Below are 115,343 nucleotides of genomic sequence, written 5' to 3'. Positions count from 1 at the left end.
AAATAATAATGAACAGCTAAGGTAAATCATATAATATTCCTTTGCCAAACCAAACAAGACACCGGTCCCCTGAAGTCCCCGAATAATTTGATCGGAAAAAATCAAGCTCACTAAAGTAAAGAGACTCCCTATAACGAAAACTAACCCAATCGTTAAACTAAAATACTGATTGGCTTTTTTGATTTCTTTTTGCGCAACCGTTGTCGAAAACAACGTAGCGCCGCCAACGCCAAACATCCAACCTAATCCATTAATAATATTAACGAGTGGTAAGACAATGTTAAGCCCCGCCAACGCCTCGGTGCCGATCCCATTTGCAATGAAAAATGTGTCCGCCAAAATAAAAATTGATTGCGCCGCCATACTTAAAATTCCTAACAGAACATTTTTATAAAACAACGCAGTAAAATGGTTTTGCTGTGTTTGCTCCATACCCAAATCTCCTTCTAACAAAAAAAGGACTCATTCTTTTTGCTTCAAGGCTTACGCAAAAATCAGAATCCTTCAATTATTCAACCCAGCGATTAAATAATCTGTCTATTTATTGATACTTCTAGGGTAGCATTCTCTCTTCGAAAAAACAACCATCCTTCTATTTTTCTCATTTTAAACTTTCTTAAGCAGTTGCAGTTGTTTTTGAACCACTTGCCAATCTTCTTTCACGACTTCTTTTAAACGATAATTATAAAAGACAGCCGCTGGATGGAAGAGTGGAATGATTTGATAGGTTTTCTGCGTCCAATGATAGTTTTGGGATTGCTCATCAAATGTTTGAATGGGCGACTGAATGACCGTTCCGTGCACTGCAGTGATTGTTGGCTTTGGTCCTAAAAGTCGTTGCAACCCAATATTCCCCAGTGTCAAAATTAGTTCAGGTTGGCAAACAGCGATTTCCCAATCAAGCAAAGGCGCAAAAATTTTGATTTCTTCTTTGGTGGGCGTTCGATTAGGAAACTTGGTTACTCTTTCTCCCGTTTTTGCAATCTGTTTTGTTTTTACAGAAAAAGGCCGACTCCTAACCGCACTGGTGATATACACCGTTTCACGACTTAAGCCAACTTGTTGTAATTGTTCCATCAACAATTGACCTGAACGCCCTATAAATGGTACGTTTTCTTTAATTTCTTCTTTTCCAGGGGCTTCCCCAATCAACATCACTTTTGGCTGTTGCGGACCTTGCCCTTCCACAAAACCTTCTAATGGTAAGACTTTCGCTTTAGCTAAAACTGCTTGTTTCAGATGTTCAGGATAGTGCATTTACCATCACGCCTCTCTTCTGGTATTCTTCCTTCGCTATATTGATTATAAATAAGGCCCAAAAGAAACTCAAAAAAAGGAGCCTATTCATTTAAGCGCTGGTTTTTCTACACACAAAGCTTTGTCTTTAGCTAAATAAAAAGGCCGTAAGTAACCAACTAAATTAGACATTGGTAAAACCTCCGTTGGTAAGTCAATCTTCAATGTCTCCTTTAAATAGGCTTTGCGTGTCGTAATCCGTTGCCACATGTCTGGATAAGTTTGCTGAATCTCTTTTTGCAGTGTTTCATCAGCCAAAGCCACACATTCTTCTGCACTCACCCCTTTATAACCAGGTACAGAAGGAATAATATCCACTTGAAAGAGCATGCCACTTTCCAAGCGAATGGCTGAATCTGGATAAATAGGCGACGACATCCATTCATCATCCGAAACTAAATGCCCAGGATTCAAATGCCAGTGATAGCTTTCTTTTGGTAACTGTTCTTCAATCGCTTGGTACATTTCTCGCCCTAACAGTCCGATTCGAATGGTTTCAAGCCAGTGAACGACAGCTTGAAAATAGGGTTTTGCTACGCGTTCTAAATAATCACGTTGCGCTTCTGGCAATTGCTGCTCGTTTTCAATAACAAAACCTGTTCGGCTAGACAAGCCGCCTTTGTAACCTGTAGTTAATGATAAGGCATCACCTAACTGAATTTCTTTGGCAGTCGGATACATGTTTGCATATTCAAAACGTTGTCCAGTTGCCGCAATGGTTACTACCGTCGGCGTTTGACCTTCATCATTTAACAAAGCCCCAATGTCCGTTTCACGCTGTCCTATTTCAATTGCATTTAAGGCCTTTAACATACTGCGAGAAGCCAAATTCGCCCCATATTCATAGTGCGCCAATTCGTTAGCATTATTTGTTGTGCGGGCCCCCTTTGCTCCAATCAATAAGTGGGTCCCATTTAGTAAACGAGCTTCTTTCGGCAGCGCTTTTTTCAGTGCTTCGACAATAAAATGTGGCACATCAAACATCGTAGCAGGTTCTTGCTGTTGTGTCGTAAACATTTTCCACCCAACGATACCTATTTTTTGAGCAGTTTCATCGAGAAGCGTTTCAAAAATCTGCGCCAACTTTTGTTCTCCAGCCATTGGTTGATTCGGTAGCGAAAAAGCTGGATAATGAATTAAATCGGCTGAGATGCGGGCATGTTGGCACAGTTTTAAATTTTCATTGCCTAAAATAACTGTCGCCGCACCATCCTTATTTAACACAAGGAGTCCTTCTTCAAACCTCGGAATAAAGCCAGTTAAGTATTCAAAATTACTGCCATGCTCTTTGTCTGCATAGAAAACTAATTGATCGAATTTTTCTGTTTCCATTCGTTGTAATACTTTCTGCTTGCGCGCCATCATCGTTTCATTCGTCAAATACGTTGGAAAAACATTCTCAAAAACAGTAGGTTCAGCAATATGTGTATAATTAATTTTTCGCTTCATTATTATCCTCCATTATTCATCTGCGACAATCAACGTTACGCCTGCTTGCGCTAACTGCTCGCAAAATTTTTCATCAGGTCGTGTATCTGTCACTAAACAATCAATTTCTGTTAATTCGCAAATTTTAAATAAACCCGTTTTGTTTAATTTCGTTTGGTCTGCTAAGGCAATGACTTGTTTGCCTTGTTGAATCATTCGCCGTTTGACTTGACCTTCTTCTTCTGTGTGAATAAATAATCCTTGTTCAGATAACGCAAACACACCTAATAATGTATAGTCGGGGGCAAATTCCCCAACCTTAGCGACTGTTTCTGCCCCAAACAAAAAGAGTTGTTGTTTATGCAGTTGCCCAGGTAATACTGTAATTTTGGTCTGATCCATTTGCGCTAGAAGTAGCGCATGACTGAGAGAGTTCGTGATCGCGTGAATCGGACTATTTTCCATCGCTCGAATAGCTGCTTCCACCGTGGTTGATGAATCAAAAAAAATGGACGCTTGTTTGGGAATATCTGCCCAAACTTTTTGGGCAATCGCTTGTTTTTTCTCTGGGTGCTTCATTATTCGTTGAGCATAATCATAAATAGTTGCTTCAGACTGCACTGAGATAGCGCCACCGTGCGTTCTCTTTAAATGTCCTTCCTTTTCTAAACGAATTAAATCTCGCCGAATAGTATCTTTTGAAACGGAGACTTGCTCCGCTAACGCTTCCATGGAAATACTTTTTTGTTCATTCACTATTTTTTGAATCTTGGCTAAACGTTCTTCAATCAACATGCTTCCTCACCTCTTCTAAGTAAAGATAGCACCTTTTGCATTATTTTGCAAACGAATGCAAAATAATGCAAAAAAAGACAAAAAAACTAGTCCTTCATTTTCTAACGAAGGGCTAGTTTGAGAGTGGCTTTAATAGGTAAATTGAATAATCATGCCGCTAGGATCTTCTAACGCAAGTAAATGATCTTTGGCAATAAAATGTAACTTTGCTTCTTCCGCATTGGCTTGGACGATCTCTAAATCTGCCGCAGTTGGTAAACGGAAGGTGTAATTTTCTAAGCCAAATTGATTTTCTTGAATCGTTGGCAGCTGTTTGCCGCTCCATGTATTTGTCCCAATATGATGATGGTACTGACCCGCTGCAAAAAACTTCGCTTGTTGACCAAAGTTAGACTTTAAGCCAAACCCTAAATTTTTATAGAACGTTTCAGTGGTATCTAAATCGGCCACTTTCAAATGAATGTGCCCAATTTTAGAACCTTCGGAAATTCCTAGCCAGTGACCGTCAGCTTCTGCAGCTAAACTATCACCGTCTAATTCTTCTGTCACACCGATAATTTCACCATTTGGACGAATATCCCAGACTTCTTCTGGTTTATCCCAATAAATTTCGATGCCATTATTTTCTGGATCACTTAAGTAAAGGGCTTCACTATAGCCATGATCTGCTGCGCCAATTTGCACATTTTCCTGCAAAAGCCACAGCAACATATTGCCTAAATCTTTGCGGGTTGGTAGCAGGAAAGCAATATGGTACAAGCCAGTGGTACCCTGATTTTCTTCCCCAGCTGTTAGTTCTTTTAAGACAAGAATTGCATCGTTGGTGCCTTGTGGCGCTAGCCAAGCACGTCCCTCTCCTTGTTTTAAAAGTTTTAAGCCAATTGTTTTCGTATAAAAGTTTACCATTTTATCTAAATCAGCCACTTTCAAAGTGACTTGTTGAATCCCAATATTACTTGGTAATGCTTGAACCATTTGCTTTCACTCCTTTCCTCTTCGTTTTACTAAAGCAATGATTTAGTTGAATTCTTTAAAACGAGCACTATCTTCCATGTATTCTTTTTCGCCAGCTGGCGCTTCAATGGAACCAATGACCATTTGTGCACGCAAATTCCAGTTTGCAGGAATTGACCATTCTGCAGCAACCGCTTCGTCAATGACTGGGTTGTAGTGTTGTAAGTTTGCGCCAATATTTTCTTGCGCTAAGGCAGTCCAAACGTTCGCTTGTGTTAAACCAGTTGCTTGTTCAGACCAAACAGGAAAGTTATCCGCATATAATGGGAAGCTATCTTGTAAGTTTTTCACGATATCTGTATCTTCAAAGAATAAAATTGTGCCCGCACCAGCTGCAAAACCTTGTAATTTAGCTTGTGTGTTTGGAAATGCTTCTGCTGGAGTTAATGGTTTTAAGGCATCTTCAGTCATTGCCCATAATTTTTTGTGAGCATCGCCGAATAAGAACACCACGCGTTGTGTTTGAGAGTTAAAAGCTGTTGGACTTTCTCTAACAACTTCTTTTACTAAAGCCGTTACTTCTTCTTTTGAAATTGGTAAGTTTTCTCCTAAAGCATAGATTGAACGACGGTTTTTCATCATTTCAGTAAATTTTGACATAATATGTTCATCCTTTCGAATTTCCTCAGTAAATTCATTTAATTTTGTTTACATGCTTACTATACTACCTTACTAAAAGTAAGTAAAGCTTTTTGTCTTACTTTTTGTAAGTTTTTTTATTTTTTAGCGAAAAACCTTATTCTACCAAAGAAAAAAACAACCAGCTTTTTTCTAAGAAAAAGAAAAATCTGGTTGTCGATTAATAAATGTAGAAGTCAATTGAATCGTTTTCGGCCGTTTTTCTTGAAATAAATGTGTGGCTTTTTCCCCTAATTCCATTAATGGATGACAGATTGTTGAAAAATTTAAAATTTCACTTAATAAAGTTTGTTCCTGTCCCACTAAAAAGAGTGGTCTTTCAATAACGGCTTGAATCCCTGCGGCAATTTCATCACCGTTGGTCACAACCGCTTGGAGCGTTGGATCTTGCCCACAGTGACGTCCTACTTCACACCCATCTTCATAGGTTAAACAGTCCTTAAATAACCGATTTTCAGGAATCGCTCCATAAATTTCCTGATATGCGTCAACTAAATAGCGTGCGCTTGTACTTTTTTCTGGTGCACGGTTAATCGTAATTGCCACTTCACTACATCCTTGTTGTTTCAACGCTTGGAAGACCCGCCGATAAACGGTTAAACGATCGATATAGATACTAGCATAACTAGGGTCTTCTATTTTTTCACAAAAAACAACTTGCTCTTTATACGGAGCAAACACACTTAAAGGATTTGCCTTTGACAAAACAATCATGCCATCAAACGCACCCGTGGCCATTTTTTCCAAGTAACTTTTTTCAACTTCTTTATCATAATCCGTTGGTAATAAACTGACCATCATCCCTTGTTGAAATGCTTGGTGGATAATTCCACTTAAAATAGCATCAAAATAAGGTTGATTCGTATAAGGAACCATGACACCTAATGTATTACTTTTCCCAAAGCTAAGATTTCTCGCTAATATATTGGGCTTATAGCCCAACTCATCGATAATTGCTTGGATTTTCAGTCGTTTTTCTTCAGAAACATACGGATGATGATTAATCACACGCGAAACAGTCGTAACTGAAGATCCTGAAAGGCGCGCAATTTCTCGAATTGTTGTCATACTTTCACCTCATTACTTTACAAAATTGAGTTAAATAAGGCACAATCCCTGTCCCGTAATCAACAAAACGATAAAAGGTCTCCTGCCAAGCAAAAGAAATTTCCTGAATATCCTCCTGCTGTGTCAAGTGCCACTCCGTTATCTGATGGTACGGAATTTCTTGATGCCAAATCTTATAGTATTTTTTGGGACTATTTAACTGCAGACTTTTGGCCGTCGTAGTCACCGAGACAAAATAGTAATCCATACCAAGTCTATCGCTTATCTCCACTATAACATTCATTTTCATACCCTCCAATATTTTGATACACCTAGCTTACCTTATGAAACGCGTACCAGAGCAAGAGGAAAAATAAAAAAAAGTGAGACCATGTTATACTAGATGTATCATATAAAAGCAAAGGATGAGTGCAATGGAAACTGTTACAGTAGCAACAAAAAGCGACTTACTAACAAATTTGAACAAGCAAACAGATGAAATCATTATCTCGGGGGCACTTGCACAAGAAATATACCACTTAAAAAAACAACAATTAACCGAAACGGAAGAAATGGGCTTTTTAGTGGGTAGCCAAGGCGCTGGCTCATTTTTAACCTATTTAATCGAGAAGTTATCCTATATAAATTCGGAGCTATCGCCAGAAGAACAAAAAATTGAACATGCGATTTTGCGTTTGTATGTTATTAAAAAATTAACTCCAGAAACTACTTTATTACGTCTAAAACAGTTAGATTATTAAAATTTTATTTAATCAAGATAGACCAATTCCCTGCGTACAACGAGTCCCTTTCATTAATCACTTGATATAATTACCTTTATTCAAGTTCCCACCATTGTCATTATCGATTAACCAATGGTATATTAGAAGTAACAGGTAAGTCATTTTATTTGAAAAAGTGTTTGGGAAATGTTTGGGGAGGAATGTTTATGTGTCAACCGCAGGAAAAAAAGAAAGAAATTTCTGTTGCTAAGTTACGTTATCGTTTTGAAGTACCAATGATTATCATTGGTTTTGTTTTATTGTTTTTCGCATTGGGGTTAGTTGCCTTATTAATATTGAGTGATTTGCCGATTCCTGACTGGTTATTAATTGTCTTAATTGCACCAATTGCGCCAGTCATTGCTTTTTTTACCATTCGTTATATGTACATGGACACTGCTTCTAACGGAGTGGAAATTACAGAAAATCAATTACCAGAAATTTATTCCTTGTATATTGATTTAGCAAAAGAAATGGGCTTTGGCACTAAAAAATTAAGGATGCCACGTCTTTATTTAATCAACGGGAATGGTGTCTTAAACGCTTTTGCGGCAAAATGCTCTTTACACAGACGCTATGTTGTCATTCACAGTGATTTGTTGGATATCGCGTACAATACAGGCGATTTTTCGCTGATTCGCTTTATTTTGGCACACGAGCTAGGACACCATAAATGTGGACACACTAATTTATGGCGGCTAATGTTATCCATTATTTTGAAACCAGTTGCGTTAGATAAAAGTTTTACAAGAACGCAAGAATATACCGCTGATCGCGCAGGTTTATACTACGCCGAAGAAGGTGCTTTAAGCATGATTTATTTATTTTCAGGAAAATACATGGGCAGTCGTGTGGATTTAGAAGAATACTTTCACAGTATTGATTTACATGATGATACCATCTGGCTTAAATTGAGTAACTTCTTATCCGATCATCCTGTTGGCTTTCGTCGAATGCAAACATTGAAAAAAGCCAAAGATACTGGCAATTGGGACGTTCATGGGAAATTTTTCTAGCAAGAGCCAACTATCATTAAATAAACGTGCTGGGACAAAAGATTCTTTAACTTTTGTCCCAGCACGTTTATTAATCCACCAATAAATGAACAAATTCTTCTTTGGTGATATTTACAAAGTAGTCTTCAAAGTTAAACGCTGCTAATGCTTGCCAAATTGATGAATACTGATAGTCCACACCTAATAAAGCTGCAACGATTTCCGCTGTTTCTTTTTTGGCAAAGTAATCACCATAAATCGTTAACTCAATTATTTTACCTTTTTCAACAGTCAAACGTGCATCCACGATGCCGCCTTTAAACTTTTCTTCTTTTTTGATCGTAAATTTAGGCGCTTCACCAAAAATCCAAGCTTCATTGCCATACACTTCAGCGACCAATTTCCTAATTTCCTGTTGATCTGCTTTGGTTAGGACATATTCTTTCTCAGCAATTTCAGTTAGAGATTCGACATCAAAGAGCTCCATCAGTAAACGATTGCGAAATTCCTCAATGGTTAATTGTTGATATTTTTCGTCTAAGTACGGCCGTAAATTGGTTACGCGTCCCCGAACAGATTTTGTCCCTTTTGATTCAATTTTTTTCTTAGAAACAGTTAAGACACGTTGAACTTCTGCCAAATCAACATCATACATCAAGGTACCATGAGTATACATCTTCCCCTTTTTTGTATACATGGCATTGCCAGAAAATTTTTTCCCATCAATTAATAAATCATTGCGACCGCTAATCTCGGCCCCCGTTGCGCCCATTTTATGTAATGCTTCAATAATGGGTTTAGTGAACGCTTTAAAATCCCCAAAAGCTTGATGTCCTTCCTGAACAACAAAACTAAAGCTGACATTCCCGAGATCATCATAAACAGCACCACCGCCCGATAAACGGCGAGTAATAACGATTCCCTTCTCTCTAGCATAAGCTAAGTCAATTTCTTCATAAGCATTTTGATTTCGGCCTAAAATAACACAGGGTTCCTGAATATAGAACAACACTAAGGGCTCTTCAAAAGAGAGAGTGTTTAATAGATAATCTTCCGTTGCTAAATTTTCACGAATATCTCGTGACTGCATTATGACATAACGCATAAGGTCGCCCCACTTCTTTTTCTTCTAGTGTATCACTTTCTTTCAAAATTGGTTCACTAAACGTCTTCTCTGGCCATTCTCAAAAGCGGATGATTAACAAAAAAACGAACGTGGGACAACAATCACTTTGGATGTTTGTTCCACGCTCAAAATCTAATAAACAGCAATTACAGAACTGTTTAGCTTTTTAGTCTAACCAAGTTACTACTTCTGAAACATCTCGTCGGACTGTTTCAAAGCCGGGTGTTTGAGCTTTGCCAATCGGAATAATCAGTCCGTTCACTAAATGATCCTCAATATTAAATAACTTGCGAACCGCTTCTGTTTCAAAACCAGACATCGCCACAGTATCATAGCCTCGATCTTTTGCAGAAAGCATCAGCTGCATCGCAACTAAGCCTTGGTCTAACATTAGCCACTCTCTTTTTTGTTCTTCGCTAACATCATAGTACCAAGAAACATTTTCATTAATTCCTTGACGAATTTCTTCCGTCATCGTTCCTTGTGCGACAGCTTTAGCACTGATTTCATCTGCATTGGCCACTGTATAAGCAGTCAAATCACCTAATAAAATAATCACCGCCGCTGCCCCTTTAACTGCTGGTTGTTGCATCGAAACTTCGTAAAGGGCTTCTTTTTGTTCTTTTTCTGTGACAATTAAAAAACGCCATGAATTTAAATTGGTACTATTTGGCGCGAACATCGCTTCCTCAATTATGGCCATTAATTCCTCTTTAGGAATCTCAACATCTGGCATAAAATCCCGAACTGAACGGCGGCTGCGAACAACATCTTGATACATCATATTTCTTCTTCCTTCCTCTTACCTTACTTGACATAGTTATTATTACTCACTATGATGGAGAAAAAAAGTACGCACTTTTTATTCACCTAGGAAGAAAAAAGTAACCATTACGTGTCACAAGGAGAAACTATGACAACTGATAAACAAACCAGTATCAACTTAGCCCTTTCCACCATTAACGGCAAATGGAAATTATCATTAATGGATGAATTATTCCAAGGAACCAAGCGCAACGGTGAATTGATGCGTGCGCTCGACGGAATCACTCAACGCGTCCTGACAGATCGCTTGAGAGAAATGGAAAAAGATGGCCTAGTCCATCGAGAATCCTTTAACGAACTGCCCCCGCGTGTGGAATATACGCTCACTTCGGAAGGATATGCTCTTTACGATGCCCTCTCTTCACTTTGCCATTGGGGCGAAACATTTGCACAAAAAAGAGGTCGGGACAGAAGTGTTTAACTCCGAGAAATAAGAAGGAATTTCCGAAAATTGTTCTATAATTTTTGGAGAATTTCGGCTTATTTCCGAAGGAGTTGCTTCTGTTCCCGCCGTTTATCAATTTTTAAGCCTGGGACAAAAATCCAAAGTGATTTTTGTCCCAGGCTCTTTTTTATCTATTTTGGGTATTATGGGTAAACTTAAGATATTTTTGAAGTCCTTCTTGAATTGAATAAACGGGTGAAAAACCTAAGCCTTTCAAAGCAGAACTATCTGAAAGAGAATATTTTATATCGCCATCTCGTTCCTTTTGATAAGAAACTGGCAAAGAAAGTCCCACTAATTGGTTCATTTCTTCAATTAATTGATTAAGGGAAATGGCAACTTCGGTACCCACATTATAAACATGTCCCAACGCTTCACTTTTGGTTGCTACTAAATTTAATGCAGTTAGGACATCCTCAATGTAGATAAAGTCACGTGTTTGCTGACCATCTCCAAATATTTGAAATTGGCTCGCTTGCCCTTGCTCTAATTGGATATAACAATCCATCAAAATGGACAGGACACCAGAATAGGGTGAAGCAGGATTTTGATTGGGACCATAGACGTTAAAGAAGCGAACTGCGCTCGTGGGTACCCCGTGTAAATGGTATTCATTGAGAACATAACGTTCAGCAGCAAACTTATCAATAGCATAGGGACTCAAAGGGCAAATCACCGAAGTTTCTCTTTTAGGCAACGTTGGCTCTACACCGTAAACGGCTGCCGACGAAGCAAAAACAAAACGTTTGAGCTCTTTTTGATATTTTTTTATTGATTCCAATATTTTCAATACACTTAAAAAATTGACCTCGTGGGTCTCTAGAGGCTGTGCCACAGAACTTGCCACGCTTGCCACGGCCGCAAGATGAAAGATATACTCAAACGAATGCTTTGAAAGTACTTCGTCCAATAATTGCTGATCCGTCACACTTCCTTTAATAAAAACCAACTGCTCAGTTTGTTGCAAATTTGACACTCGCCCCATGGACAAATCATCAATCACAAAAACTTGATACTGTTGACTATAAAAATTAGCCAAATTAGAACCAATAAAGCCAGCTCCTCCAGTAATTAATAGTTTCTTCACCTCTTTGCTTCCTCTCTTTTTTAATTTAATTCCACTTTTTTCGTGTTATTTTCTCTTTGGAATAAAAAAATGCAATATCGAATGAACACATAACTTACAATAGCCACAGCTAATAAAAGTTCAAAAGTAGACAAAATATTTAGCAGACTCGTTAGGCCTACCTTTTCTGCAAATAAAGGTTTAACTTTGACTAATGCTGTCGCAGAAATCACTAATGGGAATGTAAAGGCAGCATAACTTGGATAGAATGTCACTTGCATAATTTTATATAGATTTACTACTACAATCCCATAAATACATTGAGATAAAATTAGCAAGAAAACAACTAATGGCATATACAAATGACCACCCATTGAAATATAGCCAGCTAAACATAACGAACCTGGCGCTGTCATAATCGTCAATAAAGGAATGGTCGATTCAGGCATTTCTTTCGACTTCGTAATTCTCTTGATTAAAATTGGTAACAAGAGTAAATAAAAGAACAACGCTACCCAAAAAACAATTTTTCCCAACTCATTGATAAACAATTGAGAAGTATTAGGAATAACGCCAATGCCGACAAACGTAATAAACCAGCTTGGATAAATATGTTCCAGTTCGATTTTTGTTGGAAAAATATGCACCGCTACAAAATAAATCATTAAAATAAAATGTAAAATCACTGCGCCAATCCACAACACATTAATCCAAGCAGCATTGGTAAATATCCGATCTAAGAAAACACAGATAACCATTAAAGCCATTGTAAATGTTGGTGATACCGAAGCAATAATTGGATCATCTAAGGTGCTTAATGCATGTTTCATTGTAAAAATAATTTTTAAAATAACTAAAATCATTAAGAGACTGCCAAGTACACAATAAATGGTCCCAATTGTTGCATATCCCAAGGAATAAAGTAAATTCCCCAAAGAAACCATCCCTAAAATTAGTCCGCAAATGGGAATCGGGACTTTCCGCAAGAATTTTTTCGCACTTTCTACCATTATGTAGTCACACTCCGTCTTTATTTATTATTATTGATATTAATCAAAAGTATGTTATTATACTAAATGAAATATTTATATTTGTAAAATAAATATTTGCAATACCAACTATTAAGATAGTAAATAGAAAGAGGCGATTTTATGTTCGAATGGATCAAAACATTTATTGCTGTGTATGAAACCAAAAATTTTAGTGCGGCGGCCAAACAATTGTATATTTCTCAGCCAACTGTTTCTTTGCAAATCAAGAAATTAGAGCAACACTTTTCGATCAAGCTGTTCTATCGTAATGGAAAACAATCGGTTATTCCTACCAAAGAAGCTGATTTTTTATATCCAAAAATGCTCTCGATTATTGAAAGCTTAACTACTTCTTTTGCGCAAGCTGCAGAAAAAGAGAATTTTAAAGAAGACTGCATTATAGCCTCTTCAAATACAGTTGCTATTTATTTATTGCCAGATATTATGGAGAGTTTGGTTACCGCTTTTCCACTCATCAACTTTTCGATTCAACTGATGAATTCAAACGAAGTCGTGGATATGGTTCAAAATAATCATGCCCACATTGGACTAATTGAAAAACCCATTGAAACCAAAAATCTACACAAAGAAATTGTTTATGAAGATCAACTAGTTCTAGCAGGAGATGCCGCTTCAAAATTTTGGCTCTTAAGAGAAAAGAACTCTGGCTTACGTTTTTTCAATGAGCTTTATCTCAACGAACACAGCATCAACTTACCAATTATCGAATTAAACAACAACGAAGTCCTGTTACAATTGCTAAAAAATAACATTGGGCAATCAATTGTTTCTCGATTATCTATTTCCGATGAGATCCCTTGGCAACCAATTGATCAGTCCTTTGCTTCTCGAAAAATTTTCATTGTCCAGACCGATCACCATGCCAATACTTCCTTCTCTGAAGTTTATAACCGAATCGTTGAAAAAATTCGTGAACGACAAACCTAAAAAACAGGAGAACGACTTAGCTTTCGCTAAATCGTTTTCCTGTTTTTTATTCATCAGTTTCCTCTACCAATTCAAATTCAAAAGGTTCTAACTCAAATAGTTGGTGTAAAATTTGCTGGGTTTCTTGGAACACTTGTTGTGGCTCTTTAGACAAAAGAGTGCTTTGAATGGTCTGTTTTTTTGATTGAAAAAGAATTCTCGTTTCCTCTTCCTTGAATACAACTTGATGAGTTTCCCTTTCAAACACCGTATATTCTTCGAACATTTCCATAACTAATTTTTGACGAAACCCTTCTTTGAGTGCTAATAAAGTTACTAAATCTGCAACGGTTAGTGTTTCTAACGCAATTGTTTCATCTTCTACATGAACAAGATAATTCGTACACTTCACATTCGGACAGGCATTGCAGCCGCCATTAATCAAATCTGAGGTAGTTGTTATTTTCACCTGTTTCATCTTAATCCTTCTTTCCTACTTTTCGAGAAAAACACAAGGGGTCTCCTCAAAAATATTCAATAAAATATGATTGACTTCTTGAAAGACTTCTTCGTGATTCCGGCATTGTTTTTCCATTACTAAACGCAGATCATTCACAACAAAAGTCAACGTCGTCGCTTGTTGGGAAACATGTATACAACGGTTGCCTTTAACAAAACATTCTGTTTGTTCTTCAATGAATGGTTCTTTTTGATAGCCATATGCTGAAGCGACACATTCCAGGATTTCGTAGATTTCTATTTTTGGAAGTTCATAGCTACAGCTACCGATAACTAGTTGAAAACAGTTCGGCTGTTTTTCATTATTGCTTGCATAATATACTGTTGTCGTTGTCATTTTGCCTCCTTATCTCCTCTATTTTCCTACTCTTATCATAACAAAAAAAGCACGCTTCCCTTATTTAAATTGTTAATAAAGACTATTACAGATTGGTATAACCACACCTAAAAAGTTCGTGATATAATTCACTAAGAAAGAAATATTACAGAAAGAAGAGATGAACGATGAAAGTATTTAACAAAAAAGTCGCAATTATTGGTACTGGTTTTGTTGGCACAAGTATTGCCTATTCCATGATCAACCAAGGGATTGCGAATGAATTAATCTTAGTTGATATTGACAAAGCCAAATCTGAAGGCGAAGCAATTGACTTATTAGATGGTGTGTCTTGGGGTCAAGAAAATGTAAACGTCTGGGCTGGCGACTATCAAGACTGCCAAGATGCCGATATCGTCGTGATTACAGCTGGCGCTAATCAAAAACCTGGGCAAAGTCGTCTAGATTTGGTTTCAATCAATGCAGAAATTATGAAAACAATTGTTAACAATATCATGAAATCTGGTTTTGATGGAATTTTAGTGATTGCCTCAAATCCTGTCGATGTACTGACTTATGTGGCTTGGCAAGCTTCTGCTTTACCTGTTTCAAGAGTAATTGGAACTGGTACAACTTTAGACACAACTCGTTTCCGCAAAGAACTGTCTCAACGTTTAGCGATTGATCCACGCAATGTTCACGGCTATATTATTGGCGAACACGGGGATTCTGAAGTGGCTGTCTGGTCTCATACCATGATTGGAACAAAACCTATTTTAGAAATTGTGGATACGACAGAGCGCTTAACTAGTGATGATTTACCAATCATTTCTGATAAAGTGAAAAATACAGCTTATGAAATTATCGATCGCAAACAAGCGACCTATTATGGGATTGGTATGAGTACTGCACGCATTGTTAAAGCCATTTTAAATAATGAACAAGCTATTTTACCTGTCTCAGCTTACTTAGATGGGCAATATGGGCAACAAGATGTATTTACAGGGATTCCTGCAGTCGTTGGCAATCAAGGTGTGACTGACATTATTGAATTGAATCTGAATGCCGCTGAAAAAGAACTCTTCCAAAAATCAGTGACACAATTAAAACAAGTGATGGCATCGTTACAACCGAACGCTTAGTAATTTTTAACTAAAAATAATACTTCAACTAAATTATTCTCTACCAAAATAGATTCTAATTCCCCTTTATCGTTCTTTTTGGTACCATGAAAGAAGAACTTCAACTAAAGCAGAAATTAGGAGGACAAAAAATGGTAATCCAAGGAGATACGTTAGAAAATAGCGCACGTCGTTTATTGCAAGAACGTGGCGTAACAATGAATGATTTAGCTGAACTTGTGTTATTTTTACAAAAAGATTATATTGATAATTTAACATTAGATACTTGTTTAGAAAGTATTGATGCAGTGTTAACAAAGCGTGAAGTACACAACGCGATTATTACAGGTGTCCAACTGGATATTCTGGCAGAAGAAAACAAGCTACTCTCACCGTTACAAGAAATTTTAACGGAAGATGAAGGGCTTTATGGCATTGATGAAATTATGGCGCTCTCCATTGTAAATGTTTATGGATCTATCGGTTTTACGAACTATGGGTATATCGACAAGGTAAAACCAGGCATTTTAAAAGAGTTAAATGCGCATGATGGCGAACATGTCCACACATTCTTGGATGATATCGTGGGCGCAATTGCGGCTGCGGCAGCCAGTCGGTTAGCTCACTCACAACCAGATTTAAGTGATATTACTAAATAAAAAACTTGCCTCTTCATTTTTATGAGAAGAGGCAAGTTTTTTATTTGCTGGACTTCTCACAAGCTTTCTACTTAACAGTAATTATTTGCCGTGTTATGTTACAGTCAAGAATAAACAGCTAAAGGAGGTTATCTAGAAATGAAAAAGTTTTTACGCGTATTTTTAATTTTTATTGGGGTATTTTTTCTTGCAAGTTGCGGTTCAAAAATAGAGACAAAAACCTTTGTAGGTTCGCCACAAGATGGGATTGATTCCACCTTAACCTATACGTACCAAGGAGATAAAGTCTTAACGCAAACGGCTAAAAACATTGTTTCTTATGACAAATTGGGGATTACAAAAGAAGAGGCAAAAACAGCGTTGGAACCCGTTTCTAAACAATATGAGGACATCAAAGGGCTTGATTACAAACTGACCTATGAGGACAAACAAGCCATCGAAAAATTGACGATTAATTATGAAAAACTTGATTATGATAAAGCCAAAAAAGTAGATGGTATCCAGATTGATGGAGATTCTTCTAAGGGAATCAGCATGAAGAAAAGCCAAGAATTGGTGGAGTCACAAGGTTATACAGAACAAAAATAATAAAAGAAAGCGTGCGACAATGGGCATTGTCGCACGCTTTCTTTTTATTAATTACATCGATGTTGCCATCTTCACTGCTTGAATTGGGTCAAAATGATGGACAGAGTAAACGACTGTACCGGCTTGCCAAACTACTGAGTTTCGATTATAGTCAGTGGTTCCTGCCACGTTCAGTGTGATTTGACCAACGGTATTCGGTGCTGGCAACGTTTCTTGTTCCAAAATGTTGACAACATTTTTCGCTAAATCATCAGGCGATTCACCATTGATATTTGAGGCCCGTACGACTAAACTCCAATTGCCTTCTTGCCAAGATAAGTAACTAGAACCTGCCGCCCCTTGTTTATAACCAGTGATATTGTAACCTAAATCTACTGGTTGACCGCCATTGTCAATGATTTGGTTCACTGCATTTTTTGCTTCGGCATCAGAGCCATATGTTTTTTTCTCAAAAGAACTAATTGGCGTTAACTGATTAACACGTGCATCATTCACTGGAATCGCTTCTTTTTCTGCATAATATAAAACACGGAAATTGTTTTGATCTGCTTGTGATGTTGTCGCTGCAGTTAAAAAGTTATTCGTTTGACTCGTTAAAATTGCCTGCGGTAAGCCTTGACCAGGAAACATGTTTGCTAGCTGGTTAAGCACTTGCTTGGCTTGGTCATCTGGATTCGCATTTTTCGCTGGTGATTGTTTTTCTGCTGATCCATTATTTGTCGCTTCCTTCGTAGAAGAAGCTGTTGCTTTCGAATCAGCTGTCGTTGTTCCTGACGGTTTCGCATCACTAGATTTCGTTGCTGCTTTGCTACTTGATTCTTTTGCAGCAGATGCTTTTGTACTCTCGACTGTGGTACTTTCCGCAGCACTGGAACGACTATCCGTATTTTCTGTACTTTTTCCGCCGCCGCATGCTGCTAAAGCAAGGGTTAAAAGAAAAGCACTAGAAATAAGCCCTATCTTTTTCATAAGAATTCCTCCTTGTTTTCCCTACCCCTATTGTACCTTAATCATGTGTATCCGTCACTTGTTTGTGTTTCGTTCTAGTTGGTTTAAATAACAGAAAGTGGACGGTAGGATTCGAACCTACACCTCAACATTGAGCAAGAATAAACTACTGTTAGTCTCTATGAGTTTAACACCACGTTCATCCACCTATTTGATTGATCCTTTGTATCATAACTTAGAATAATTAAATTGCCTTTAAGGAGCTTCAAAGATTATATGAAGAATTGTAAAAAATCTGTGACGAAAAAACGATTGAACCAATCAGTAGAGACACTGAGGTTCAATCGTAACCAATTGTTTAATTATCTGAAAAAACTCACAATTCAACGTTAGTCCCTGGTGCTTTTTTGTTTTCCCCTTGTTGTTTTTTTAAGAATATCCCCAGAATGACGGTAATAATAGGGCAAAGCAATGGGAAAAAGGCATACGGTAAGTATTCTAGTGCACCAACTTTTAACGTTCCCATAATGAAGGTACCACTAACTCCCCAAGGAATTAACGAGTTGACTGCCGCCCCAGCATCTGCCAAAGTACGAGTTAAATATTTTTTATCAATACCTAAACGAGTAAATGAGGATTTAAATGTTTCCCCTGGTAAAATAATTGACAAATATTGTTCGCCAACTAGTAAGTTAATTCCCACAGAACTTAAGGCAGTTAAAGCGATTAATTTGGCTGGATTATTCACATAGCCTTTAATTTTATCAATTAAAGTAGCCACGATGTTAAACTTAATCAACAAGCCGCCTAAACCTAATGCCAAAATAATCAACGCAGCAGAACCTAACATGCTTTCAATCCCACCACGAGATAAAAGTGTATCAATACTTTGATCCCCTGTATCTGCCACATAACCACTCATTAAGATGGTAGAAACTTTCGCTAAACTTAGGTGATGATCATTTATAAAAGCTAAGATGACCGCCACTGTAGAGCCGACTAGTAACGTTGGAATAGCCGGTACCTTTTTCCAAGCGAATAAGAATAAAACCGCTACTGGCAACAATGTAATCGGTGAAATCCAGAATCCTTGATGTAACGTTTGGACCATTGCATCAACCGATTGTAAATCCGCCGAACCAGATTGATGTCCCAAGAAGATATAGCCGACAATCGAAATAATAAACGCCGGAATAACAGTGTACATCATGTTTAGTATATGTTCAAAAAGGTTCACGCCACCAATTCCAGCAGCTAAGTTTGTTGTATCAGATAACGGTGAAATGTTGTTCCCCAAAAAGGCACCTGAAACAACTGCACCAGCTGTCATCGCATTGTCGAATCCAAGAATATGTCCAATACCTAGAAAGGCAATCCCCATAGTTGAAACAGTCGTAAAGGAGCTCCCTACCGTCACACCAACTAGTGCACAGACCACAAAAACGGTTGGTAAGAAGAACTTCACTGAGATAATTTTAAAACCATAGACCATAATTGTTGGAATCGTCCCAGACAAGATCCAAGTAGCAACTAAGACACCTATCAACAAGAAAATAATAATCGGAATAATCCCTGGTTTAATCCCTTCCACAATGCCCTCGTGGATCTCATCCCAAGAAAATCCTTTCCATTTGCCATAAAGCAACAACAACATGAATACAAAAAGAATCGGTATGTGAGGGGTTAATTTTTGACCAATAATTAAGTACCCGAGAATCGCTAACAAGGCAATCAAAATGCCTAAACTTTCAGCGAACGAAACAGTAGGTTTCGTTGATTTCATATGAAAACCTCCTTTTATGGAAAGCGAAAACTGAAGCAATAATCGAACTTGCTTCAGTTTCCAAACGACAATTTACTATAGTCATCAGGTGAAGAGGCACTCAGCAAAATAATTGCTAGCCTTTTTATTCACCTAAATCTTCTTTTACTTCCGTTGCCCAACTTGCTTTTTTAAAGCGATTAATGATTAACGGAATCACAAACATAACAATAGTGATTAATGCAACTAAGACTGCATCAGTCACGGTTGTTGTACCTAATGTGGCGAAAATAACAATGATAACACTAAAAATTAACATTGCTGCCACTAAATAAGCTAAGCCATTACCTTTTTTACCAATTCGGTAAGGACGTAGTGTATCTGGTTGAGATTTACGTAATTTAATTAGGGAAATCGCAATCAATACATACACAATACTATAAATAATTGTTGTTGCATTTGTTAAAGTTAAGAATACAGCGTTGACATCATCCATTACCCCATAAAGTAAAGCGAATAATGAGATAACTACAGATTGTGTTAACACAACGTTACGAGAAACGCCATATTTATTTTCGCGATGGAAACCAAATTTTGGTGGCAATAAGCCATCACGAGCAACTTGAATAATTGTTTTTGATGGTCCAGTAACCCAAGCAGATAATTGTAATAACACACCTAAGAAGACCATGAAACTAAAGATATTACCAATAATTGTTGGTAAACCTAAAACGTCACAATAAAGCAAAATTGGTTGTGTAATGTTAGACAATTCCATTTTGCCATTTGGAACAATATTAGCAACAAACATTGCATTAATAACGTTTAATAAAACTAAACCAATTAATGAAATGAAAACGCCTTTTGTATAATTTTTTGTTGCATCTTTCAAACGAGGAATATAAACAGAAGACATTTCAATCCCAACAAAGATAAACGCAATCCCTGCTAGATATTTAAATGTGTCCATATTTTCTAAGTTTGGTAAAACTTTTGACCAAGAGAAGGCACCTAAATAGCCGCCAGGTGTTAAGCCTACTTTAATCATTGAAAGAAGACCTAAAACAAACATAACTAATACTGGGATGTAAACACCTAGCCAAACACCAATATTTCCGCCAACTTTCGCCATGTCAAATTTCAAGTTCAAGATTGTAATAATCCAGTAAATCACTAAGATACAACCTAATACGAACCAATGATTTTCACCTAAATGAACATTACCAAATGTATTACCTAGCAAAGGGCCTAATGTAGAAGCAACCATTACCATTCCTGGGAACATTTGCACCCATAGTAACCAAGCGACAACAAAACCCCATTTGCTACCTAAGGCAGTTTTAACCCAAAGTTGAGGGCCACCTTCTTGAGGAAGCATCGTAGATAATTCACCAGATATCAATGCGATTGGACCAGCAAAGAATAAGACCGCGAAAATTGTGTAAGAAATTAATGTCCAACCAACAGCAGCAAGTGTTGGGATACTACGTACAGTTGCACACAATGCCATTGTTAAACCGATAAAAGTACCTAATTCAATTTTTTTAACTTGTTGTTTATCCAATTTTGTACACTCCTTATAAGATTTTGGATAAGGAGCATGAATGACTGTTATACGCTGAGTAAAACAGTCATTCGACTGCCTCTTACCCAGACAAAGAATTGGTTAAGAGGTTAGCCGTCTGGTTGATTTATCTCTTAAATAAATCAACCAGACGAACGTTCCCTCGTTCGGTTACCATTTCTTTTTTCCGTTTAAGATTCAATTATTTTACGTCGTAAATTTGTTCTAATTTTTCTTGTAAAGCAGCTTGAATCTTAGGAGCGTAAACATCAAATTCTTCTTTATCGTTCATGTATGGAGTCATTACAGCAGCACGTAACACAGTTACTTTACCTGCACGGTTCCATTCTTCGTCACTAAATCCTAAGCTGTTTACAAATTTTAATGGGCTGTTGCCATAATCTGGAATAGCAAAGTCAGTATGTGAAGTAATGAATTCGTTGTTGTAAATATTTCCTTTAACGTATGATGCATAGTCATATACATCATGGTTTAATTTGTTCATTGCTACTAAATCATCGTTGCCTTTTTCTTTAAACACATAGTCAACCATGTTGAAGTCTGGATGAGTTAATGTGTGGACTTCGATTTCTTTGTCGCCAACTTTGAATGTTAAATCATTCAAGAAGTTATAGAAATGATGTGATCCTTCAATTGAAGCACCAATTAATTTACCATAACCTGCAACGTTTAAAGGTAAAACGTGATGTGCAGCCCATACAGAAGCAGCTGTTGCACCAGCTTTTGAACCTTCAAGGATATAAGCACCTAGTAACGCAGGAATATCGGCACCTTTTTCAAATACGTAAGTTGCGAAGTAAGAAATAACGTCGCGCATACGTATATCTTGGATAACGATACCACCAGCTGAATAAGGGATATAACCCATTTTATGAGGGTCAATTGTTACTGATTCTGCTAATTCGATTGCTTTATATGCATCATACACTTCTCTTGAAATGTGTTCTTTTTTCTCTTTGAAGACACCGTATTCTTCATGAACATCTTGTAAATCTTCGTAAGGGATGAAGTTGTTGTCTTCGTCTAAGAAGATGGCACGTCCATAACCACCATAAGCAGCATCCACGTGTACATAATAGTAAATACCGTCTTTCATTAATTCATCGCGTAAAGCAATAATTTTATCGATTGAGTCAACGGCACCTTCTTCAGTAGAACCAACTACACCGACAACACCTAGCACTGGAATTTGTTCTTCTGCTAAGCCACGAACGATTTTTTCTAATTCGTTGATATCCATACGGTAGTTATGGTCAACTGGTACTGGGATAACTTGATCTAAACCGATACCGATAATATCAGCAGCTTTTAACCAAGAATAGTGTTTAGTTTGTGGGACTAACCATTTACCGATTGCTTGTAAATGTTTACCTGAACGAGCTGAATGAGCTTTGATTTCATCAATTTCATCTTCAGCTGATTCTAATAAGTCCATAATTTCTTTTGTTGGCATGTTCAATAGTTCCCAATCTGATTTGCCAGCAACTAATTCTGGTTTTACTTCTTTCATAGCAAATGGTAATGATTTAATGTTACGGGCATACCATAAGCCTTCTAAGTTAGCTAAAGAACCATCAGCAACGATGTGTCCCCAACCATTTTTGTAGCTCATTAAGTGAGCAAATTCATGTCCTACTTCTTCTTCCATTTGAGAAGTTGCTGGAGAAGATTCATAGGCAACGTTGTTCCCGTTCCATAGCATTGCAAAGTTGTAAGCTAATAGAGAAGGCATTAATGTTTCTGAGTTCATATGTCCCCAATATCTACCTGCTGTATGCCATGGAACTGAATGTGTACGCATGCGAGAAGAGATTTCATTCAATACATCTTTCATATGGTTGACAGTTTTTTCGTAGCTTTCAGATGTGCGTTCTTGAGAAGAGATAACTGGCATGTCTTGTGGCATGTAGTTTTGACGCCATCCTAAATGTTCATCTACTAAGTCGATCAACAAGTCTTTATATAATTGTCCGTTTTCGGCTTTGTCCCCAATGAATAGTGCATTAAGGTTCATTTCGCCTTTTGCTAATTTTTCGTTTTTCATACGAAAATTCCTCCTTACAAATTTTAATGAATTAGATTTTGCATTCACAACTTACACCCAAACGGCTAAAGTGTAAAGAAGAAAAATAACAATGGTTATCATAGCTCTTTAATTTTATAATTTTTTCACAAGGTGTCTTGTCAGAACCATTATATAAAAAAATAAGAGTGGGATTGTGTGTACAATCCCACTCTTATTAGGTGTATTAACGGTTTCACCACTACCTGTAAGGAGAAATAGAATTTTAACTTTGATCAAATAATCACACGTCTTCTCTTCGTGAAATTATTATCAATTTCTAATCCATTACTTTTGCTAAAAAGTAATTTTTCTTCCCTTTCCGTACAACAACGAATTTTCCATCGAAATGTTGTGTTGGATCGACTGCAAAATCTAAATCGGTAACTCGGTCACCGTTAATACTTATAGCTCCTCCGCTCACATCTTCGCGAGCTTGACGTTTTGATGGTTCGATTTCTGTGTCAACTAACCAATCTACGATGTTTTTAGCATCTTTGGTAATTTCAACAGTTGGCACATGTTCTAACCCTTGCTCGATTTCCTCAATCGTTAAGTCTTTAATATTGCCTGAGAAAAGAGCTTCTGAAATTTTTTGCGCTTCTTCTAATGCTGCATCATCGTGAACAAATCGTGTCACTTCTTCAGCTAAGCGTCTTTGTGCTTCACGTTTACCTGGTTCTTTTTCAACTTTTTCAGCTAACGCATCGATTTCTTCTTTATCTAAGAAAGTAAAGAATTTCAAGTATTTGATGACATCACGATCATCTTGGTTTAACCAGAATTGGTAGAATTCAAATGGTGAGGTTTTCTTAGGATCTAACCAGATAGCGCCACCCGCTGTTTTCCCAAATTTTGTACCATCTGCTTTTAGCATTAAAGGAATAGTTAACCCGAATACTTTGGCTTCTGGTCCTTCTTTTTTACGAATCAAATCTAATCCTGCAGTGATATTGCCCCATTGATCAGCGCCACCAATTTGCAATTGAATATTATGTTTTTTATGCAATGTGTAAAAGTCAATTGATTGAAGAATTTGGTATGTGAATTCTGTAAAGGAAATGCCACTTTCTAAACGACTAGCGACAATGTCTTTTGCCAACATCGTGTTGACATTAAAGTTTTTCCCGTAATCTCTTAAAAAATCTAATAAAGATAGTTCTGATAACCAATCGTAGTTGTTCACCATTGTTACCTCAGCATCTTTACCAAATAATTTTTTCATTTGATTTGAAAGACTGTCCACATTATGTTGCACAGCTTCCATCGTTTGTAAGACACGTTCGGTTGTTCGTCCACTTGGATCACCAATTGTTCCAGTTCCGCCACCAATTAAAATGTATGGGTGATGACCTGCTAATTGGAATCGTTTCATCATCATAAAAGGAATTAAATGTCCAATATGCATGCTATCTCCAGTTGGATCGACACCGCAATATAGCGAAATGCTCGTATTTTCTGTAAGTTCTCTTAGTCCTTCTTCGTTTGTTTGTTGATTGATTGCATCACGCCATGCTAGCTCGTCAATGATATTCATGTTATCACCCTCCATATTTATAATTATCTCTTTATAGGAAATCGTTCATTTAACGAAATAAACGATTAACACACTTGTTTTTACACGATATCCCGTGTTTATTTCTATGTATACACGGGTTCACGAAATTTTCTTTGGTCTGCCACGTATTCAAAAAAAGAATACAAAAAATCCCTAAGTCGTTGAAACGACTTAGGGACGAATTTCTCGTGGTACCACCCAAATTTATACATAGTTTAATTTATTTAAAATACTATATACCTCTTAACAAATAACGCTGTTACCCGTGCCCTGTAGGCAGAAGCTCAAGAATGTAATTCGATAAATAACGTGTACTAGTTTCCAGCGCCACTAGCTTTCTGTAACAGTGGTTATTTCTCTACTGCTTTTCTGTCATTGCTTTGTATTTAACTTGTACATGTAGCATATTCCTTTTCGTTTTTTTTGTCAACACTCTTTGCTTAATTTTTTTTACTTTTATAAAAGATGTCCCTTTTTCACAAAAATAAAATAACACAATTAAAATAATATTTATTTATTTTAAAAGCAACTACAGATAAAAAAATAACGAATAAAATTAAAAAATATTCTTTAAAATTTTTTTGACTTTTTTTGTGATTTTCTATACTTTTATAAAATTCCCGAAGAAAAATGACGAACTTCGGATCAGAAGTTCGTCATTTTGTGAAAAACAGTTTTAAAGAATTGGTGAAAATAATCGTGAAATTTGTTGTTTAAAAATCAACCATTTTGACATGTCGCGAACAACTTCTGGAGTCATTGTTGTACATTTTTTTCGATCTTCTAAGAAAATTGCTTCTAATTGATCAATGATTTTTTTATCATATAACACAGCATTTGCTTCAAAGTTTAATTTGTAACTTCGGATATCTTGATTGGCTGAACCAACTGTGCAGACTTCATCATCCATAATCATTGTTTTCGCATGTAAGAAACCACCGTTATAAATTAAAATTTCAATATTTTCTTTCATCAATAAGCGGCCGTAATACTGTGTTGCTCGATAAATAAACGGATGGTCGGGCTTATCTGGAATCATAATTTTAACATCTACTCCTGAAGCCGCAGCAACTTTTAAAGCAGCCAAGACACTATCATCAGGAACTAAATACGGCGTTTGAATCCAGACTCTTTTCTTGGCAGAAGTAATCAATTTAATAAAGGCCAATTTAATTTGTTCACGGTCACTGTTAGGACCACTGGCAATCATCTGAATGGATGTATTTGCCTCTGGCACCAATGCTTCAAGTTTAAAGAAATAATCCAATTGATACGCCACACGATTTTTCTCGGGGGAAGAGACGTTCCAATCCATTAAAAAACGCATTTGCAGTAATGAGGCTGCTGGCCCTTGAATCCGTAAATGTGTATCCCGCCAATAGCCAAACTTTTTAGTCGTTCCAGCATATTGATCGGCAACATTAAAGCCGCCAATGTAGCCTACTTTTCCGTCAATAACAACAATTTTCCGGTGATCATGATAATTCAAACGAAACTTCAAAAGTGCTTTTTGAGAAGTAATAAATGTTTGGACAAAACCGCCGTTTTTTTTCAATTCATTCAAATGATGAACCTTGGTGCCCTTTGAGCCAAAGGCATCGTAAAGCAACCGCACTTCAACCCCTTCAGCCGCCTTTTCTTCTAATAAGTTCAAAATTTTGGTGCCGATATGATCCGTTACAAAGGCATAATATTCAATATGAATGGAGTGCTGAGCTTTTTTTATGTCCGCCATCAACGCATTGAATTTTTCCGTACCATCCGTAAAAATTTGAACATCATTTTTCTTAGTCAGAGGCATCCTATTCAACGAGGAAAAAAAGTCTGTAAACTGTTGTTGCTCCTCCGTCGGCATCTTTTGACTATAAAGTTCAAAACTTTCTTCTTGGAAATTCTGAAAATTCTCTAATTCCCGCAAATCACTTTGTTGCAAATAAAATTTCTTTTTGTCGGTTAAACCGCGCCCAAAGAATAAATATAAGAAAAAACCAAAAACGGGTAGAGCAATCAGTACGAGTAGCCATGCCCAAATTGCTGCTACATCTCGAGGTTTTAACAAAATGGTAATTCCCGCAATAATTGCATTAATAAAATAAATAACTGTTAAGACGCTAAGAATCAATTGTCTTCCTCCTTTATTTGTTACGTTTTAGTATACCATCAATTACGGATTTGGAATATCTTTTCTTTAGCGACTTCTGTCTCAAAAAATAAAAAGAGCCCCCATTCTAGTTACTGGTACTAGAATGCGGGGGGCTTTTTGATGTTTGTTTGAAAGTCTTTTAACTTAATTTCGTGTAAATGGACCTTTAGGAGCAATCAATTCTAAATTTGTACCATCTGGATCGGTAAAGTAAGCGACACCTGTACCAAAACCGCTCTTCAAGCCATCTTCTTCTTGGAATGTAATCGGCTCTCCATCAGGTTCTACGCCAATCGCTCTTAAACGTGCAACAGCTGCATCAATATCTTCCACTTCGAAACACATATGCATTGCACTAATTTGTTCGTTGGAATAAGAAGCTTTTTCTGATTTTGGTTTAACATATTCTAATAAATCAATATTGATGTTTTCTAGATGCACATTGGCATACTTGATTAATGTATCATCTAACCCTTGTGTTTGGGCCATCCGTTTTCCACCAATTTCATCACGATTTGCGATTTTTGTTCCTGTTAATGCTTCATAAAACTTTACTGATTCATCCAAATTACTGACTGTAATCCCCACGTGGTTGACTACTGAAAAACCTTTAACTGCTTCACTCATTGTATCTCCTCCTAGTTAATTTTTAGAAATCAAACGTGTCTGGATCTGGTCCCACACGTAACGATTCATTCAATTGGTTGATTTGTGCCATTTCTTCTGCACTTAGTTCAAAATCAAAGACCGCTGCATTGCTAATCATCCGTTCTTTGTGGACAGATTTCACGGCTAATAAGATATCTTGTTGAATATCCCAACGTAAAATCACTTGGGCTGCTGATTTATTATGGTTCTCAGCAATCGCCAAAATGGTTTCGTTCGATAATAATTGACCTTGCATCAATGGTGACCAAGCTTGGACTTTGATATCATGTTTTTCACAGAAATTACGCACTTCTTTTTGATCCAATTTTGGATGTAGTTCCACTTGGTTAATTACCGGAACAACTTTTGCATAAGAAAGTAAATCTTCTAAATGATGAACTTGGAAGTTGCTGACACCAATTGCTTTCACTTTTCCTTCGGCGTATAAAGTTTCTAAAGCTTGCCATGATTCTTTGTAAGAATTATTTCCTGGCCAATGAATTAAATACAAATCTAAATAATCTAAACCTAAACGTTCCAAACTATCATTGAAAGCTTGAATTGTTTCATCATAGGAAATATGCGCGTTCCAAACTTTCGAGGTAACAAATAAGTCCTCACGGTTCAAACCAGTTGCCGCTAAGCCTGCTTTAATTCCCGCTCCTGTACCAGATTCATTGCCATAGATTTGCGCTGTATCGATTAAACGATAACCATTGATAATCCCTTCTTCGACCACTTTTGCTGTCTCTTCGTCTGGTATTTGGAATACCCCGAGACCCATTCCTGGAACTTTAGTGCCGTTGTTTAATGTTACTGTATCTGCTAGTGATGTAATCATTTGATTCGCTCCTTTAACGTTTTCTGATATCATCATATACCGTGCCGTACATGCTGTATAGTACGTACTTTTTCGTTTCATAGGAACCAAAAAGTGCGCTTTTTGTTAAATTCGCTTTTTTAGCCTGAAAAATTTTTCAACTTTTTTTATATAACGTACTTTCTCGCTCTTCTAAGCGTAGCATTCTTTAACCGATTTAACTAGTGTATCTCTCACGACACACGACATTTTATGTAAAAAAAGAGAACGCGTACTCCGTCTTCGAAACGTCCTAAGACGCCGACAGAATACCGTTCTCGTGGGTTTGGCACCCAATGGGGGCATAGGGATTCGAACCCTAGACCCTCTGATTAAGAGTCAGATGCTCTAACCAACTGAGCTATGCCCCCGTTGTATAAAATAGCTTTTCAGCTACCTCAATATTGTAGCACTCCGCTATTATTTATACAAGAGGGAATTTTTTTCAGTTGTTATTCTTGTGAAGATTGTTCTTTTTTTACAGGACAAGCTGTTTGACAATCTTCACAACTTTCCCCTTTTTTGATTCGTCGATAGGTGATGATTCCTGCTGTTCCAAAAATTAAAATGGATAAAATAATTGTTGCCATCCGTTATTACCCTCTTTCTAAAGAAGTGATTGCTTGGACACTTTCTTTGCCTGGCTTTGGTTTTCTTATAAGGAAATAAAATCCAGCTAAAACAACACCCATCGCTAAAAAAGTCCCCAGAGTTAGTGTGCCTTTTTCGAATAACACATGGCCCAATTGATAAATCACAAAACTAACCATATAAGCCAAACCGCATTGATAACCAATGGCTCCTAATGTCCATTTGAGGTCTCCCATTTCACGACGAATTGCGCCAATTGCAGCAAAACAAGGTGCACATAATAAGTTAAAAGTTAAGAACGAATAGGCCGCGACTGGCGTAAAGGTGTGTTGCAGTGCGCCCCAGACTTCTACCCCGTTTTCAGAAACATCTTTCACATTGCCAAATAAAATGCCTAAGGTACCAATAATATTTTCTTTCGCTATCAATCCTGTAATTGTGGCAACTGCCCCTTGCCAATTACCCCAGCCTAATGGGATAAATAGCACCGCCAACCCTTTACCTAGAAATGCTAGAATACTTTGACTTTCTGGAACGGGTTGAAACGTCACAGAATAATGTGACATGAACCAAATGAGAATACTGGAAACAAAAATAATCGTTCCTGCTTTTTTTACAAATGAGCGACATCGTTCATAGGCATGCCGAACCACACTTCTAAGCTGTGGCAAATGATAGGCGGGAAGTTCCATAATAAATGGTGCTGGATCTCCCGAAAAATGCTTGGTCTTTTTTAAAGCAATCCCTGACAACACAATGGAAGCAACCCCTAAGAAATAAGCAGAGGGCGAGACCCAACTTTGGTTAGGAAAAAATGCACCTGCAATCAGAGCGATAATTGGCAACTTCGCCGAACATGGCATAAAAGTCGTGACCATAATAGTCATTCGCCGATCGCGTTCGTTTTCAATCGTTCGACTAGCCATCACGCCTGGGACCCCACAACCTGTCGCAATTAACATTGGAATAAACGACTTACCAGATAGGCCGAATTTCCGAAACAAGCGATCCATGACAAAGGCAATCCGTGCCATATAGCCACAATCTTCTAAAAAACCTAAACATAAAAACAGGACGGCCAGTTGTGGTAAAAATCCTAACACAGCCCCAACACCTGCAATGATCCCATCTAAAATTAAACTTTGCATCCATGGCGCTACTTGCCATTGCGCCAACCAATTTCCCACAAATTGAGGAACCCATTCCCCAAAAAAGACATCGTTTAACCAGTCTGTCCCCATTGTACCAACCGTTTGAATAGACAAGTAATAGACCAACCACATCACAAACGCAAAGATTGGCAACGCCAACCACCGATTGGTTACCACTCGGTCAATCTTATCACTGTGAGTAAATGTCATTTCTGTTTTTTTCGTCGCACACAAAGCAATTAATCGAGCAATAAAGGCATAGCGTTCATTAATGATAATGGCTTCACTTTCATCTTGAAAGATTTTTTCGGTAATTTGTATGACTTCTTCAATTTCTTTTTCTTGAAAAGAACTCAATAATAATTGCTCTTTGGTTCGAACATCTCGTTCAAAAAGTTTTAAACTATACCAACGCTGTTGCGTTTCAGGAACAGTATTTCCTAAAATATCAACAATTTCAGCAAGTGCTGCTTCTAAGCGATTATCATAAGAAGGATAAATAACCTCTGTCTCTATGGCATTCGCTCGCTGCTTACTTTGTTTTAAAGCATGATCCAACCCACGATTCTTCAAAGCACTAATCTCAACGACAGGCACGCCTAAGCCATAACTTAACTTTTCACTATTCAATGTTTGGCCGTTTTTTTCCAACAAATCCATCATATTTAACGCACAAACAACCGGTAATCCAGTTTCAATTAATTGTGTTGTTAAATAAAGATTCCGTTCCAAATTGGTCACATCGAGAATATTCAAAATCACTGAAGGTTGGTCCTCCAAAAGATAATCTCGTGCCACAATTTCTTCAGGCGTATAAGGAGAAAGAGAGTAAATCCCTGGCAAATCTTGAATAATGAGTGTCTTATCTTTCTTTGCCACCCCCTCTTTGCGTTCCACAGTCACCCCTGGCCAGTTTCCAACATATTGGTTGGCTCCTGTTAACATATTGAACGTTGTCGTTTTACCGCTATTAGGGTTGCCGGCTAGTGCAATTTGCTGAGTCATTCGCTTTCCTCCTTTTCAACCAAGATTAGTTCCGCTTCACTTTTTCGTAACGTTAGTTCGTAGCCACGTACATTGATTTCAATTGGATCAGCTAAAGGAGCTACTTTGCGAATAAAAATTACTGTTCCTTTTGTTAAGCCCATGTCCATCAACCGACGTTTCACCGCTCCTTGTCCGTGGATCCCTACTATTGTAGCGCGCTCTCCAACTTTCAAGGTATCTAAGGAGACCCAAACTTTCTCATTCGCCGAGCGCTCCTCCACATGAATCGCTTGTAAAATCGTATCTGTCAGCGCAATTCGACTATTATGTAATAAAACAATACCATTTTGATTTTGATAATTGACAAGGACAACTGCTTGGCCTGCAACGACACCTAAATTGTTCAGATGTTTCTTTGTCTGAACATCTGCTTGGACGCTTTCGACTGTATAGACTTTCCCAACTTCTGCCTGCGCTAACGTAATCATTTACTTTCCTCCATGTGAAAAAGTTTCAAACGAAAATGAGAATCGTTCTCAATTAAAAGAATACGCTTGCTTACACGGAAAGTCAATGAATTTCTGGATGTATCTCCTGTTTTCTTCTATTTTCCTTCTATATAGAGACACTTTTTTCAGGTTACCATTTTTGAAAAAAAGTCAGCTCTTGTTTTTTATGTTACTAGCTACTATAAAATTCCACTCATTCAATAACAAATCCGCTTATTTTTTCTTCTTGTGCCTAACTCAAATGTCAACACAATATTTAGTGTTTTTTCACTAAATGTTCTCTTTCAAAATTTTAATTTTTTTGTTTGTCAAACACTGACCAATGTGTTTTTTCTCCCAAAAACGAGGATTCACGTGTTTTCATTTTCCTTTCAAAAACACAAAAACTAGTATTATGAGAAAAACGTACCACAATATATAGTGTTAAAGTGTTGACTTTTTTCTACATAGATTTATACTAGTCTATGTAGAAAAAAAGAGGAGGAACTTTCAATGAACGTAAAAATCTTTTCAAAAAATAACTGTATCCAATGTAAAATGGCGAAACGTTTCCTAAGTGAAAATAACATCGCTTTTGAAGAAATCAATATCGACGCACAACCAGATGCTATCGACTGGTTAAAAGAACAAGGGTTCCAAAGCGTACCGGTAATCACATCTGAAGCAACAACCGTTGTTGGCTTCCGTCCAGACCAATTAAAACAATTGGCTAGCTAAGATGAAACTTGTTTATTTTTCAGTCACCGGTCAAACAAGGCGCTTTATTAAAAAATTGGATTTGCCTGCTTATGAACTTGAGCCAGCGAATCCTTTTTTTGAAATAAATGAGCCTTTTATTCTTGTCATTCCTACCTATGATGCAGAAATTACAGAGGTAGTGAATGACTTTCTTGATTATAAAAGTAACCAAGAACTGTTAGTTGGTGTAGCTGGTGGGGGCAACCGTAATTTTGCTGAATTATTTGTCTATACCGCCAAAGATATTGCCCGCGATTACCACGTTCCGCTTCTATACTCCTTTGAGTTTAGCGGAACAGACGAAGACGTGGAGACCTTTAAGAAAGTAGTGGAAGAAATTGAGTCTAAAAGAAATTAGAGATGTCAGCTATTTCAAACTGAATAACGAGATTAACCGTCCTGTTGATGGTCAAATCCCTTTAAATAAAGATAAAGAAGCACTCGCAGCCTTCTTTAAAGAAAATGTAGAACCGAATACACGTAAATTCAGCTCTGCTGAAGAAAAAATCAACTTTTTAATGAAAGAAGATTTTATTGAAACTGAATTCATCGAAAAATATTCAATGGACTTTATTGAAAAATTGTATGCTTTCTTAGATGAACAACATTTCCAATTCAAGTCTTTCATGGCGGCTTATAAATTTTATTCTCAATACGCTTTAAAGAACAACGCCGGAACAGAGTATTTAGAAACATATGAAGATCGGGTTGCCTTTAATGCCTTGTATTTTGCGGATGGCGATGAAGAGTTGGCTTTAACATTGGCGGATGAAATGATCCATCAACGGTATCAACCAGCCACACCTTCTTTCTTAAACGCTGGGCGTAAACGTCGAGGTGAATTGGTTTCTTGTTTCTTAGTTCAAGTAACAGATGATATGAACAGCATTGGGCGTTCAATTAATTCTGCCCTTCAATTATCACGAATCGGCGGTGGCGTAGGGATTACTCTTTCCAACTTACGTGAAGCGGGCGCACCAATCAAAGGTTACGATGGCGCAGCAAGTGGTGTTGTCCCTGTTATGAAATTATTTGAAGATAGCTTTAGCTACTCTAACCAACTAGGTCAACGTCAAGGTGCTGGTGTGGTTTATCTAAACGTCTTCCATCCAGATATTGAAATGTTCTTATCTGCTAAAAAAGAAAACGCTGATGAAAAAATCCGTGTAAAAACGTTGTCTCTTGGTGTTATTGTTCCAGATAAATTTTACGAATTAACGCGTAACAACGAAGATATGTATTTATTTAGTCCTTATAGTGTGGAACGTGAATATGGTGTACCTTATTCCTATGTAGATATTACCAAAGAATATGATAACCTAGTGGCCAATCCAAACATACGTAAACGTAAAATTAAAGCCCGTGACTTAGAAAATGAAATTTCTAAATTACAACAAGAATCTGGCTATCCTTATATCATCAATATTGATACAGCTAACAAAAACAATCCGATTGATGGCAAGATTATCATGAGTAACTTATGTTCTGAAATTCTTCAAGTTCAAACGCCTTCTGTTATTAATGGGAAACAAGAATATGAAGTTTTAGGAACAGATATTAGTTGTAACTTAGGTTCAACTAACATTGTTAATTTAATGGAAAGTCCTGACTTTGGAAAATCTGTCCGCGCTATGACGCGTGCGTTAACTTTTGTAACAGATGCTTCTGAAATTGATGTCGTGCCAACTATCCAAAATGGAAATCGTTTAAGCCATACAATCGGACTAGGCGCAATGGGCTTACACACCTTCTTCGCTAAAAATCATATGGAATACGGCTCTGAAGAATCACTAGACTTTACAGACATTTATTTCATGTTATTAAATTACTGGACTTTAATGGAAAGTAACCAAATTGCGAGAGAACGTAACCAAGTCTTCCACAATTTTGAAAAATCAGATTATGCTTCTGGTGCTTACTTCGATAAATATATTGAAGGCAACTTTACACCAAAATTTGATAAAGTGAAAGAAATCTTCAAAGACATTCAGATTCCAACAGCTGAAGATTGGGCTGCGTTACGCGATGCTGTGAAAAAAGATGGTCTTTATCATCAAAATCGTTTAGCCGTAGCGCCAAATGGTTCAATTTCATATATTAATGATACTAGTGCCAGCATTCATCCAATTACTCGCATGATTGAAGAACGTCAAGAGAAGAAAATTGGTAAGATTTACTATCCAGCGCCTTATTTAGCGAATGATACAATCCCTTACTATACTTCTGCTTACGATATGGATATGCGCAAAGTGATTGATGTCTACGCAACAGCGCAACAACACGTTGATCAAGGAATGAGTTTAACCTTGTTTATGCGTTCAGAAATCCCTGAAGGCTTGTATGAATGGAAAGAAACACCAAAACAAACAACCCGTGACTTGAACATTTTACGTCATTATGCGTTCAACAAAGGGATTAAATCAATTTACTATATTCGTACATTTACAGATGATGCTGAAGAAATTGGCAGCAATCAATGTGAGTCTTGCGTGATTTAATGAAAAGCACTTAAATAAGGCGTTCTGCTTGAGCGTCTTATTTTTTAGGAATGTTCTCTTTTTAAACAGGACATTTTCAGATATACTGGACAAAGAAGAACGGCTGCACGCTCCTATTTGGACTCTGTAGAACGTTTTAAGCGAAGAAACGAGACAACTAGTCAAACAGACTGCTGTCCCAGCATACAGGAGGAATAACCATGGCAACGTATTATGAAGCAATTAACTGGAACGCCATTGAAGACGTCATTGATAAATCCACTTGGGAAAAATTAACCGAACAATTTTGGTTAGATACACGGATTCCGTTATCCAATGACTTAGATGATTGGCGGACTCTTTCCGATTTAGAAAAAACTACTGTCGGCTACGTTTTCGGCGGTTTAACTTTATTAGATACTGTTCAATCAGAAAGCGGCATGGATCAACTGAGAAATGATGTGCGGACGCCCCATGAAGAAGCCGTCTTAAATAACATCCAATTCATGGAATCTGTCCATGCCAAAAGTTATTCTTCTATCTTCAGTACATTAAATACAAAAAAAGAGATTGATGATATTTTTGAGTGGACAAATACCAACAAACATCTGCAATATAAAGCAGAACGGATTAACGAAATTTATAAAAACGGTACTCCGTTAGAGAAAAAAATTGCTAGTGTATTTTTAGAAACGTTTTTATTCTATTCTGGGTTCTACACTCCCCTTTACTATTTAGGAAACAATAAACTAGCGAACGTCGCTGAAATTATTAAATTGATTATCCGTGATGAATCAGTGCACGGCACGTATATTGGCTATAAATTCCAATTAGGATTTAATGAATTACCAGAAGATGAGCAAGATAAACTAAAAGACTGGATGTATAATTTACTTTACGAATTGTACGAAAACGAAGAACGTTATACAGAAGAATTATATGATGACTTAGGTTGGACCGAAGAAGTAAAAACCTTTTTACGTTACAACGCCAACAAAGCTTTAATGAACTTAGGTATGGATCCCTTATTTGCGGATACAGCCAATGATGTGAACCCGATTGTAATGAATGGTATTTCGACAGGAACTAGCAACCATGACTTCTTCTCTCAAGTAGGAAATGGCTATTTACTAGGAACAGTTGAAGCCATGAAAGATGATGACTATCTTTACGGTTTAGATAAATAGCAAAAAGCTAGAAACGATTAACGTTTCTAGCTTTTTATTTTACCAACTTCCAGAGGCACCGCCACCGCCGAATGAGCCGCCACCGAATGAACCACCACTGCTGCTACCAGAACTACTATGATTAGACGGATTGTATTGTGAGTTTAAATAAGCATACGTCAAAACACTACCATCATAACTATATAAAGTATCTCCTACTAATAAACGCCCAAAAGATTGTTTTTTTGCATTTGGATATATACTTAGTAAAGAACCACGCTTAGTGGCACGTCTTATTTTCCCTTTTGTGGCAAATAACGTTGCTCCATTAAGATATAAACAATAAAAAGAAGTCTTTTTCATCTTATTTAATACTTTCTTTGTCTGTTCTGAGTTATTTAGGACAGCCTTTGTTGGTAAACAATTCAAATAATCTTGATACATTTTTTTAACAAGTTTTCTTGTTCTTAAAATTTGTAAAATATAAACAGCACAAATGAGCATCCCAGCAATACTTGCCATTAAAAGAACATTTCTTTTCGTTGTGTTAGTGTTTAACTCTGCTTGTATATTTGTTAATTCATTATCCACTTGTGCGGTTTTTGAATTGATTGCAGCCGATACTTGATCAATAATTTTATTGAGACCTGTATTATAATCCTCGTCTCTAAAAGCCTCTTTTACTTCTTCATTATTAATAATATCATCCGCATAGCTATCCGTTAAAATACTCTCTAAGCCATATCCAACTTCCAAGCGAGACTCGCGATCCTCAATTGCCATTAGAAAAACCACACCATTATTTTTTTCACGATCCCCTACACCTAATTGATTAGCAATCTTATTGCTGTAAGATTCAACAGATTCCCCACTAGGTAACGCAGGAACGGTAATAAGCATAAATTGTGCGCCATTCGCATTTTCCAACAATTGTTGATTCAATTGAAACATTTTCTGTTTAAGTTGATTTGAGACAATACCCGCATTATCTGAAACATAGATATTAGCATCATTAATGTTCAACTGCCCATTCGTTCCAGTAATTGTCACTAATTCATTTTCACCAGTTATTTCTTGTTTAGAAAAGTTATTTATTGTTGTCTGGGTTGACGCTTCAGTCATTTTCCCTGCTAAAATATCGTCTCTCTTTTTTTGTAAGACTTGTTGCTTCTCTCTCAGTGCAGTTTGTTTTGCTTCATAGGAGATTCCCTTTCCTTCATGCCAAGCAGCCATTCCTAATATTAAAATCATACTTAAACTAATTACCACAACAATCGTTGTATTCCGCTGATGCTTTTTATAAAACAAACGAACTTTTTCTTGAATTTTTTCGACTTTTTTATCCAACCTTCCTCACTTCTTTCTTTTTAACCCAAATTTTCTATAATTTTTTTATTTAAATTTTACTTGCGGCACTTCTTTTCCCTGCTCTGTCGCAACATAGTTAGTTTTCTTCTCAAATCCTAAAAGTTTTGCAATTATTTTATCAGGGAATTTTGAAATCTGTTGGTTATATGTTTCAACAGCTTGTATATAGTTACGGCGTTCAACAGAAATTCGATTTTCAGATCCTTCTAATTGAGTCATTAAGGTTTTGACATTTTCAGAAGAAGCTAACTTTGGGTAATCTTCATTCAATACTGTAACAAAATTACCTAATCCTTTTTCAATTTGCTCATTTGCTTGCCCTTTTTCAGAAGAAGATTTTGCTCCTGCGTATGCTTTACGTGCTTCCGTTATTTCTTTTAAAACTTCTTTTTCTTGAGTCATACTGCCTTGAACACTACTGACAAGATTCGGAATTAAATCAGCACGTCTTTGCATTACATTCTCTACTTGTGACCATTCTGCTTCGACTTTATTATCTAAAGTAATCAATTGATTATAAGCTTTCATCACAAATGCACCAATAATCACAACGACAACAACAATAATACTAAGAAATTTATTTTTTTTATTCATCTTACTTATCACCTTTCTTTCTAACTCGTAATACAATCATAACTCTTTTGTAATCTTTTTGAAATATTAAACTTAAAAAATCAGTCCTAGGTCCTAGAAGAAAACCGCCATAAGCATTTTAACTTATAGCGGTTGTCATTAATTATAAATAGATGTTTCTACACATTAATCAATCGTAATTTTGTTACATTATTTGAAACAGATAGGTCTTCGATAACATCGGCATACGTTAGGCCTTTAGGCAAATCAATAGTATAGATATTCGTATAGATTTTTGTATCATCCACCCAAGAAACATTGAAGTTCACATCATAAATTTCAATATGTTTTTCTTCAAAATACTGATTAATAAATTCTTTGGTTTCTTGTTTATGTTGATAGCGAATTTCTAATTTTTTGATTGTTGGTACGTGAATAATTCGTTTGACAATGGTTAAGGCAAATAATACACCGATAAAACTTGTTAAGGCAATCGTATAGTAGCCCATGCCCACCGCAATCCCTAAACCAGCAACGGTCCATAGCGACGCGGCTGTCGTCAATCCTGTGACACTTTGTTTCGTTACAATGATGGTTCCAGCACCTAAAAAGCCGATTCCACTTACAACTTGTGCGATCAATCTTGCTTGATCTGAACGAATGACCCCCGTCAAAGCCGGATTAGCTAACGCATCTTTCAATGCATTGATTGCAATTTGCGACTGAATTAACGCAATAATAGCCGCGCCCATACAAACTAAAATGTGAGTGCGCATCCCTGCTGGGCGATTCTTATATTGTCTTTCAAAACCAATTGCGCCACCCATCACCATCGCTAGGACTAACCGTAAAATAATTTCTGGAATTGTTAGCTGTAACATCCTTTTCACCTCTTCTTCTATTACTTCCAGTATAACAAAAAAAGAACTTGAAACATAAGGAAATCCTTATGTTTCAAGTTCTTTTTAATCAACGATTATAATTTACTTGCAGCTGCATCATCAATGATTACAACAACATCTTGATGGTTTTGTAATGCACTTGCTGGCATGTCTGTTGTTACTGGTCCGTCAATCATTCCTTTAATGGCCTCTGCTTTTGCTTCGCCATAAGCCATTAAAATCATTTTTTTACCTTTCATGATTGAGCCAATCCCCATAGAAACAGCACGTGTTGGGACATCTTCTACTTTGTCAAAATAACGTTTGTTTGCGTTGATTGTTGATTCAGTCAACTCAACGACATGTGTTAAGCTATCTAGAGGTGTGCCTGGTTCGTTGAAACCAATGTGTCCATTTTGACCAATACCTAAGATTTGGATATCTACTGGATGTGCATCGATAATTTTTTCATATTCTGCGGAAGCAGCATCTAAATCTTCTGCTTTACCATTTGGTACAAATGTTTCTTTAAATGGTTTTTTGTCAAATAAGTGTTTGTTCATGAAATAACGGTAACTTTGCTCATCTTCGCCACCTAAACCAACATATTCATCTAAGTTTACAGAAGTCATTTCTGTAAAGTCGACATCACTTGCTGTCATTTCTTTATATAATGTTTCTGGTGTACTACCTGTTGCTAAGCCTAAAACTTTCGCACCATTGTTCATACCTTCTTTAATTAATTCAAACGCTTTTTTGCCGCCTTCTTCTGCATTTGCTACACGGATAATTTGCATTTTGACACGCTCCTTACGGTTTATTTTGGTATAGTCCAATTATAACACCTTCTGAAAAAAATTTCTAGAATAAAAGAAAAAAACTTCTATTTCCATCAGAAATAGAAGTTTTCGAGCTTGTTTAACAGATTAATATTGTGGTGCGTTGGGATCCACATACGTATTTGGATCAGCATAAGCGTTTGGATCTGTGTACGTATTTGGGTCAACGTACGTATTCGGATCATAGGCTCCTTCTGCTGCTTGTTGCGTATTGCCGTTGTATTCTGTTTGACCGGCTGTGGTGTCCGCTGTGCTACTCGAACTAGTAGAGCTATTGGCACTTGAATCACCAGATTCACCAATCAGTGCAGTATCTGTAACAGCATAGCTAAACTGATTATAAAAGGCTAAATCTTTTTCACGTTCAGAAGCATGTTCTTTTAAACCAAGTTGTTTTCTAAGCGTTGTTTGTGTTTTGTATAAGCTATTTGGATCTAGGACTTGATAATAAATATCATCAATGGTTGCACTGTATCCTTGTAATTGTTCAGAGTCAATTGTTTTAAAGGCAGATAAATATTTTGATTGGATGTCCATCATGTCATCCCAAGTTAAGTCTGTTTTTACGTTGGCTTCAACAGCATCAAGAATTTTTCGATATTTTGAAACACCGTCAAAACTCATGACTTTGCGCACAATTTTCTCAACAACTTCTCGTTGGCGGCGTTGACGACCCACATCTCCTTCAGGATCTTCGTGACGCATCCGCGCATATGCCAAACCTGTCGTGCCATCTAACTTGATTTTACCTGCTGGAACAGTAATACCGTCCAACGTAAATTCACCAATCGTATTATCTACTTCAATACCGCCTACCGCATCAATCAGGTCTTTTAACCCTTTCATATTGATGGATACATAGTGATGGATGGGAATATCCAGTAATTCTTGGACTGTATTAATCGCCATTTCGGCGCCACCAAATGCATAGGCATGGTTCAATTTGTCTTGTGTGTCATTTCCAACAATATCTGTTAGAATATCTCTATCCAAACTGATCATTGTGGACTTGTTTTCTTTCGGGTTGATGGTTACAACCATTGTAGTATCTGAACGACCTTGTTCTGTTCGGCCTAAATCGCCTGTGTCAATCCCCATTAAAAGAACAGAGAATGGTTCTTGCGCATCAATATTGGCCGTGGCTCCTTTATTGGACTTACGGTTAACTGATTGATAGATCCCATTAATTGTTGAATTGGCATCTGAATACATCTTAATCCCGTAAGCACATACCCCAGCTACTACCACTAGCAAGACGCTCAAGAAGCCCAGTACTACTTTTTTCCATAGTTTCATAAGACACTTCCTCGTTTATCTAAGAATAATTCTTAATTCATGCCCTTTATTTTCTCATAGTTTGCTTATTCAAGCAATATTTTTTATTTTTTGGAACAAGAACTTAACACAATTGTAAAATAAAAGAGCGCTTTACCAAGGAACAATTGTTATTTTTGAGAAAGTGTTTGCAGAAATTCTTGATAATGTTTTTGTTCATTCGTTTCAGTGATAGTTATTTTCTCAAATGCACCATTTAGTAAATCAGTCAGTGATCCTTCAATCAAATGCGTAATCGTGGCATTCCCAATTAATTCCATCCAATAACTGCCATCTGACGTTTCGTGGACGACTGTTTTCACCATACCTCCAGCATTTTTGACGGTTATTTCTTCATAAAAAACACCATCTTTCAATAACGTATAAAGTAAACTACTTGCGCACATAGCTGTCCCACAAGCACTTGTAAAACCTACACCACGTTCATACGTTCGAACAAATAGTTGATTTTTGCCAAGAATTTCAACAAAACTCACATTTATCCCTTCCGGAAAATATGGATTTTCATTATTTACATAGGTAGCGATTCGTTCAAATTCTGGACCATTTAAGGTTTCGTGATCCACAAATGCTACAAGGTGCGGATTAGGCACTGCTACCGCTGTAAAGCGAATGGTTTTAGATAATGCTGGTACGATTTCATCAATTAATGTTTGGACCCCTAAATGCATTGGGATAGTGACTGCTTCAAAACTTACTGGCGAAATTTCCACTTGGTAAGTCGCTACTTCTTCAGCTAAATTGGGGGCTTGACGTACTTTCAAATCTGCAAACATTGTTTCAACTGTAAATGATTTTTCTTGGTTTTTTTCAGCTAAATAACGGGCAACCGTACGCAAGCCGTTCCCGCACATGCTTGCTTCACTACCATCGCTGTTAATCACTCGCATTCTAGCATTGGACGTGCCGTGAGTCCCTTCTCCTACCAAAAGTAACCCATCTGCTCCCGCCAATAATCCTGTTTCCCGTGAACATAACTGGATGCGCAATTGCTCAATTTCCTCAGCGGTTAAAGAACGCTCAAACTGTGTTTCATCCAATAAAAAGAAATCATTTTCTGACCCGTGTACTTTTTGCATCATAACATTCATTTTTTTAGCTCCTTCTTTATGTATCCGTTATCTTTCCCTACTTACTTTAGTATGCCATAAACGAACAACTATTTCGACCCTGGATTTGTAAAAGGAAAGAGTCAAATGACAGCCGTCATTTGACTCTTTCCTTCACAATTGGCAAACTTATTTTGCTGCTGCAAAAAGTTCGTTTACTTTATCCCAGTTAACAACGTTCCAGAATGCTTCAATGTAATCTGGACGAACGTTTTTATATTTTAAGTAATACGCATGTTCCCAAACGTCAAGACCTAAAACAGGTGTTTGGCCATCCATTAATGGTGAATCTTGGTTTGGTGTTGAAGTGATTTCTAATTTACCGTTATTCACAACTAACCAAGCCCAACCTGAACCAAAGCGGCCAGTTGCAGCTGTTTTGAAAGCAGCTTTCATTTCATCAAAGCTACCAAATGTTTCATCGATTGCTTCTTTAATAGCGCCAGTTGGTTGTCCACCAGCATTTGGTGCCATAATTTCCCAGAAGAATGTATGGTTTGCGTGGCCGCCACCATTGTTACGAACGGCTGTGCGGATATCTTCAGGAATAGCATTCATATCTGAAATTAGGTCTTCTACAGATTTTTCGCCTAATTCTGGATGTTTTTCAATCGCTGCGTTTAAGTTAGTCACATAAGTGTTGTGGTGTTTATCATGGTGTAAGTGCATTGTTTCCACGTCAATGTAAGGTTCTAATGCATCATAAGCATATGGTAATTCTGGTAATGTGTAAGTCATTTTTTAAATCCCCCTATTTTTTAGTATGTAACATACGTCTTTCATACAACTATTATGATAACAGAGTGAACCGCTTTCTACAAAATAGTTTGCTTGCCAAAAGAAAAGTTTTACAAAAGAGGGAGATTACCTTGTGTTTCCCTCATAAATTCGCTAGAATGACCTGTAGAAGAACGATGTGAGGAGTAAATAAATGAATACATTGCAATTATTTAAGCAGGCCTTTTTTTCAGTTTCAGAATTACGGCATGCGAAAAAAATGGCGTTTTGGAAAGTAATTCTCTATGCTGTTTTTTTAAGTGCTATTTTAGCACTACCTATTACCAAACAAGTCTTTTCTGTGCTACAAGAGGTGCAACAAGATGGCCAAAAAATTGCAGAAAAGTTGCCTGACTTTTCTATTGAAAATGGCACGTTGCAAACAAAGGCCAAAGAATCTGGTTTTATTTATCAAACCGACTCGATTATTTTTACGTTTGATCCAGATGGAAAACGTACAGCCGCTGATGTCCAAAAGGATTTAATTGGTAATGCGTTTGGTTTGGCTTTTTTACAAGATGAATTTGTAGTCGCCTTACCAAATTCAGGCGCAACTGAATCAATTCTAGGCACCGACCAATTTATCTTCCCCTATAGTAAAGGAACCTTAGATGGCGTTAACGCTCAGAGTATCAAGACTGCGCTAAGCGAAGCAGCAATCCCTTGGTGGACAAAACTCATTGTCTTTTTAGTGGCTATCTACCCTGTTCTAATCGGTTTAGTTTTAGACTTACTGATTGCCGCTATCGGTGCATCTCTCTATTCAAAATTACGTTTTTATTCTTTACGTTTGATTGATTGTTTAAAAATTATTACGTATTGTGCTACCGTGCCGGTCATCTTAAGTGCTATTTTAAACTTCGTAAATCCGATGTTTAACGATGGCATCCTAGTTATTTTACTGAGTCTATTCTTTTTCTTTGTCACAACCAAAAACGAACCACGGAATATCCCTGGTTCTTAAAAAAAGAGCCTGGGACAAAAATCACTTTGGATTTTTGTTCCAGGCTCAAAACCTGATAAACGGCGGGAACAGAACCAACTCCTTCGGAAATAAGCCGAAATTCTCCAAAAATTAAAAAGCAATTTTCGGAAATTCCTTCTTATTTCTCGGAGCTAAACGGTTCCGTCCCGACCTCTTTCCTATTCTTCAAATTCTTCTTCATCTGTTAATTCAGGTAAGTCAATCGTAGTCACCGCAGATTGGCCAATTTGCGTTAAATATGCAGCTAATTCATCCACATTTTCCACAGGTGAGACGGCTGCTTCAATTGCCATTGCTAAATTAAGTCCAGCGACTACTCGCAATTGCGGATAAGTGCCCATGGCCATCATAGCCACATTACAAGGTGTTCCTCCTTTTAAATCAGCTAATACAAGCGTCGGGACATCGCCAGCTTCTTTTAAGATTGCTGCCAGTTTTGCTTGCGTGCCGCTCAAGCCATCTTCTGCGGTCATTGACACAATCGCAGCATCTGCTAATTCCCCGACAATCATTTGAGTAGAAGCTAAGGTTTCTTCTGCCATCCGTCCATGGCTCATTAAAATTAATTTTGGTTTCATCATATCCTCCTAAAAATACTGCTGATAAATTTTTGTTCGTGCTTTCAGAAAACCACGTTCTTCACGAGTGGGATGAATCCGATTCGTCAACAAAATTAGGGCTTCTTTGGTCTCTTTTTTCATACCAATCGCCGTTCCAGTAAAGCCAGTATGATACAAATAGTCTGCCCCGGCTTGCGTCTTTTTCACTTCCCAACCAAATGTACGTCCCCCTTGGTTCATAGACCAGAGAGTATCGAACATTTTTTCAGAAAATAATGGTTTGCCAGACGGGTAGCGATTGTTCATAAAACACTGAACAAAAGTGAGTAAATCTGGTAAAGTTGCAAATAAACCTGCACTGCCGATTGGCGCTTTTAGTTGATAGGCTTTCGAATCGTGGACCATTCCCTGAATAACGCCGCGTTGTTTTGTAATCTCTGTGGGCACTGCCTGGGCAAAATCGCTGACCGTAAAACTTGTATGCTGTAGGTTCATTGGTTGAAATACGTATGTTTGAAAGCTCTCTTCTAATGAGCAGCGATCCAATACTTGAATAATTTCTCCCAATAAGTAATACCCTAAATCAGAATAAGTGGTTTTCCCTCGTTCAGATAACGAATGCGTTAAAATGATTTCTTGCAAGCTTTTTTTTGTGACATTTTTCTTATCGGCAACATCAGCTGGCAGTCCGCTCTGATGCAGTAGAAGCTCCCCAATCGAACAAGATAGTCCTTGATAATCAGGTAGGATTTCCCCCACAGTGGTTGAAAAAGCAAGCTGATTTGTATCGATTAATTGTAACATTCGATTTGTTGTCCCAATAACTTTCGTTAAGGACGCTAAATCATACAGGCTAGCTGATGAAATCTTTTGTCTTGCAAATGGACCAGTATTACCTAAAAAGCCCGTATACTGTTCTGATAAGCTATCTTCTGTGATCGTCCCCCAAGCGACACCCGGAACGACTTGCTGATTAATCAGTCTCTGAATTGTTTCTTGAATTGCGATTTGATTCATTGTTCACCACTTCTATGCTAAAACTTCTGAAATCCGTCCGTCATGTTCTGCTAATAGTTGTTTGGCTTTTTGAAAATCAACGTGGGCTTTCGCCATTACAATGGCTGGTGCCACTTCTAGCTGCGCTGCCTCCAAGTATTCTTTGGCTTGCGATTCCTCGATTTCTGCTGCTTCTTTAATGATATTCGTGGCACGTTGAATTAATTTTTCGTTCGTTGGTTGTACGTTGACCATCAAATTTTGATAGATATTCCCTACTTTAACCATAATCCCTGTTGAAAACATATTTAACACCATTTTCTGTGCTGAACCCGCTTTCATTCTAGTTGACCCTGTAATGACTTCCGGTCCGACAATTGGCGCAATCCCAATTTCCGCCAATTGATTCATCGGACTTTGATTATTACAGGTCACGGAGATGGTTAGAGCGCCCACTTTTTTTCCGTATTCAATTGCGGAAACAGCATATGGTGTCCGACCGCTAGCAGCAATCGCAATTACAACATCTCGGGTGGTCAATTGATGTTGCGTTAAATCTTCGATAGCTAATTCTTTCGAGTCTTCAGCGCCTTCAATTGCTTGATACATTGCTTTTTCACCACCAGCTAAAATACCAAATGCGCGTTCTGGCGACACACTATATGTGGGCGTTAATTCAATCGCATCCAAAGCACCCAAACGTCCAGACGTTCCTGCACCACAATAGATTAAACGGCCCCCTTTTTTAAATCGTTCTGCCGCTGCATCAATTGCTGTAGCAATCTGCGGAAGCACCTTTTCAATTGCTTGCGCTACCTTTTGGTCTTCTTGATTTATTAAAGTCACCATTTCTAATGTTGACACTTGGTCAATCTTTTTAGTCGCTTCATTTCTGGCTTCTGTCGTTAATCCTTCTAAGTTCATTTGCTTGCACACCCCTACTTCTCTTTTAGACGGCTGACAAGTTGACTCGTTTCAATCATATTTCGTTCGATTTCTGTGTCTAAATCATCTTGAATTGAACCTAAATACAGAACATCGCCAATTGCCATTGACGAAGCAATCGATGAAATAGCCCCAACTCGAATGAGGTGCTCATTATTGGGGACTAAAAGAACTTCATCGCTCAATGATCGCACGTTTTCTCCATCGTTACTGGTAATAAAAATAACCGTTGCGCCTCTATTTTTGGCAATTTCACAGGCGATTAAGGCTTCTTTTGTCAAACCACTATAGGAGACCGTGATCAAAATGTCTTGTGCCGTTGCATAATTTAAAAACTCCAACATCATGTGACTATCATAATTAAAAATTGCTTGGCGACCAGCGCGGTTAAACTTGTGATAAAGATTATAAGTCGTTAAAGAAGAGGCACCAATTCCAACCAAATGAATTTTTTCCGCTTTTTTAACATGCGCGATTGCTCGTTCCAAGGCTTGTTTATCCACTGTATAAAATAAATCCTCAATCGTAGCATTTAATAAAGATTCTACTTTCATACAAATAGTATCCACCGAATCATCCGCCGCTACAATTGGATCAATATCTTTTTTACCGTTACTGGCAGCTTGTACCGCTGCAATGGATAGTTTTAACTCTTCCCAGCTGTCAAACCCTAATTGTTTAGAAAAACGGGTAACTGATGCTGGAGAAGTTTCGCTATTGCTAGCAATTTCGTTTGCTGTTAATGAGAGAAGACGGGTCGGATCCTTCAGTATATAGTCTGCGATTCTCTTATTTACTTTGGAAAAGTCCTTATATTTTTGTCTGATTGAACGGATTGGCTCCATCTTCTCATCTCCATTTCTATTTTATGAAAGTTAAAATTGCTTCGTTTGGTTCAGAAGGGATCATCTGTGCGGTAATAGTCACCCCATTATCTGTTAAACGACGAACGGTTTGAATATCTTCATCGGTTAATGCAACAGATTTTTTAATTGCTCGACTGCCTTCTTTTTGAGAAATATTGCCGACATTGAAGCTCTGTAACGGAACACCGCCATCAATTAAAGCCGCCATGTCTGCAATGTCTTTCGTAATTAAAAAGACTTTCTCTTCATCATAATTGCCTGCTAAAATTTTTTCAATCGCTTTACGTTTCGATAAAATGGATAATTTAACTCCTGCAGGCTTAGCCATTTTTAAGGCACCAATTTGTAATTGATCTTTGACAGCGGCATCATTTACTACCATGATTCTTTGTGCGCCAACCGTATTCGTCCAAACGGTTGCAACTTGTCCGTGAATTAAACGCTCATCTACTCTTGCATGTACAATTGTCATAATAAATCTCTCCTATTATATACTATTTTTTTAAAATAAACCGCCAACCCAAGCCAACATTGGTTGTAAATTACCTAAAACCATGCCAATTAAAATTAAAACAAAGATTAGCCGTGTTGAATTCATTTTCTTTTTCCCTAGTAACCAATAGGATAAAAGAACAATCCCTAAAGGAATTAATGCGGGTAAAATTTTATCCAACATTTCTTGAACAGATAATGTTACATCTCCCATTTTATAAGTTAAATCTAATTTGTAAGTAATTACCGAAGGAATCAAACCGCCGACCACCGTTAACCCTAAAATAGCTGCACCTTGCGTAAACAATTTCATTTTATCCGCAAATTCTGTCGCAATTTTTTTCCCTTGATGGTAACCAATCCAAGTGAATTTATAGCGAACCCATAGGACCACTGCTCCGGCAATTAACGGGATCAGTAACCCAACAACCTGGCCCCCTTGCGCCATGTAAGCTGCAATCGAAAAAACAATCGCACGATAAATCGCGATAAAAATGGTATCACCAACACCAGCAAACGGACCCATTAGACCTGTTTTCAAGCCAGTAATGGCCGTTTCATCTTCAATGCCGACTTCTTCTTCCAAAGCCATATCAGCTCCGACAATTAAATGCGACATGGCTGGCGTTGTATTCATAAAGCCAAGATGTGTCTTCAAGGCTTTCTTCATAGCTACTGGATCTTCACTGTATAGTCGCTTTAATGCAGGCATCATCACCCAAGCGTAACCAAGTCCTTGCATTTTTTCATAGTTCCAGCCCCACTGATAGCCAAAAAGATTACGGACGTAAACTTTATTAATATCCTTTTTTGTTAATTTGTTAGTCATCAATCTCAACCTCCTCATCATCTTCGTAAATAACCGTGCCACTTGTTGTAGCTGCGCCGCCTTTGTTATGATTCATCACATAAATCGCTGCTAAAGCCAAGCCAACCAGTGCGACACCTAAAACTGAGAAGAATTGGGCCCCATAAGCAAGTAACACGAACCCAATAATAAAATAGGGCCAGTATGTTTTAATTGGTAAGTAACGCATTAAAATAGCAATCCCCATCGCTGGTAAAATAGCGCCTGCTGCTTTTAACCCATTCATCACCCAAATAGGAATCCAATTGTTGATAGCGTTTACAACTTGTTCACCAAAAGCTAGGCCAATAAAAACTGGGATGACACGAGAAATCGTCCAAGGAAAAATTCCTAAAACATTGCAGCGCTCGACCCCTTTATAATTGCCTTCTTCCGCATAGCGATCTGCTTTGTGTTGGAAAAACGTATTAGCCATTCTGCCTAAAATATCTAGTTGTGTTAATAATAACCCAATCGGAACCGCAACTCCGATACCATACTCTGCCCCTTTCCCTGAAATGATTGCATAAGCCGTTCCCATAATGGCCCCTGAAAGAAAGTCTGGGACTGTTGCTCCTCCATAAGTCGCTACACCTAATGTCATCAATTGAAGCGTTGCCCCAATCATCAAACCTGTTTGAACATCCCCTAAGACTAGGCCAGTAAACGTTGCAGCAAACAATGGTGTATATGGACCAATCTGAATAGAAATTTGGTCAAGTACACCAACAACTGTGTAAAGACATAAAATCAAAATAATACCAATCGATACTGTCATGCTTTCTCATCCTCCTTGAATGCGTTTTCTTTTTTGTATTTGTAGAATACCATTAAAGAAATATCATTTCAAGTTCTTTTTAAAAATATTTTTAAATGAAATTGCATTTCTTGTATAATTTTTGTGCTATACTAAAAGAAAACGTTTTAGGAGTGATTATGTGCGGGTTTTGCTGATTTATTTCATAACTATTTTTCTATCCAATACAGTTGGGGCGCTCTCTGGGATGGGTGGAGGCGTCATTATTAAGCCTGTTTTGGATTTTCTTGGGTTCCATTCGTTAAATAGTATTGCGTTCTATTCAAGTGTCGCTGTTTTTGTCATGTCCATTTCTTCGACTTATAAACAGTATCAAAATGGTGTCCAAATTGAATGGAAAAAAGCCGCGAGTATTTCGTTTGGTTCCTTAGTCGGCGGTATGTTAGGTGATTTACTTCTTAATCAGGCGATTGCACTAGCGCCAAATGAAGAAAAAGTACAACTAATCCAATATATCATCATGTTGGTGACCTTGGTTTTGGTTCTTCTCTACAATCAATTTTCCAACTGGCACTTACACCTCAACGGATTGAGCATTTTTCTGATTGTCGGATTAGGCTTAGGGATTCTATCAACCTTTTTAGGCATCGGTGGCGGTCCCATTAATGTAGCTTGCCTTATTCTCTTTTTTGGAATGGATATCAAATCAGCAACTGTCTATTCCATCATTACTATTTTTTTCTCCCAACTCGCCAAACTTGGCAATATCGGCTTGACCACAGGGTTTGCGGTTTTTGATTTAACAATGCTTTGGGCTATTATTCCTGCCGCTTTATTCGGTGGTTATGTCGGCGGTCTTTTCAGTAAAAAATTATCTCAACAACGGGTCGCCCAAATTTATAGTTTAGTTGTTTTTTTAGTTATTTTGTTAAATATGTATAATTTGTGGACTGTTATCTAAAAAAGAAGCGCTTTGTCTATATGACAAAGCGCTTCTTTTTTAATTAAATCACTGTTAATTTAACATCTATATTATTTCTTGTTGCTTTAGAATATGGGCAAATTTCGTGGGCTTTTTTAACAAGTTCTTCTGCTTTAGCTTGATCTACTCCATCAATGTGAACTTCTAATTCAGCACCAACGCTAAACCCATCTTCTCCTTGGAATAAGGATACACGTGCAGTTACTGTACTTTTACCTTCGACTTTTTCTTGATCCATCACTAATTCTAATGCACCGTTAAAGCAAGCACTGTAAGCCGCTGCGAATAATTGTTCTGGATTTGTTGTATTTTCTTTCTTGACACCTGGCGAAGCAACCGCATAAGAAAATGATTTATCCGGTGAGTGAACTTCTCCTGCACGTCCACCCGTATTAATGATAGTTGTTTCATAGATTTTTTTCATGTAAATTCCTCTCCTTTGTAAAGTTTTACACTTCTGAGAACTTGTTACTTACATAATTATTGTAGGAAACTTTGTCAGATACAGCAAACGTTGTGCTTGTGAATAATAAAAAATAACATTTAACGTTGTATTTTTGACGTAGAAAAAGAACCCATTCTATGATAGGATAAAGTGAACTTGTACATTTGTACACAAACTATTTTACAAAGGAGACTTTCCCTTGACACACTTACTTGATTATCAACCATTAAACCTCTACACAAACTATCAAGAAGCCGCAGAAAAAACACCAACTGTTCCAATTATTTTTGATGAATCTTTGCCTGCTTTTCCTGCACTTGGCTTAGAAACAACTTATGGTGAAAGCCATCAAGAAATTTTGAAACGGGCATATCAATTAGCCGCTTTAGGTGTAAAAAAAGGCGACAAAATTATTATTTATAAAAGTCCTAAATTCGACACGTATTTACTAGCTGTTGCGGCCTCATATCTAGCAGCCGTTCCTGTAATGGTTTCATACCATTTACCTTTTGAAACAATTGAAGTATTCGTTGATCGTTTAGAAGATCCTTATATTTTATTTGATGATGTGACTGCTGAAAAAGTTCAAGCTGTTCGTAATAGCTCTGCCAATAAAAAACTTTCGGTTGCTTCTCTTTTAGAAGCTGATGCCACGGAAGTTCCTCAAGACGAACTGACTAAAGACGAAATTGCCTACATGACCCACACCTCTGGAACAACAGGTATTCCTAAACTTATCTGTCATTCCAATCACTCTATGGGTTGGCGTACAAAATGGCAAAAAACCATTTTTACAAAAATTGCTGAAAAGAAATTAGTTGGCTTTCATATTTCGCCAGTTCATTCTCGTTTTAACATTGGCGTGTCTTCTTTAATGGCCATGGGCTTCCCTATGATGCCTTTAGCAAATGCTTCGAGCGAAAAAGTCGCTGAAATGTTCAGCACCTATCAACCAATCGCTGTAGAAACACACCCCAATAACTTCGTTCAATGGGTTCGTTTGGCCAAAGAAAAACCTGAAGCTTTCGCTAGTGTCCATTATTATCATTCTACTTTTGATGCAATTAACAACGCTACAATGGTGGCTTTCTTAAAAGCATCTGCTGCCAATGAACCAATTTTCCTACAAGTTTATGGACAAAGTGAATGCGGGCCAATGATCTTACGAGCGCATACTTTAGAATCTCTAAAAGATTCAGATGCTCGTGACATGGGCGTTGGTTTAGAGGATTTAACACAAGCTCGAATTACTGATGAAAAAGGACAAGTTTTACCTGCGATGACGGACGGCCATATCCAATTCTTATCAAAAGGACGGGCCTTAACATATTACAAAGAAGATGCCCGCTTTGCAGAAAATGTCTACGGCGAATGGTGGGACAGCGGCGATTACGGAATGTTAGATGAACGCGGCCACTTATTCTTGAAAGATCGCCAAGTAGATCTAATTGAAAACATCGACAGTAATTTAGCTATTGAAGATCATTTATTGGATGCATTAGATTTCTTAGAAGAAGTGATTATTGTCCGTGGCAAAGAAAATGAACCTCAGCCAATTTTAGCGGTTGTCCCTGGGGAAGAAATGGATTGGGACGCTTGGTGGACACAAGTAGCCGATTTACCACATTTAAACGAACCTATCATTATGGCTTTTGATGAAATCCCTCACACAGCTACTATGAAAGTGCAACGTTTACAACTAGAAAAATGGTTGAAAGAACAATAAAATAAAATTCTTTGTTAAACAGTGTTGGTCAAAAGAACGTTTAGACCAGCGTTGGAGCAAGTGGAGCAGAAAGCTAAAAAGTTAACTCGTTGTAGGTTATCTTAAGCTTTAAAAAGAGGGGCAGTCGTCGTTTTGACGGCTGCTCCTCTTTCTTTTGTCTACCGTTAATTAAATCCTTTTTGTGAAGAGCTTGACATGGGATGGTTCCCACAAATTATACTTAGCTTATTCAAAGAATGGAGTGAGCAAGTATGAAAATTTTAATTAAACAAGATTTCGACACGATGAGCGAATGGGCAAAAATGTTACTTCTAAGCACGATGAGCAAAGATAAACGAGTGAATTTATCAATTACCGCTGGCAAAACGCCAACACTTGTTTACCAAAAATTAGCCTCGATTGTGAAAAATTCATCTGAATTTGATAATGTTCATTATTATAACTTTGATGAAATCCCCGTTCCTCATCAAAAGGAAGGCATTACTCTGACAGATTTGCGGACGCTGTATTTGACACCTGCGGAAATATCCGAGCAAAACATCCATCCATTAACTGTTGAAAACTTTCAACAACAAGATCAACGGATTGCTGACGCAGGCGGCTTAGATTTGATGTTAATTGGCTTAGGAGCAGATGGTCATTTTTGCGGGAACATGCCCACTACCACTCATTTTAAAAATGAAACCTACCAAGTGACCGTCACTGGTTCAGAGCCTTGGTTTGTTCCTGAAATGATGCAGCCAGGCATGACCTTTGTTACGATGGGGCCAGCCAGCATCATGAAAGTTAAGCATCTTGTCCTAATTGTAAATGGTGAACAAAAAGCTCAGATGGTCAAACAAGTGCTCCAAGGACCTGTCACAGAAACGTATCCTGCCTCTATTCTTCAACTCCATCCAAATTTAACGGTTCTCTTGGATGAAGCCGCAGCGAGTCAATTAGAAAAATAAAAAATTGCGCCTAGATTATGCTTCTCTGCATAGTCATAGGCGCAATTTTGTTATCATTACATGATTTTTTGATACTGACTGTATTTTAGCAAATTCGTCTGGGAAAGTGTAACACCAATACCAAGTCCCTGAGGCACGGTCATTGTCCCTTGCTCTAAAATAAAAGGTTCCGTGATGATATCTTCATAAAAATAGCGTTCCGTTGCTGAAATATCACCTGGAAAGGAAAAGGTAGGCTGTGACGCAAATTGCAAATTCAATGCGCGACCAACACCAGACTCAAACATACCACCTAACCAAACCAATAAATCATTTTCTTGGCAAAATGTGGCAATCTTCAACGCCTCGTGAATCCCACCTACACGAGGAATCTTCAAATTGATACTACGGCAACTGCCCAATGCTAACGCCACTTGGCAGTCTTTGAGACTACGAATATTTTCATCCAAACAAATTCTTGTTTTCAGTTCTCTTTGTAATTGTGCGTGATCTAAAAAATCATCTGCAGCAAAAGGCTGTTCAATCATCGCTAATTGATAGTGATCTAAACGTTGCAATTGAGACAAATCAGCCAATGTATACGCTGAATTGGCATCGACCATTAAAGGCAAGTTAGGAAAATGCTGACGAATCAAAGCAACGGGTTCCACATCATAACCGGGACGAATTTTCAGCTTCACTCGTTGATACCCTTTTTCTACAGCTAACTGAACTTGTTTAAGTAATTGAGGTAAGTCTTCTTGAATCCCTAAACTAATCCCTACAGGAATTTTCCTCCGCGTTGGTCCAAAAAATTCAGTTAAACTCTTCTGTTGCCGTTTGGCATATAAATCCCAGATGGCAGTTTCTAACGCAGCTTTTCCCATCCAATGTCCTTTAACTTCTTCAAAAATTGTTGAAACCTCTTGCGGCTGTTCAAGCGCTTCTGTTAAAAGTAACGGAATTAAATGCTGTTGGATGATGAAGCGTTCGGTTACCAACGTTTCTTGCACATAATCAGGTTGCTCAAAAGCCACTAATTCGCCAAACCCTTGATTTCCTTGCTCATCCGTTATTACAAATAGATCAAACGCTTTTTCTTCCAAGCGACCATAGCTCGTGACAAACGGCATTTTTAAAGGCAAACGAACCTGATAGGTTTCAATTGATTGAATGTTCATTCAGATAGCTCCTTCCAATAACGCTGTCACCTTTTCATAGAAAATCGTTGGTTGTTCTAAATGGATACAATGTCCTGCTTCAGGAAAAATTGTCAGCCTCAACAACGGTTGACGTACCTGCATTTTTTTCGCAATCCCAATAAATTTTTGATCTTCGCCGCCTACCAATAAATCGGTAGGAATCGGCTGCAATTCTGCTAGACGTTCCCAGTAACTCTCTTGCGCTCCTGTCCCCATATACCACAAACTACTAGCCAATCCAAAGGCCGATTGGCTCAAACGTTCCTGCCGAATGGCCATTTGCTGTGCCACAGACAAGGCTTTTTGCGTTTGAAATAACGGTAATTCTTGCCAGAAATCAATAAAATCCACAAGCGGTTCCTCTAAGAGACGTTCCGCCAAACGATGATCTTGACAGATACGAGCCTGACGTTCTGCGGCGGTGGCCAAACCTGGTGATCCACTTTCCAATAAAAGATGCTGTACCTTTTGTGGATAATGTAATGCAAAACCTAAAGCTGTTCGAGCGCCCATTGAATAGCCTAATAAACAAAAGCAAGGCAAATTTAGCGATTCGGTTAGTTCAGCAAGATCATGGCAAACCTGTTTCATGGTATAACGCTCTGGTGCTACCAAACTAGCAGTCGCGCCATGCCCAGGTAAGTCAATTCCTAAAACGTTATAAGGTGTTTGACTGGGAAAAACGGCTGCAAACGTGGCTAACGTTCCTGTGAAACCGTGTAAACAGACTACTGTCGTTCGCTTTGCATCAAAAGGTGTTAACCATTGATAATGGTACTGCATCCCCCGAATTAACCGTTCCATGAAATCCCCTGTCTTTCTACTCGTCTACCAATTTCAGCTAAAATTGATTCGTACAAATGAACATTCTCTTGGCGATTTCCTTTGACTTCTATCACTTGAAATTGTGGTTCTTCAGCCGCTGCTTGTAAAATTTGCTTGAGCTCCGCGATTGTTTTGACTTCTTGGTACGAAGCACCGTAAAGTTCAGCAACTAACGAAAAATCTAAATCAAGCGGTGTTCCAAATAAAGGCTCGAAATCGTCCTCACGTAAAGTTCGTTGAGATAGAAAAGAGAAAATCCCGCCACCATTGTTATTTAATAAAACAATTGTTAACGGCAACTGATAACGTTTAGCCAAAAATAAACCATTCATATCATGATATAGCGCTAAATCACCAATCAGTAGAACGTTTTGCTGTGTCGGTGCTACGGCACTCATTCCTAAAGCAGTTGAAACAATCCCATCAATCCCGTTGATGCCGCGATTTCCAAACATCCGATAAGGGCGACTATCCATAAATCGATCTAAGTAGCGGATAGCCATACTATTAGATACAAATAACTGACCGTTCTCTTTCATCGTTTGGTGAACAGCTAAGCTGGCTGTTGTTTCATTTAATTCTGTCGCGTTCAGCGTTTCTAGAAGAACTTCAGAGACCGTTTTTTCCAGCAGGAGCCATTGTGCTAACCAAGTCGCTTCTGTTGGTTTGACAACCGTTAACAGTTGTTCTACAAACGTGGTTTCCTTTGCCTGAATAACGGTTTGTGATTTTTTCAATTGCTCTTGCCATTGCCCATTTTCGTCCACAAAATAAAAAGTAGTCTCTGTCGTTGCTAAGCGTTTCAACCATAACATGATGTTTTTAGAAATTGGCAGCGAACCAAAACGCACTACCACTTCTGGTTCTTGTGGCAAGGTCGCCACATTTAGAAACAGATCACTGTGTGCAATAACAACTTCACTATTTTGCCCATGTGTCACAATGTTTGCTAAAGGATCCGCTAGTAAAGGCCATTGCAAAGCTTCGGCTAATTGAATAAATAACGTCGCTTCTTCCTCTGTATGACTGCCACCGACAACCAAGACGCCGCTTTTCTGGTACCATTGATCCGCTAACTGTTGCACTTGTTCTGTAGAAAGGATTGATTGACCAGCGAATAAAGCCGTTTGTTGAGAACTCTTTGTTTTTCTCTCTAAGTCAGGTAATAATGGTTCCCGCAAAGGAAAATTCAAATGAACAGGTGCAGCAGGCGTTTGTTGCGCGAATGCTGCTCCTTTAGCGCCTTGCCAATAGGCGTAATTCAACATCTCTTCTGTTGCTTCTGGCAAAGCCATTTCAACAAATAATTTCACGTGATTTTGATACATTTGTAATTGGTCCATGGCTTGAGGAGCACCAACTTGACGTAACTCATGTGGCCGATCCGTTGTTAAAACGACTAAAGGCACATGGCTAATATTGGCTTCGCAAATTGCTGGATAATAGTTTGCAGCTGCTGTTCCAGAGGTACAAAGTAAGACCACTGGTTTTTGGCTCGCTTTACTTAATCCTAAAGCAAAAAAAGCAGCGGAACGTTCATCGACATCGACAAAAGTTTGGATTGCGGTTTCCCGATGAAGTAATAAAGCCAGTGGTGTGGAACGGGATCCTGGACTAATGACTGCTTGTTCAATCCCACTATTTTTTAAGCCTTCAATAAAGGCCGTTAAATAATCGGTCATTGTTTCTTGATGATTCATTAAACCTGCCCTCCAATTCCTCGTAACATCGGTTGAAATTTTATTTTCGTTTCTTCTCTTTCTAGCTCTGCTTGGGAATCCGCAACAATACCACAACCTGCATAAAGAACGCCTTGCTGACCAGCAAAGACACCTGAACGCAAGGCCACAGCGAACTCGCCACTATCATCATTCCCTGAAATCCAACCGATTGGCGCACCATATAACCCACGACTCCCTGGCTCATATTGTCGAATCCATTCGACTGCCAACTCTTTGGGCTCACCGCCTAAAGCTGGCGTTGGGTGTAACTGCATCACACTTTCCAAGAACGAAATTCCCGGTTTACGTTGACCCGAGATTGGCACATAAAGATGTTGTACATCTCGATTTTCCAAAATAATGGGTGCTTGAATACTGTTTTCAGAAGTCGTCATCTTCGCCAACTCTTTCGCTAAACGTTCCACCACAATTTGGTGTTCTCCGGTATTTTTGCGGTCTTGTAAAAGTTGTGCTCCTAAAGTTTTCGTTTCTTCTGGTGTTTGACCCGTTTTAATGGTTCCTGCAATACAAGCGGTCGCAAACGTTTCTTTAGTACCCAACAGAAGTCGTTCTGGTGTTGCACCAATGAAACTTGTGTCTTTGGCTTCTAAAGCAAACAAATACGTATTTTGTTGTTGTGCCATTAAATTAACGAGCACTTGGTTACTTCGAATTTTTTCAGGACTGCTCACAGCAAGTTGTCGAGCCAAAACCACTTTTTTTAAAGGGCCATCTTCTCTTAAGACTGCTACGGTTTCGTTGACAGCTTGTAGCCATTCAGTCACGGCAACTTCTTCCTTGTCAATCTTTGTTTCCGCTACAGCTGGCAACTCCTCACAGGTAGCTAACAAGCGATCAAACTGAGCCACCAAAGTCGACCAACGTTCCTCGACTTCTTGTTCACTAGAACCTGAAAAGTTCAGCGTTCCATAAATACGTGAACCTGAAAAAGTAAATAGAATACTTGGTAGATAAAACCAACCTTCCCCTAACTCTCCCCAGGCCTCAGTAGGCGTTTGTTCTGTATCAAAAGGCAAACCGCCAAACAGAAGAGCCCCCGTACCAGAAATAGACATATTTTGAAAACGAGTTGCCGCCTCTTTTTTTAAAAAGTTGTTCAATTGATGCGTTTCTGTTTCTGCGCCTTTTAAGATAGTTTCATATCCGAAGCCAACCAAAGCAAAATCTTTTTTCGGCGTTTGCCAAAAAAAACGTTCTCCTTGGTATGCCTTTTCACCAGCGGCAAAAATTGCCAAGGCTGTTTGTTCTGTTTCTAATGGAAAAACCCAACTGAACTGACGGGCATTCTTCTGATAGGCTTGTCGTAATTCATCAGGCAATTTCATCTGATTAAAAACGCCTCTCTTTCTTCTGTCATGAAACGATGTTTGGCAATCTTTCCACTTGCTGTTTGCGGGAAAGAATGACAAAAATAAATGCGTTTCGGTCGTTTATATTTTGCCAGTTTTCGTGAACACTGGTCTTGAATTTGCGCTAAGGTGATTTCTTGGTCACTAATCACATATGCAACTGGGACGGCTCCCCATTGCGCATCTGGTTCTCCTACAACTGCCGCTGCTTTAATTCCTGTTATCGCCTGTAACACCTGTTCAACCTCAGTGGGGTAAATATTTTCACCACCAGAGATAATGAGTTCACTTAAACGACTAACCAAATACAGGTAACCTTGTGCATCTAAATAGCCCATGTCGCCTGTTTTAAACCAACCATCTGCTGTCCATTTTTCAGGTTGACGCTGGTTAAGGTAACCTGAAACAACGTTTGGTCCCTTAAGTAAAATTTCTCCGACTTGCTTTTCTGGCTGTTCTTGTCCTAGTTCATCAACAATTTTGATCTGCATATCTTTTAACGGTTGCCCAGCAGAGCCGATTTTCAGTGCCGCATCTTCAAATTTCAAGGCAACAACTTGCGAACACGTTTCCGTCATCCCATAAGATTGAATGACTGGAATCCCTTTTTCCTCACACTGCGCTAATTTATCCGGAGCAATCGGTCCGCCGCCTAATAGCATTCCTTTAAAGCTGACGCTGTAGCCAGCTTCAGGATAGACAGACAATAATTTTTGTAACATTGTCGCAACCACTGAAATGACGGTTCCACGGCCTTCTTGTAAATCTTGTGTCACTTGCTGTTCATCAAATTTATCGTAAAGGCGAATACTACAACCTAAGACGAGTTGTCGAACAACAATCGACAATCCGCTAATGTGAAATAATGGGACTGCACACAACCAACAATCTTCAGCAGTAATCCCCATATTTTCTTGAGTGCCTCTAGCACTGGCCAAATGATTTTTAAACCGTTGCAAAACCCCTTTAGGCTGTCCTGTAGTTCCAGATGTATACATAATAGAAGCCACCGACTCTAAGTCACTTGGCTGTTGAAACTCCTGACGTGAAAGACTATGCTGTTTTTTAATCATTGGCTGAACGTCGACAAAAGAAATTTCTTCTAACAAAGCCTGCGTTTCAGGCGCACCAATAATCGTTTTAACTTGCGCATCTTTTAACTGAAAAGTCAGTTCAGCAAGTGTCAAATGCGTATTTAAAAATAATAACTCTTTCCCCAATTCCCATAAGGCTAGAATTGAAAAATACAACTCTTTGCTGTTCTTACTGAATAAAGCCACACGTTTTTCTTCTGGTGCAAGCACCTGTTGATATGTGGCTACCCAATGACTGACTTCTTGTTGCACTTCTAAAAACGTCCATGATTCATCCTGAAAATAAAAAGCAGGATGATCGGGACGTTTTTGTACTTGTTTATTTAACCAAGTCATTGGTTTATGGGAATTTAGGGAATTGATCGAAATCTGGTGTCCGTTTTTCTTTAAATGCATCTCGGCCTTCTTGTGCTTCAGCCATTGTATAGTAAAGAAGTGTCGCATCACCAGCTAATTGTTGCACACCAGCCAAGCCATCTGTATCGGCATTTAAAGAGGCTTTAATCATCCGTAAAGCAATCGGGCTTTTGGTTAACATTTCTTCTGCCCACTCCATTGTCACATCTTCTACTTGATCCAATGGAACAACCGTATTAATCCAGCCCATATCTAAAGCTTCTTGAGCAGAATACTGTTTACACATAAACCAAACTTCTTTCGCTTTTTTATGGCCGATAACGCGCGCCAAGTAACCTGAGCCGTATCCACCATCAAAGCTACCGACATTTGGTCCTGTTTGCCCAAACTTAGCATTTTCAGCCGCAATTGTTAAATCACAAACTAATTGTAAAACATTGCCGCCGCCAATGGACCAGCCTTTCACCATTGCGATGACTGGTTTGGGAATGACACGGATTAACCGTTGTAAATCTAACACATTTAAACGTGGAATATTGTCTTCGCCAACGTAACCACCATTACCTCGAACTTTTTGATCGCCACCAGAACAGAATGCTTGGTCACCTGCGCCTGTTAAAATAATAACCCCGACATCTTCTTTATCACGACTAATGTTGAATGCATCAATCATTTCCATGACTGTTTTTGGTGTGAATGCGTTGTGAACATGCGGGCGGTTGATAGTAATTTTTGCTACTTTGCCTGCTTGCTCAAATAAAATTTCATCATATTCTTTAATTGTTGTCCAGTTTCTCATTAGGAAACCTCCTTCATTAATCTCATCTTTTCTATTATACACAAGAATCGGCACTTTAGAGAAAAAGTCGCTTGAATTTTAAGAAAAAACATGGCTATTTCAAATTTTCTTCATTCCTGTATAATAAATAAAAAACCTTTTATTCTCTCTTTTATTAGAAAGGACTGATTACTATTCATCTTTTAGAGTATTTAGGCATCACGATTCAACACGTTTCTGCTGAGAAATGTCAGCTTACTTTAGCGGTAAAAGACGTGCATAAACAACCCTATGGCCTTGTCCACGGGGGCTTAAACGGCATCTTAATTGAAACTGCCTGTAGTTTAGGTGCGAACGAAAACGTTCCTGAAAACACTTTTGCTGTCGGCATAGACTTACAAGTAAATCATCTTCGTAGTGTCCATGATGGTAGCCTTACCGTGATTGCGACGCCCGATCACTCGGGAAAGACCCTTCAAGTTTGGGAAGCAAAAATATATAACGCAGACCACCAATTGACGAGCGTGGGGCGTTGTACCTTAACAAATCGACAAAAAAAACAGTAATCTTTACAGGTTACTGTTTTTTTGTTTATGGTTTTTAATAAGTAATTAGATTACTTCGTTTATTTAATTTTAGTACCAACCATTTGCTAACCAGAATGATTTAGCTGCATCCCATGAACCATAGCGACCTGCTACGTACTGATCTGCCACGCGTTCTTGGTTGGCAGGTGAATAGTCACCATTTAAATAAGAGGCAGATAATTGGTAACGACCGATATACTGGCCGTTTGTTGCATCGTAAGAACCACTAGATTCACGTTGTGCGATCCACTCTTTTGCATCACTGCTTGCGGCAGGTGCTGCTGGTTGCGCTACTTCTTGAGCAACAGGTTGTTGTACTTCTTGTTGTACTGGTTGTGCAACAGGTTGTTCAACTACTTGTTGCACTGGTGCAACTTCTACAGCTGGTGCTGGAGTATTAGCAACTTCTTTTTCTGAACGAATAACTAATTGTTCTCCTTCAAAAATTAAATCAAGGTTTGGCAATTTGTTATCAGAAGCAATTTTTTGAATTAAGCTATTGTCTCCTGCAAATTGATGAGAAATTGTTGATAAAGTATCTCCTGCTTTAACTGTATATAAGCTTTCTGCGTTTGCGTCTGTTCCTAAGAATAATCCTAAACCTGCGGCCAAAGTTGTTCCAAGTAAAATCGTTTTGATTGATTTCATGTATGTTTCTCCTTTGTAATTAAAAATATTTGATTGTTGCTCTTAGCACTCGGCAACAACCACGTCTGCTTCGCTTTATCGAAACGACTTCACATACTTTATCATCGAATGGCCGGCCGTAGGTGAATATCTCGTGACAATTTATTACTAGAATGTCGGTTTTGTTACATTTTGTAATAAAAAGCTGCTGGAAGCTTGATATTATCCTGTTTATATTTTGCGAAAAAAAGTTAAAAAAACAGGATTTTATTTTTGAGAAACCGTTTTCTAACCCTTGATTAGCCCTTAAATGTCGGTTTTTTTACATTCGTTTCAGTCAAAAAGTAACAAAATGTTAAATATACTAGACATGAGAATGTTTTTTTCAAAAACTCACGCCTAAAAAGAACAGGTGTTTTCTTTGAATTTTTTTTATCATTCACTATTTTTATTTTTCCTTCTATTATATAGATAAATTTTTTGTTGTATTCATTTTTCGATTCTGAAAAAACACTAAGCACTTCCTATTGAAACAAAAAGAGTTAAACAAAAAAATCTTATATTTTGCTTGTTATTTATTCATTTTAATCTTATTCAAAAAAAGAACAGCTAAAACGACTGTGAAAACAAATTATTGAAAATAAAGCAGAATAAATATTCATTTTTATCATAATTCACGAATAAAAAACAAACAATCATTCGAACGCTTGTTATTTAAAAACGTAATCAGTTTTTTCTCTTTCTATTTTCCAATCTATGAGTAATAAAATATATGAATCTACATTTAAGTCATTTTATTATCAAATATTCTGAATATTATAAGAATTGGAGTTTTATCTATGAGTGACAAAGAACAACTTGAGAAATTAGACAAATCCTTTCTGGGACAACCGAAAGGACTAGCAACACTGTTCTTCACAGAAATGTGGGAACGTTTCAGTTACTACGGCATGCGTGCTATTCTAATGTATTACATTTACGATACCGTAGCCAATGGCGGTTTAGGTCTCCCCAAAGCAACTGCCTTAGCCATCATGTCCATTTATGGATCAATGGTTTTCATGTCCAGTATCATTGGCGGTTGGGTCTCTGACCGTGTCTTAGGTTCAAGGAAAACTGTTTTTATTGGTGGTTTGTTAATCATTGCTGGACATATTGTTCTCGCTACCCCATTTGGTGTCCCCGCCTTATTCGTTTCTATTATGTTAATTGTATTTGGGACTGGGATGTTAAAACCAAACGTTTCAGGGATGGTTGGCCATCTTTATTCAAAAACTGACTTACGTAGAGATGCAGGCTTCTCCATTTTTTACATGGGGATTAATATCGGAGCCTTAATCGCTCCCCTTGTTGTCGGAACTTTAGGACAAGAATATAATTATCATTTAGGCTTTTCCGTTGCTGCAGTAGGGATGTTCTTCGGGCTACTACAATATTATTTCCAAGGACGTAAATCTCTGGCTGGAATTGGTCAGGCCCCAACTAATCCAATGTCTAAAGAAGAGCAAAAGAAATTTGCTAAAGCATTTATGTTGGCAATTGTCGTTGCTTTACTTATTTTTGGTGGCGCCTATGTCACAGGACATTTAACAATTGATTTCTTTATTAATACCATCAGCGTGTTAGGAATCCTGTTACCAGTTTATTATTTCAGCAAAATGTTAACGTCTAAAGATGTCACTGCTGAAGAAAAACCAAAAGTTCTGGCTTACTTGCCATTATTCTTAGCAGCAATTGTTTTCTGGTCATTGGAAGAACAAGGTTCGTCTATTCTTGCTCTATTTGCAAATGAACGGACGCAAACGAGTTTGTTTGGCTTCCCGATTGCCGCTAGCTGGTTCCAATCATTAAATCCTGTATTCGTAGTTATTTTGACCCCTATTTTTGTTACATTATGGACAAAACTAGGTAAACGTCAACCATCAACAGTTGTGAAGTTTTCACTAGGGCTAGTCTTTGCTGGTCTTTCCTTCGTCTTATTAATGTTGCCAGGTCTACTTTATGGTACCGAAGGACGAGTGAGTCCACTTTGGTTATTCTTTAGTTTCTTCATTATGATTGTCGGAGAAATGTGTTTATCTCCCGTTGGCTTATCGATTACTACAAAATTAGCACCGAAAGCTTTCGAAGCTCAAACCGTTGCTATTTGGTTATTAGCAGATGCCGCTTCACAAGCCATTAACGCTCAAATTGCTCGTTTCTATACACCTGGAACAGAGTCAGCATATTTTGGGATTGTCGGACTTGTAGCTGTCGTTGCTGGGATTCTCTTATTCATTGTGAAAAAACCAATCCAAAACTTAATGGGTGACGTCCGTTAAACCGTCAAAAAAGTTGCCTTTCTCTTTTTTGAAAGGCAACTTTTTTATACAGCGTTTTGATAACGTTTTCATCAAGTGGTATACTAAATAGAAGGAGGACGAGGACATGCGTTACTTAATTGGCGGTATTTTTTTATTGATTAGTATCTGGCAATTCATTGTTACTGGACGGACATTTTCCTACTTAAAGAAAGAGGGCGGCAAAAGAACCTCACCATTTATTCTGTTAGGACTATGGAGTAGCTTAGTGTTTGCTATTATTTCATTTGCTGTGGCGATTGCTTCTTTCTTTTATGTGAGTTTTTAGTAGAAGGCTAGCCATAAGTAAAGGAGCGAGATTGCTAATCTCGCTCCTTTACTTATTTATTATGGTTGTTTTCCAATATAAGCTAAAATTCCACCATCAACATATAAGATATGTCCGTTAACAAAGTCAGAAGCGTTAGATGCTAAGAAAACTGCTGGGCCAGCTAAGTCTGCTGGTGTGCCCCAACGATTAGCAGGTGTTCGTCCCAAGATGAATTCGTTAAATGGATGCCCTGGTTCTCTTAATGGCGCCGTCTGTGGCGTTTCAATGTAGCCAGGTCCAATCCCATTACATTGAATATTATATTGTCCATATTCAGAAGCAATATTTTTCGTTAACATTTTTAGTCCGCCTTTTGCTGCCGCGTACGCACTAACTGTTTCACGACCTAGTTCACTCATCATTGAACAGATATTGATAATTTTGCCATGACCCTTTTCAATCATATCTGGAATAACCGCTTTTGCCATAATAAATGGCGCATTCAAGTCAACATCAATCACTTGACGGAACTCTTCTGCTGACATATCCACCATTGGAATTCGTTTAATAATTCCCGCATTATTGACTAAAATATCAATAGAGCCGACTTCTTCTTTAATCTGAGCAACCATCGCTTGAACTTGCTCTTCATCAGTGACATCACACACATAACCACGTGCTTCAATCCCTGCGGCCCGATAATTTTCCAAGCCTTGTTCAACTGATTCAGGAGATAAGTTATTAAAAACAATTGTTGCTCCTGCTTCAGCTAAGGATTTCGCAATCTCAAAGCCAATCCCATAAACAGCACCTGTAATTAACGCTACTTTTCCATCTAATTGAAAATCATTCATTTTAAATTCCATGTTTTCTCCTCTTTCTTTGGTTTATTTTAATTGATCCATTGCAACCATATCCATGTCTGTGTACGTAATATTTTCTCCGCACATGGCCCAAATAAAGGAATAATTACTTGTACCAACCCCAGAATGAATTGACCAGCTTGGTGAAATGGCTGCTTGTTCATTACTCATTACTAAATGTTTCGTTTCGTCTGGTTTACCCATCATGTGGAAAATCCGCGTATCTTCTTCCATATCAAAATAAACATACGCTTCCATACGACGTTCATGTGTATGACAAGGCATTGTATTCCAAGCGCTACCTGGTTCTAAAATGGTGTAGCCCATTTGTAACTGGCAACTTTCACAAACGTTCGGATGAATGTATTGGTAAATTTTACGTTGGTTCAATGTTAATGGATCACCCGTTTCCATTGGGGTAATTTCATCAATACTAATTTTTACGTTCGGATATTTATGATGTGCTGGCACACAACTAATGTAAAATTTCGCTGGATTATCAGGGTTTTCTGAAGAAAAACGAACATGTTTTGTTTCTTTCCCAATATAATAGCCATCTTGTTTTTTCATTGTTTCTTTGGCGCCATCAATTTCAATAAAGCCTGGTCCCCCAATATTAATAACTCCTAGTTCACGACGTTCTAAGAAATAATCAACTCCTAATTCTTTGTCCAAAATAATTTCTAATTCTTCTGTGGTCGGTGTCACACCACCAAAAATCATCCGATCATTATGTGTGTAGGTTAAGCTGATTGCACCTGGAATAAAAACTTTCTCTACTAAAAATTCATCTCTCAATTGTTCTGTTGAATAGTGACGGATATCCGCCGGACTATGTGTATAACGTGTTTCCATATTTTGCATAACTAAAATCTCCTATCTATTTATTTTTCCTGAGCCCGTTGCAAAAAAAGCAAGGACTTCTTTTTGACTAAATTGATTACAATCACCATGGACAGTATGTTTTAACGCACTAGCCGCTGTCGCAAAATCAATGCAGGTTTGTGGATCATAGGCAGCTAATATGCCATGTAAAACCCCACCAGCAAACGCATCACCGGCACCGACACGGTCAACAATCGGTTGTAATCGATGACATTTGGACGTATAATACGCACCTTTGTACCATAGCGTTCCGATTAATTCATTATCTGTCGCTGAATGAACTTGACGTTTGGTTGAATAAAATACTTGAATGTTGGGATAACGTTCTTGCATTTTTCGGTAGTACCACGTTAATGCGTCTTCAAGTTCTTCCTCTGGTTCTGGAATCTCCAGTAAATAACGAGCATCTAATACCCCAGCTGAACAAATATCAACAAATGGAAGAATGGCCTTCAATGCCACGCTCGCTTCTTTCTGGGACCAAAGTTTCCCTCGATAATTAATGTCAAAACTTACTTGGCACCCTGCTTGCTTCGCTGCTTTAACTAGCGCAACCGTCATACTTTGCCACTTTTTTGATAACGCCGCTGTAATCCCTGAAATATGAAAGATCTCTACTCCTGAAAACAGCTCATGTAAGTCCCATTCCATTTCTTCGATTTGAGCAAAGCTTGAATAGGCGCGATCATAGACAACACTGGCTGCTCGTTCTCCTGTACCAGTTTCCAAGTAATACGTTCCTAGGCGTGTTCCGCCAGTTCGTACAAATTCCGTTGAAACCCCATAACGACTTAAATGCTTTTTGGCGGCTTCTCCTAATGAATTATCGGGCACTTTACTAGCAAAAGTCACTTGGTGGCCATAGTTCGCTAACGAAATCGCTACATTCGCTTCACCACCGCCGTAATGTACAGCGAAATTTTCTGTTTGTGCTACGCGTATTCCGACAGGCGTGGACAAACGCAACATGATTTCTCCCAATGTTACGACTTTCCCCATGTGCCTACACCCCTTTGATTGCTTGGAATTTTTCCATATAGGCTTGGGCAACCTCACGAACTTTTTCAAAATCCCCAGTTGCTGCTGGCGCTAACAGATTGCCACCAACACCGACAGCCGTCACACCTGCAGCAAACCACTCGGCCATATTTTCCAAACTGACACCACCCGTTGGCATAATATTTAACTGAGGCAATGGCGCTTTAAATGCCGAAATAACACTCGGTCCATAAACACTTCCCGGAAATAGTTTAATAATATCTGCTCCGCTTTTCAGTGCTTCTTTCATTTCTGTGATGGTCATACAGCCTGGCAAGTAGGGAACTTGATATAAATTGCAAATTTTAGCGGTTTCTTCATCGAAGCTTGGACTCACAATATATTCAGCCCCTGCTACAATAGCTAAACGAGCAGTCGTAGCATCCAAAACTGTCCCCGCACCAATGACTACGTCAGGATTTTCTTTGTATAACGCAACTAATTCCTGAATCACTTCTGTTGCTCGAGGAACAGTAAAGGTTAACTCAATCCCCCGCATACCGCCTGCTACAATAGCTTGACTAGCTTTTAGCGCTTCCTCTTTTGTCTTTCCGCGAACCACAGCAATTACGCCAGCATTTTCTAATTTTTGTAAAATTGATACTCGCTTCAACAGACTCCCTCATTTCTTATTTAGAAATATATATTTATTATAAAGAAATTCACAACTTCATTATACAGATAAAAAAAGAAAATGCAAACGTTTTTATAAAAATAAAAAAAGAAAGACAAACAAAAATCCCAATCGACTTTTGTTTGTCTTTCTTTTTCTACTATAATTTCGCTTCAATCGCTGCTTTTGTTGCTAAAAGGGCTTGATTAATCGTCGTTTTATTTTCCTCTGTCAAACGATATTTCGGCATGCTCACACTAAAAGCACCCGCAATTTCGCCATCTTTCATTAAAGATACTCCGCTACAGAAAATATCTTGTTCAATTTCTTCATCATCGTAAGCAACCCCCGTTTGTTGCACTTGTTTTAATTCTTTTTTCAAACGCAAGGGATTGGTAATCGTATTTTCGGTATAGGGAATTAATGTCTGCGTGTCTAAATATTGTTGCACTTGTTCTTCCGAAAATTCTGCTAAAACGGCTTTACCCATGGCCGAATTATACAAAGGTCGAGTAATTCCCACTTTCGAGGACATGCGAATCGTTTGATTTTTCGGTTCTAATTTATTGATATACAGAATTTCATTATTATTTAAAATCCCTAAATGAATGGTTTCATCGACCGTATTTTGAAGGTTTTCTAAATAAGGTACCGCAATTTCAGCTAAATCGATTTGCTCCACACTTTGATTCGCATAGCGAATCAATTTTGTTCCTAAGCGGTACGTCTTGTTCGTGTCTTTTTGAACATAGCCAATTAATGTTAAGGTTTCTAAAATTTTGATTGCCGTTGATGCCGTCATTTCGGTATTCTTTGCAATTTCCTGTAAGGTTTGATCGGGTTGTAAACTTAGACAGTCCATGATTTTAGCCGCTTTTAACAAGACTGTTCCGTAAGGTTTTGTTTCTTTCATCGAAACCCTCCTTTTCCATATAAGAAATTATATAGAAAAATAAAGAAATTGCAAGAAAAAAAGAACTCGAAGATTCATTCAGTAACGTTTTACTTTCACTTCAGGTCTTTCTCCCAGTCCTATTTCATTCTTATTTTCTTTTCTTTAACTCATCAGAAACATCTGCATCCTTAGGAATTAAAAGATACTCACTGACTTCTGTGGTTTCATTAAATACGACATATAATTTTTGTTCTTCATCGAAATCGCCCAAATCAATCGCTACGTAATTGGGACAAACTTCTGAGATACCATGAAACATTTGACTAAAGATTTTTTTCGTCATCCCCACATTACGATGCTGCTCTTCTGCTTTTTCCACCGCACTTTGTAATGTATATCCTTCATCTAAAAAACGCTTGATCCAATGCACTTTGACGACTGTATGTAACCGATATTTCCGTGGACCGTTTGCGTCTTTCGCAATGGAAGAAATATACCCTTTTTCTTCCCAATAACGAAGTTGACGTGGCGAAACTTCAGCAATTTCACTTAGTTCACTAATTCCTATCAACAAATTTTCTTCATTTAACAAACGCTGAATCATTTTTGACCACATTAGTTTAACTTCCTTTCCCTTATCCTTTCCTTAATTGTAGTTTTTTTTACACCTTTGTCAAGTAAGTTGACAAAGATTCTAATTAGTTGTAAAGTAGTTAATGCAATTTAATTTGAAACTTACAGAAAAAGGAGCGATATATGTGACTTCACAACAACCTGTGGATATTCACGGAAAACCTTATAACCGGTCGTTACTAGTCGGCGTTTTACTAATCGGAACATTTTGTACGATTTTAAACCAAACACTTTTAACGACGGCCTTACCTACATTAATGAAAGAATTTGATATTTCAGCTTCAAGTGTACAGTGGCTAACCACTGGATTCCTACTTGTGAACGGCATTATGATTCCCATCAGTGCTTGGTTGATTAACAAATTTAGTTCAAAAAAATTATACATAACAGCGATGTCAACGTTCTTAATCGGAACCATCATCTGTTTTGTAGCTCAAGACTTCGGCATGTTATTGACTGGACGTCTTGTTCAAGCCGCAGGGGTCGGCGTATCTATGCCTCTTTTACAAACAATTATGCTTTCAATTTTCCCGCCTGAAAAACGTGGCGCTGCCATGGGCACAACGGGAATTGTTATCGGATTAGCACCCGCTTTAGGTCCAACATTATCTGGTTGGATTATTGATTCTTATACATGGCGTGACCTTTTTGGGATGGTCATTCCAATTGTCGTTTTAGTCCTAATTTTAGCTTCATTTTTAATGAAAAATGTCATCCAATTATCTAATCCAAGTATCGATGTCTTATCGGTCATTCTTTCTACTCTCGGCTTTGGTAGCTTACTTTACGGTTTCTCAAGCGTTGGTGATAAAGGTTGGGGTAGCCCGCAAGTCTATGGATTCTTAATTGTTGGTGCGATTGTTTTATGTCTTTTTACATATCGACAATTGCATTTAGAACAACCTTTCTTAGAACTACGCGTTTTTAAATCAAAAGTCTTTACTGTTGCAGCCATTTTATCTGGCGTAACCAACATGGCAATGATTGGTGCCGAAATGGTTTTACCTTTGTATATCCAAAATATTCGTGGCGAATCTGCCTTCCATTCAGGGTTAATGCTTTTACCAGGAGCGTTAGTTATGGGACTTATGATGCCAGTAACGGGTCGCATTTTTGATAAAATTGGTGCCCGTCGTCTTGCGATTACCGGGATGTTTATTTTAACAGCTGCAACGTTACCGTTTGCTTTCTTAACAAAAGCAACACCTATTATTTATATCATTGTCCTATATGCGATTCGGATGTTTGGTATTTCGATGGTCATGATGCCTGTGACAACTTCTGGCATGAATGCTTTACCAATGAATTTATTAAGTCACGGAACTGCTGTAAACAACACCTTCCGACAAGTAGCCAGCTCAATTGGAACAGCTGTTTTGATTAGTGTTTTAACAAATGTTACCAAAGACGGCTTACCTGCATCAGACTTATTAAAAACAGCCCCACTCGCTTATCGCGACCAAGCAACAAACGCAACATTAAACGGTTATCACGCAGCCTTCTTCGTGGCAACAATCTTTGGCGTTCTCGGCTTTGCGATTACTTTCTTCTTAAATAAAAAAGAAGCGATGCCTGTTAAGGAAGTAGGTGCAATGAAATAATGATTATTTTCCTTTTAATCCTTTGCGTGTTAGGCTTTGCCTACACAAATGTATTTGGCCGAAAAGTTTGGCATAAATGCTGTATGGTTATTTTTGGTTTAGGCTTCTTAGCTTCGTTAAGTCTTATCGTTTTAAACGATAAAGATCATTTTGGTATGACCGAAGTTACTCAGGACAAAACGTTTGAACTAAAAAGCAGTAGTTCAAGTAAAGATGGCCCCAACATGTTATTGTACCAGCCGTTGGGCGATGGTTCCGAAAAAGTTTATTTATATAACACACCAGATAAAAAGAAACTACAAAAAACAGGAACGGAAAACGTCACAAACACAGTTCAAAAAGATGCTCAAAAAGCCACATTAGTCCAAAAAACGACGAAATGGTCCTATCAAGAGTCTTGGGCCAAAACACTATTTGGCCTTGCTGACAACGATAACCAATTTGCAAAACAAGAAAACACCTTCAACGTTGCTAGTGACTGGCTAGTTTTAAGTGCTGATCAAGCAAAAAAATTAGGCGAATATATGGAACAACATGCCGCTGATATCAAAAAAGAAGGGACTGAAACAGTTGGCAAAAAAATGATGGCTGCTATGATGGCGAATCCATCAATGTCCCAAGAAGAACAAGCGAAACTCACCGAACAATATACCAAAGAGTTTCAACAAGAATTGATTCAGAAAATTCTTAGTGACATGAAATAAAAAAGCGAGCTTGATAAGATCATCAAAAAAGATGTGACTACCAAGCTCTTCTTTTTAATTATAAATCGCTTTAATCGGATCCATCCTCGAGGCACCAATTGCTGGAATAATCCCGAAAAAGATACCTGTGAAGACCGAAACCAATGTTGAAATAGCAAAGATGGACGGCGTAATAATTGGCGTAATCGAAATATACCCACCGACCACAGTTGCCAATAAGTAGCCGCAGCCGACACCAATCAAACCACCAATCAATGTGATAAACGCTGCTTCCATTAAAAATTGGAATAAAATGACTCGTGGTTTAGCACCAATGGCCCGACGAATCCCGATTTCTCGTTTCCGTTCCGTGACAGACACATACATGATGTTCATGACGCCAATTCCCCCGACTAATAGGGAGATTGCAGTAATTGCCATCAGAAACATTGTCATACCCGTGACCATTTCTTCCATTTGTTGTTGGAGTTGTTGGTCTTGGTCGTTTTCTTTAAACGTTCCTTTCACTTCAGGATGATTTTCACTTAAAATAGTGATTGCCTGTCCTAAAATTGCTTCACGGTCCGCTCCCTCACGAACTTTAATATTGATGCCGCTAATTGCTTTTGTTTTCGCTAATTTATTATATGATTCTCGAGAAACAAAACTACTCATAGCAGTTGCCCAATCATCGTTCATGCCCAAACTATCTAAATCTTTTGGTGCTAAAATACCAATCACCTTGTACATATAACCACCAATTGAAACAGCTTTTCCAATGAGTTGGCTAGGATCATCAAGCCGAATTTGCGCTTCAAAGATATCATGATTTAAGACAATCGCATCTGTATTTGCATCGCTCGGTTGAAAATCACGACCATATAAAATATCATTCTGCCCTTTAGTCGACGTAATGGATAAATTCGCCTGCGCCCCAAAATAATCCATTGGTACAAACAAATTGTCTCCGCCCCCCATCATTGATTCACCATATTGAGGATAAATACTTTCAATTCCTTGAATGTCTTGTAATTTCTTCAAGTCCACTCGGCTAAACGTATAATCTGGCTCTTCATAGGACATAAAATTGTCACTGCTACCATCCGACATTGTATAATGAATCTTCAAAACATCCGCGTTCACTGCACTGGATGCCTTCACAACTTGACGCTTCATCCCTTCACCTAGCGCAGAAATCGTTACGACTGATGTAATCCCAATAATAATCCCGACCATCGTTAAAAATACCCGCAACTTATGCGCCTTTAAGCTTAAAAAAGTACTAACAAATAAATTAGCAATCATCTAATCACCTCTTCTTCCAAAAAGCGACCATCTTTCATATGAATCACTCGTGAGGCATATTTTTTCATATCTTCATCATGTGTCACCATGACAATTGTTTTGCCCTGTTCATTCAATTCTTTCAATAATTCCATGATTTCTGTACCCGTTTCACTATCCAATGCCCCAGTCGGTTCATCAGCCATAATCAATAATGGATCATTCACCAAGGAACGAGCAATGGCTACTCTTTGTTGCTGTCCTCCAGAAAGTTCAGTAACTTTTGATTTGGCTTTTGTTTCCAAACCGACAATTTTTAGGTATTTTTCAGCAATCGCTTTTTTCTCAGCGCGGCTTTTTTTCCCTTCATAAACACAGGGCAATTGAACATTTTGACTAACATTTAAAGAATTAATCAAGAAAAATTGTTGAAAAATAAACCCTAGATATTCATTGCGAAAGGCTGATTTTTTATTTTCAGACAATTTTGAAACATCTGTTCCTGAGAAATGATAGCTTCCGTCTGTTAAGCGATCCAAGAAACCGATAATGTTCATCAGTGTTGTCTTACCGCTGCCGGACTTCCCCATGATTAAAATGAACTCTCCTTGATGGATGGTCAAGTTCAATTCTTTTAAAACATGTAGTTTTTCCTTACCTACCGGATAGAACTTGTTAATGTCCCGCAATTCAATGAGGGGTTGATTTGTATTATTTGCTTCCACCATCAAGCCCTCCTATTTCGACGCATCTGTCATTGATTCGTTGGTTGCTGATTCATCAGAAGCAATCGCTGCATCTGATTCAACAATATCACCGACTTTTACTGGTTTTTTTGAAGAAATAACTACTCGGTCGGCTGATTCTAAGCCAGATTCAATCGCCATTTTGTCGCCATTTTCTTGCCCGACTTGGACATCACGACGAATGATGGTTCCAAAATCATTCACTAAAACGTAGGCCTGTTCACCCTCTTTTTGAATCGCTTTTTTCGGTAACTCAATCGCCCCTAAATCGCCTAAATCAATGGTTGCTTGCATATGGTAGCCATTTTTAACTTTGTCTAAATTGGCCAACGCAATTTTGACGCTATAACTAGACATCGTCGTGCCACCCTCTGGATTGCCACTCGCGGCATCGCTGTTGCCTTCAGGAGGATTATCATCGATGTAAGAAATTGAGCCATCCACAACCACATTGTTGGAAACAGAAGTTAGTTTAGCTTTTTGCCCAACACTAATTTTAGTCAAGTCCTTTTCATTCACTTTTCCAGCTAAATAAAGATCTTCTGAAGTTAACCGTAAAATCGGTGAATTGGCATCTTTTACTTCTGGAATTGATACGCGACCTTTGAAATTAGCCTTTGTGGAAATATATTGCTTCGCTCCTAAATCCGCTAAGGTTTCATTGGTGAAGGTAATCTCTTCATCTACCGCATCGACTTCTGTTTGATATTGTTCATTTAAATCATCACCAGACATTGTGCGGTCTTCTTCTTTAGTTTTATTAAATTTATCAATGGCCCGATTCCACTTATTATAGATATTCGCCCGCTTCGTTTCTAATTTGGCTAAGCTATTTTGTTGTGCCTCAATTTCTTTTGTGACCGCCTCATCTTCATAAGTAAATAATTCTGTGCCTGCATCTACGACATCGCCGTTTTTCACCTTAATCTCTGGATCCTTTGTTATTTTTTGATCACGCGCAAAGGCTTCCATTTGTTCCGGTTGGATGACACCGTTAATATAAATTTGTTGCAAGTCGGGAACGTCAAAATAGTCAATTCCCCAGTCATCTTTAGGCGCTTGCTTGACAGCTACTTGTTGTGCATTTTTATTTAACGCATTCACAGTTACGATGCCCCCAACCGCAATTACCGCAACTGCCCCCAATATAATTATCGTTTTCTTCTTCATTTTCTTCGTTTCATCTCCTCATTCTGTCTATTTTCCCCAACAAACTAAATTGCTCGGTCGTTCACTTATACCTATTTAACCATGCTTGAATTCAAGAAACAAGGGCATTTCTCTAGGCCTTTAGTCTGATTTATTTCATTTTTGTTCATTTTTTTATTTATTTCACGACAATAAATAACCATTGTTGGGTCTTTGTGTTTCAACAATCTAAAAAGGTTATTTTTATGTTATTTATAACTAAACTATGCGCAATCGAGATTTTTTGCTTCTTTTTTTATTTAAGGTACACTAGAAGAAACAATTGAAAGTGAGGGCTTGCCATGAAAATTATTATTTTTGGCGGTAGCGGTTTTTTAGGTCAACAAATCGCAAAAATTTTAGTCCAACGCCAACATCAAGTCATCAGTGTTTCACGTCATGGAAAGCCTGCCACGCTCTCCGCATCTTGGAGCCACCAAGTGCAGTGGGTATGCTCCGATGTTACTCGTGACACGAATTGGCAAGAACAAGTCCAGCGTGCTGACTGGGTCATTGATACGGTAGGTATTTTATTTGAAAATCCACGAAAAAAGAAAACCTATCAACGGCTAATTCTGACGCCCGTGAAAAAAATCAGCTCTTTTTTAGCACAACAAAAAAAGCCAGCTAAGTTTTTATTTATTTCAGCCAATACTGTTCCTTTCCCTTTGAGAAAATATATGGATGCCAAATTGGCAGCGGAGGAACTAATCCACCAAGAAGTCGCCGAAGCAGTAATTTTTTATCCTAGTTTACTTGTAGGTCAAGAACGTACCGGCACCATACTTTTTAGTAAATGTATTTATTTTTTTAAGAAAATCCCCTTTTTAAAGAACTTATTTATTGGCTATGATCCCGTGCCTGTGGCAGAAATGGCACAAGAAATTGTTCACGTTTTAGAAGGCGGCAATTCTATTTACACACACAGAAGGACCCGCTAACAATTTATCTCTCAATCGTCTCTGTCTAGAGGCGGTTTTTTTGTGTTACAATACAACTGTTCGAAGGAGAGAAGAAGCATGAAAAAAATTGCCATTATTGGCGGCGGCATTATCGGAATGACGTTAGCTAATTATTTAGATCCACAAAAATTTGACATTACCGTTTATGATGAAGGGATCGGCCAAGCGACTAAAGCGAGCGCTGGGATTATTTCCCCTTGGCTATCCAAACGTCGAAATAAGAAATGGTACCAATTAGCGCGAGAGGGCGCTGCCCTATTTCCAAAGCTAGTCAAAGATTTTCAGCTGACGGAGGATATTTATCGTCAATCAGGGACAGTCATTTTGCGCCCGGCAGCCGCTTTGGCAGACTTAGCCCATTTGGCAGAAGAGCGTAAGCAAACTGCACCTGAAATTGGAGAAATCACGATGTTGTCAGCGGTTCAAACAGCGAAGTTCTTACCGCTACTTAAGGAAACTCCCTCACTTTTTATTTCTGGCGGCGGTCGCCTAGATGGGCCAGCTTATCTAAACCATCTTCAGAAACGCGCCGAAGCCAAAGGGGTCACTTTTTGTTCACAACGGGCGCACTTTCGACAACTGAATCAAGGGTGGGAAATTGTCACAAATTCAGAAAAAAAGAGCGTTGATTTTCTCGCTTTAACACCTGGTCCTCATTTAAAGGAATTACTCGCTACTTTAAATTTATCTGTGGACATTCGTCCCCAAAAAGGACAATTGTTAGTTTTCGAGACCCCTTTTACAAATAGTCAGCAATGGCCTGTTGCTATGTTAGATGGCGAAGCCGATTTAATTCCTTTTAATCAAGGAAAAATTTTATTAGGTGCCACCCACGAAAATGAACAAGCCTGGGATTTAGAAGAGACTGCTAGCGCTTTTCAACAACTAACTTCTGGGACTGCGCCATTTCTAAAAGAAGCAGAGCAGCTTTTTAAGCAACCCATGCATTACCGCGTCGGTACACGTGCTTATACATCCGATTTCGCTCCGTTTTTTGGCCCTTTGCCAGAAATGCCCCACCTTGTGGTTGCTAGCGGACTTGGTTCATCAGGACTCACTACTGGCCCATTCATTGGTTACCAATTAGCTGAATACTTCAATACAGGTACCTTCAAAGGAGAGCTTTATCAAAAACCACTTAGTCAATATGTTAAAAACAACCCCTCACTTTAATCAGTGAGCGGTTGTTTTTTTCTTTAATTAAGAAATGTGAAGTATCTTGGTAGAAGGATTTTGTTATTATGCTACTTGTGGTCGCGCATAGCGTTCTACGTTTTGTTTAATATTTTTAACCGTTTCTGGATCTTCAATGCCCGTTACTTCAGCGATCACTGTATCAACGCTTTCTTGGTCAAGCATTTCCTGTAATTGACGGCTTTGTTCATCTTCTGGATCATGATAATTAAAGACAATACCAATCATTGCTAATAAATGCGGCGACACTAGATTGCGTTCCTGTAATTCACGGATTGGTCGAATAAACCGTTCTTGCGCACCTAATTTTCTGATTGGTGTCCGTGCTACACGTGTAATAGCATCTGAAATATATTTATTTTGGAAACGTTGAATAATTTTTTCAATATAGGCTGCATGTTCTTGTTCATCAAAATTCCATTTAGCCACTAAAAGTTTACCGGTTTCCTGCAAAACTGATTTGAGTTGTGCTACCACTAAGGCGTCCTGCATCGCTTCGTCAATGGTTTGATAGCCTAACAACGCCCCTGTATAGGCAACTGTAGCATGGCCAGTGTTTACACTAAATAATTTTCGTTCAATATACGGCTCTAAATCAGCAACGTAATGAACGCCTTCTAACTGAATCTCTTTGGCTTTTCGGTTGGTATCATCAATGACCCATTCACAAAAAGGCTCAACTTGAACAAAAAGTGGGTCTTCATGTTTTTGTAATGGAACAATCCGATCAACCGCCGCATCAGGAAAACCAATCCATTGTTCAGCATAAGCTGGTTTTTTCAAATATTTGGCCAATTCTTCTGCTAAAAAGGTTGAACCACCAATCATATTTTCACAAGCGATAATATCCAGCGGCTTTTGACAATTTGCTTCGGCACGTGCATCAATTCCTTGAGCAATTAATTCAGCAATTCTTGGTAAAATATTAGGACCAATTGCCGTCGTGACTAAATCGGCTTCCGCAATTGCTTCTACTACTTTTTCTGGTTCTGTCATGTTATTTAACCCGGTCACATTTTCAACGTTAATTTGTTGATGTGAGGCATCGGCCAATTCAATTGTATAACTTTTACGTTCTTTTAACGCTTGAATGATGGTTTCATTAACATCCACAAACGTAATATGAAACCCGTTTTTAGCTAAAATTTCGCCGATAAAGCCGCGTCCAATATTTCCTGCTCCAAAATGTACTGCGTTCATTCTTATTCTCTCCTTTAAGCAATGGCTAAATTTTCTGTTATTTCTTCTTTACTTAATGCATCGGCAAGTTGCACCACGTTATCCATATCACTACAATAAAGTGCAATTTGTTGGACTAATTGCAAATGTTCTTCACCGACTCCGGCAATCCCAAATAATACGGTAGCAATTTTTTCATCTTCTTCGGTGCCAAAATTAACGCCCTCTGGGACTTGCACTACACAGATTCCTGATTTTTTCACTAATTTTTTGGCTTCTTCTGTTCCATGAGGAATGGCAATAAAATTCCCCATATAAACAGATAGCAATTGGTCTCTTTCAATCATTGCTTCGATATAAGCGGGCTCAACACAGCCTGCCTCGACTAGTTTTTCGCCGCAAAAGCGAATAGCTTCTTCTTTTGTATTAAACTGTTGATTTAATTCAATTGAAATATTCGTAAGATTTTCCATTGTTTTCTTCCTCTCTAGGCACTTTCTTTTAAGAGCGAAACCACTGTTTCATATTTTTGGGGATTAACCATACTTTTTACTGATAAGTGTGTCGCTTTCGGTGCTTTTTTACGGGCTTGTTCCGTTAGTTCAGCTTTTGTGACAATTAAAGCCTGTGTTTGTTGAGTTAATTCATTAATATTAATTTTTCGAATCGGCATTGAAATTTTCTCTTTATCTAAAATTTCTTCTAAGACTTTCATTCCCATCGTTGCTGACCCGACACGGTCATCGTGAACCAAAAGAATCTCATTGACATTTGCTAAATCTCCCTCAATTTCAGAAGCAGGTGTTGCTTTGGAGACTGTTGGTTGTGCGTCATTTTTTTCTTTGGTACCTGATAGTTCAGCCACAATTTCATCATAACGTGGTGAGTTCAAGAAGTTTTCAACTGCTACAAAGGTTGCATTAGGTGCTTTCTGTTTGGCCCGTTCTTGCAATTCCGCTTGTGTGACAATCAATGTATTTCCCTCATCGGTCAAATTATTAATGGCCCGATTCGTCACAGTTTGTACTAAACCAGCCTCTTGGACCTTTTTCCGTAAGATAGACGCACCCATTGCACTAGAGCCCATCCCAGCATCACAAGCAAAAATAATTTGTTGAATTCCTGACAATGAAGCACTACCATTTGTGACAGTTAATCCTTTTGATGCTGCTTTAGCAGCTTGGGTTTCTTTCACTTTTTGGGCAAATTCATCACTTTCTTCTTTCGCATCTGCTTTTAAAATGACTGCGGATACTGCAAAGGAAACAGCAGTTGCTGCCAAAACACCTAAAATAACTGGTAAGTAAGAACCCATTGGTGTCATCGCTAAAATAGCTATAATGGAGCCTGGTGAAGCGGGCGCACGTAAACCAGCATCTAACGTTTGGAAAACCAAACTACCTGTCGCGCCACCTGCAATAACCGATAAGAATAATAACGGTTTCATCATTACATATGGGAAGTAAATTTCGTGGATACCACCAAGGAAATGAATAATTATTGCTCCCGGCGCAGAAGATTTTGCCGCACCTTTTCCAAAAAACATAAATGCTAATAAGACACCTAACCCAGGACCAGGGTTTGCTTCTAATAGGAAAAGAATTGATTTACCAGCCGATAAGACTTGTTCTGTCCCTAAGGGTGTTAAAATGCCATGATTAATCGCATTGTTTAAAAAGAGCACTTTTGCCGGTTCAATAAAAATACTCGTTAATGGAATCAAATGAGCATTTAAAATGATTTCCACACCACGTGCCATTGCAGCAGTCAGCGCATCGACAATTGGGCCAATCGCTGAAAAACCAAGTAAAGCTAATGCAAAACCAATCAATCCAGCTGAAAAATTGTTTACTAACATTTCAAAACCAGCTTTAATCCGATGTTGGAAATACTGATCAAATTTCTTAATTGTAAAGCCACCAAGTGGACCCATAATCATGGCACCTAGCATCATCGGAATATCGGTTCCCACAATCACGCCCATTGTCGCAATTGCGCCAACTACGGCACCGCGATCACCTGCAATTACTTTCCCACCAGTATAGCCAATTAATAATGGAATTAAATAGGTCAACATTGGGCCAACCATCGTGGCAAAGGCTTTATTTGGCAGATATCCATCTGGGATAAATAGCGCTGTCAAAACGCCCCACGCAATCAACGCCCCGATATTGGGCATCACCATGCTAGATAAGGTACTGCCAAGTCTTTGGACTTTTGCTTTAATTGATACTTTATTTTTTTCTGGTACTTGTTCCATTTTTATTCCCCTTCTCTCAAGTAACTTTTCTTGTTGACTAAATTGTATCCGCTTTCCGAATCTGAAAAAAGTCGTACTTTGGCACAAACCATTGTGCCAAAAGTTGAAAGAAAAAAGCACGTGTTCTCTAGTTACGAAAACCAGAAAACACGTGCTTATTCCATTTCTAATAATTTCAATAATAAATGAACAACTTTTTATGCTATACTCAAATTGGCGACTTGCCTCGAAAGGAGGTGCATCACATGTACGAGATTGTCACAAAAATTCTTGTGCCGATTTTTGTCGGGATTGTCCTGAAACTTGTAACCATTTGGTTGGAAAAACAGAACGAGGAATAAACAAGTTGCTTCCAGCCGCTGCTGTCTAAACAGCAAAAAAAGACACCCTACTGCAATAGGGTGTCTTTTTAGTGCATCCATGCACGACTTTGTCACAAGTTACTTTAAATTTATCATAGGGCCTATTTTTTGTCAAGGAATCTTCTTATCTTTTTTGTTTAATCTCTTAAATTAAAATATTTTATTTTTTTAATATAAAATTATTTAAATAATTATTGAACATTTCAGATTGAATTTTTTTTAGACGTAACTTTAGGCTTGAGCCAGAATTTTTTGCGCTTCATCGATTGTTTGACAATCACTGAGTCGCTGAATGTTTTCGAGATCTGAACAGAAAAAAGCTAATTCTTGAAGCATGCTTAATTGCCGTTGACTTTTTAGAGCAACGACAAATAACAAAGTAGCTATTTTTCGATCTGCTTCCGTACCAAAGTTAACCCCATCAGGCACTTGAATAAAGCAAATCCCTTCTTTTAAAACTTGTTCATCTTGTCCTTCTGCATGAGGCAATGCCACGAAGTTACCGATATACACGCTGACTTTTTGTTGGCGTTGATACATTGCTTTGACATAGTCAGGCGTGACTAACTGATTTTTTAGCAGTAATTCACCAGAAGCTGCTAGTGCTTCCTCCCAACTAGCATACGACTGATTCAACATTATTTGCTCCGCTGTAATTTCAAACATCTCTCAACACCTAGCCTTTCATTTCTTCAATTAATAATGACGAAAGCAACTGATAAACAATGGCTTCATTTCCTGAATGAAAAATTTCTGTATTTAAATCATTCATAATAATCGCACCACTGATTTTTCCTAAAATTTTCCCGATTGTTTCATCAATCGGCATCGGCGCTAGCATGAGTAACATACGTTGTAACTGCATCGGCTTTTTATCCATACCTTCAATCATAAGTGGCTGGGCCAGATTAAAAATACAAAAAACAGGCTGTGTCACTGCTGTACTTGAGGTATGGAATAAGGCCATTTCCGTCTGAGGAATCCCAATAGGCGCTTGCTCGTAACGTTTCATCAATTGCTGACAGACGATTGCACTATCGGTGATTAAATCTGTGGAAAGTTGCGCGAGGGCTTGTTGAACGGTTTCTGCTAAATCCGCTTGATTATTTAAATCTGCTATGAAAAATGTTTCTAATAGTTTACTAATTTCTTCCATGAAAGCGACCACCGTTTCGTAGCTTTCTTCGCCACCTATTTTTTTCACAGGCGCTTTCCTAAGCGAGCGTTTTTCGTGACTAATCCGCTTAAACTCTTCTTTCAATTGGCGGATTTCATCGTCTAAAAGTAACGGTGAGATCAATTTATATTTACCATTGTATCCTGGTAATAACGAAGTGGAAATCACTAAGTCATAGTTTTCCTCAACATTCACCTTACCTAAATCCGCAATCCGAAAAAAATGAATCTGGTTGATAAAAGGAAAGTAGCGCCGTAATCGCATTTCCAGCATACTTGTCGAAGCCAAACCGCTAGGAGAAAAACCAGCAATATCAACTTCCATAATTTTGGGACTCCGCTCTAAAGAATTGGCAAAATGAAGTACCATGTAGGCAATTTCCTCTTCCGATAAATTCTTTTGCGGAAAAATTTGCGGCAACGCTTGGCGTAAAGCCGCAGCTATTTCTTGATATTGATTCATAATCCGTTCTAAAATGGGATTCGTTAAATCTTCTTCTTGTAAAACCGCCCGAGAAAAAACACCTGATAAATGCGTCAACAACATTTTATACAAATTGGTATCTTCGAAAAAATTAACTTCCGTTTCTTGACTTACTGCTTCAATCAGTTGTTTCACTTCATAAGCCAGCTGAGTGTCAAAATGTTCATCAAAAAAATCTTCATCAAAAGAATTAGAAAAATCACTTAATAAGCTAGCAAAAAAAACAATCTCACTGACAGCGTATAGTTGTTTTGTTTCAGCAGCGACTTTTGAAAAAAGTCGTTTAGAACAATTTAGAAAGGCCTTATTCATCTGCCCAGTATAGGTCTCATCAGCTAAATAAAAACCTGCAGTGACCCGATCCATCGCAATTGTTAACATTAAAATCAAATGTTGTAATTTGCGATCACTTAATGCTGGAAATAAAGTTTCTACTTCTGGCTGAACAATTTTTTGTGCAAATGCTAAATGTTCTGCATGAATAAACTGAAAGAAAAAATGGTCGTTTGTTGTTAATTCGGTAAAATGAAAAAATTGGTACTCATTAATTTCCATACTTAGAATATTCGCCATTAGAAGACGGCGATATTTTTCAGAACCAGTCACTTCATAGCCTTGATTCCGAGAAATCGTCAACGGAATCCGAGCAATCCGTGTTTCTAATTGTTTAATATCGGCATAAAAAGTCGTATTACTAATACAATACGTTTCCAGAAAATAATGCATAGAGACTGGCTCTTTTGTTTGCAGTAATGTCAATAAAATCGCATGTTGCCGCGCCAAAGTAGAAAGTTCCTGTGTCTCTTCTCCTAAAATAGCAGCCTGAATTTCCGTCATCGCTGCTTCATCTGCTTGAATCGAAAAGCGCCCACGAGCTACTTTTTCCAATGTCGCGCCCATCGATGCTAGCGAGGTTTCTAAATTTTCTAATTCACGATATACCGTCCGGCGGCTAACCTTTAACAAATTCATCATGCGGTTTACTGAAACGGGGGTAGGACTATTCACTAATTCCGTTAATAGAACAGTTTCTCTTGTCGTTAAAAACATCTATCAGCTCCTCCTTCCAGCCATTTTTGATACTCTTTCTTATTCAAAAAACTAGTAACTACGTATAAATTTTGTTGCGTTAGATCTAAATGATAGGCTTGCGCCAGTTCACGAGTCACTACGTAGGTTGTCTCCTTGGTAAAAAAGACTGTTTCCAGTGGTTCTTTAGATACTTCAATCGCGACTCCTTGTTTCGCTGCTTGTTGCCGCAATAATTCCATTCCCATTGTTTGCGATCCTCGAACATTCTCGGCATATAAAAAAACAAGCTTCTGTATTTGTTTGGTCGGGTTCGTTTCAGTAGACTCTGAACCAAGTGAAGATTGCTCTTGAGAAGAAGCAGTCAGTTTGGCTAAAACTTGCGGGTAATAGGATTTAATTTCTAAAAAATTTTGAACACTCACCATATCCTTTTCTGGGACGTACTTTTGTGCTAACTGTTTCAATTCTGCTTGAATGACCACTAATGTCTTAGGCTGCCACTTCATCTGATGAACGGACTGGTAAGTCACAGGTATCTCCAAGTCCACAGCTTTTAATTGTCGGCTCAGCAAACTAGCCCCCATGGCACTTGAGCCCATTCCTGCATCACAAACAAATAAAATTTGCTGATAGTTAGGTGTGACTGTTTCCACTTGGTCTTCCTCCTTCTCCTTCATCTTTATCATTGAAACTGGTTCAATTCCTCGTTGACGTTTTAATAACAAGCTTGCTATTGCAAAAGAGCACAGAAAGCTAACAAAAATTCCGCTAAAAACCGCCAGCCTCGCCTCAGTCGGGGCATTGGCTAAAATCGCAACCAATGAACCTGGCGAAGCTGGAGCACTTAGCCCCACATTAAATATTTGAAAAACAAGCGTACCACTCATTCCTCCAGCAATTACTGCTAAAAATAAGCGCGGATCCATTAAAACAAACGGAAAATAAATTTCATGAATGCCCCCAATCAGTTGAATCATGGTGGCACCTCCTGCTGTTTTTCGTTGTCCTACAGGCCCAAACAGCAGAAAAGCAACCAAAACGCCCACGCCTGGTCCAGGATTTGTTTCCAATAGAAATAAAATGGACTGACCTGTTTGACTAGCACCTTCTAAACCTAGAGGCGTTAATAAGCCATGGTTAATCGCATTATTAAAAAATAACACTTTTAAGGGTTCTAAGAAAACGTGAACCAATGGCAAAAGATTGGCTTCAATTAACCAAGAAGAAAATTGATACAGCCAAAAACTAGCGCTTTCAACAGCCGGAGCTACAACCAGAATACCAAAACAGCACAGCAGTCCTCCCACAATTCCTGCTAAAAAGTTTTTAGTCAGCATCTCATAGCCTTCTTTAACTTTCGGTAAGAGAATTTGTTCAATTTTGGCGAAAGTATATCCTGCTAAAGGGCCAATAAACATAGCACCAAACAACTGTGGAACATCTGTGGAAACAATCACGCCCACTGTCGCAATAGCAGCTACGACGCCGCCACGTTGTTCCTCGAACATTTTTCCGCCTGTAAAACCAATTAAAATCGGTAAAACAACTCGAATCATTATCGTTTCGACTTCAGAAAGAGCTAGCCGTAGATTCCCTGTCGTATAGCCAGCCACCAAAGACAATAAGCTCCACGCAATAAAAATACTCAAATTTGGCATAATCATCCCACTCAAACGATGACCAAAACGACGTAAATAGGGAGTTACTTTCACAAACTTATGTTTAAAAAAGAGCGAATGCATTTCTTTTTCCTTCATATTCCTTGTCCCTCGCTCTCTATGTAGATAATTAGAATACTTCTATTATATGAAATTTCACAAAAAAATAGTATAGATTTTTGTAAAATAATTCTTTTATACACCTCACAAGAGAATCCGTTTACATTAATAGAAAAAACTTTTATACTAAAAGAAAGAAACTCTTCGGATTGGAGGCCAATTATGGCAATCAAAGCAATTGTAATGGATATTGATGGTACCTTGTTAACTTCAGAAAAAAAGATTTCACCAAAAACGCGACAAGCACTAGCAGCTGCACAAAAACAAGGCCTCTCACTGATTTTGGCTTCTGGCCGCCCGACTAACGGTATGCGGACCTTAGCAGATGAATTGGAGATGGCTCATTATAATGGACACTTACTTTCCTATAACGGCGCTTGTGTCACCCATCATGGCAGTCAGCAACAACTATTTAATCAGACAATTTCAAAGTCATTGAGTCAACAAATTTTAGAGCATTTGAAACAATTTGACGTAATTCCAATGATTAATGATGAAACATTTATGTATGTCAATGATGTTTTTCATAACACCTTACATTTAGAGACTGGTGATTTTAATATTATTGAATATGAATCACGGGGTGGCAACTTTCAATTATGTGAGTGGCATGATTTAGCCGCCAGACTAAACTTTCCCTTGAACAAAATTTTAATTGCTGGTGAACCCGCCTATTTACAAAAATATCATGAGGCCATCTACGCGCCTTTCAAAGAAACCGTCACCGCTGCTTTTTCCGCTCCTTTCTATTTTGAATTTACCGCAAAAAATATTGATAAAGCGCGTTCTTTAGAAAAACTAACCCTACAGTTAGGTATAGCTGCTGAAGAAGTAATTGCTTTTGGTGATGGTCACAACGATTATACAATGTTGGAATGGGCCGGCACGGGGATTGCTATGGAAAACGCCGTTGACGAGCTTAAAAGCATCGCAACGGAAGTCACTTTATCCAACGACAATGACGGCATCGCTGTTGCATTAGCCAACTTTCTTTAAGATCGTTGGTTGATGCAAGCGTACGCCGTCATTTTTTATTGCCTATTCAAATGTCGTGATTTTTTCTGGTGCTAAACGAACAGATTCATAGCCAGTTTCCATGCCCTTACCCACAGATAAAATCATTACTGGGACATAGCGCTCTTGATCTAAACCAAATGTTTCGGCTAATTTTTCCGCTTCAAAACCACCGATTGGATTTGTTTCATATCCGTGAGCTCGTGCCACTAACATAAATTGCATAGCTGCTAAACTCGCATCAATTTTTACGATGTCATTCATTTGTTCTCTGCTTAAACTTTCATAATGGGGAATAATGGCTGCTAATTGTTGGTCCCGCACTTCCTTAGGCATTTTACCACTAGCATAGGCTTGATTGTAAATTTCCTCTCCTCGCTCATGGCAGTTTAGATCACCAAAAATTAAGAGCATTGCAGAAGATGTTTCATTTTGACGCGTATTAAAGCGAATTAAGGGTTTTAATTTTTCTTTGCCTACTTCACTTTCTACTACGACAAAACGCCATGGCTGCATGTTAACAGAAGAAGGGGCGGTGGTCGCTTCTTGAATCATTGTTAACATTTCTTCATGAGAAATTTTATGGGTTTCATCGTACACCCGAACCGATTTGCGGCCAAAAACAATCTCTGAAAAATCATTCGTTGTATATGTTGTCATTCTATCATACCTCTTTCGTTGTAATGCTTTGATCTAGTTTTGTCAAAAGTTCTTTTAATTGGCGACAGTCGTCCTTTGTAAATGTACTGGGAATAATTTCTGTTACCATTTGTTGCTTGGCTGTACATTGCTGTAGTTCTTGTTGTGCTTTTTCTGTTAAATGCACTAGCACTTCCCGATTATTTTCTGGATTTCGCTGTCGTGTCACATACTGTTTCTCTTCTAAAATTTTCAAATGGCGAGTGACCGCACCACTATCGATTTTTAAGTGTTCTTGAATCTCCGTTTGAAGACACGGCTGACGTTCTTTTAAAATCATCAGCAACTCATAACGAGTCAAACTCAAGCCAACTTGCTCTTCAAAAACTTTGGTAATTTTTTGATCTAATACCTTTAACTGACATAATAATTGGCTGACTTCCCGTAATGATAACGACATAGTTTCCTCCTTAAAAAGATGACTCGTCAACAATTGACTAGTCAACTATAACTGTTTCTTTCTAAAAATGCAACCTTTTTTACAAGAAAAATAGAACAATTGACAGGGAGAAACTACAGTATTCCCCATCAACTGTTCTATTTTAATCAATCTATTTTTCGGTAACAGGTTCTGCTGATAACCGCTTAATTCCTAAACCAGTAAATGCACTGACCATTGAGAAGACAGGCGATAATAAGCTAAAGAAAACAAATGGTAAGTAAGTCAACGTTGGTACGCCAAAGGTCCCCGCTACGAAGCTACCTGCAATCCCCCAAGGAATGAGGTAGTTAATAACCGTCCCACCATCCTCCAAGGTTCTGCCTAAAACAGTCGGATCCAAACCTTCTTTTTTGTAAACTTCTTTAAAGGCATTCCCTGGTAAAATAACCGATAGGAATTGTTCACCAATAAAAATATTTACGCCAATTCCTGTTAATAACGTTGATAAAATCAATTTCGGTGTACTGCTCATTTTCTGCGAAACAACTTCCATGACCGCAGAAATCAATCCTAATTCCATTAATAAGCCACCTAGAGACAACGTTAGAATAATAAGTGCCACAGTCGGCATCATACTCATAATCCCGCCACGACTTAATAATTGATCAATTTGTGCGTTCCCCGTTTGAGAAACAAACCCATTTTCCAACGTGTTTCCTAATGCCTGCAACGATACTTTCGGATTTTGAATAATAATCATAATTACTGCCACAATAATGTTCAACAAAATCGTGATAATCGCTGGAATTTTGCGCCAGGCACAGATTAACATTAAGGCTAATGGTAACAATGACCAAATGGAAATGGTAAAGTGGTCTTCCAATACTTGAATAACTTGAACTACTTCTGTCAGACTAGTATTCGCGTACGTTTGTCCTAAAATCATAAACAAGATTAAAGAGACGATAAATGCTGGTACAGTCGACCACATCAAGTTTTTTATATGTTTAAATAAATCCGCTTCAACAATCGCTGCGGCTAAGTTTGTTGATTCTGATAAAGGTGACATTTTATCACCAAAAACTGAACCAGAAACAATCGCCCCCACAACTAAAGCAGGATTTAACCCTAAGGTACTGCCAATACCGAAAAAGGCAATTCCAATTGTTGACATCACTGTAAAAGCACTACCTACTGCACTGCCGACAATCGCACAGACAATAAAAACTGACGGCACAAACCATTTAACACTAATCATTTTAAAACCAAAAACCATAATCGTTGGAATAATTCCTGCTTGAATCCAAACGGCAATCAATGCCCCCACTAAAATGAAAATAAAAATTGGAATAATTCCTGGCTTCAAGCCATCAACAATCCCTTTATGCATTTGATCAAATGGTACTTTACGAAACATTGCGTAGCCTAAAATCAATGCAATCACAAACAAAATAGTAATATTTGGCGATATCTTTAAGCCAATTACTCCTGTTGCAATAGCTGCCACAATAATTAATAACACGATACTTGCTTCTCGAACACTCACGGTCTTCTTTTTCTGTTTTTCTTTCATTTCGTTACTCTCCTCTAATCTTTTTTCTGAATACTCTGACATTAAAGGATCTTATGATAACGAATAACCCCTCCACAACTCATTGAAAACGCCTCCTAAAGCTACATAAAAAGAGAGATTCATCCTTAAAGAATAAGGACGAATCTCTCCGCGGTACCACCTTAATTAGAAGCTTACTTGCTTCTCGCTTATGTATTATGTAATTGTCACTACTTATTAGTGTAATTCACAAATAGACTTGATCGATTCGCAGCAACCATCGACTTTCTGAACAAAACATCTATTTCCTACTGGGCTAATAATTTATGAATCTCAATATACCAAGAAGAAACCGACTTGTCAACGAAAATAGCATAAAAAATTTTTTCACACGCCAACAAAAATTACTTTTTCTTTTTGTAAAAATAGAAAAGCGCCTCCGTTCTCACGAAAGCGCCAGTTAATTAGTGGGTTGTGCCACCTTGTAGTTGAATATCTTCTTGCGTTTTTACCGCTGCTTCAATCATATAGAACAAAGAATCTGTGATTGCTTCTAATGACATAGAAGCAAACGTTGGTTTATCAATTGTTTGTTCTGGTAGGAACGGAACATGAATAAATCCGCCACGAATAGTTGGATATTTAGTGTTAATTAAGTGTAGTAAGTGATACATAATATCATTACATACAAAGGTTCCTGCTGTATAAGAAATCGCTGCAGGTAATTGATGGTCATGACAATTTTTTACCATCGCTTTAATCGGTAAATTTGTAAAATAGGCTGTTGCTCCATCTTCAACCAATGGCACATCGCTTGGTTGTTGTCCTGCATTATCCGGGATACGCGCTTCCGCTAAATTAATCGCCACTTTTTCAACAGTAACTGTTTGGCGGCCGCCTGCTTGTCCAACACAAATCACCATATCTGGTTGATGGGTTTCAATTGCTTCAGCAACTTTTTCACCACTAGTGCCAAAAACAGTTGGCACCTCAACTTTAATAATTTCAGCTCCTGCAATTTCAGCAGGTAATTTTTTGACTGCTTCAAAGGCAGGATTGATTGCTTCTCCTCCAAATGGATCAAAGCCAGTAACGACAACTTTCATTTCGATCATCCTTTCTTATTTGAATAGAATCATATAAACAATTTGGAAAATTAACATGAAGAGTGCAATCGGCAATTGATTTTTAATGACGCCGTACTTATCTTTCATTTCCAACATGGCTACAGGTACGATATTAAAGTTCGCAGCCATCGGTGTTAACAGTGTACCACAAAAACCACATGTTAAGGCAACCATCCCAACTAATGCGGGATCTGCACCTAAAGAAAAGACAAACGGCACACCAATTCCGACTGTCATCACGGTTATTGCTGCAAAGGCATTGCCCATGATAGCCGTAAAAATAACCATTCCCACAGCATAAATAATAATCCCTACATTGACATTTCCTGCTGGTACTACGGCACTAACTCCTTTTGAAATAATCTCACCAACACCAGCGCTAGTAAAAACAGCACCTAAACAAGCTAATAGCATTGGCAACGTACTAAGAGGACCGACTGTTTCTAACATTTCCGCCGCATCATCAAAAAATACTTTCGGCGTATTATTTTTAGAAAAGAACATCATGATGAAAATCGCTACAAAGACACCAACACCGACACCGACTAAAGCTCCTAAAGTAGTCAATGTGGCAAAAAGAATTGCAAAAACCCCGATACTTAGTGCGGGAATAAAAATCTTCATTCCTAATTTTTGAGACATTTTTTCCATGTATTCTTTCGAAGGTAAGCGACTTTCTCCTTTTGTCACTTTTTGAAGAATTGCCGGAATTGTCATCACAAAAATAAGTACGCCACAGGCAACTGGTGGAATAAACCGACCAAAACCGATTAAGATCCCTAAAATCCCCCAGAATAAACTAGTCCCATACGCATGTTGATTGGTTTTATCACGAAAACTACGAAAACTTGTATATAACAAGATAATACCCATAAAAATATAAAGGACTTCCAATAACTTTGCACTCAAATCAATACTTGGATCTGTGAAAAAACTCATTTCAGTCCCTCCTGTCCATAATATTTTTTACGTAATCTTTTTTCTTTTAAAGTAAAGTAAATACTTGCCGAAATTAAGGCAACTAAGGCGACTGGTACTTCCACTAAAGCCAATTTACCTAATGTCACTTCATAGCCTAAATCTTTCAATGTTGATTGAACAAGCAATGCCCCAGCCCCACCAACAAACAGAACTTGACCAAAGAACCAACAGATATTTTCCATGGCTGAAGCCATCCCTTTTAGTTCTTCTTCATACTCTGGCACCATTGGTAAATTTTTTGATTCAATTGTTCCTAACGCCATTGGCAAAATAATCGGACGCACAAAACCTGCTACCCCACCGAAACTTACGTTAAAAGCGGCGAAGATAATCCGAAAGACACCATAAATGTCAATAATCACACCAGCAGATACCTTTTTGAATCGTTTAATCAACGTAGCCGCTGACTCTTTCAAGCCATTTCTCTCTAACGTTCCTGTTGCTAACATAATAATAATAAAGATAGCCATTCCTCGATTATTCACAAAGGTTGTTCCTAGTGTTTCTAGCATTGATGTCAAACCAAGCCCGCCAGTAAAAGCCGTCACTATTAAAGCAACCATCACAATCAAGATAGCATCAAATTTCAATGCGAAGCCGACAATGACGATCAATACGCCTAATAAAGGTAATAAATCCATCAAATCTCTCCTTCTTAAAATAAAATTTCACTTTCCATTATATGCCAATTTTCGCTCATTTGTAAGACTTTTTTAATTTTTAATGTTATTTTTTCTAAAGACACAGTTTCCAACACTTTTTAGAGCTACCACTCGCACTTTTTTCTTTTTTCCGCTAGAATAAAAGAAACAATAACATTGAGGAGGATTTTTATGTTCCAAACTTTTAGAGAAAATTTTCGGCGCCATACCCTATTGCGCGACGCCGTCTTTATCGTTATCGGAAGTGCCATTGTCTTTAATCCCGGTGCTTTCTTCCAGTTCGTCGGTTATTTAATTGCTGGTTATTTGATGCTTTTAGGGTTAATCAATATTTATGATGACTACAAAATAAAAAAACAAACGGGCAGCTGGGGGCTTGGTTTCGTAACAGGTTTAATCTTTGTCGTCTTAGCAGTAGCCTTTTTATTTTTTGCACCAGTGATTGTTTCGATTCTGCCGTTTTTATTAGGGATTAGCATTGTTATAAACGGCCTCGTTCAATTGACTTTTGCTTTAAATACTCGTCAAACAGGCGCGCTTATCTACAGTATTCTGGTTTTAATCGCTGGAGCTGTTTTAGTTTTCAACCCCTTCAAAAGTCTCTTAGTTTTGATGCAAGTCTTTGGATTTATCCTGATTTTCATGGGTGTCATTGAAATTATTGGTCATTTTAGAAATAAAGCTTAACGAAAGGAGCAACTTATGGATAAAGAAAGTACCAAGTGGATCCGCTTTTTAGGTGGGAAAAATTTACTTTACACATTAACTATCCTTTGTCTAATTGCTGTAACTATCTTTTTATTCAACACTGTTTCATTTATCTTTAAACCAATTTTTGTTATTTTTAGTGCCGTCTTAGGCCCGGTACTTTTTGGTATTATTCTATTTTATTTGCTTAATCCAATGGTGAAACGCCTTGAGAAAAAAATTCCCCGTGTTTGGGCGATTGCGATTCTCTATGTCTTAATTATTGCATTACTAGTGTTAGCTGGACTGCAACTTTTCCCAATTATCCAAGACCAAACGGAAGAATTAATCAAACAATTCCCAAGTTTTTGGAAAAGCACGCTCCAAACAGTACAAGAATTTATGGCTAAAACACCTTTTGCAAAAGATTTAGAATCTGCTAATGAGTCGATTAATCAGCTCTGGGGCAAACTTGCAAACTCCTTTAAAGACTTTGCAGGGGATTACCTACAAACAGGCGCACAAGGTCTGGGAAGCGTCTTTTCTGCAGTCTCTTCTACTTTCCTAACCTTGTTTACAGGACCTATCATCGCCTTTTTCCTTTTAAAAGACAAAGAAAAGTTTTATCGCTTTGTAAAAGGAATCATTCCCCCAGCTTTTCGTCCTGATTTTGATGAATATAGCCAAATTACCAACATTCAAATTGGCGATTATCTAAAAGGTCAAGTCATTGCTTCGTTGGTTTTAGGGATTATGTATTGGCCAGCTTTTCTATTAATTGGTTTACAATTTGGTAGCATTTTAGCTTTAGCTGCGGGTATTTTATGTATTATTCCTTATATCGGGCCATTTATTGCCTTTATTCCTGGATTGATTATTGCCTTTCAGGATTCCACATTTATGGTAGTAAAATTCGTTATCGTCTGGTTTGCCATCCAATTGATTCATGGTGATTTTGTTATTCCTCGTGTGATGGGCGATAAATTAAAAGTCCATCCGATTACTATTTTACTTGTCTTGTTAGTTATGGGCGAACTGTTTGGTTTAATGGGCGTTATCTTCGGGATTCCAATGTATTGCCTAGTTAAAGTGACAGTCATTTATTTATTCCGCAAATTCAAACAACGCTATAACCGCTTTTATGGTGACAACGGCGAGTATGAACACACGAATTTTACTAAAGATCAATATTTAAAATAATACAATGAAAAAACTGGGACATAAGCCGTTTAGACTTATGTCCCAGTTTTTTTACCATACTTCTCTAGCAATTTCTTGAAGTAATTGAACTTTGCGCCATTGTTCTTTCTCCGTCAAACGATTTCCTTCTTCCGTTGAAGCAAAACCGCATTGCGGACTAATACTTAAGTTTTCTAAAGGAACAAACTGTTGGGCTTCTTCAATTCGTGCTTTCACTTGTTCAGTCTCTTCTAATTCAGGAAACTTAGAAGTAACTAAACCTAAAACGACTTTGCTGCCATTATTTTGCCAATGTCTTAATGGTGAAAAGTCCCCTGCACGATCTGAGTCATATTCCAAGAAGAAACCATCATAATTCGTAGCAAATAATTCTTTTGCTATCGGTTCATAACCACCTGAAAATAACCAAGACGAAGCATGGTTCCCACGGCAAATGTGTGTGGTTACAGTTAAATCTTCTGGCTTGCCAGCTAAGGCTTCATTAATAATCGTGGTACACACTTGTGCAATTTCTTCTGGCTGTATTCCTTTTGCTCGTAATTCTTCTTGTTTTGTCTGATCCGCTAGAAACGCCCAATTTGTATCATCAAATTGCAAATAACGGCAACCTCTCTCGTAAAAGGCCGCAATTGCATCTTTATATGTTTGTGCTAAATCCTTATAAAAAGCACCAATCTCTGGATAAATTGTTTGAATGCGCGAGGTTCCGTCGTTGGATAAAATTTCTTGACGTAAAATCATGGTCGGACTAGGGATCGTTGCTTTGGCTACCGTGCCATCACCAACTTCCACCACCTCTTTTAAAAATGAAAAGTCCTCTAAAAATGGATGTTGCGCAGGAAAAGATATTTTATCCACTACGCGGATATTATAGGCCGGAGCTGCTTTTCCATGAAAGGTTTGGTTATACCCCGTTTCTGGGATATAGCCTGTCACACCATTTAATCCTTCTAAGAAATCAATATGCCAAAAACCGCGACGAAATTCACCATCTGTGATTCCCCGTAAGCCGCCAGCTTTTTGTTTTGCTACTAATGCTTTGATTTCTTCATCTTCAATAAGACGTAGCTCTGCTTGAGATAAAGCACCTGCTTGGACCTTTTTCCGTGCTTTCTTAATTGTTTCTGGACGTAAAAAACTTCCCACATGATCAACTGTAAAAGGAATCTGACTACTCATTTGCCTCACTCTTTCCTATTTTTATTTATAAAAAAACGCCCTTTTACTAGCCGTAACTAGTAAAAGGGCGATTATTATCGCGGTACCACCTTTTTTCGGAAAGATGACTCTTTCCCTTCAACTGACAATCATAATCAGCGGTCTTGTTAACGAAAGACATTACGTTTTTGCCTACGTTTCGACAAAAATTCCTCCTAGGCCATTTTTCGATACAGACATCTAACTTTTTTCACCAACCAAAGTCTCTCTACCAGCTGTCTTGTACTTACTTTCCTATTCAACGGAAATTATTAGATTATAATTAGAATACCACGTTTAGCAAATTTGTCAACGGAGACGGATGAAATAGTAATGAAAAAAGCAGCTTCTTTTCAGAAGCTGCTTACGTCTATTTTTATCATTGCTGATTAGGCTGAATGTCCTACGATTGTGCTACCTGAGTAACCAAAACCGACACGTGTAATACCTGGGTTAATTTCCCAATCACGGTGACCGCTACCTGAAGCTGTTACCATGTTTGTTTCATTGTACCACGCCATGATTACTGAGTTACCTGGCGCCCACATAATTGCGATAACTTCATCTCCACGAGACCAGTGATCATTTGGAATACCACCTGCTTCAACTTGTGCTGCACGAGCAGTTGCAGAAGCTGCTAAGCCTGCATCCCATACTACTGGACGTAAACCTAATGATTGACGTAGAACGTTCAATGCATTGATTGTTGGATCAGCAGAAGGCGCTGGTGTTGGGTGCTCTGGTTCTGGTGTTGGTGGTGTAACTGTTCCACCACCAGTTTGGCCACCATTATTTCCATTATCACTTGGTGTTGTAGGGTGTACTGGTTGTTCTGATGAAGAAGAGCCAGTATTTTCTGTTGCACTATTATCTGTACTTGGTGTAGTTGTTTCAGTTGTTTGTTGCGTGCTTGATTCAGTTGCTGAGCTTGAGCTTGCTGGTGCTTGCGCTTCTGTTGTTGAAGAAGAGGCAACTGGTGCTTCTGCTTTTACTTCAGCTTTAGCTTGAACTGGTTTTGCAGCAGCTTGTTTAGCTTTTTCAGCTGCAGCTTTTTGTTCAGCAGCTAAGCGTGCTTGCTCTGCTTCAGCAGCTGCTTTTTGTTTTTCTAAGCCAGCTTTAGAACTTTCAGCTGATGATTGTTCTAATGCTAATGAAGCTTTCATTACGTTTAATTCAGATTGTTTAGAAAGTAAATCTTGACGTTTTGTTTCTAATTCAGCTTCTGTTGCTTCAAGTTGTTTCATTTTTTTCTCGTTTTCAGCTTTTTTATCAACAACGGCTTGTTTATCTTCTTTTTGTTGTTGCATTAAGTCGTTGTTGGCACTTACGATTGTTGAAACAGCTTGAACACGGCTGATTGCATCTGCAACTGAGTCCGCATCTAAAACTGCATCTAGCATTGTTGTGCTTTGTCCATTAACTTGAACATCACGTGCTTGATTTTTGATTGCTTCGTTACGTTTTTCAATACGTTGATTCAAGTTTGTAATTTCTTGTTGTAATTGTTCTGATTTTGCTTTTAGTGTTTGCTTTTGTTCACGTAAAGCCATGCTTTCATCAAATACTGAAGATACTTCTGCTTCTAAAGAAGATACTTGTGAAGCTAAATCCCCTTGTTTTGCTTTTAATGATGAAATTTCTTGATTTTTTTCTTCAATTTTTTTATCAACATTGTCCGCCAAAGCGATGCTTGGGGTAGCAATTGCTGATAGCGTTAATGAACATAGTAATACTGATGCAAATAGACGTTTCTTCACTTGTCATTCCTCCGAATTAATTTCTAAAGTTTATTTAAAATATCTTAATCTTTTCTTACGACAAAAACATTCTACCACACCCATATTTCAATTAAGCAATAGAAATGTTACAAAAACATTTCAGATCACTCGTTCTTTCTCCGTAATAGGTAAACTTACCTTTTGTAAGGCTTTTACACCTTGTCATGACTGGTTTTCACGTGTTTTCAATTGTTAAACAATTCTTCGATTTTTTTTCATATTTTTTCTTTTTTTATTCAAATTTTGCTTCTTTTTTGTCGATATATGCTTTTTTTCGTAAAATTAATCATTTTTCCTTCTTTTTAGCAAACGTTTTTGTTACAAAATTCGTTATATTTTGGTAATGAACCAAGAAAAAGGCCGCTTCGTTGAGCCGCCTTTTATTATTTCTATGCAATGTTTTTGATCAAACTATTCAATTTATTTTTTATGGACTTATGGGCCTGTCACTAAATTCCAAGTCACCATTGCTTGATAAGTTTGATCTTTTCTACCTTGATTTGCTGGAATTTCTAATTTGATTTGATCAAAAGAAAAATCAAATTGATAAACATCACTTTCGTCAAACTGACCATTGGCAACAATATGGCTAGCTACACCGTTGGCAACTAATTGAATAGCGGTTGTTTTGCCAAGAGCAACTTTAGTTTCCGTTGGTTGATTGTACTGAATAAAACCTGAAACATTGGTTGTTCCTAACAATAACTTTGTCATTGATGATAGTTGATCCACTCTTCCTTCAAAGGGGGATAGTTCTGCAGTTAGTGCCCAATTGGGTTGTGATTTTTTCAAACGTAAATATGGATTTTCCTGACCATTTTCATAATAATCTGCTGCCTGCTTTAAACCATGTTGCTGCGTGTTGCTAGAAATGGCGACTTTACCAAAATCAAAAGTTGGTGTGCTGATAAAACCTTCCTCATCTGGTGCCACAATTTCTTGATTTTTAGGTTGGATTCTGACAGTATCAGCTGCGTGAACAGCAGAAAAATTTCCATTCATTTCAACAGCCGCTTGTAACACTTGATCTGGTTCACCTGTAGCAATTGTTGTCATCATAATAGTTGCTGTCTGACCAATAGGCACTTCCGTATTTAAAGCAATGCCCACTCGCCAATTTTCATCAGTAATAGGAACAATTTTGTTTGGTTCAGATCCAACACGAATCGTGACTTGGATTGGCCGAGCTAGACCTGGTGACCAACCAATTGCTGGCTTTAAGTTTATTTTTTTTAACGGTACTTCTCCCACATTTGTAAGCATAATCTGCCAAATTTGTATATAACCACTTGGCATGACTTTGACTAGTCCTTCTATTTGCATTTCAGCTTTTGCAGTTATTTCCTTATACACTGCTGTAATAGCGTTCATTTCATTAAAAACAGGGGAGTTTATTGGTCGTTTTGTTTTTTCTAAGTTCTCTTGTTTTGTTTTATTTTGATACCAACCTTGATATAAATAAGTTTTACCGTTAACGCTGTATTGTTGTGGCAGTTTTTTTCCAGCTAAATAGCGAAAGCCATCCGTAGTTATTGGTCGTTGGTGATCCTGAATAAAATCAGATGGTGGTGCAATTTCAACACCATTGACATCCTCAAATGTATAATTTTTTTGAGGTACCTCCTTATAGACAACAGTTAAATCATCATTGTCGTCATAGGTAATATCATAACTGGGCGTTACGCTTTTTTCTAAATTTTCAGGTCTCGTTTTCCCTTTATACCATCCTTGAAATTGATATGTTTTTGAGTCGATTTCATAGCTACTTGGCAAAAGGCCGTTCTGTTTAAAGGTGTAAGGGTCACGTTCAATAAGCGTTTGCTTTCCTTGTCTAAACCCCGGTGGCGGAGGGATTGGTTTCCCTTGAGTATCCACAAAATGTTCTGTCACTTTGCGATTGGTAACATGATAATAAACCGGCCCTGAAAATTTAAAGTAATTCAATAGCCCAGATTGATTCGATGAATCAACCTTCACTTGGTTGTACACAGGAACGATTAGTTTTTGACTCTCGCTAATGTTAAATGTTACTCCTGTTTTCCAACTATATTGTTGCGCAGACAATTTTTCCAATTCAAATTGCGAAATTGTTGTTGGATATTGGTTTCCTGATGCGTCGGAAATAGTTGGCAGCGGAAAATTGGGATCAATTTCCCCTTTCTTATTGTATAAGCTTAAAGAAGTATAATATCTTGGTAAAAAAAATGTTTGATTACTCGCTGCAAGCACCGTTGACATGTCGGAATAGACGGCTACTTTCTCACTTGGAATTACCACTTCTTTTAAATTAGCCACTGTAGATGCTGTCGCTGGTTGACTTTCACCTTCCCACACATTTATGCCATTTGGAGAATTGCCTTGCCAGCTATGATACTGTAGAAGGATCTCATTGGCGTTTACTGGCTGCCCCTCTTCATTAATAAATCCATAACGATAAGTTAGGTTAGGCGTCTCAATTCTTTCTCTAATCGTTTGACTTGTAACATTAGCCTCATTATTGATTAACTCACTTTTTGGCAATGCTAGTGGTTCTTCATCATGTAGTTTATCCTTTGTCTGTGGTTGTTCACTTTCGGCTTTTTCTGCTGTTAATGAATGATTGGTTCCTTCTCTTACTTGTTTTGTACTTGGTAATGTTTCTGCAAAAACAGTTGTCTGTATTAGTATGGGGAATACTAATATATGGCAGATGCCCGTTACTATCAATTCTTTCCATTTACTTCGCTTCATATTGTCCCTTCTTTCTAAAGAACAATCCAACAATTCTTAGTTAACTAAACATTAAGACACTAAACTTAGCAGAATGATCACTTACCATTTTCAGCAACAGTCTTGTCTTGTGGTATCGGTTTCATTTTTCTTTATACTTTGGATCATTCACTTGTTTCAGCGCTATTCGTCCAATACTTCTTTTTACTAACCAGTTATAACTAGTTTAGCAAAAAAGAATAATTTCTGAAATTCCGAATTTTAAACAGACAGGAGCATTTCCTGAAGATTCTATATATATCAAGGAAAATCGACCAAAAATAAACTAAAAATAAACTTTTCAATAGAGAATCATAGCTAAAACAGGATAAATTAATCATATTTTCACCTTCCTAGCTTTACCTTTATCAAAAAAAGCTCAAAATGTTAGTTTTGACAACTAACATTTTGAGCTTTTTGTTTTTTTTCTTAACGAATGATTTCGACTTTTTTGTCTGTCTTGACTGTAACACGGCCGTTTTTAATAACATATAACCGTTCTGGAATATCAATAATCGCATGTTCAACCACTTTTGTGTCTAATAAGACTAAATCTGCTTTATTCCCAACTGCGACACCGTATCCTTCTAGTCCCATCGCACGAGCAGGACTTGTTGTTACCATTGGTAGCACTGTTTTTAAGTCATCCGCTCCACCTAGGTGTCCAACAGGAATGGCTAACATCGCTGTTTGAACAATATCCCCTGTGCCATATGGTGTAAAAGCATTGCGAATATTATTTGTAGCAATACAGACATTCACGCCACCATCGCGTAATTTACGGATTGGCGTAACCGCACGTCGAACATTGTACTGATCACCACGAGCCCCTAAATGTAAATCCGTTGCTGGTAAAGCCATCACGCTAATATTCGCTTCCGCCATTTTTGCAATAATAGGCGCCAATTCTGCTTCAGGTAAGGCATGCAATGCCGTTAAGTGGCCCACTGAAACACGGCCTTGGTAGCCTTCAGCGATGGTTTTTTCACATAAATATTCAATACTCATATCATCAGCTTCATCGGCAAAATCTTGGTGTAAATCTACATCTTTATCATATTTTTTAGCAATTTCAAACACTAAATCAATATGTTCTTTCGCTGGTGCATCATTATAAGGAATACCGCCGACAACGTCTGCGCCCATATCCATTGCTTCATACATCATTTGTTCTGTTCCAGGGGCTTTAAAAATTCCTTCTTGCGGAAATGCAACTACTTGCATGTCAATTAACTCTTTGTATTCTTCTTTCAAACGCATAATTGTTTTGAAGCCAGTAAAACCTTGCGCTGGGTCAAATTCTGCATGCGTTCTTAACGCCGTGGTCCCATGAACGATTAACATTTCTAAAGCACGTTTGGCACGGTCGTAAATGTCTTCTTCGGTAAATGTTGGTTTTAATTCTGCGGTTACTTCAATTGCTTCTTTCAACGTACCTGATTTATTTGGTTTACGATCAGCGATTAATGCCTTGTCCAAATGTAAATGGCTTTCTACAAAACCTGGGATTAAAACACGACCATCTGCTTCGATGACTTCTTTGGCATCGCCAGTAATAACTGGGGCGATTTCAATGATTTTTCCTTCTTTAATAGCTACATCTTGTAATGCTTCACCGTCTTGAAGACGAACTTGTTTAATTAATAAATCCATGTTTTCCACTCCTAAATTGTTTTTTATCCAAAGATTAAACCGATAACTAATAATAGTACAGAGGCAATACTTAACCATTTCACGTTTCCTTTAACAACATCCAAAATTGGAATTTGGAAGCCTGAAGATAAAGCTTGCATAGTAATATTAACGAAACTCATTTGACTACCTAAACCAACACCCATTGCTACAAAACCTAATGCTAACGGCGGGAAGTTCAACGATACAGCAACTGGTAGCACTAAAGTTAAAACAGAACCCACGTAGGCCCCAGCTGGAATCCCAATTAAAATCCCTGTTAAAATGGCAACTGGCACGACAATAAAGGCTGGTGCATTTTCAGCAACACCTGCGATGACAGCAAACGTTCCTGTTTGTGCAATAACATTAATAAAGGCTAAGAAAATCCCTACTTGGAATAAACGAGTCAAAATATATGTAGACCCATCTACCATCGCTTCGACAGATTTGTTCATTGAGAAATCTGTACATAAGAAAATTAAAACTAATGTTAAAATCATGTATACAAGTGGCGTAAAGAAGGCAAAACCAATTAAATCATTCACAATTGGTCCGAAAATTACAGCAAACAATAAGAAAATGGCTGGCAAGGTAATTTTAAATAATTCACCATTGCTCTTTTTATCAAATTCATCATCTGCCGACTCTTTAAAGCCAACATTTCTATGTTTCGTTCCCCAAAAGGCTAGAACAATCGCTAATGCTACGAAGAATAACCAGTAAGGTCGCATGGTTGAAACATATGAACCGACACTGATATCGCCTAATTTTGAAACAATACTTGATTCTAATGAAGCGGGTGATGTTGTAAATGATACCGCAGCAGCTAAAGACATTGCTGCAATTAATTCAGGAACAACGCCAACTGCGGCAAAGGCCAATGGCGCAATAACCATCGCACTTCCGCCACCAATTCCTGACATATATGTGGCTGCGGCTAATAAGATAACAATAAAAGCTGAAACATACTCGACTTTTCCTTTTGTGCCTCGTTTGGCTAAAGTTAATGCAGCTGAATAACTACCTGCTTTAAAGACCGCCATCGCAACAGCTGAATTAATGATGGGAACGGTAATTCCTAACATCATTGGGATAGCTTCCAACATCTGTTTATTCGCTTCTTCTAGTCCAATGCCACCAATCAGCATCGCTAAGACGCCACCAATTAAACCAGCGATAATCATATCGACTTTCATAAACAATAGAACCAAAACAACAATCAATGGAATAATCACAACTAATGCCATGATTCCTGTCGGGGCAACTACATCCCCAATCTCATCAGCAAAGGCCGCAACTGGCACAAAAATACTAACTAAGAATGCAAAAATAAGTGCTACTTTTGACGATTTTTTCATTTTACTTTCCTCCAATAGAAAGAAGGCGAGAGCAACGCAGCAGCGAATACTCTCTGCGCTCCTCATTATTTGGCAAAGGCACCTTGCCCGCCATATTTATCGTAATGTACAATCTCACTAACTAAATAATCATAAATACTTTGTGGAATTTCAATGCCTTCTGACATGGCTTTTTGATAGTTTAGCTGACCAATTTCTCCTGGATAGTAAACTTGTTGAAACCCTTCTGCTGTAGGCACACTATGAAGTTCTTCCACCATTTGATTAATATTTTCTTTAAATCGTTCAGAATCTGTAAAGCGGCTTGGATCAATGACTAAAAACATCTGACCCAGATTCCGTTTCTCCGTTAAATCCGCATACATGGAGCTGACATGTTTGCCAAAAGGTAAGCCTAACAACGAACCAGCTAAGACATCGACCATCATCATTAGTCCATATCCTTTTGGTCCTGAAATCGGCAATAAACCTCGTACTTCATAAGGATCAGTCGTTGGCTGGCCTTTTTCGTCTACTGCCCATGTGTCGGGAATTTCAACATCTCTTGAACGTGCATCTAAAATTTTCCCCCAAGCCTGTACTGTCGTAGCCATATCAAACACGACTGGTTCATGACCTGCTCTAGGTGCTGCAAAAGCGATTGGATTTGTTCCAAAATAATTGCTTGTACCACCAAACGGTACCACCATTGGATCAGATTGACACATCGAAAGAGCAACCATGCCTTGTTCCGCTGCTTTTTTAACATAATACGATAACGTCCCGCTATGACTCGTTTGAGAAACGCCAACATATGCTAACCCTGATTCTTTGGCTAGGTCAACTGCAGCAGCTAATGCTTCGTTACAAACAAATTGACCCACGCCATTATCGCCATGAAAAATGGCAGTGGACGGTCCAGTTTTTTCAAATGATAATTCGGGATCAATCGTGATCCCGCCTTTTGCAATCCGTTCCGCATAATAATCCATACGAACCGCACCATGTGAATGAATACCGCTAGCATCTGCAAAAGTTAAATGTCGAGCAACTTCTTCGGCATGTTCAGAATGTAAACCAGCAGCTTCTAATTTTTGTTTCATCAGCTTTTCTAATTTCTCCGGTGTAACGACAACCATTTCTTCCATTGCGCTTGCTCCTTTATCATTAATCTTAAAAAAGGGAAAGAAAACAAGTGATTTTCTTCTTCGTCCTTGCATTTCCTCCCCTTTTTTCACTACTTATTGCTACTGTTAAAGACAGTATAGTCAATTTCATCCACTGATTTTGCAACTAGAATAGCAGAGTAAACATCTGAATTGACATTTAAAATTGTTCGTAACATGCCAACAAACCATTCGACGCCTGCAAAAATTGCAATACTCTCAATGGGTAAACCCATTTGCGGAACAATCACTGCCAGTGAGACTAAGCCCGCACCGGGAACAACTGCGTTTGCTAGTGAGACAAACGTTGCTGTAATTGCTAAGTAAATCATTTTCGTAATATCAAAATCTAGCTGATACATCTGAGCGATAGTCATTACAGTAAAAGCCATATGCATCGCTGAACCGTTACTGTTTAATGACATACCTAACGGCAACACTAAGTTAGTAATTCGCTTACTTAAACCTAATTTTGTTTCTGTTTCTTCCAAAGCTACTGGTAAAGTAATTGCTGAAGAAGTTGTCGCCAAGGCCATCACAGACATATTTTTCATGTTTGTAATTAAACGTAGTGGACTTACTTTACAGTACAATGTGATAACCAAAATCCAGATGCCCAAAAATAAAATAGTGCCTAATCCATAGACCAATAGATACTTCACTAACGGTAAAATAATTTGAAGGCCTAAGTGACTAATTGTTGAAGCAATTAAAGCAAAAATCCCCAGAGGTGCTAGATACATGACGTATCGAATGACTGTAATGATAACTTCATTAAAGTCCACAATTATTTGGAAGAGTTGTGTCTCTGGATGGCTTTGTAAGTATTTATTCAGTGCTAAACCAAAAAATAATGCAAAGACAATAATTTGAATAATCGATCCTTGAGTCAGTGAATCAAAAATATTTTTCGGAACGAAATTTAAAATCGTATCAGTAATTGAGATTTCTTGCGCTTTAATAGAAGCATCTTGGAAGCCAGTCATTTTAACACCATATCCTGGATTAAAAATGACTGCCATTAGGACGCCCCATAAAGCGGCAGCTAAGGAGGAAATCCCGAAAACAGCGATTGTTCTACCCCCAAGGCTCGTTAATTCTTTTGGATTAATACTGCCAACTGCTTGGACAATTTGCCCTAAGATCAAGATAGGAATAGCCATTTGCATCAGTCGCAAAAAGACATCTCCAACTATTTTCAAGTAATTGCCGCTAGCAGGAATCAAGAGTCCTACGAGGATTCCTACGACAACAGCAATTGCAATTTGGGTGATCATGGACGGTTTTTTCATGGTAAACTACCCCTTTTGACTGATCACAGTTCCTGCTTCTTTATCGATGTTTTCTAAGTTTTCGATAGAAGTAATGATTGCTTTCCGTTTGTCATCACCTTTTACGAAGTCTAAGGCAGCTTCGATTTTTGGTAGCATACTACCAGCAGCAAAGTGACCTTCTTTAATGTATTCTTCTGCTTCGGCTACACTGATTTGTTCTAATGCTTTTTGATCTGGTTGATTGTAATTAATGTAGATGTTATCAACGCCTGTCAAAATAATCAAACGGTCTGCATCAACGTTTTCAGCTAAAACACGTGCAGAGAAATCTTTGTCGTTAACCGCTTCCACACCTACGTATTGTCCGTCTTCTGCTACGACAGGAATGCCCCCGCCACCAGAACAGATAGTTAAAACATCCGCCTCTACTAAAGCACGAACCGCCTCTTTTTCAACAATTTCTTTAGGCATTGGTGATGGAACAACTTTTCGGTAGCCACGGCCAGCATCTTCCACATACGTAGAGCCATCTTTGGCTGCTTCCGCGTCAGCTTCTTCTTTTGTATAGAATGGACCAATTGGTTTGGATGGTTTTTTAAACGAAGGATCTTCTTTGTCCACACGCACTTGTGTAACTACAGAGATAACTGGTTTAGCAATGTTACGTTTTTCAAACTCATTAGTTAAAGCATTTTGTAACCAGTAACCGATGCTTCCTTGTGTCATCGCAACACAAGTATCCAATTTCAACGCTGGATTTTTTTCACTTTCGCCTGCTTTTTGTTGTAAAAGCAAATTCCCTACTTGTGGTCCGTTTCCGTGACAGACAATGACTTGTTCCCCTTTAGCAACAAATTCTGCAATATATTTGGCCGCGTGATTAACGACGGCTTTTTGGCCTTCATCTGTTGGATCCGTATCTAAAATAGCATTCCCACCTAGGGCAATTACGTTTAAACTCATTGATTGATTCGCTCCTTTTTAGTAAAGCAAAGACAAAATCTTTTCAGTATCGACGGATAAGAAATAATTTGTTTACGAAATGAAAGATTTTGTCTTGCTCATTTTGATTGTTTCAGTCATTATCGAAGGGATAATTAACCTAATTTCGGTTTACTTTCATCTTTAGCTAAGAAAGCAAAAGCTAGTAAACCAATAACTAATAGTACACAAGAAAGATAGAAGCCAACTTGCATTGAGCCTGCTGTATCTGCTAAATATCCTGTGACATACGGTGCTAGGATTGACCCTGACATCCCAATAAAATTATAGGCACTTAACGTTGTTCCTAAGGCCGCTTTTGGTGCATGTTTGGTAACAAAAGTCACCATAATTGGATCTAACGCTAATTTCCCTGTTAACCCATAAAGAATTAAAACAGAAATTAACAATGTCCGATTTGTTACAAAAGCAATCGCAAAGACAGATAGGATTGCTAAAGGTACTAATGTAAAGACTAATTTTTTCGTCGCACCTGTTTTATCATTCAAACGAGCGAAGATTAAGGCGCCTGGAATAGAGGCCCATGGTACAAGTGATGAAATGAAACCAACGCTCGCTCCTGTAAAGCCACGTTCAGCAATTAAAAATTGTGGCAACCAAGTAATAATGACAAAGTTTGCATAAATACTTGTGAAACATAAAATAAATGCGGCTAATAAATTACGATTTGAGAAAATTTCTTTTAATGAGATCTTTTCTTGCGGTCCTTCTTCAGCAGCTGCTCGTGCAGCTTCTTCACCAGGACGAATCACTTTTTCTTTCAAAATTGTATAGAAAAGAATTCCTACGATAAACGTTGGAATCGCCATGATAAAGAATGGTTTGCTCCAATGTTCACCATTTTCTAAAACCAACTTACTTGAAAGTAGGTACCCACCTGATGTACCGAAGGCCATCCCACTATTGATGATGGCATTACCGATGGTCCGTTTACTTGCTGGAATCGCTTCTGTCGATAGCGCATATTGCGGGCCATAGTAAGCTCCTTGACCAATACCAGCAATTGCACGAATGACTAAAAACATAACAAAGGTTGTCGCTAATCCACTAAAATAAGTAGAAATAGCAAGAACGATAAACCCAACAGCAATGACTAATTTCCGCCCAATTTTATCGCCAATCATCCCAAAAGGAATCTGTGCAACAGCATAGGTTAGAAAGAAGATACTATTGGCTAAACCAAGTTGTGTGTTACTTAGACCAAATTGTTCTCCAATGACCCCCATCACTGGATTAAAAATAGTTCGTGTTGCGTACATTAAAATCCAGCCTACGAAGAAAATGGCTACGACTTTAATCCAGTAACTATTGCTCACTTGCACTGCTTGATTTTTTTTACTATTCTCCATGTCTTCTCCTCACTTCTCATCTAACTCTACAGATTGTAAAGCTAGTAACATTCCAAATGACATATCTTTACCAGAGGAATGTCCGATTTGTATAATTCTGTCAATATTTTCGTCAACTCTATTATCCCGATGGTTCTCCAAATCCAAGAGTAACTGATACAACAATGAATTTACATATCCTTTAGCCGAGCTTGCAATATAGCCTTTACTAACATCTGTTGTGGATAAATTTGCTGCCGAAAGAGTAGCGGCTAACGCCGCAGCTCTTTCATCAGCAAGTATGAACAGAATTGTTTGATACGCCACTAAAATGTCATCACCACTCGGGGTTAACCCTTTGCCCCGACCAATCAGATAATTCGTTACTTCTTGCCATTCCGATAGTGTCCAAACTTTTTGTTTTTGGCTCATTTTTTTGAAAATATGCTTTGCTCGTTCGTCTAAAGGCAGGCCAATTCTACGTTCTAAGTTTCTCGCTAATAAGCGGTCTCGCAACAAGCGTAATTGGTCTTTTTCTAACTTGAAATGAGTAATGTTTAAAGAAACGACCTCGGCAGGTGTGAGTTGGATCGTTTTCACGCCGACTGTACTGTAAAAGGTCAACTGATTTTCTGTGATTTTGACTTTATTACCTTGTTGTACATACGGAAAGATTTCTTGAAACAATTGATCTGGCAAAAACATACCAAAGCTTGATAAATAATTATGGAAGTTTGCAACATTGATTAATTGATCCTGGACTTTCAGATTAAATGAACGTTCAAAAACACTGTGAATGGTTCCCATCTTGCCATATTGGTGGATAGGAAAAATGTAGTCACTAATGACTAGTTGGTTATTCAACCGTAATGCCTAGTTTCTCAGCATACGCTTCTAGGGCTTTTTCAAAACAGCCTAGAGGTGCTCTAACTGTCCCTGCACCAATTTGACCAACACCGGCATTTTTATGTGCAATCCCTGTATTGATGATTGGTGTAATTCCTAATTCCACCACTTTACGGATATCAATTCCTAAACAAGTTCCTTGGAAATCCCAAGTTGGAATTGAGAATGTTGGGTTGTGTCCTTCACAGATTTTTGCCATTTCATTTGAGGTTGCTAACGCATCTTCAAAGCCACCTGCACCAACAAACCGTGTTACGCCAGGTGCAGCTACCATAGCCATTGCTCCAACGCCTACTGTTTCAGTAATTGCACTATCCCCGACATCAGGATTTCCGTCTTCTTCGCTGAAACCAGTGAAGTAAAGACCTTTTGGTGTATTTACTGGTGCGGTATGCCATTGATCGCCTGTTTCTGCAATCCGAACCCCAAAGTTCACGCCGTTACGAGTCATCGTTGTGACAATCGTTCCGTTGGTATCTTTACGGGCACCATCAACAATTGCTTTTCCAGTTGCCATCATGACATTTAAGAAGAATTGATCTGTGTCAGCTAAGAATTTGATTACTTCGTATTTTTGATCTTCTGGAATATCTGTTTTGATAATTAATGGAGACAATTCTTTTAAGAAGTTCAAAGATGCGGCAATATTTCTTTGGTGGAACTCGTCACCCATTGTAATAGAGCGCGCAATCAATACGTTTAAGTTCAAGCCTTCTTCAGAAAGTTTCAAAGCTTTCGCAATAGTTGGTCCTAAAACATCTTTAATCCAATCTAAACGATCAACTACTTCTTGTGAATAAGCACCAAAACGCAATACTTTACCGATACCTTCATTCAAGATACAGTATGCTTCGTTACCTTCTAAGCGATTTTCTACAACAAAGACTGGCATATTACCAGAAGTAATACCGCCCATTGGTCCTACTGCTTTTACATGGTGACAAGGAATGAAACGTACTTCGCCAGCTTCAAAAATCTTCAAAGCATCTTCTTCATTGTCTGCCCAACGTTCGAATAATGCAGCACCGATACAAGCACCTTTCATTGGTCCAGTCATTTCAGACCATTGGATTGGTGGTCCAGCATGAAGTAATGTTTTTTGTGCGTCATCATTTAATTCTGGAATCACTGATTTCGCAGGTACCACATCTACTAAGAATGGTTGTGCATTTTTAATTTTGTCTGTTACTTTGTGATTTTCAGCTTCGATTTGTTCACTGTAATCTTCCAAGGCATCCAAAATTTTAATCATTTTTTTATTGCCGTTGGCACGCGGACGCCAGTTGAATTGAACAGTTTCGCCACCGTAATCAACGATTGATTCTGTAAAGCTTTGCAACCCAACGTTAATGATTCTTGGTTTGGTTGTTAATAGTTCCATTACTTTTTCGCCTGGTTTTGGTACATCGACAGTTGGTCCGTTGTAAGCAACCACTTCTTTATCGTCTTCTGAAATTTCGATTCCTTTTAGTAATAAGGCTAATTGAACAGCTTTAGCATTGCTTTCTGCAACTAAAACGCCGCCTTCTTTCAAACGATCAACCGACGATTGGTAATTTTGAGGATCTTTCGTCGTCCCACAAACAGTTGCAACAAAGTAAAGATCACGTCCGGCTTCTTTGGCTGTGGCACGCGCTTCTTCAATTGCTGGTAATAATGCACCAACCATGTCTTCATGAGCACCGTAGCCTAACACCACATCGAATAAGATAATCCCAGTTTTTTCATCTTGTGCATATTCACGAATTTTTTCGATACGAACATCTGGGTCAATCATTGGGTGTGGACGACCTTGTGTATACATATCATCGCCTAAGTCAATGACTTCATAACCATGAGATTTCAAGACATAACCTTCTGCTTTCACTAAACCGCCAAGGTCTAAAGCTTCAGAAATTAACATACCTGCTTCAGAAGCTAATGTACCACCTGAATATAAGCCTTTTACAACTTTATCTTCTGGCAATGTTGGTACAGCTGGTTTTGCTAATGCTTCAAAGTAATTTTTCTTCACGGCCACATCATTTGCTAAATCAACAGCAATTTTAGCTGTTTCTTCTAATGTATGAGCTAGATAAACTTTGCCTTCGTGACTTGTTGGTTTTTCTCCTAAGAAAATCGCAACGACTGGTTTTGAAATGCTTTGTAATAATTCAACCACTTCATCACGAACTTCTTTTGCAGGTGGTTTAGAAATAACTGTAATCACATCGGTTGGTTCGTGATTTTCTAAGGCCACAATAGCATCTTTCACTGTGATAGCGCCTACTTTATCGCTTAGGTCACGACCACCAGTACCAATGGCGTGAACAACTCCGCCACCTAAGCGGTCAATAATCGTTGTAACTTCTTGAATCCCTGTCCCTGAAGCACCAACAACGCCAATGTTTCCTGGAGAAACAACATTTGTAAAGGCGATTGGAATACTTGAGATAATACCAGTTCCACAGTCAGGGCCCATCATTAGTAAGCCTTTTTCATGCGCTAATTTTTTCAAACGTACTTCATCTTCAATTGACACATTATCCGTGAAAGAGAACACGTGTAAATCATTTTTTAAGGCACGTTCCATTTCTGGCGCACCATATTCACCAGGAATACTGAATAGCGCTACATTCGCCTCTGGTAAAAGATCAAACGCTTCTGACCAAGAAGTCGCTGCTTGTGCTTCTTCACTAGTTCCCTTTGCTGATAAATCATCTAAGAATTCATCAATCGCTGGCATAACTTCTTCCATGATGTTTTCTTTTTCACTGTCAACCACAATCATCATGTCGTTTGCAGATGCACTATTGGCCTCATCCGTTAACAAGTTTGTGTTGTTAAGGATGTCTTTGTTGGCATCTGTTCCCATCATGATTTGACTCATGGTTACACCATCTAATGCATTGATTTTATTGGTCAATAACATTAAGTTGATGGAGTCTTGGTAATTGTTTTTCAAAATTACTGTGTGTAACATTGTTCATCCTCCTATCTATTCCTTACAATGCTATTGTATCGAAACGAGAAAGTGTTTTCATCGGACATAATTCTAAAAAAATGGTATAATTTTTATCCATAAGAGGAAAAAAGGAGAAAACGATGAAATTAAGAGAGTTATTATCGATAGGTGACTTAAAAAAAGGTAAAATTTTGACGAGAGAGATTGGTTTAGACAATGAAGTTGACTCGGCAATGGTCTTAGAAGCGATTGATATCGAGAACTGGAGTAGAAAGAATCAGTTAATTTTGACTTCTTTCTACGCATTGCATGATCTACCCGAAAAAGAGTTGGAAAATTTTTTCGTAAAGATGCGCCGAATTGGCATCAGCGGCTTAATTTTGAAAACAGATCGATTCATTAAAATGATTCCAGAGTGGTTTATCGAATTATGTTTCAATTATGAAATTCCTTTAATTAAAATCACACAAGACATTAGCTATGAAAAAATTCTATTTACGATTTACGAGCCTTTGTTGAATTATCAGTCGCATGTCTTACGTACGTATTACGATGTGCGCCAACGTTTCACCAAATTAGAGCGCCACTACCCAACGGTTGAGACGATTATGCAAGAATTTTATGACATCATTAAATTACCCTTCGCTTTAAAAATGTTGGATAAACATCTGGAAATTAGCGATGGTGACTTACCCCATGATGCGATTGTGCTCTCAAGAGAAAAACTAAAAAACAGTGAATTCACTAAAAACGATTACTCTCTTTTAACACTTTACTCTCATGCCAACCCCAAAAAACAGTTGGCACTAGAAGTTTCTATTTTCAATAGTTATTCCACTAATTGTTTACTTCTGGTTTATTTACAAGATGAAAAGGTTAAAGAAACGGATTTAGTGATTATCGAAAATGCGATTGATGTCTTACAAGAAAAATTCAATACCGAAAATTTGTTAAAAAAAGAACGGTATACTCGTTTGAACAACTTAGCGGATGCTATTTTACAAAATACACCGCAAAATCCTGACGAGCTAAACAGTTTGCTTCGTGAAGTGCAAATGCAAGAGCTAGATTCTTACCAAGCGATTGCTTTTTCTACCAAAGACACCAATACACAACTCATGAAAGAACGAATTATTGCCTTACTTCGTACCCTGCGTGTGAAATCCATCTTCTTTGATCAGCTAAATTATTCGGCGGTCCTTTTTAACTTCAATGAAAGTGATGGAAAAATTACAAAGCTGCAATTAAGTCGTTTATTAGCTGAACTTTTAGAAGAAAACGACACGCTTACCGTTGCCGTCAGCAGTTTAAAATCACGAGAAGGGATTAAAGAGCTACTGATTGAATGCCTGGACATTCTGCGCTTTAATGAAACTTTTTATAACGGACCAATTGTCACCTTAGCCGATATTGGGGTATTTAAAAATTTTATCCGCGAAGACCAATTGGAAAATTTAGACGAATTAATTCCTCGCGCACTTTATCAATTAGCCGAAAATAACTACGATTTGTTTGAAACCTTGTACAGTTTTTTCCAAAATAATCGCAACTATAAACAGACCTCTGAAGCGATGTTCCTTCATTCAAAAACGATTCGTTATCGTTTAAACAAAGTGGAACAACTTCTTGATATTGACTTAGCCAATCCCTTGCAATTGTTAAATTATGAAATTGCCACATACATTATAAAGATGAGGAGACGTGCACTTGAAAAACAATCAAACACTCGCTAATGGCGCAACAGTTACTATCTACCCCACTACGACTGAACCAACGAACTATGTCGTCTATTTACACGGTGGCGGGATGATTTATGGAACCAAAAGTGATTTACCAGAAGAACTGAAGGAGCTGTTTACAAGCAATGGCTATACCGTTTTAGCACTGGACTATTTGTTGGCTCCAAATACAAAAATCGATCACATCTTAAGGACGCTAACGGAAACCTTACAATTGTTAAACGAAGAGATTATTCAGAACCAGCCCTTTGGTTTGTGCGGACGTTCCGCTGGCGGTTATTTAATGTTACAGTTAACCAAACAATTACAAACACTAAATTTGACGCCACAATTTTTAGTCAACTTTTACGGCTATACAGATTTAGAATTTATTAAAGAGCCACGGAAATTATTAAAGCAAGCCATTTCCGCTAAAGAAATAGCTGCTATCGACCAAACGAAGCCTGTTTGGGATGATCCTTTTCTTTCTCGCTATCTGCTGTATCATTACAGTATTCAGCAAGCGCTATTGCCGCACTTTTACGGATTACCAGAAAATGGGGACTGGTCTGCTTACGCACTGTCAGACGAAACATTAAAAACTTTTCCACCTTGTTTCAGTACAGCTAGCAGTTCAGACGAAGAAGTGCCGTTCCGCTATAGCAAAAAAATCGGACGGACCATTCCTGAGAGTACCTTTAAAGCGGTTTACTATTTAGAACATGATTTTTTAAAACAAACCAAAGATCCTTCGGTCATCACTTTATTTGAGCAATTGGATAGCTGGCTGAAGGAACGATAAGCAATCAAGAAATTTTATTAAAGTATTAGACTTGTGATAGAAACTTTTTTATGATCCATGATATACTGTATATACAATATATACGAAAGGTGGGTTACTAGTGGAAATCAAAGAAAGAAAACTTAGAAAAGTTGGGAATTCTGTTGTTATGACATTGTCAAAAGAGTTTCTAGAAAGCATTGGTGCGACTGCGACAGACACCGTTTATGTAGACGAAGAAAAATTAAAAGATATTATTGTTAAAAAAAATATGTCAGAACATCAAAAAAAATTACAACAAATGATGGAGAACTCAAAACAAAAACATAATGAGCTGTACAAAGAATTGGTTACTAAATGAAAAGTATTTATTATTTATCAGCGGATGATCTATTTCAAATGAATACTTTCTTGATCCAAACGTATTCTCCCGCAGAACAAATTGGCATCAAAGATCGTAATGCATTAGAAATGGCTAGCAACCAACCAGCACAATTCGTCTTTGACGTTGACCTGTACCCAACAATTGAAGAAAAAGCAGCTATTTTAATGATTAACATTGCAACAAAGCATTGTTTTTACAATGCAAATAAACGGACAGCTGTAATGGCAACCGACTTATTTTTACAATTAAACGGTTATGATTTCCAATTAGATACGCAAGAAGGCGTTGATTTATTGGTTTTTATTGCTACTTATAGATCAGATTTTGATCAGTTGAAAAACGATGTATCAAAAGTAATCAGAGCTAAATTAAATCATACTTCTTCTCACTAATTTCATCAATTAAATATAAGATGGATGTCGTTTTCAATTGTAAAATTAAGCGTCTAATCCAAATAAATTTAATAACAAAAAGAAGCGAGAAATCTCGCTTCTTTTTGTTATTTTTGATAAAGTGTGGTTCCTTTTACCACACTTATTTCCACCGGTGTCTGACGAGCGACAAAAGCCGCCGCACATTCTGCTTCAGTGAGTAAGTAAGTTGCTTCAGCACCAACTTGCGGCCAATTTGCTTGCCCTTGTTCGTCTAAAGTTGTGACACCATCTGTCACTAAGCCCAATAATTGGGTTAAAGCATCTTGATCTTTCACATTAAAAAGTTCACCTAAACGAGCCAATTTTTCTTGTAATGAGCCATCACCATAAGGAGACCAGCAATCGTAGATATTGTCACAACCAAGATGGACATTGACTCCATGACGTAACAATTCCATAATTGGCGGAATCGTGTTAGGTGTGATTGGCACGCTGGAATTAATATGAATTTTTTCTGCTGCTAAAGCATCATAAACTTCATCACGTTCTTCACCAATGAAATCATTTAACCCGAAGGCATGGCTGATAAATACTTTGTCTTGTAGGCCATATTCTTTCGTTAAACGGATAATTTCTTTAATCGTTGTTGTCCCAGCTTCGTGACGGTCATGTAAATGAATATCCACACCGACACCATGTTTATCTGCTAAGCGGAATGTTTCAGCCAATGATTTTTTGTAATCACCATCTAGTGAATAAGGATCCACGCCGCCAATAAAATCGGCACCTTTTGCCAATGCTTGATCAACTAATTCAACGGAATCTGAACGTAGTAAGCCGTGCTGTGGAAAGACGACAATTTCTACCGCAAATGGTTTCGTTTGGGCCAACGCTTGGACTTCATCAAAATAACGTAAGTCTGTCATCGGTTCCACGTCGACATGTGTTCTGAAGGCTGTCGCGCCATGTGGTAATTCTAAGTCAATTAAATGGTTGGCGCGTTCTGTTAAAGAAAGTTCTAAATTATCTAAATAAGGGATTTCTGCTTCGACACGTTCCACAATTGACTTCGCTGGCGTCACCGGATACCACGGAACACCTAGTTTACTTTTATCAAAGTGACAATGTTTTTCAATCAAACCTGGTAAAATCAATTGATGGTGACCATCAATAATTGTCAACCCA

111 protein-coding genes, 1 tRNA gene and 3 other annotated features (2 of these 115 cut by a window edge) are annotated in these 115,343 nt (G+C 38.1%); of the genes, 31 read left to right on the top strand and 81 right to left on the bottom strand.

From position 1 onward, the window contains the following. The 8 genes from IGL86_RS01995 to IGL86_RS01960 all read right to left on the bottom strand — a co-directional run. Window positions 1–432, bottom strand: the 5' end (the start) of a protein-coding gene (locus IGL86_RS01995; protein WP_033625571.1) for an MATE family efflux transporter. 909 nt of this gene lie to the left of the window's left edge; only the first 432 of its 1,341 coding nucleotides appear in the window; its start codon is at window positions 430–432; its stop codon lies beyond the left edge, outside the window. A gap of 174 nt (window positions 433–606) precedes the next feature. After that, the gene (locus IGL86_RS01990) at window positions 607–1,257 is read right to left on the bottom strand and encodes a uracil-DNA glycosylase (protein ID WP_033625570.1); all 651 of its coding nucleotides are present in this window, start codon (window positions 1,255–1,257) and stop codon (window positions 607–609) included. A gap of 87 nt (window positions 1,258–1,344) precedes the next feature. Continuing rightward, window positions 1,345–2,745, bottom strand: coding sequence for a M24 family metallopeptidase (locus IGL86_RS01985; protein ID WP_033625568.1), 1,401 nt, complete (start codon window positions 2,743–2,745; stop codon window positions 1,345–1,347). 12 nt (window positions 2,746–2,757) lie between these two features. Further along, a complete protein-coding gene (locus IGL86_RS01980; protein WP_033625567.1) occupies window positions 2,758–3,519 on the bottom strand; it encodes a DeoR/GlpR family DNA-binding transcription regulator in 762 nt (253 codons plus the stop codon). A gap of 129 nt (window positions 3,520–3,648) precedes the next feature. Continuing rightward, the gene (locus tag IGL86_RS01975; protein WP_002355476.1) at window positions 3,649–4,494 is read right to left on the bottom strand and encodes a VOC family protein; all 846 of its coding nucleotides are present in this window, start codon (window positions 4,492–4,494) and stop codon (window positions 3,649–3,651) included. 42 nt (window positions 4,495–4,536) lie between these two features. Continuing rightward, window positions 4,537–5,133, bottom strand: coding sequence for a nitroreductase family protein (locus IGL86_RS01970; RefSeq protein ID WP_002355475.1), 597 nt, complete (start codon window positions 5,131–5,133; stop codon window positions 4,537–4,539). Window positions 5,134–5,304: 171 nt separating this feature from the next. Then, the gene (locus tag IGL86_RS01965; protein WP_002361227.1) at window positions 5,305–6,240 is read right to left on the bottom strand and encodes a LacI family DNA-binding transcriptional regulator; all 936 of its coding nucleotides are present in this window, start codon (window positions 6,238–6,240) and stop codon (window positions 5,305–5,307) included. A gap of 4 nt (window positions 6,241–6,244) precedes the next feature. Beyond that, window positions 6,245–6,529 (bottom strand): hypothetical protein, encoded by a 285-nt coding sequence (locus IGL86_RS01960; protein WP_002366136.1) that lies wholly within the window; start codon window positions 6,527–6,529, stop codon window positions 6,245–6,247. Window positions 6,530–6,644: 115 nt separating this feature from the next. Between IGL86_RS01960 and IGL86_RS01955 the strand changes: the two genes are divergently transcribed. Together IGL86_RS01955 and IGL86_RS01950 are read left to right on the top strand one after the other, a co-directional pair. Further along, a complete protein-coding gene (locus IGL86_RS01955; RefSeq protein WP_002355470.1) occupies window positions 6,645–6,980 on the top strand; it encodes a hypothetical protein in 336 nt (111 codons plus the stop codon). A 182-nt stretch (window positions 6,981–7,162) separates the two neighbouring features. Continuing rightward, a complete protein-coding gene (locus tag IGL86_RS01950) occupies window positions 7,163–8,017 on the top strand; it encodes a M48 family metallopeptidase (protein WP_002382951.1) in 855 nt (284 codons plus the stop codon). A 70-nt stretch (window positions 8,018–8,087) separates the two neighbouring features. Here IGL86_RS01950 and IGL86_RS01945 read toward each other — a convergent pair whose 3' ends face one another. Continuing rightward, window positions 8,088–9,101, bottom strand: coding sequence for a lipoate--protein ligase (locus IGL86_RS01945; RefSeq protein WP_002389569.1), 1,014 nt, complete (start codon window positions 9,099–9,101; stop codon window positions 8,088–8,090). Window positions 9,102–9,288: 187 nt separating this feature from the next. Further along, window positions 9,289–9,906: a nitroreductase family protein gene (locus IGL86_RS01940; RefSeq protein WP_002355466.1), complete on the bottom strand. Its 618-nt coding sequence runs from the start codon at window positions 9,904–9,906 to the stop codon at window positions 9,289–9,291. 111 nt (window positions 9,907–10,017) lie between these two features. Between IGL86_RS01940 and IGL86_RS01935 the strand changes: the two genes are divergently transcribed. Next, window positions 10,018–10,368, top strand: coding sequence for a winged helix-turn-helix transcriptional regulator (locus tag IGL86_RS01935; RefSeq protein ID WP_002415976.1), 351 nt, complete (start codon window positions 10,018–10,020; stop codon window positions 10,366–10,368). Window positions 10,369–10,519: 151 nt separating this feature from the next. Here the strand turns inward: IGL86_RS01935 and IGL86_RS01930 are convergent, their stop codons facing one another. Together IGL86_RS01930 and IGL86_RS01925 are read right to left on the bottom strand one after the other, a co-directional pair. Then, entirely contained in the window at window positions 10,520–11,479 is a 960-nt protein-coding gene (locus IGL86_RS01930; RefSeq protein WP_033625554.1) for a GDP-mannose 4,6-dehydratase, read from the bottom strand. A gap of 20 nt (window positions 11,480–11,499) precedes the next feature. Continuing rightward, window positions 11,500–12,468: a TDT family transporter gene (locus tag IGL86_RS01925; RefSeq protein WP_002355462.1), complete on the bottom strand. Its 969-nt coding sequence runs from the start codon at window positions 12,466–12,468 to the stop codon at window positions 11,500–11,502. A 141-nt stretch (window positions 12,469–12,609) separates the two neighbouring features. Here IGL86_RS01925 and IGL86_RS01920 point away from each other — a divergent pair, with 141 nt between their 5' ends. Then, window positions 12,610–13,437 (top strand): LysR family transcriptional regulator, encoded by an 828-nt coding sequence (locus IGL86_RS01920; RefSeq protein WP_002358639.1) that lies wholly within the window; start codon window positions 12,610–12,612, stop codon window positions 13,435–13,437. Between the two features lie 46 nt (window positions 13,438–13,483). Here the strand turns inward: IGL86_RS01920 and IGL86_RS01915 are convergent, their stop codons facing one another. Together IGL86_RS01915 and IGL86_RS01910 are read right to left on the bottom strand one after the other, a co-directional pair. After that, window positions 13,484–13,894: a DUF4809 family protein gene (locus IGL86_RS01915; RefSeq protein WP_010828524.1), complete on the bottom strand. Its 411-nt coding sequence runs from the start codon at window positions 13,892–13,894 to the stop codon at window positions 13,484–13,486. A 15-nt stretch (window positions 13,895–13,909) separates the two neighbouring features. After that, complete coding sequence (locus IGL86_RS01910) at window positions 13,910–14,272, bottom strand: DUF4809 family protein (protein WP_002361220.1); 363 nt, start codon at window positions 14,270–14,272, stop codon at window positions 13,910–13,912. A 167-nt stretch (window positions 14,273–14,439) separates the two neighbouring features. Between IGL86_RS01910 and IGL86_RS01905 the strand changes: the two genes are divergently transcribed. The 3 genes from IGL86_RS01905 to IGL86_RS01895 all read left to right on the top strand — a co-directional run bounded on the left by IGL86_RS01905 (window position 14,440) and on the right by IGL86_RS01895 (window position 16,619). Further along, on the top strand, window positions 14,440–15,393 hold the full coding sequence (locus IGL86_RS01905) for an L-lactate dehydrogenase (RefSeq protein ID WP_033625555.1): 954 nt from the start codon (window positions 14,440–14,442) through the stop codon (window positions 15,391–15,393). A 131-nt stretch (window positions 15,394–15,524) separates the two neighbouring features. Further along, window positions 15,525–16,031 carry a phosphatidylglycerophosphatase A family protein gene (locus tag IGL86_RS01900; protein ID WP_010710809.1) on the top strand — a complete coding sequence of 169 codons (507 nt, stop codon included), beginning with the start codon at window positions 15,525–15,527 and terminating at the stop codon, window positions 16,029–16,031. 138 nt (window positions 16,032–16,169) lie between these two features. Continuing rightward, a complete protein-coding gene (locus IGL86_RS01895) occupies window positions 16,170–16,619 on the top strand; it encodes a YehR family lipoprotein (protein ID WP_002355456.1) in 450 nt (149 codons plus the stop codon). A gap of 51 nt (window positions 16,620–16,670) precedes the next feature. Here IGL86_RS01895 and IGL86_RS01890 read toward each other — a convergent pair whose 3' ends face one another. The 12 genes from IGL86_RS01890 to IGL86_RS01835 all read right to left on the bottom strand — a co-directional run bounded on the left by IGL86_RS01890 (window position 16,671) and on the right by IGL86_RS01835 (window position 31,401). Then, window positions 16,671–17,588 (bottom strand): hypothetical protein, encoded by a 918-nt coding sequence (locus tag IGL86_RS01890; protein WP_002355455.1) that lies wholly within the window; start codon window positions 17,586–17,588, stop codon window positions 16,671–16,673. 355 nt (window positions 17,589–17,943) lie between these two features. Next, window positions 17,944–19,350: a Na+/H+ antiporter NhaC gene (nhaC, locus tag IGL86_RS01885; RefSeq protein WP_002363118.1), complete on the bottom strand. Its 1,407-nt coding sequence runs from the start codon at window positions 19,348–19,350 to the stop codon at window positions 17,944–17,946. Between the two features lie 124 nt (window positions 19,351–19,474). Next, complete coding sequence (gene tyrP, locus IGL86_RS01880) at window positions 19,475–20,893, bottom strand: tyrosine-tyramine antiporter (protein ID WP_002355453.1); 1,419 nt, start codon at window positions 20,891–20,893, stop codon at window positions 19,475–19,477. A 202-nt stretch (window positions 20,894–21,095) separates the two neighbouring features. Then, window positions 21,096–22,958, bottom strand: coding sequence for a tyrosine decarboxylase (gene tdc / locus IGL86_RS01875; protein WP_002355450.1), 1,863 nt, complete (start codon window positions 22,956–22,958; stop codon window positions 21,096–21,098). Window positions 22,959–23,256: 298 nt separating this feature from the next. After that, window positions 23,257–24,513: a tyrosine--tRNA ligase gene (gene tyrS, locus IGL86_RS01870; protein ID WP_002355444.1), complete on the bottom strand. Its 1,257-nt coding sequence runs from the start codon at window positions 24,511–24,513 to the stop codon at window positions 23,257–23,259. Window positions 24,514–24,704: 191 nt separating this feature from the next. Then, window positions 24,705–24,919: a binding site (T-box leader), on the bottom strand. A 291-nt stretch (window positions 24,920–25,210) separates the two neighbouring features. Beyond that, window positions 25,211–26,656: a cardiolipin synthase gene (cls, locus tag IGL86_RS01865; protein WP_002355443.1), complete on the bottom strand. Its 1,446-nt coding sequence runs from the start codon at window positions 26,654–26,656 to the stop codon at window positions 25,211–25,213. A 165-nt stretch (window positions 26,657–26,821) separates the two neighbouring features. Further along, window positions 26,822–27,304, bottom strand: coding sequence for a VOC family protein (locus IGL86_RS01860; RefSeq protein ID WP_002355441.1), 483 nt, complete (start codon window positions 27,302–27,304; stop codon window positions 26,822–26,824). Between the two features lie 22 nt (window positions 27,305–27,326). Then, the gene (locus IGL86_RS01855) at window positions 27,327–28,202 is read right to left on the bottom strand and encodes an aldo/keto reductase (RefSeq protein ID WP_050443825.1); all 876 of its coding nucleotides are present in this window, start codon (window positions 28,200–28,202) and stop codon (window positions 27,327–27,329) included. Window positions 28,203–28,481: 279 nt separating this feature from the next. Continuing rightward, window positions 28,482–28,555: transfer RNA gene (locus IGL86_RS01850), tRNA-Lys, on the bottom strand. Between the two features lie 81 nt (window positions 28,556–28,636). Then, window positions 28,637–28,774, bottom strand: a complete 138-nt coding sequence (locus IGL86_RS01845; RefSeq protein ID WP_002355364.1) for a hypothetical protein — start codon at window positions 28,772–28,774, stop codon at window positions 28,637–28,639. 6 nt (window positions 28,775–28,780) lie between these two features. Beyond that, on the bottom strand, window positions 28,781–30,931 hold the full coding sequence (feoB, locus tag IGL86_RS01840; protein WP_002364927.1) for a ferrous iron transport protein B: 2,151 nt from the start codon (window positions 30,929–30,931) through the stop codon (window positions 28,781–28,783). Further along, window positions 30,928–31,401: a ferrous iron transport protein A gene (locus IGL86_RS01835; RefSeq protein WP_002355361.1), complete on the bottom strand. Its 474-nt coding sequence runs from the start codon at window positions 31,399–31,401 to the stop codon at window positions 30,928–30,930. Before IGL86_RS01835 ends, feoB begins: the two co-directional genes overlap by 4 nt. Before the next feature lie 513 nt (window positions 31,402–31,914). On the opposite strand from IGL86_RS01835, the gene IGL86_RS01830 reads away from it, so the two are divergent. From IGL86_RS01830 to nrdF, 4 genes are all read left to right on the top strand, one after another. Continuing rightward, window positions 31,915–32,139 carry a redoxin NrdH gene (locus tag IGL86_RS01830; RefSeq protein WP_002355360.1) on the top strand — a complete coding sequence of 75 codons (225 nt, stop codon included), beginning with the start codon at window positions 31,915–31,917 and terminating at the stop codon, window positions 32,137–32,139. Between the two features lies 1 nt (window position 32,140). Beyond that, entirely contained in the window at window positions 32,141–32,518 is a 378-nt protein-coding gene (gene nrdI, locus IGL86_RS01825; protein WP_002355359.1) for a class Ib ribonucleoside-diphosphate reductase assembly flavoprotein NrdI, read from the top strand. Further along, on the top strand, window positions 32,499–34,658 hold the full coding sequence (gene nrdE / locus IGL86_RS01820) for a class 1b ribonucleoside-diphosphate reductase subunit alpha (RefSeq protein WP_033625396.1): 2,160 nt from the start codon (window positions 32,499–32,501) through the stop codon (window positions 34,656–34,658). The genes nrdI and nrdE overlap by 20 nt, the downstream gene beginning before the upstream one ends. A gap of 200 nt (window positions 34,659–34,858) precedes the next feature. Beyond that, window positions 34,859–35,824 carry a class 1b ribonucleoside-diphosphate reductase subunit beta gene (gene nrdF / locus IGL86_RS01815; protein WP_002355357.1) on the top strand — a complete coding sequence of 322 codons (966 nt, stop codon included), beginning with the start codon at window positions 34,859–34,861 and terminating at the stop codon, window positions 35,822–35,824. A gap of 39 nt (window positions 35,825–35,863) precedes the next feature. On the opposite strand, the gene IGL86_RS01810 is transcribed toward nrdF, so the two are convergent. From IGL86_RS01810 to IGL86_RS01780, 7 genes are all read right to left on the bottom strand, one after another. After that, the gene (locus IGL86_RS01810; RefSeq protein ID WP_016617053.1) at window positions 35,864–37,150 is read right to left on the bottom strand and encodes a TPM domain-containing protein; all 1,287 of its coding nucleotides are present in this window, start codon (window positions 37,148–37,150) and stop codon (window positions 35,864–35,866) included. Between the two features lie 45 nt (window positions 37,151–37,195). Further along, on the bottom strand, window positions 37,196–37,765 hold the full coding sequence (locus IGL86_RS01805; protein ID WP_002385314.1) for a LemA family protein: 570 nt from the start codon (window positions 37,763–37,765) through the stop codon (window positions 37,196–37,198). 158 nt (window positions 37,766–37,923) lie between these two features. Beyond that, window positions 37,924–38,625: an MgtC/SapB family protein gene (locus tag IGL86_RS01800; RefSeq protein WP_002355354.1), complete on the bottom strand. Its 702-nt coding sequence runs from the start codon at window positions 38,623–38,625 to the stop codon at window positions 37,924–37,926. A 95-nt stretch (window positions 38,626–38,720) separates the two neighbouring features. After that, window positions 38,721–39,422: a glucosamine-6-phosphate deaminase gene (gene nagB, locus IGL86_RS01795; RefSeq protein WP_002355352.1), complete on the bottom strand. Its 702-nt coding sequence runs from the start codon at window positions 39,420–39,422 to the stop codon at window positions 38,721–38,723. Between the two features lie 129 nt (window positions 39,423–39,551). Beyond that, window positions 39,552–40,760: an LCP family protein gene (locus IGL86_RS01790; RefSeq protein ID WP_002383706.1), complete on the bottom strand. Its 1,209-nt coding sequence runs from the start codon at window positions 40,758–40,760 to the stop codon at window positions 39,552–39,554. A gap of 149 nt (window positions 40,761–40,909) precedes the next feature. After that, a complete protein-coding gene (dapF, locus tag IGL86_RS01785; protein WP_002370226.1) occupies window positions 40,910–41,890 on the bottom strand; it encodes a diaminopimelate epimerase in 981 nt (326 codons plus the stop codon). Between the two features lie 147 nt (window positions 41,891–42,037). Further along, entirely contained in the window at window positions 42,038–42,646 is a 609-nt protein-coding gene (locus IGL86_RS01780; RefSeq protein WP_002361201.1) for a superoxide dismutase, read from the bottom strand. A gap of 193 nt (window positions 42,647–42,839) precedes the next feature. On the opposite strand from IGL86_RS01780, the gene IGL86_RS01775 reads away from it, so the two are divergent. Next, window positions 42,840–43,649, top strand: coding sequence for a DUF1189 domain-containing protein (locus IGL86_RS01775; protein ID WP_002355344.1), 810 nt, complete (start codon window positions 42,840–42,842; stop codon window positions 43,647–43,649). Between the two features lie 179 nt (window positions 43,650–43,828). On the opposite strand, the gene IGL86_RS01770 is transcribed toward IGL86_RS01775, so the two are convergent. Genes IGL86_RS01770 through IGL86_RS01740 form a run of 7 tightly spaced genes read right to left on the bottom strand, consistent with a single transcriptional unit; the run spans window position 43,829 to window position 49,154 of the window. Continuing rightward, window positions 43,829–44,248 (bottom strand): PTS sugar transporter subunit IIA, encoded by a 420-nt coding sequence (locus IGL86_RS01770; RefSeq protein ID WP_010708253.1) that lies wholly within the window; start codon window positions 44,246–44,248, stop codon window positions 43,829–43,831. Window positions 44,249–44,257: 9 nt separating this feature from the next. Then, window positions 44,258–45,247, bottom strand: a complete 990-nt coding sequence (locus IGL86_RS01765; RefSeq protein ID WP_033625287.1) for a serine hydrolase domain-containing protein — start codon at window positions 45,245–45,247, stop codon at window positions 44,258–44,260. Window positions 45,248–45,259: 12 nt separating this feature from the next. After that, on the bottom strand, window positions 45,260–46,150 hold the full coding sequence (gene murQ, locus IGL86_RS01760; protein ID WP_033625288.1) for an N-acetylmuramic acid 6-phosphate etherase: 891 nt from the start codon (window positions 46,148–46,150) through the stop codon (window positions 45,260–45,262). Between the two features lie 14 nt (window positions 46,151–46,164). Next, window positions 46,165–47,016 carry a MurR/RpiR family transcriptional regulator gene (locus IGL86_RS01755; RefSeq protein WP_002355339.1) on the bottom strand — a complete coding sequence of 284 codons (852 nt, stop codon included), beginning with the start codon at window positions 47,014–47,016 and terminating at the stop codon, window positions 46,165–46,167. Window positions 47,017–47,032: 16 nt separating this feature from the next. After that, window positions 47,033–47,509 (bottom strand): PTS system mannose/fructose/N-acetylgalactosamine-transporter subunit IIB, encoded by a 477-nt coding sequence (locus IGL86_RS01750; RefSeq protein WP_002355337.1) that lies wholly within the window; start codon window positions 47,507–47,509, stop codon window positions 47,033–47,035. A 30-nt stretch (window positions 47,510–47,539) separates the two neighbouring features. Beyond that, entirely contained in the window at window positions 47,540–48,358 is an 819-nt protein-coding gene (locus tag IGL86_RS01745) for a PTS system mannose/fructose/sorbose family transporter subunit IID (protein WP_002355336.1), read from the bottom strand. Further along, window positions 48,351–49,154, bottom strand: a complete 804-nt coding sequence (locus IGL86_RS01740) for a PTS mannose/fructose/sorbose/N-acetylgalactosamine transporter subunit IIC (protein ID WP_002358431.1) — start codon at window positions 49,152–49,154, stop codon at window positions 48,351–48,353. Before IGL86_RS01740 ends, IGL86_RS01745 begins: the two co-directional genes overlap by 8 nt. A gap of 169 nt (window positions 49,155–49,323) precedes the next feature. On the opposite strand from IGL86_RS01740, the gene IGL86_RS01735 reads away from it, so the two are divergent. Continuing rightward, on the top strand, window positions 49,324–50,094 hold the full coding sequence (locus IGL86_RS01735) for a sulfite exporter TauE/SafE family protein (RefSeq protein ID WP_189656411.1): 771 nt from the start codon (window positions 49,324–49,326) through the stop codon (window positions 50,092–50,094). Window positions 50,095–50,137: 43 nt separating this feature from the next. On the opposite strand, the gene IGL86_RS01730 is transcribed toward IGL86_RS01735, so the two are convergent. Then, the gene (locus IGL86_RS01730; RefSeq protein ID WP_002355332.1) at window positions 50,138–50,539 is read right to left on the bottom strand and encodes an organic hydroperoxide resistance protein; all 402 of its coding nucleotides are present in this window, start codon (window positions 50,537–50,539) and stop codon (window positions 50,138–50,140) included. A 220-nt stretch (window positions 50,540–50,759) separates the two neighbouring features. On the opposite strand from IGL86_RS01730, the gene IGL86_RS01725 reads away from it, so the two are divergent. Next, complete coding sequence (locus tag IGL86_RS01725; protein ID WP_002361196.1) at window positions 50,760–52,286, top strand: AMP-binding protein; 1,527 nt, start codon at window positions 50,760–50,762, stop codon at window positions 52,284–52,286. Between the two features lie 251 nt (window positions 52,287–52,537). Next, the gene (locus IGL86_RS01720) at window positions 52,538–53,236 is read left to right on the top strand and encodes a glucosamine-6-phosphate deaminase (protein ID WP_033624804.1); all 699 of its coding nucleotides are present in this window, start codon (window positions 52,538–52,540) and stop codon (window positions 53,234–53,236) included. Between the two features lie 56 nt (window positions 53,237–53,292). Here IGL86_RS01720 and menC read toward each other — a convergent pair whose 3' ends face one another. The 6 genes from menC to menB are packed head-to-tail and all read right to left on the bottom strand — an operon-like array spanning window position 53,293 to window position 60,637. Next, complete coding sequence (gene menC / locus IGL86_RS01715; RefSeq protein WP_033625291.1) at window positions 53,293–54,396, bottom strand: o-succinylbenzoate synthase; 1,104 nt, start codon at window positions 54,394–54,396, stop codon at window positions 53,293–53,295. Continuing rightward, window positions 54,397–55,221, bottom strand: a complete 825-nt coding sequence (gene menH, locus IGL86_RS01710) for a 2-succinyl-6-hydroxy-2,4-cyclohexadiene-1-carboxylate synthase (protein WP_002373220.1) — start codon at window positions 55,219–55,221, stop codon at window positions 54,397–54,399. Then, window positions 55,209–56,942 (bottom strand): 2-succinyl-5-enolpyruvyl-6-hydroxy-3-cyclohexene-1-carboxylic-acid synthase, encoded by a 1,734-nt coding sequence (gene menD, locus IGL86_RS01705; RefSeq protein WP_033625293.1) that lies wholly within the window; start codon window positions 56,940–56,942, stop codon window positions 55,209–55,211. Before menD ends, menH begins: the two co-directional genes overlap by 13 nt. Then, on the bottom strand, window positions 56,942–58,309 hold the full coding sequence (locus IGL86_RS01700) for an isochorismate synthase (protein ID WP_002364946.1): 1,368 nt from the start codon (window positions 58,307–58,309) through the stop codon (window positions 56,942–56,944). Before IGL86_RS01700 ends, menD begins: the two co-directional genes overlap by 1 nt. After that, a complete protein-coding gene (locus IGL86_RS01695; RefSeq protein ID WP_033625321.1) occupies window positions 58,306–59,763 on the bottom strand; it encodes an o-succinylbenzoate--CoA ligase in 1,458 nt (485 codons plus the stop codon). Before IGL86_RS01695 ends, IGL86_RS01700 begins: the two co-directional genes overlap by 4 nt. Window positions 59,764–59,767: 4 nt before the next feature. Beyond that, window positions 59,768–60,637 (bottom strand): 1,4-dihydroxy-2-naphthoyl-CoA synthase, encoded by an 870-nt coding sequence (menB, locus tag IGL86_RS01690; protein WP_002391106.1) that lies wholly within the window; start codon window positions 60,635–60,637, stop codon window positions 59,768–59,770. A gap of 110 nt (window positions 60,638–60,747) precedes the next feature. Between menB and IGL86_RS01685 the strand changes: the two genes are divergently transcribed. Then, a complete protein-coding gene (locus IGL86_RS01685) occupies window positions 60,748–61,128 on the top strand; it encodes a PaaI family thioesterase (protein ID WP_002387902.1) in 381 nt (126 codons plus the stop codon). Window positions 61,129–61,197: 69 nt separating this feature from the next. Here the strand turns inward: IGL86_RS01685 and IGL86_RS01680 are convergent, their stop codons facing one another. Next, on the bottom strand, window positions 61,198–61,797 hold the full coding sequence (locus tag IGL86_RS01680; protein WP_002355317.1) for a LysM peptidoglycan-binding domain-containing protein: 600 nt from the start codon (window positions 61,795–61,797) through the stop codon (window positions 61,198–61,200). 818 nt (window positions 61,798–62,615) lie between these two features. Between IGL86_RS01680 and IGL86_RS01675 the strand changes: the two genes are divergently transcribed. Both IGL86_RS01675 and IGL86_RS01670 read left to right on the top strand, forming a co-directional pair. Continuing rightward, window positions 62,616–64,097, top strand: coding sequence for a peptide MFS transporter (locus tag IGL86_RS01675; protein ID WP_002355315.1), 1,482 nt, complete (start codon window positions 62,616–62,618; stop codon window positions 64,095–64,097). 106 nt (window positions 64,098–64,203) lie between these two features. Then, window positions 64,204–64,404, top strand: a complete 201-nt coding sequence (locus tag IGL86_RS01670; protein ID WP_002355314.1) for a hypothetical protein — start codon at window positions 64,204–64,206, stop codon at window positions 64,402–64,404. Between the two features lie 59 nt (window positions 64,405–64,463). Here the strand turns inward: IGL86_RS01670 and IGL86_RS01665 are convergent, their stop codons facing one another. The 6 genes from IGL86_RS01665 to IGL86_RS01640 all read right to left on the bottom strand — a co-directional run bounded on the left by IGL86_RS01665 (window position 64,464) and on the right by IGL86_RS01640 (window position 69,296). Then, on the bottom strand, window positions 64,464–65,252 hold the full coding sequence (locus IGL86_RS01665; RefSeq protein ID WP_002362994.1) for a gluconate 5-dehydrogenase: 789 nt from the start codon (window positions 65,250–65,252) through the stop codon (window positions 64,464–64,466). A gap of 21 nt (window positions 65,253–65,273) precedes the next feature. After that, on the bottom strand, window positions 65,274–66,113 hold the full coding sequence (kduI, locus tag IGL86_RS01660; RefSeq protein WP_002355301.1) for a 5-dehydro-4-deoxy-D-glucuronate isomerase: 840 nt from the start codon (window positions 66,111–66,113) through the stop codon (window positions 65,274–65,276). 12 nt (window positions 66,114–66,125) lie between these two features. Continuing rightward, on the bottom strand, window positions 66,126–67,133 hold the full coding sequence (locus IGL86_RS01655) for a sugar kinase (protein ID WP_033625300.1): 1,008 nt from the start codon (window positions 67,131–67,133) through the stop codon (window positions 66,126–66,128). A gap of 4 nt (window positions 67,134–67,137) precedes the next feature. Further along, entirely contained in the window at window positions 67,138–67,785 is a 648-nt protein-coding gene (locus IGL86_RS01650) for a bifunctional 4-hydroxy-2-oxoglutarate aldolase/2-dehydro-3-deoxy-phosphogluconate aldolase (RefSeq protein ID WP_033625303.1), read from the bottom strand. A 160-nt stretch (window positions 67,786–67,945) separates the two neighbouring features. After that, window positions 67,946–68,698, bottom strand: coding sequence for an IclR family transcriptional regulator (locus IGL86_RS01645; protein ID WP_002355294.1), 753 nt, complete (start codon window positions 68,696–68,698; stop codon window positions 67,946–67,948). Between the two features lie 130 nt (window positions 68,699–68,828). Further along, complete coding sequence (locus IGL86_RS01640) at window positions 68,829–69,296, bottom strand: MerR family transcriptional regulator (protein ID WP_002383688.1); 468 nt, start codon at window positions 69,294–69,296, stop codon at window positions 68,829–68,831. A gap of 100 nt (window positions 69,297–69,396) precedes the next feature. Between IGL86_RS01640 and IGL86_RS01635 the strand changes: the two genes are divergently transcribed. Both IGL86_RS01635 and IGL86_RS01630 read left to right on the top strand, forming a co-directional pair. Beyond that, complete coding sequence (locus IGL86_RS01635) at window positions 69,397–70,914, top strand: MDR family MFS transporter (protein WP_025192642.1); 1,518 nt, start codon at window positions 69,397–69,399, stop codon at window positions 70,912–70,914. Then, entirely contained in the window at window positions 70,914–71,618 is a 705-nt protein-coding gene (locus tag IGL86_RS01630) for a DUF4811 domain-containing protein (RefSeq protein ID WP_002364955.1), read from the top strand. The genes IGL86_RS01635 and IGL86_RS01630 overlap by 1 nt, the downstream gene beginning before the upstream one ends. Before the next feature lie 54 nt (window positions 71,619–71,672). Here IGL86_RS01630 and IGL86_RS01625 read toward each other — a convergent pair whose 3' ends face one another. Genes IGL86_RS01625 through IGL86_RS01615 form a run of 3 tightly spaced genes read right to left on the bottom strand, consistent with a single transcriptional unit; the run spans window position 71,673 to window position 74,797 of the window. Then, a complete protein-coding gene (locus IGL86_RS01625) occupies window positions 71,673–72,902 on the bottom strand; it encodes an ABC transporter permease (protein ID WP_002355288.1) in 1,230 nt (409 codons plus the stop codon). After that, window positions 72,899–73,609: an ABC transporter ATP-binding protein gene (locus IGL86_RS01620; RefSeq protein ID WP_002383683.1), complete on the bottom strand. Its 711-nt coding sequence runs from the start codon at window positions 73,607–73,609 to the stop codon at window positions 72,899–72,901. The genes IGL86_RS01625 and IGL86_RS01620 overlap by 4 nt, the downstream gene beginning before the upstream one ends. Window positions 73,610–73,618: 9 nt before the next feature. After that, window positions 73,619–74,797: an efflux RND transporter periplasmic adaptor subunit gene (locus tag IGL86_RS01615; protein WP_002355284.1), complete on the bottom strand. Its 1,179-nt coding sequence runs from the start codon at window positions 74,795–74,797 to the stop codon at window positions 73,619–73,621. A gap of 320 nt (window positions 74,798–75,117) precedes the next feature. On the opposite strand from IGL86_RS01615, the gene IGL86_RS01610 reads away from it, so the two are divergent. Both IGL86_RS01610 and IGL86_RS01605 read left to right on the top strand, forming a co-directional pair. Continuing rightward, window positions 75,118–75,756, top strand: a complete 639-nt coding sequence (locus IGL86_RS01610) for an NAD(P)H-binding protein (protein WP_002373205.1) — start codon at window positions 75,118–75,120, stop codon at window positions 75,754–75,756. Window positions 75,757–75,834: 78 nt separating this feature from the next. Next, entirely contained in the window at window positions 75,835–76,950 is a 1,116-nt protein-coding gene (locus IGL86_RS01605; RefSeq protein ID WP_010707863.1) for an NAD(P)/FAD-dependent oxidoreductase, read from the top strand. 66 nt (window positions 76,951–77,016) lie between these two features. Here the strand turns inward: IGL86_RS01605 and IGL86_RS01600 are convergent, their stop codons facing one another. Genes IGL86_RS01600 through IGL86_RS01590 form a run of 3 tightly spaced genes read right to left on the bottom strand, consistent with a single transcriptional unit; the run spans window position 77,017 to window position 80,410 of the window. Continuing rightward, entirely contained in the window at window positions 77,017–78,171 is a 1,155-nt protein-coding gene (locus IGL86_RS01600; RefSeq protein ID WP_430605626.1) for a mannitol-1-phosphate 5-dehydrogenase, read from the bottom strand. Window positions 78,172–78,185: 14 nt separating this feature from the next. Next, window positions 78,186–78,623 (bottom strand): PTS sugar transporter subunit IIA, encoded by a 438-nt coding sequence (locus IGL86_RS01595; protein WP_002355279.1) that lies wholly within the window; start codon window positions 78,621–78,623, stop codon window positions 78,186–78,188. Window positions 78,624–78,637: 14 nt separating this feature from the next. Further along, window positions 78,638–80,410, bottom strand: a complete 1,773-nt coding sequence (locus tag IGL86_RS01590) for a PTS mannitol-specific transporter subunit IIBC (protein ID WP_002387897.1) — start codon at window positions 80,408–80,410, stop codon at window positions 78,638–78,640. Window positions 80,411–80,655: 245 nt separating this feature from the next. Here IGL86_RS01590 and IGL86_RS01585 point away from each other — a divergent pair, with 245 nt between their 5' ends. Then, the gene (locus IGL86_RS01585) at window positions 80,656–80,751 is read left to right on the top strand and encodes a type I toxin-antitoxin system Fst family toxin (protein WP_015543884.1); all 96 of its coding nucleotides are present in this window, start codon (window positions 80,656–80,658) and stop codon (window positions 80,749–80,751) included. Window positions 80,752–81,003: 252 nt separating this feature from the next. Here IGL86_RS01585 and IGL86_RS01580 read toward each other — a convergent pair whose 3' ends face one another. Genes IGL86_RS01580 through IGL86_RS01570 form a run of 3 tightly spaced genes read right to left on the bottom strand, consistent with a single transcriptional unit; the run spans window position 81,004 to window position 85,221 of the window. Next, window positions 81,004–81,438: a PTS sugar transporter subunit IIA gene (locus IGL86_RS01580; RefSeq protein WP_002355276.1), complete on the bottom strand. Its 435-nt coding sequence runs from the start codon at window positions 81,436–81,438 to the stop codon at window positions 81,004–81,006. Window positions 81,439–81,448: 10 nt separating this feature from the next. Then, window positions 81,449–83,482, bottom strand: a complete 2,034-nt coding sequence (locus IGL86_RS01575) for a BglG family transcription antiterminator (RefSeq protein WP_033625305.1) — start codon at window positions 83,480–83,482, stop codon at window positions 81,449–81,451. Beyond that, window positions 83,473–85,221 carry a PTS transporter subunit EIIC gene (locus tag IGL86_RS01570; RefSeq protein ID WP_010713583.1) on the bottom strand — a complete coding sequence of 583 codons (1,749 nt, stop codon included), beginning with the start codon at window positions 85,219–85,221 and terminating at the stop codon, window positions 83,473–83,475. The genes IGL86_RS01575 and IGL86_RS01570 overlap by 10 nt, the downstream gene beginning before the upstream one ends. Window positions 85,222–85,404: 183 nt before the next feature. Between IGL86_RS01570 and IGL86_RS01565 the strand changes: the two genes are divergently transcribed. Then, entirely contained in the window at window positions 85,405–86,238 is an 834-nt protein-coding gene (locus IGL86_RS01565) for a Cof-type HAD-IIB family hydrolase (protein WP_010713584.1), read from the top strand. A 42-nt stretch (window positions 86,239–86,280) separates the two neighbouring features. On the opposite strand, the gene IGL86_RS01560 is transcribed toward IGL86_RS01565, so the two are convergent. From IGL86_RS01560 to IGL86_RS01535, 6 genes are all read right to left on the bottom strand, one after another. Then, a complete protein-coding gene (locus tag IGL86_RS01560; RefSeq protein WP_010713585.1) occupies window positions 86,281–86,916 on the bottom strand; it encodes a nitroreductase family protein in 636 nt (211 codons plus the stop codon). 4 nt (window positions 86,917–86,920) lie between these two features. Then, window positions 86,921–87,355: a MarR family winged helix-turn-helix transcriptional regulator gene (locus tag IGL86_RS01555; RefSeq protein WP_002370202.1), complete on the bottom strand. Its 435-nt coding sequence runs from the start codon at window positions 87,353–87,355 to the stop codon at window positions 86,921–86,923. Between the two features lie 151 nt (window positions 87,356–87,506). Continuing rightward, window positions 87,507–88,952, bottom strand: a complete 1,446-nt coding sequence (nhaC, locus tag IGL86_RS01550) for a Na+/H+ antiporter NhaC (protein ID WP_002383673.1) — start codon at window positions 88,950–88,952, stop codon at window positions 87,507–87,509. An 89-nt stretch (window positions 88,953–89,041) separates the two neighbouring features. Continuing rightward, window positions 89,042–89,217, bottom strand: a binding site (T-box leader). Window positions 89,218–89,353: 136 nt separating this feature from the next. After that, complete coding sequence (gene pcp, locus IGL86_RS01545) at window positions 89,354–89,995, bottom strand: pyroglutamyl-peptidase I (RefSeq protein WP_002355269.1); 642 nt, start codon at window positions 89,993–89,995, stop codon at window positions 89,354–89,356. 15 nt (window positions 89,996–90,010) lie between these two features. Beyond that, the gene (locus IGL86_RS01540) at window positions 90,011–90,955 is read right to left on the bottom strand and encodes a DUF979 domain-containing protein (protein WP_002355267.1); all 945 of its coding nucleotides are present in this window, start codon (window positions 90,953–90,955) and stop codon (window positions 90,011–90,013) included. Then, complete coding sequence (locus IGL86_RS01535; RefSeq protein ID WP_002355265.1) at window positions 90,952–91,638, bottom strand: DUF969 domain-containing protein; 687 nt, start codon at window positions 91,636–91,638, stop codon at window positions 90,952–90,954. The genes IGL86_RS01540 and IGL86_RS01535 overlap by 4 nt, the downstream gene beginning before the upstream one ends. Before the next feature lie 192 nt (window positions 91,639–91,830). Between IGL86_RS01535 and IGL86_RS01530 the strand changes: the two genes are divergently transcribed. Beyond that, the gene (locus tag IGL86_RS01530) at window positions 91,831–92,346 is read left to right on the top strand and encodes an HdeD family acid-resistance protein (protein WP_002381189.1); all 516 of its coding nucleotides are present in this window, start codon (window positions 91,831–91,833) and stop codon (window positions 92,344–92,346) included. 15 nt (window positions 92,347–92,361) lie between these two features. Next, entirely contained in the window at window positions 92,362–93,546 is a 1,185-nt protein-coding gene (locus IGL86_RS01525) for an AI-2E family transporter (protein ID WP_033625308.1), read from the top strand. Window positions 93,547–93,597: 51 nt separating this feature from the next. On the opposite strand, the gene IGL86_RS01520 is transcribed toward IGL86_RS01525, so the two are convergent. Together IGL86_RS01520 and IGL86_RS01515 are read right to left on the bottom strand one after the other, a co-directional pair. Continuing rightward, complete coding sequence (locus IGL86_RS01520) at window positions 93,598–94,725, bottom strand: 5-methyltetrahydropteroyltriglutamate--homocysteine S-methyltransferase (protein ID WP_002366087.1); 1,128 nt, start codon at window positions 94,723–94,725, stop codon at window positions 93,598–93,600. Window positions 94,726–94,785: 60 nt separating this feature from the next. Next, window positions 94,786–95,015 (bottom strand) — a binding site (T-box leader). Window positions 95,016–95,132: 117 nt separating this feature from the next. Next, the gene (locus tag IGL86_RS01515) at window positions 95,133–96,500 is read right to left on the bottom strand and encodes a PcsB-like coiled-coil domain-containing protein (protein WP_033625310.1); all 1,368 of its coding nucleotides are present in this window, start codon (window positions 96,498–96,500) and stop codon (window positions 95,133–95,135) included. Between the two features lie 185 nt (window positions 96,501–96,685). Here IGL86_RS01515 and IGL86_RS01510 point away from each other — a divergent pair, with 185 nt between their 5' ends. Then, window positions 96,686–96,865 carry a hypothetical protein gene (locus tag IGL86_RS01510; protein ID WP_002367870.1) on the top strand — a complete coding sequence of 60 codons (180 nt, stop codon included), beginning with the start codon at window positions 96,686–96,688 and terminating at the stop codon, window positions 96,863–96,865. Between the two features lie 91 nt (window positions 96,866–96,956). Here the strand turns inward: IGL86_RS01510 and IGL86_RS01505 are convergent, their stop codons facing one another. The 9 genes from IGL86_RS01505 to fdrA all read right to left on the bottom strand — a co-directional run bounded on the left by IGL86_RS01505 (window position 96,957) and on the right by fdrA (window position 110,918). Continuing rightward, window positions 96,957–99,251, bottom strand: a complete 2,295-nt coding sequence (locus IGL86_RS01505) for a WxL domain-containing protein (protein ID WP_033625312.1) — start codon at window positions 99,249–99,251, stop codon at window positions 96,957–96,959. Between the two features lie 447 nt (window positions 99,252–99,698). Next, on the bottom strand, window positions 99,699–100,922 hold the full coding sequence (locus IGL86_RS01500; RefSeq protein ID WP_002389547.1) for an amidohydrolase family protein: 1,224 nt from the start codon (window positions 100,920–100,922) through the stop codon (window positions 99,699–99,701). Window positions 100,923–100,945: 23 nt separating this feature from the next. Then, a complete protein-coding gene (locus IGL86_RS01495; protein ID WP_002383665.1) occupies window positions 100,946–102,367 on the bottom strand; it encodes a hypothetical protein in 1,422 nt (473 codons plus the stop codon). Beyond that, entirely contained in the window at window positions 102,367–103,428 is a 1,062-nt protein-coding gene (gene allD, locus IGL86_RS01490) for an ureidoglycolate dehydrogenase (protein ID WP_002413499.1), read from the bottom strand. The genes IGL86_RS01495 and allD overlap by 1 nt, the downstream gene beginning before the upstream one ends. Window positions 103,429–103,517: 89 nt before the next feature. Beyond that, window positions 103,518–104,738 carry a dicarboxylate/amino acid:cation symporter gene (locus IGL86_RS01485; protein ID WP_002355253.1) on the bottom strand — a complete coding sequence of 407 codons (1,221 nt, stop codon included), beginning with the start codon at window positions 104,736–104,738 and terminating at the stop codon, window positions 103,518–103,520. Window positions 104,739–104,744: 6 nt separating this feature from the next. After that, entirely contained in the window at window positions 104,745–105,683 is a 939-nt protein-coding gene (gene arcC, locus IGL86_RS01480) for a carbamate kinase (RefSeq protein ID WP_002355252.1), read from the bottom strand. Window positions 105,684–105,817: 134 nt separating this feature from the next. Next, complete coding sequence (locus IGL86_RS01475; RefSeq protein WP_002355251.1) at window positions 105,818–107,071, bottom strand: MFS transporter; 1,254 nt, start codon at window positions 107,069–107,071, stop codon at window positions 105,818–105,820. A gap of 9 nt (window positions 107,072–107,080) precedes the next feature. Further along, a complete protein-coding gene (locus IGL86_RS01470) occupies window positions 107,081–107,914 on the bottom strand; it encodes a DUF2877 domain-containing protein (protein WP_002355250.1) in 834 nt (277 codons plus the stop codon). Next, the gene (gene fdrA / locus IGL86_RS01465) at window positions 107,907–110,918 is read right to left on the bottom strand and encodes a DUF1116 domain-containing protein (protein ID WP_002355249.1); all 3,012 of its coding nucleotides are present in this window, start codon (window positions 110,916–110,918) and stop codon (window positions 107,907–107,909) included. The genes IGL86_RS01470 and fdrA overlap by 8 nt, the downstream gene beginning before the upstream one ends. 122 nt (window positions 110,919–111,040) lie before the next feature. Between fdrA and IGL86_RS01460 the strand changes: the two genes are divergently transcribed. The 4 genes from IGL86_RS01460 to IGL86_RS01445 all read left to right on the top strand — a co-directional run bounded on the left by IGL86_RS01460 (window position 111,041) and on the right by IGL86_RS01445 (window position 114,176). Further along, complete coding sequence (locus IGL86_RS01460) at window positions 111,041–112,633, top strand: PucR family transcriptional regulator (RefSeq protein WP_010824988.1); 1,593 nt, start codon at window positions 111,041–111,043, stop codon at window positions 112,631–112,633. Further along, a complete protein-coding gene (locus tag IGL86_RS01455; RefSeq protein WP_033625314.1) occupies window positions 112,608–113,420 on the top strand; it encodes an alpha/beta hydrolase in 813 nt (270 codons plus the stop codon). The genes IGL86_RS01460 and IGL86_RS01455 overlap by 26 nt, the downstream gene beginning before the upstream one ends. Window positions 113,421–113,520: 100 nt before the next feature. Then, complete coding sequence (locus IGL86_RS01450) at window positions 113,521–113,760, top strand: AbrB/MazE/SpoVT family DNA-binding domain-containing protein (protein ID WP_002358371.1); 240 nt, start codon at window positions 113,521–113,523, stop codon at window positions 113,758–113,760. Beyond that, window positions 113,757–114,176, top strand: a complete 420-nt coding sequence (locus tag IGL86_RS01445; protein WP_002355245.1) for a type II toxin-antitoxin system death-on-curing family toxin — start codon at window positions 113,757–113,759, stop codon at window positions 114,174–114,176. The genes IGL86_RS01450 and IGL86_RS01445 overlap by 4 nt, the downstream gene beginning before the upstream one ends. A gap of 107 nt (window positions 114,177–114,283) precedes the next feature. Here IGL86_RS01445 and IGL86_RS01440 read toward each other — a convergent pair whose 3' ends face one another. Continuing rightward, on the bottom strand, window positions 114,284–115,343 hold the 3' portion of the coding sequence (locus IGL86_RS01440) for an amidohydrolase family protein (protein WP_033625315.1). It continues 152 nt past the right edge of the window; only the last 1,060 of its 1,212 coding nucleotides appear in the window; its start codon lies beyond the right edge, outside the window; its stop codon occupies window positions 114,284–114,286.

Origin of the sequence: Enterococcus sp. DIV0774, assembly GCF_050539095.1 — a bacterium.
Taxonomy (GTDB): domain Bacteria; phylum Bacillota; class Bacilli; order Lactobacillales; family Enterococcaceae; genus Enterococcus; species Enterococcus faecalis.
This window is presented reverse-complemented; position numbering and strand designations above follow the sequence as displayed.

What these genes read in the sequence shown, in the direction of transcription:
- IGL86_RS01990 (WP_033625570.1), bottom strand. Translation starts at nt 1,257, where the DNA reads ATGCACTATCCTGAACATCTGAAACAAGCAGTTTTAGCTAAAGCGAAA.
- IGL86_RS01985 (WP_033625568.1), bottom strand. Translation starts at nt 2,745, where the DNA reads ATGAAGCGAAAAATTAATTATACACATATTGCTGAACCTACTGTTTTT.
- IGL86_RS01980 (WP_033625567.1), bottom strand. Translation starts at nt 3,519, where the DNA reads ATGTTGATTGAAGAACGTTTAGCCAAGATTCAAAAAATAGTGAATGAA.
- IGL86_RS01975 (WP_002355476.1), bottom strand. Translation starts at nt 4,494, where the DNA reads ATGGTTCAAGCATTACCAAGTAATATTGGGATTCAACAAGTCACTTTG.
- IGL86_RS01970 (WP_002355475.1), bottom strand. Translation starts at nt 5,133, where the DNA reads ATGTCAAAATTTACTGAAATGATGAAAAACCGTCGTTCAATCTATGCT.
- IGL86_RS01965 (WP_002361227.1), bottom strand. Translation starts at nt 6,240, where the DNA reads ATGACAACAATTCGAGAAATTGCGCGCCTTTCAGGATCTTCAGTTACG.
- IGL86_RS01960 (WP_002366136.1), bottom strand. Translation starts at nt 6,529, where the DNA reads ATGAAAATGAATGTTATAGTGGAGATAAGCGATAGACTTGGTATGGAT.
- IGL86_RS01955 (WP_002355470.1), top strand. Translation starts at nt 6,645, where the DNA reads ATGAGTGCAATGGAAACTGTTACAGTAGCAACAAAAAGCGACTTACTA.
- IGL86_RS01950 (WP_002382951.1), top strand. Translation starts at nt 7,163, where the DNA reads ATGTTTATGTGTCAACCGCAGGAAAAAAAGAAAGAAATTTCTGTTGCT.
- IGL86_RS01945 (WP_002389569.1), bottom strand. Translation starts at nt 9,101, where the DNA reads ATGCGTTATGTCATAATGCAGTCACGAGATATTCGTGAAAATTTAGCA.
- IGL86_RS01940 (WP_002355466.1), bottom strand. Translation starts at nt 9,906, where the DNA reads ATGATGTATCAAGATGTTGTTCGCAGCCGCCGTTCAGTTCGGGATTTT.
- IGL86_RS01925 (WP_002355462.1), bottom strand. Translation starts at nt 12,468, where the DNA reads ATGGTAGAAAGTGCGAAAAAATTCTTGCGGAAAGTCCCGATTCCCATT.
- IGL86_RS01920 (WP_002358639.1), top strand. Translation starts at nt 12,610, where the DNA reads ATGTTCGAATGGATCAAAACATTTATTGCTGTGTATGAAACCAAAAAT.
- IGL86_RS01915 (WP_010828524.1), bottom strand. Translation starts at nt 13,894, where the DNA reads ATGAAACAGGTGAAAATAACAACTACCTCAGATTTGATTAATGGCGGC.
- IGL86_RS01910 (WP_002361220.1), bottom strand. Translation starts at nt 14,272, where the DNA reads ATGACAACGACAACAGTATATTATGCAAGCAATAATGAAAAACAGCCG.
- IGL86_RS01905 (WP_033625555.1), top strand. Translation starts at nt 14,440, where the DNA reads ATGAAAGTATTTAACAAAAAAGTCGCAATTATTGGTACTGGTTTTGTT.
- IGL86_RS01900 (WP_010710809.1), top strand. Translation starts at nt 15,525, where the DNA reads ATGGTAATCCAAGGAGATACGTTAGAAAATAGCGCACGTCGTTTATTG.
- IGL86_RS01895 (WP_002355456.1), top strand. Translation starts at nt 16,170, where the DNA reads ATGAAAAAGTTTTTACGCGTATTTTTAATTTTTATTGGGGTATTTTTT.
- IGL86_RS01890 (WP_002355455.1), bottom strand. Translation starts at nt 17,588, where the DNA reads ATGAAAAAGATAGGGCTTATTTCTAGTGCTTTTCTTTTAACCCTTGCT.
- nhaC (WP_002363118.1), bottom strand. Translation starts at nt 19,350, where the DNA reads ATGAAATCAACGAAACCTACTGTTTCGTTCGCTGAAAGTTTAGGCATT.
- tdc (WP_002355450.1), bottom strand. Translation starts at nt 22,958, where the DNA reads ATGAAAAACGAAAAATTAGCAAAAGGCGAAATGAACCTTAATGCACTA.
- tyrS (WP_002355444.1), bottom strand. Translation starts at nt 24,513, where the DNA reads ATGAATATCATTGACGAGCTAGCATGGCGTGATGCAATCAATCAACAA.
- IGL86_RS01860 (WP_002355441.1), bottom strand. Translation starts at nt 27,304, where the DNA reads ATGAGTGAAGCAGTTAAAGGTTTTTCAGTAGTCAACCACGTGGGGATT.
- IGL86_RS01855 (WP_050443825.1), bottom strand. Translation starts at nt 28,202, where the DNA reads ATGATGATATCAGAAAACGTTAAAGGAGCGAATCAAATGATTACATCA.
- IGL86_RS01845 (WP_002355364.1), bottom strand. Translation starts at nt 28,774, where the DNA reads ATGGCAACAATTATTTTATCCATTTTAATTTTTGGAACAGCAGGAATC.
- feoB (WP_002364927.1), bottom strand. Translation starts at nt 30,931, where the DNA reads ATGACTCAGCAAATTGCACTAGCCGGCAACCCTAATAGCGGTAAAACG.
- IGL86_RS01835 (WP_002355361.1), bottom strand. Translation starts at nt 31,401, where the DNA reads ATGATTACGTTAGCGCAGGCAGAAGTTGGGAAAGTCTATACAGTCGAA.
- IGL86_RS01830 (WP_002355360.1), top strand. Translation starts at nt 31,915, where the DNA reads ATGAACGTAAAAATCTTTTCAAAAAATAACTGTATCCAATGTAAAATG.
- nrdI (WP_002355359.1), top strand. Translation starts at nt 32,141, where the DNA reads ATGAAACTTGTTTATTTTTCAGTCACCGGTCAAACAAGGCGCTTTATT.
- nrdF (WP_002355357.1), top strand. Translation starts at nt 34,859, where the DNA reads ATGGCAACGTATTATGAAGCAATTAACTGGAACGCCATTGAAGACGTC.
- IGL86_RS01805 (WP_002385314.1), bottom strand. Translation starts at nt 37,765, where the DNA reads ATGAATAAAAAAAATAAATTTCTTAGTATTATTGTTGTTGTCGTTGTG.
- IGL86_RS01800 (WP_002355354.1), bottom strand. Translation starts at nt 38,625, where the DNA reads ATGTTACAGCTAACAATTCCAGAAATTATTTTACGGTTAGTCCTAGCG.
- nagB (WP_002355352.1), bottom strand. Translation starts at nt 39,422, where the DNA reads ATGCAAATTATCCGTGTAGCAAATGCAGAAGAAGGCGGCAAAAAAGCG.
- IGL86_RS01790 (WP_002383706.1), bottom strand. Translation starts at nt 40,760, where the DNA reads ATGAAACTATGGAAAAAAGTAGTACTGGGCTTCTTGAGCGTCTTGCTA.
- dapF (WP_002370226.1), bottom strand. Translation starts at nt 41,890, where the DNA reads ATGAATGTTATGATGCAAAAAGTACACGGGTCAGAAAATGATTTCTTT.
- IGL86_RS01780 (WP_002361201.1), bottom strand. Translation starts at nt 42,646, where the DNA reads ATGACTTACACATTACCAGAATTACCATATGCTTATGATGCATTAGAA.
- IGL86_RS01775 (WP_002355344.1), top strand. Translation starts at nt 42,840, where the DNA reads ATGAATACATTGCAATTATTTAAGCAGGCCTTTTTTTCAGTTTCAGAA.
- IGL86_RS01770 (WP_010708253.1), bottom strand. Translation starts at nt 44,248, where the DNA reads ATGAAACCAAAATTAATTTTAATGAGCCATGGACGGATGGCAGAAGAA.
- IGL86_RS01765 (WP_033625287.1), bottom strand. Translation starts at nt 45,247, where the DNA reads ATGAATCAAATCGCAATTCAAGAAACAATTCAGAGACTGATTAATCAG.
- murQ (WP_033625288.1), bottom strand. Translation starts at nt 46,150, where the DNA reads ATGAACTTAGAAGGATTAACGACAGAAGCCAGAAATGAAGCGACTAAA.
- IGL86_RS01755 (WP_002355339.1), bottom strand. Translation starts at nt 47,016, where the DNA reads ATGGAGCCAATCCGTTCAATCAGACAAAAATATAAGGACTTTTCCAAA.
- IGL86_RS01750 (WP_002355337.1), bottom strand. Translation starts at nt 47,509, where the DNA reads ATGACAATTGTACATGCAAGAGTAGATGAGCGTTTAATTCACGGACAA.
- IGL86_RS01745 (WP_002355336.1), bottom strand. Translation starts at nt 48,358, where the DNA reads ATGACTAACAAATTAACAAAAAAGGATATTAATAAAGTTTACGTCCGT.
- IGL86_RS01740 (WP_002358431.1), bottom strand. Translation starts at nt 49,154, where the DNA reads ATGACAGTATCGATTGGTATTATTTTGATTTTATGTCTTTACACAGTT.
- IGL86_RS01730 (WP_002355332.1), bottom strand. Translation starts at nt 50,539, where the DNA reads ATGAAAAAAATCTATGAAACAACTATCATTAATACGGGTGGACGTGCA.
- IGL86_RS01720 (WP_033624804.1), top strand. Translation starts at nt 52,538, where the DNA reads ATGAAAATTTTAATTAAACAAGATTTCGACACGATGAGCGAATGGGCA.
- menC (WP_033625291.1), bottom strand. Translation starts at nt 54,396, where the DNA reads ATGAACATTCAATCAATTGAAACCTATCAGGTTCGTTTGCCTTTAAAA.
- menH (WP_002373220.1), bottom strand. Translation starts at nt 55,221, where the DNA reads ATGGAACGGTTAATTCGGGGGATGCAGTACCATTATCAATGGTTAACA.
- menD (WP_033625293.1), bottom strand. Translation starts at nt 56,942, where the DNA reads ATGAATCATCAAGAAACAATGACCGATTATTTAACGGCCTTTATTGAA.
- IGL86_RS01700 (WP_002364946.1), bottom strand. Translation starts at nt 58,309, where the DNA reads ATGAAATTGCCTGATGAATTACGACAAGCCTATCAGAAGAATGCCCGT.
- IGL86_RS01695 (WP_033625321.1), bottom strand. Translation starts at nt 59,763, where the DNA reads ATGACTTGGTTAAATAAACAAGTACAAAAACGTCCCGATCATCCTGCT.
- IGL86_RS01680 (WP_002355317.1), bottom strand. Translation starts at nt 61,797, where the DNA reads ATGAAATCAATCAAAACGATTTTACTTGGAACAACTTTGGCCGCAGGT.
- IGL86_RS01675 (WP_002355315.1), top strand. Translation starts at nt 62,616, where the DNA reads ATGAGTGACAAAGAACAACTTGAGAAATTAGACAAATCCTTTCTGGGA.
- IGL86_RS01670 (WP_002355314.1), top strand. Translation starts at nt 64,204, where the DNA reads ATGCGTTACTTAATTGGCGGTATTTTTTTATTGATTAGTATCTGGCAA.
- IGL86_RS01665 (WP_002362994.1), bottom strand. Translation starts at nt 65,252, where the DNA reads ATGGAATTTAAAATGAATGATTTTCAATTAGATGGAAAAGTAGCGTTA.
- kduI (WP_002355301.1), bottom strand. Translation starts at nt 66,113, where the DNA reads ATGCAAAATATGGAAACACGTTATACACATAGTCCGGCGGATATCCGT.
- IGL86_RS01655 (WP_033625300.1), bottom strand. Translation starts at nt 67,133, where the DNA reads ATGGGGAAAGTCGTAACATTGGGAGAAATCATGTTGCGTTTGTCCACG.
- IGL86_RS01645 (WP_002355294.1), bottom strand. Translation starts at nt 68,698, where the DNA reads ATGAAAGAAACAAAACCTTACGGAACAGTCTTGTTAAAAGCGGCTAAA.
- IGL86_RS01640 (WP_002383688.1), bottom strand. Translation starts at nt 69,296, where the DNA reads ATGTGGTCAAAAATGATTCAGCGTTTGTTAAATGAAGAAAATTTGTTG.
- IGL86_RS01635 (WP_025192642.1), top strand. Translation starts at nt 69,397, where the DNA reads ATGCAATTTAATTTGAAACTTACAGAAAAAGGAGCGATATATGTGACT.
- IGL86_RS01630 (WP_002364955.1), top strand. Translation starts at nt 70,914, where the DNA reads ATGATTATTTTCCTTTTAATCCTTTGCGTGTTAGGCTTTGCCTACACA.
- IGL86_RS01625 (WP_002355288.1), bottom strand. Translation starts at nt 72,902, where the DNA reads ATGATTGCTAATTTATTTGTTAGTACTTTTTTAAGCTTAAAGGCGCAT.
- IGL86_RS01620 (WP_002383683.1), bottom strand. Translation starts at nt 73,609, where the DNA reads ATGGTGGAAGCAAATAATACAAATCAACCCCTCATTGAATTGCGGGAC.
- IGL86_RS01615 (WP_002355284.1), bottom strand. Translation starts at nt 74,797, where the DNA reads ATGAAGAAGAAAACGATAATTATATTGGGGGCAGTTGCGGTAATTGCG.
- IGL86_RS01610 (WP_002373205.1), top strand. Translation starts at nt 75,118, where the DNA reads ATGAAAATTATTATTTTTGGCGGTAGCGGTTTTTTAGGTCAACAAATC.
- IGL86_RS01605 (WP_010707863.1), top strand. Translation starts at nt 75,835, where the DNA reads ATGAAAAAAATTGCCATTATTGGCGGCGGCATTATCGGAATGACGTTA.
- IGL86_RS01600 (WP_430605626.1), bottom strand. Translation starts at nt 78,171, where the DNA reads ATGAACGCAGTACATTTTGGAGCAGGAAATATTGGACGCGGCTTTATC.
- IGL86_RS01595 (WP_002355279.1), bottom strand. Translation starts at nt 78,623, where the DNA reads ATGGAAAATCTTACGAATATTTCAATTGAATTAAATCAACAGTTTAAT.
- IGL86_RS01590 (WP_002387897.1), bottom strand. Translation starts at nt 80,410, where the DNA reads ATGGAACAAGTACCAGAAAAAAATAAAGTATCAATTAAAGCAAAAGTC.
- IGL86_RS01585 (WP_015543884.1), top strand. Translation starts at nt 80,656, where the DNA reads ATGTACGAGATTGTCACAAAAATTCTTGTGCCGATTTTTGTCGGGATT.
- IGL86_RS01580 (WP_002355276.1), bottom strand. Translation starts at nt 81,438, where the DNA reads ATGTTTGAAATTACAGCGGAGCAAATAATGTTGAATCAGTCGTATGCT.
- IGL86_RS01575 (WP_033625305.1), bottom strand. Translation starts at nt 83,482, where the DNA reads ATGTTTTTAACGACAAGAGAAACTGTTCTATTAACGGAATTAGTGAAT.
- IGL86_RS01570 (WP_010713583.1), bottom strand. Translation starts at nt 85,221, where the DNA reads ATGAAGGAAAAAGAAATGCATTCGCTCTTTTTTAAACATAAGTTTGTG.
- IGL86_RS01565 (WP_010713584.1), top strand. Translation starts at nt 85,405, where the DNA reads ATGGCAATCAAAGCAATTGTAATGGATATTGATGGTACCTTGTTAACT.
- IGL86_RS01560 (WP_010713585.1), bottom strand. Translation starts at nt 86,916, where the DNA reads ATGACAACATATACAACGAATGATTTTTCAGAGATTGTTTTTGGCCGC.
- IGL86_RS01555 (WP_002370202.1), bottom strand. Translation starts at nt 87,355, where the DNA reads ATGTCGTTATCATTACGGGAAGTCAGCCAATTATTATGTCAGTTAAAG.
- nhaC (WP_002383673.1), bottom strand. Translation starts at nt 88,952, where the DNA reads ATGTCAGAGTATTCAGAAAAAAGATTAGAGGAGAGTAACGAAATGAAA.
- pcp (WP_002355269.1), bottom strand. Translation starts at nt 89,995, where the DNA reads ATGAAAGTTGTCGTTACTGGCTTTGATCCATTTGGAGGAGAAGCAATC.
- IGL86_RS01540 (WP_002355267.1), bottom strand. Translation starts at nt 90,955, where the DNA reads ATGAGTTTTTTCACAGATCCAAGTATTGATTTGAGTGCAAAGTTATTG.
- IGL86_RS01535 (WP_002355265.1), bottom strand. Translation starts at nt 91,638, where the DNA reads ATGGATTTATTACCTTTATTAGGCGTATTGATCGTCATTGTCGGCTTC.
- IGL86_RS01530 (WP_002381189.1), top strand. Translation starts at nt 91,831, where the DNA reads ATGTTCCAAACTTTTAGAGAAAATTTTCGGCGCCATACCCTATTGCGC.
- IGL86_RS01525 (WP_033625308.1), top strand. Translation starts at nt 92,362, where the DNA reads ATGGATAAAGAAAGTACCAAGTGGATCCGCTTTTTAGGTGGGAAAAAT.
- IGL86_RS01520 (WP_002366087.1), bottom strand. Translation starts at nt 94,725, where the DNA reads ATGAGTAGTCAGATTCCTTTTACAGTTGATCATGTGGGAAGTTTTTTA.
- IGL86_RS01510 (WP_002367870.1), top strand. Translation starts at nt 96,686, where the DNA reads ATGACTGGTTTTCACGTGTTTTCAATTGTTAAACAATTCTTCGATTTT.
- IGL86_RS01505 (WP_033625312.1), bottom strand. Translation starts at nt 99,251, where the DNA reads ATGAAGCGAAGTAAATGGAAAGAATTGATAGTAACGGGCATCTGCCAT.
- IGL86_RS01500 (WP_002389547.1), bottom strand. Translation starts at nt 100,922, where the DNA reads ATGGATTTATTAATTAAACAAGTTCGTCTTCAAGACGGTGAAGCATTA.
- IGL86_RS01495 (WP_002383665.1), bottom strand. Translation starts at nt 102,367, where the DNA reads ATGAGGAGCGCAGAGAGTATTCGCTGCTGCGTTGCTCTCGCCTTCTTT.
- allD (WP_002413499.1), bottom strand. Translation starts at nt 103,428, where the DNA reads ATGGAAGAAATGGTTGTCGTTACACCGGAGAAATTAGAAAAGCTGATG.
- IGL86_RS01485 (WP_002355253.1), bottom strand. Translation starts at nt 104,738, where the DNA reads ATGAAAAAACCGTCCATGATCACCCAAATTGCAATTGCTGTTGTCGTA.
- arcC (WP_002355252.1), bottom strand. Translation starts at nt 105,683, where the DNA reads ATGAGTTTAAACGTAATTGCCCTAGGTGGGAATGCTATTTTAGATACG.
- IGL86_RS01475 (WP_002355251.1), bottom strand. Translation starts at nt 107,071, where the DNA reads ATGGAGAATAGTAAAAAAAATCAAGCAGTGCAAGTGAGCAATAGTTAC.
- fdrA (WP_002355249.1), bottom strand. Translation starts at nt 110,918, where the DNA reads ATGTTACACACAGTAATTTTGAAAAACAATTACCAAGACTCCATCAAC.
- IGL86_RS01460 (WP_010824988.1), top strand. Translation starts at nt 111,041, where the DNA reads ATGAAATTAAGAGAGTTATTATCGATAGGTGACTTAAAAAAAGGTAAA.
- IGL86_RS01445 (WP_002355245.1), top strand. Translation starts at nt 113,757, where the DNA reads ATGAAAAGTATTTATTATTTATCAGCGGATGATCTATTTCAAATGAAT.